Here is a 111701-nt window from a genome sequence, read left to right as displayed (position 1 = left end):
TGCCTCCGTATCCTCTCCGACCGCGAGGAAAGTGAGGACGTGTTGCAGGACGTTTACGTCACCATCTGGCGACGTGCGGATCGGTTCGATTCCGCCCGGGCGAGCGTGATGACATGGGCATCGACCATCGCCCGCAACCGGGCGATTGATCGCCTGCGCGCCCGAGGTCCGATCGCCTACGCCGAACCGGTCGAGGAGCTGGAGATTCCCGATGGGGCCGACAGCGCCGAGACCCTGCTCTCGGCCGCCGACGACCGCGCCCGGCTGCACGGCTGCCTGAGCGAGCTGGACGACCGCACCCAGTCGGTCATCCGCACCGCCTTCTTCGAGGGCGTGACCTATGACGCGCTGGCCCGCCGGATGGATGCGCCGCTGGGCACGGTGAAGAGCTGGATTCGTCGGGGACTGGCGAAGCTGAAGGGGTGCCTCCAGTCATGAGCGAAGCTCCCGACCTCTCCGAAGCCGAAGCCCTGGCCGCCGAACACGCGCTGGGGGTGCTGGACGCCCGCGAGCGGGCCGAGGCCGAACTGCGCATGGCGCGGGAACCGGCGTTCGCCGCCGACGTCGCGGCCTGGCAGGCGCGGCTGGCGCCGCTGCTGGAGCAGATCCCCTCCGTCCCGGCGCCCGCGGGGCTCTGGGCGCGGATCGAGCGCCTGCTGCCGGCCAACGACTCCAGGACCAGCGGGGCCGCCAACGACAACGGCGCGCTCCTGGGCCGGCTCAGGTTCTGGCGGAACGCGGCGATGGGCGGCTTCGCCCTGGCCGCCGCCAGCCTGGCCGCCGTGGTGGTGCAGGTGAACCAGCCGCCGGTGACCGTCACCCGCGACGTGCCGGTGGCCCCGCAGGGCCAACTGCTGAGCGCCAGCGTCGTCAGCCAGGACAGCCGGGTCCAGCCCCTGTTCACGGCCGCCTACGATCCCGACCGCAAGGCCCTGATCGTCACCTCGCTGCTGCCCGAGGGCTCGGAGCGCGACAAGGTGCACGAGCTGTGGCTGATCGCCGGCCAGGACAACCCCAAGTCCCTGGGCCTGGTGGAATCCGGCAAGGCGAAGGTGATCGCGCTGCCGACCGAACTGATGGCCAAGATGGCCGAGGGCGCGGCGCTGGCCGTCTCGGTCGAACCGCCCGGCGGGTCGCAGAACCCGGACGGCCCGAGCGGCCCGGTCATCGGCGTCGGCAAGCTGTCGCGGCTCTAACCCGTGGCCGAGCGCCCCGGCGCGCGATATGCCGGGGCGTCTCGCGTCTGATTGGGGGTGCCTGCATGAAACGTGTCCTGGCGGCTGCGGCCGCGAGCCTGGCGATCGCCGCGTTGGCGTCCGCCGGCGCCGCCGAGGCGCGCCCGATCCCCGAGGCCGGCCTCGCCATCGAGGACGTCATCGCGTTCCTCAAGGCCGAGGGCTTCGATCCGAAGGTCGAGAAGACCGACGACGGGACGCGCTATGTCCAGGCCCAGGCCGCCAACGGCGTGAAGTTCGAAGTCGACCTCTACGACTGCACGGATGGGCGCTGCCGGGCGGTGCAGTTCCTCTCCAGCTTCGACCTGGAGCAGCCGCTGGGGCTCGAGAAGGCCAACGACTGGAACCGCACGAAGCGGTACGTCCGCGTCTACCTGGACCCGGCGGGCGACCCGATCTTCGCCTACGACGCCAACGTGGCCCCCGGCGGCACGTTCGAAGCCCTCCGCGACGACCTGGACGTCTTCCTCCAGTTCCTCCCGGAGATCCTCCAACACATCGGGTGGTGAGGGAATCCCCTCGGGGAATGTTCTCTTATTGTTCCAATCGACGGAGGGTGGTAAGTTGACGGCATGATCCAGCCGACGACCGACCTCTTGCTTCATCGCGAGGAGGCGTTTCGCATTCAAGGCGCGATCTTCGAGGTCAACCGAGCCATGGGTCGCGGATTTCTGGAGGCGGTCTATCAAGAATGCCTGGCAATGGAGTTTTCCGCCCGCCGGATTCCATTTCGGGCCCAGCCGACGCTGCGGCTCGCATACAAGGGGACGCCTCTGAGGCAGGCCTACGCGCCGGACTTCGTATGCTTCGAGGCGATCATCGTAGAGCTCAAGGTCGCCCGGGCGATCGCGCCCGAGCATCGGGCGCAACTCTTGAACTACCTGCGCGCGACGGGCCTTGACCTGGGGTTGCTCGTCAACTTCGGAGCCGTCCCGCGCGCGACGGTGGAGCGGCTCGTTTTGCAAGACGAGGAACCGCGAACGAACGCGAAGGAACGCGAACGCGTCCGTGAAGCCTCTGCTCTCGGAGAAAGTCCCAGTGGCCCAGACCGTTCCTGAGGTCCTGTTCGCGTTCCTTCGCGTTCGTTCGCGGTTCAATTCTTGCGGCTTCGCCGCGTCTACTTCGCCTGGTCCATGAGGGCGGTGAAGCGTTCGAAGATGTAGAGGCTGTCTGTGGGGCCGGGGGAGGCCTCGGGGTGGTGCTGGACCGAGAAGACGGGGCGGTCCTTGAGCGCGATGCCGGCGTTGGTGCCGTCGAACAGCGAGACGTGGGTCTCGACCACGGGCTCGGGCAGGCTGTCGCGGTCCACGGTGAAGCCGTGGTTCATCGAGACGATCTCGACCTTGCCGGTCGTCAGGTCCTTGACCGGATGGTTCGCGCCATGATGGCCCTGGTCCATCTTCACCGTCTTCGCGCCGAGCGCGAGCGACAGCATCTGGTGGCCCAGGCAGATGCCGAAGACGGGCTTGCCGCTGTCGACCAGCTTGCGGATCTCGGGCACGGCGTATTCGCCCGTCGCCGCCGGGTCGCCGGGACCGTTCGACAGCAGCACGCCGTCGGGATTGCGCGCCAGGATCTCTTCGGCGGTCGTCGTGGCCGGCACCACCGTCACCCGCGCGCCGACCGAGGTCAGCGCCCGCAGGATGTTGCGCTTCACGCCGTAGTCGACGACGACCACCTCGTAGCTCGGCGACCCCGCCCTGGCGTAGCCCCCGTTCCAGTCCCACAGGCCTTCGTCGTAGGTGAACGGTTGCAGACAGGTGGCGTCCTTGGCCAGGTCCAGGCCGACCAGGCCCGACCACGCCTTCGCCCGGGCGACCAGGGCGTCCAGGTCGAACCGGCCCTCGGGATCGTGGGCGATGACGCCGTGGGGCATGCCGCGCTCGCGGATCGCGCGGGTCAGGGCGCGGGTGTCGACCCCGGCCAGGCCGATGACGCCGCGGCGCGCCATCCAGGCCTCGAGATCGCTGTCCGCGCGCCAGTTGGCCGGGCGGGTGGGCGCATCGCGGAAGATCGCCCCGCGCGCCGCGGTCTCGGCCGAGCCCGACATCTGCTCGATGTCCTCGACGTTGGTCCCCACGTTGCCCACGTGCGGGAACGTGAAGGTCACGATCTGGGCCATGTAGGACGGGTCGGTCAGGATTTCCTGGTAACCGGTCATGGCGGTGTTGAAGCACACCTCGCCCACGGCCTCGCCGACGCCGCCCACCCCCACGCCCTGAAGGACGGTTCCGTCCGCCAGCGCCAGCACGCCGGTGACGCCAGGCAACAGGTCACGGCTCATCGGCGGCTCTCCTTGTAGGCAAACGGCGCGCTAGGTAGTGAGTCCCGCACGGCGGGTCAATGCGACGGAGAATGTCATGACGTATATCGATCCGGATCGCGAGGCCTGGGAGATCTTCAAGGGCCTGCCCCGCGACCAACCCATCCAGATGCTGAACCTGGTCCGGCTGAAGCCCGAGGCGACGTATCCCGAGGGACATCCCGACCACGGAAAGGGCCTGAGCGGACGGGACGCCTACCGCGCCTATGGCCGCACCACCGCCCATATCCTCAAGCGGCTGGGCGGACGCCAGGTGTGGGCCGGCCGACCGCAGGTGATGGTGACGGGTCCCCAGGCCGAGGCCTGGGACATCGCCTTCATCGCCGAATACCCGAACGCCGACGCCTTCATCGCGATGGTGCGCGATCCCGAGTACCGGGACCTCGTGCAGCATCGGACCGCCGGCGTGGCCGACTCGCGCCTCCTGCGCCTGGAGCCCGTGCGCGAACCGGGCGAGGGCTTCGGCGAATAGATTGGCGGAAAACGAGGGAAACCTGTCCTTTCAGCCACTCCGGAGCCGATGTAGCCTTAGGCATGCTGGCCCTGCGCCCCAACTGCGAATGCTGCGACCGCGACCTTGCGCCCGACAACGGCGAGGCGCGCATCTGCAGCTTCGAATGCACCTTCTGCGCCCGGTGCGCCGACGCACGCTTCGGCGGACGTTGCCCCAACTGCGGCGGCGGGCTGGTGGCGCGACCGATCCGGCCCGCGGCCCTCCTGGAAAAATTCCCGCCCTCGGCCGAGCGGACGACCAAACCTCACACGGCCTGCGCCACCTGAGACGACAGCGCCGCATCGAGCGCGGCGAACAGGGTCTCGACCCGGATGGGCTTGGCGATATGGCCGTCCGCGCCCGCGGCCGCCGAGGCGGCCCGGTCCTCGGGCGAGGTGTTGGCGGACAGGACGATGGTGGGTGTGCGCGCCCGGCCCAACGAGGCCTCGTCCTTGCGGATGGTGCGGATGGCCGCCAGGCCATCGGTGACCGGCATGCGCAGGTCCATCAGAACCGCGTCGTACCCGCCCGCCCGCCAGGCCTCCACCGCCTCGTACCCGTTCTCCACGGTCGTGACCTGGACGCCCGCCGCCTCGAGCATCAGCTCGATGACCTTGCGGTTGGTGGGATTGTCGTCGGCGGCCAGCACGCGGAGCGGCCGGTCGGAACCCGCGACGCCCGCCCGCTCGTCGACGGCCAGATCGGCGTCGCCATAGTCCAGCAGGCCGTTGACGATGCGGTTGAGCTGGCGCGCCGCCGCGCGGATGTCGGACACCAGGGCGCGCTGTTCGGGACACAGGTCGGTGGCGTCCAGCGCCTGGGCCAGGCCCAGGACGCCGTTCAGCGGGGTGCGGAGCTCGTGGCTCATGTCGGCCAGGAATTCGGCCTTGGCCCGATGCGCCGCCTCGGCGTGGACCAGCGCCTCCTCCAGGGCGGCGGCCTGCTGCTTCATCTCGGTGATGTCGACCCGCAGGCCTATGACGCCCCCGTCCGACGTCCGGCGTTCCTCGATCATGAGCCAGCGGCCGTCCGAGACCTGCTGCTCGTGCCGCTCGCCCGTGGCCCGGGCCAGCTTGGCCTCGCGCTCGGCCAGCCAGGCCGCCTCGCAGCCGATGGCGTCCGGATAGTCGCCGCGCGCCACCCCCTCGCGAAGGGTGTCGATCAGCCGGGCGCCCGGCCGGAACAGATCGGCCGAGCGATGGTAGATCTCGGCGTAGCGCCGGTTCCAGAGGATGTAGCGGCCCTCGGCGTCCAGGAAGACCACGCCCTCGGGGATCGCATCGATCGCGTCGCGCAGCCGCGCCTCGGCCAGGTCGGCCTGCGCCTGTGCGTCCGCGACCGCACGGCCCCCCAGCCGCGCGCCGATCCAGCGCCAGATTCCCCCCGTGGCCATCGCCGGCCTCCGAATCAACCCCAGACAAGCATCGCCGGCCCGGGTTACCAAAACCTCGCAATCCTTTGTTGCATAAGGGATTGGCGCCCGCTGCACGCGTCTTGGGCGCCCCCTGCCCGGCGATTGCGCAGGATACCCGCCCGGCCGTATGGATCGCCGCCATGCGCATCACCACGGTCGGCCTCGACGCCGACGACACCCTCTGGCACAACGAGACGATCTTCCGCCTCACCCAGGATCGCCTGCGCGCGATGCTGTCGGACTACGCCAGCCATGAGCTGACCACCGCCCGCCTGGCCGAGGTGGAGAAACGCAACCTCCGGCTCTACGGGTACGGCGTGAAGGGCTTCACGCTCTCGATGATCGAGACGGCGATGGAGCTGACCGAGGGCCAGCCGCCCGGCCGGCTGATCGCCGACATCCTGGCCGCCGGCCGCGAGATGCTGTCCGAGCCGGTGGAGCCGCTGCCCGGCGTCGACAACGCCCTGGCCGAACTGGCGGAAGCCGGCTTCCGCCTCGTGCTGATCACCAAGGGCGACCTGCTGCACCAGGAGCAGAAGCTGGCCGCCTCGGGCCTGGGCGACCTGTTCGCCGCGGTCGAGATCGTGAGCGAGAAGGACGCCTCGACCTATGCCCGCGTCTTCGACCGCTACGGCACGGGCGCGGGTGAGGCGGTGATGGTCGGCAACTCCCTGCGCTCCGATATCCTGCCCGCGATCGAGGCCGGCGCGTGGGGGGCCTATATCCCCTACCCCATCACCTGGGCGCACGAGGTCGCCGACCCGCCGGCCGACCATCCCCGCTTCACGGAGCTGGCGAGCATCTCCGAGCTTCCCGGCTGGCTGGGGACGTTGAAGTAGGGGGAACCACGAAGGACACGAAAGAACACGAAAAGCGGCGCTTCGCCGTCGGCCTCCGCGCGAGCGGAAGCGCTTGAGTTGTGAACCGCGAACGAACGCGAAAGAACGCGAACGATCTCGGACCGGCCCCGACGCATTCGCGTTCTTTCGCGTTCGTTTGCGGTTCAAACCCTTGCGGTGGCGCCGCTTCGCGGCCTCGCGTGCGGCCCCTTTCGTGTCCTTTCGTGTTTTTCGTGATTTCCATCCTAGCGATGTCACAACCCGCCCCGCCGCTCCGTCCTGGGCGTGGAACCGACGGAGGGTGGCGATGCGGGATTGGGATCGATATCTGGCCGGCCTGACGGGGCTGGTCCTGGGCGCCAACGGGCTGGCGATGCTGTTCGCGCCGCTGGCCTGGTACGACGCCGTGCCGGGCGTACCGCAGACGGGGCCGTTCAACCCGCACTTCGTGCGCGACATCGGCGCGATCTATGCGACCAGCGCGCTGGCGCTGGCCTGGTTCGCGTGGCGGCCGCGGCAGGGATGGCCGGCGCTGGCCGCCGCCGCCGCCTGGCTCACGACGCACGCCGCCATCCACGTCTACGACGCCACCTGCGGGGCGACCCCGCTGGCCGACCTGCGCCGCGACGCCGTGGGGGTCTTCCTGCTGGCGGCGATCCCGCTGGCGCTGGCCCTTCTCCGCAAGCCCCCTCCCTCCGAGATCGAGGTCTGACCCATGCTCAAGTTCTTCCTCTCCCGCCAGCTCGACCGGTTCGAGGCCGCCTTCGGCTACGACGCCGGCTACATGCGCCACGTGCTGCGCCAGAATCCCCGGAGCCTGCTCAAGTTCAGCCTGGGGACCCAGGCGGCCGACCGCCGCGCCGCGCCGCCCGAGGCGCTGGCCGCCGCGGGCCTCGTGGGGACGTTGCAGGAGGACTGCGGCCCCTGCGTGCAGGTGGGCGTGGACATCGCGACGGCCGAGGGCGTGGACCCCGCCATCCTGCGCGCCATCGTCGCCGGGGACGAGGCGGGGATGGGCGAGACCGCGGCTCTGGCCTACCGCTTCGCCCGCGCCAGCTTCGCCCGGGACATGGAGACCTGCGACCCCCTGCGCGACGAGATCGTGCGCCGCTGGGGCGAGCCGGCGCTGGTGGCCATCGGCCTCGCCCTGACCGCCGCGCGCATGTATCCGACGCTCAAGTACGCCCTGGGCTACGGCAAGGCCTGTTCACGGGTGACCGTGGCGGGCGAGGCCGTGACGCCCGGGATCGCCCGCCTGGAGCTGGCGGCGTAGGGTGGCGGCGATGGACGCGGCGCTCACCGACGCCTTCGAGGCGAGCCGCCCGCGGCTGACGCGGCTGGCCTATCGCATGCTGGGCTCGGTCTCCGAGGCCGAGGACGCGGTGCAGGACGCCTGGCTGCGCTGGAGCCGGGCCGGGGCGGGCGTGGACGATCCCGCCGCCTGGCTGGTGCGGGCCACGACGCGGCTCTGCATCGACCGCCTGCGCGCCGCCAAGGCCGAGCGGGCGGCCTACAGGGGCCCCTGGCTTCCCGAGCCGTTGATCGAACCCCTGGTTGAGCCTGCCACAGACGCGGTCGAGCGGGCCGAGGAGGTCTCGATCGCCTTCCTGCTGGCGCTGGAGCGGCTGTCGCCGCTGGAGCGGGCGGTCTTCCTGCTGCACGACGTGTTCGACCAGGACTACGCGCAGGTGGCCGAGACATTGGAGCGCTCGGAGGCCGCCGTGCGCCAGCTCGCCAGCCGCGCCCGCAGCCACGTGCAGGACGCCCGGCCGCGCTTCACCGTGGATCGGGACAAGGCGATGAAACTGGCCGCCGCGTTCGCCGCCGCCTCGGCGACGGCCGACGCCAAGGCGCTGTCCGAGCTGCTGGCCGAGGACGCGATCATGGTCAGCGACGGCGGCGGCAAGCGCACCGCGGCGCTGCGGGTCCTGGTGGGTCGGGACGACATCATCGGCCTCTTCCAGGGTCTGCTCTGGCGCCACGGCGAGATGGGCGTGCAGGGCCTGGAGATGGTGCGCATCAACGGCGGCCCCGGCCTGCTGCTGCGCCTGCACGACGGGCCGGAGACCCTGGCGTTCGAGCCGGGCGAGGACGGCCGGATCGCCGCCATCTACGTCATGCGCAACCCCGATAAGCTGCGGCATCTGACTCATCAGTTGCGGGATGGCGGCTAGGACGTGGACACTCTCTGGACTACGGCCGGCTAAGGCGCCCATCAGGCGGACCCAGATCGTCTGATCTGCTCAACTCTCTAGAATAGAAAGATTTTTCACTAGAACATACAAGGAACATACACTATCGGTCCTCCCCACGGCGCGAACGACGCACAGGGCGGGTCATGTCGTCCACGTCCGGCGGGCTTCTGTCTACCCGTCACGCACCTCGATAATCATGGGTGTCACCTAACAAGACCCCTTGGCCGCGCGCAGGCGGCGAGTGAGCAGGGCATGGTCGGTCGGTTCGACGAGCGGTTCGTGGAGGAGGTGAAGTCGCGGCTGCGGCCCAGCGACGTCATCGGCCGCACGGTCAAGCTGCGCAAACAGGGGCAGGAGTACGTCGGCCTCTCGCCGTTCAACAAGGAGAAGACGCCCTCGTTCTACGTGAACGACGCCAAGGGAATGTTCTTCGACTTCTCGTCGGGCAAGACGGGCGACCTCATCACCTTCCTCCAGGAGACCGAGCGGCTGACCTTCGCCGAGGCCGTCGAGCGGCTGGCCGGCGAGGCGGGCGTGCCGCTGCCGGCCGTCGATCCGCGCGGCGTCGAGCAGGAGAAGAAGCGCCAGGGCCTGGCCGACTGGCTGGAACTGGCGGCGCAATGGTTCGAGGCCGAGCTGCGCCGGCCGGCCGGCCGCGAGGCGCGCGCCTACCTGGAGCGCCGGGGCCTGCCCGAGGCCGAGTGGGGCCGCTTCCGCCTGGGCTTCGCGCCGGCCAAGGACGCGAGGGGCGGCCGCACCGCGCTGAAGGACTATCTGGTCGCCAAGGGCGCCCAGCCGGGGGCGCTGGTCGAGACGGGCCTGCTGGTCGCGCCCGAGGACGGCGGCGCGCCGTTCGACCGGTTCCGCGACCGGATCGTCTTCCCGATCCTGGACGCGCGCGGCCGGGTGGTCTCGTTCGGCGGCCGGGCGATGGATCCCCAGGCCCGCGCCAAATACCTGAACGGCCCCGAGACCGTGGTCTTCCACAAGGGGCATCACCTCTACGGCCTGTCCGAAGCGCGGAAGATCCTGGCCACGGCGAAGGGCGACGAGGACCCGCCGCTGGTGGTGGTGGAGGGCTACATGGACGTCATCGCCTGTCAGCGGGCGGGCGTGCCGGCGGTGGCGGCCATGGGCACGGCGCTGGGCGAGGACCAGATGGAGCTGCTGTGGCGCCATCACCCCGAGCCGACCCTCTGCTTCGACGGCGACCGGGCGGGCCGGCAGGCCGCGGCGCGCGCCATCGACCGGGCCCTGCCGCTGCTGAAGGCCGGGCGGAGCTTCCGGTTCGCCATCGTGGAGGGCGGCAAGGACCCCGACGACGTCCTGCGCGAACAGGGGCCTGCGGCGCTGAAGGCCCAGCTCGCGAAGACCACGCCGTTCGCCGAAGCCCTGTTCCGCCGCGAGCACGACGAGGCCCAGCCGCTGGACACGCCCGAGCGCAAGACGGCGCTGAAGGTGCGGCTGCGCAAGCTGGCGGCGAGCATCCCCGACGCCGATCTCGCCGCCGCCTACAAGGAGGACCTGCTGGGGCGCTTCGACCAGCTCTCGCCCAGGGCGGCCAGCGTCTACGAACCCGGCGCCGCGGGCCGGGCGCTGTCCAACCACGGCTGGGCGAAGCGCCGCGCCGCGGCGGCGGGGGCGACGCCCGAGGCGCGGAGCGCCGCGCAGGCGCTGCAACAGTCGGCGCGGCCGCTGGCGGCGGCCCTGGCCAAGGCCGCCCTCCTCGACCCGGCGATCATCGACGATTCCATCGAACTGGTGGGGTCGCACGGCTTCGGCGACCAGAAGCTGGACCGGATCGCCCACGAACTGGTCCAGTTGCGCTACGAGGCCGAAGAGGCCGAATTCGAAGTGGTGATGCGGCGCCTCCAGGCCCGCGGCGTCGACGCGGCGATGATCGCGCGGATGGACCGCGACGCCAGCCGGGCCGGCGTCGCCGCGCCGTTCCTGGACCCGACCGCCGCGCGCGACCGGGCGCGCCTGCTCTGGCGTCAGGCCTTCGACCTGCTCATGCAACTCGAAGCCCTTGAGCGGGCCGTCGAGGCGGCGGTGCAGGACGTGGCCCGCGACCCCACGGCCCTTGCGACCCTGGCCCCGCTCAAGGCCGAGCGCGACCACCTGCGCCGCCTCATCAACAGCGACTGGGCCAACGGCGAGGACGGCCCGGTGGCGGTGTTGCCGCACTGAACGCGGCGCGACCGGCGGTCGCGGGCGCCCGGGAATGCACCCTGCCCGCCTTGACACCGGGCGTCCCGCGCGCCATCTGCGGGCTACGGATTTAGCGTGCTTGCGACAGACATCGCCGGGCCGTTGCGACTTCGGACGCGCCCCTTCGTGATGATGATGTCTCCCTCGAGGCGCGGAAGTCCCCGTGGCGACCGCATCTGCGGACGGCCAAAGGACGTTGCGAGGGGCTCGGCCCATCGCGGCGCTTGAATCCTTTGCGCGTCTACAGGCGTTGGAACGCTTCGGACGACCGTATCCCAAGGGAACATTTCATCGTGCGCCTGGGTCGTCATGTCGCGACCCCTTCGCTACCGGCGCACGGGCCACCATTTACCGGCCCGCCTTCCTGCCGCGTCTCTCGCGGCGGCCAGGAACGACGCCGAGTCTGGAGATTTAGATGAGCGCCAACACCGCCGAAGCCGAAGCCCCCGAAACCACGGCGACCGACGGCCCGCTGCTCGACCTCACCGACGCCGCGGTCAAGAAGTTCATCAAGCAGGCCAAGACCCGCGGCTACGTCACCATGGACGAGCTGAACAAGGTGCTGCCCTCCGAGGAAGTGACCTCGGAACAGATCGAAGACACCCTCGCCATGCTGAGCGAGATGGGCGTCAACGTCGTGGAATCCGAGGACGACGCCGAGGGCGGCGAGGTGGCGGTCCGCGAAGAGACCGCGGTGGTCGAGACCACCAAGGAGCCGGCCTACGACCGCACCGACGACCCCGTGCGGATGTACCTGCGGGAAATGGGCTCGGTGGAGCTGCTGTCGCGCGAAGGCGAGATCGCCATCGCCAAGCGCATCGAAGCCGGCCGCGACACCATGATCCGCGGCCTGTGCGAGAGCGCCCTGACCTTCGAGGCCATCATGGTGTGGCGCGAGGAGCTGGAAGGCGGCCGCATCCTCCTGCGCGAGGTGATCGACCTCGAACAGACCTACGGCGGCCAGGTCGCCGCTGCGGCGGGCGACATGGCCTCGGAAGAGTCCGAGGAGACCGAGGAAAAGGCCGAGGGCGAGAGCGAAGGCGACGGCGACAGCGACGACGATTTCGACGACGGCGCCGGCCCGACGATCAGCGCCATGGAGGCCGAGCTGCGCGAGGGCGTGATGGCCACCCTGGACGCCATCGCCGGCGAGTTCGAGGGCTTCCGCCTGCTGCAGGAAAAGCTGGTGACCGCCCGGCTCCAGGGCCAGGATCTGGCCGAGGCCGACCGCACGGCCTACGCCGGCGCCACGAGCGCGATCGTCCAGCACCTCAAGACGCTCAAGCTCAACAACAACCGCATCGAAGCGCTGGTCGAGCAGCTCTACGCCATCAACAAGCGCCTGATGGTGCTGGAAGGCCGCCTGCTGCGCCTGGCCGACAGCTACGGCATCAGCCGCGCCGAGTTCCTGAAGGCCTACCTGGGCTCGGAGATGCGCCCCGACTGGTCGGGCCAGGTGAAGGCCCTGGGCGTGCGCTGGACCAAGTTCGCCGAGAACGACGCCGGCCAGATCGGCGACATCCGGAGCGAGATCGCCGCCCTCGCCCAGGAGACGGGCGTTCCCATCGACGACTATCGCCGCATCGTCCAGACCGTCCAGAAGGGCGAGCGGGAAGCGCGTCAGGCGAAGAAGGAGATGGTCGAGGCCAACCTGCGCCTCGTGATCTCGATCGCCAAGAAGTACACGAACCGCGGCCTGCAGTTCCTGGACCTGATCCAGGAGGGCAACATCGGCCTGATGAAGGCGGTGGACAAGTTCGAGTACCGTCGCGGCTACAAGTTCTCGACCTACGCCACCTGGTGGATCCGGCAGGCGATCACCCGCTCGATCGCCGACCAGGCGCGGACCATCCGCATCCCCGTCCACATGATCGAGACGATCAACAAGATCGTCCGCACCAGCCGCCAGATGCTGCACGAGATCGGCCGCGAGCCGACCCCGGAAGAGCTGGCCGAGAAGCTGGCCATGCCGCTGGAGAAGGTGCGCAAGGTCCTGAAGATCGCCAAGGAGCCGATCTCGCTCGAAACGCCGATCGGCGACGAGGAGGATTCGCATCTGGGCGACTTCATCGAGGACAAGAACGCCGTCCTGCCGATCGACGCCGCGATCCAGTCGAACCTGCGCGAGACCACCACCCGCGTGCTGGCGAGCCTGACCCCGCGCGAAGAGCGCGTGCTGCGCATGCGCTTCGGCATCGGCATGAACACCGACCACACCCTGGAAGAGGTGGGCCAGCAGTTCTCGGTGACCCGCGAACGTATCCGGCAGATCGAGGCCAAGGCCCTGCGCAAGCTGAAGCACCCCTCGCGGTCGCGGAAGCTGCGGAGCTTCCTCGACAGTTGACGGGCGGCGGCGGCGGAGGGACGCTTCCGGTCATGGCCGACGGCGAGATCACGCTGAAACTGGATGATGACATGCAGAGGCGCCTCACAGAGGCCGCCGACGCGGCTCGAATGTCTGTCGAGGACTATGTCCGCGGAATCATCAGGGAGGACCTCGGCCACGACGCGGCGAGCGACATCCTGGCGGAATCCCGGCGGCGATTGGCGACGTACGATCGGACTGGCGCGTACATCTCAGTCGAAGAGGCGATGGCGCATTTCAATTCGGAGTTGGAAGCCAGGTTGGCGGGCCGCGATTGAAGCGGACCCTCCGGCTCTCGCCTATGGCGCGAGACGACCTGTCCCGCCTCGTCGCATTCCTCGCCCAGCGCGATCCCGCGACGGCCCGCAGAGCCCATGCGACACTGGAAGGCGCCCTGATTTCCCTAACCGAGCTTTCTGAACGTGGCTTCCTCGTCGATCCAGGCTTGGGCCTTCGAGAGTTGAAGGTGAAATTCGGACGCTATGGATATGCGATCCAATATCGTGTGGATAAAGATTCGGTCTTCGTAGCCCAGATCTTCCACGTGCGGGAGACGCGGTGACACGTGTCTGGCGCGGGGCTCGCCAGACCTCTAGAAACGCGCGCAAACTCCCGGAGTCCGCATTGAAGACACCTGTTTTCCTGGCCGCCGCCGCACTCTTCGCCCTCCCCTCCTTCGCGCTATCGTCAAGCGCAGCCGGCCAAGTCCCGTCGGACCTCGACCGATCCGCCGCCGCGGTGCGCGCCCACGTCGAGTTCCTGGCCTCGGACCTGCTGGAGGGGCGCGAGGCCGGCACGCGCGGCTACGACATCGCCGCGGCCTATGTGGCGAGCCAGTTCGCCCAGCTCGGCCTCACGCCTGCGGGCGACGTCCGTGAGGGCAAGACCACCTGGTTCCAGGACACTCCGCTGCTGGCCGTGCGCCAGGCGGACGACGGGCGCTTCGCCCTCTTGGACCGAGGAGGCGCGGAAACGGTTCTGGTCCCTGGCGAGGACGTGATCACCGGCCGCCCGCTGGGCGCGCCCGAGCTGAAGCTGAACGCGCCGCTGGTCTTCGCCGGCTACGGCGTCGTGGCGCCCGAGCGCGGCCGCGACGACTATCGGGGTCTGGACGTGAAGGGGAAGATCGTCGTGGTCTTCCAGGGCGCGCCGTCCGGCTTCCAGACCGAGGAGCGGGCCTATTACGCCAGCGTGCGCACCAAGCGCCTCGCCGCCGAGGCGAACGGCGCCGTAGGCCTGGTGCTGGCCTATCGCCCCAGCGACGAGACCCGGCGTCCGTTCGCCCAGATGCGACGCGCCGCCGAGTCCTGGTCGATGACCTGGACGCGCCCCGACGGCACGGCCTTCGATACTGCGGCGCGCACGCCGATGCTGGCGACGCTGAGCGTGGCCGGCGCGAACAAGCTGTTCGCCGGCGCCCGCCGATCCTATGCCGACGCCGTGGCGGCGGCCGAAAAGCCCAGGGGCGAGGCGCCGCGCTTCGCCCTGCCCTACCGGCTGGACGCCGCGATCCGCACCGAGACCCGGACCACCCGCAGCGCCAACGTCGCCGGCCTGCTGCCCGGGTCGGACCCCAAGCTGAAGGACGAGATCGTCGTCCTGTCGGCCCACCTGGACCACGTGGGGATCACCGCGCCGGTCGACGGGGATTCCATCAACAACGGCGCGCTGGACAACGCCGGCGGGATCGCCACCACCCTGGAAGTCGCCCGCGCGTTCCGGGACTCGGGCCGGGCGCCCCGGCGTTCGATCCTGTTCCTGGCCGTCACCGCCGAGGAGAAAGGCCTGCTGGGCGCCGAATATTTCGCCCGCAACCCGACGGTGGCCGGGACGATGGTGGCCAACGTCAACCTCGACATGCCGGTCCTGACCTACGACTTCGTGGACGTCGTGGCGTTCGGGTCCGAGCGGTCGGGGATCGCCCAGGCCGTCCAGCGCGCGGCGACCCGCACAGGCGTCGCGCTGTCGCCCGACCCGATGCCCGAGGAGGGCCTGTTCACCCGCTCGGACCACTTCCGGTTCGTGGAGATCGGCGTGCCGTCCACCTTCCTGATGACCGGCTTCCAGAACGGCGGCGAGGCGAAGTTCCGCGGCTTCCTGGCCCAGTGCTACCACAAGCCCTGCGACGACCTGGCCCAACCGATCGACTACGCCGCCGGCGCCAAGTTCGCCCGGATCAACTACGAGATCACCCGGGAACTGGCCGACGCCGACGCCCGCCCGCTCTGGAACAGGGGCGACTTCTTCGGCGTGAAGTTCGGCCCAAGGGGATCGGTGGCGGACTGAGCGCTCGGGCTCGCCGGCGGCGCCTCGACGGAGGACCATCGGCGAGATGGGCCCGCCTATCGCCAGCCGTAGTTGAAGCTCACGCTCACCCGCGGCGTCCGGGCTCGGTTGGGGGGCACTTCGTGGCGCAGCCAGCTTTCCCACATGTAGATCGTGCCCGGCTGCGGTTGCAGGTAGACGAAGGCCCGCGCCTCCTCGGGCGCATCGGCGCGGCGCGGCGGGGCGGCCATCATAAGCGGCAGGCGCGGGTCTTCGATCCTGAGCGCGCTGGCCCCTGGCGGCGTGGCCACGTAGACGGTGCCGGACAGGGTGCTGTGGGGGTGGATATGGCCCGAATGGCCCGCCCCCGGCTTCAGGACGTTGACCCACAGGCTATCGAGCGCCAGCCGGCGGCCGCCCAGGTCCAGGTGAAGCGCCTCGGCGAACGCGCGGGCGTGCCGGTCCAGCCGGCGCTTCAGGTCGGCGAACACGCTCATCCGTTGCGGCAGGTCGTCGAGCGACGCATAGGACGTGTAGCCGCCGTAGCCGTGCGCCCGGCTCCAGGCGCGACCCGCCACGTCCTCATCGGCCAGGGCCTCGCAGGCCTCCAAAATCTCGCTGTTGAAATTTTCGAAGCTGCGGTCTGTTGTAAGGGTCGCTTCGTAAATCGGCGTGGCGAAGAGCGGGCGCAGCGTCATGCGTGCGGCATACCTCAGCCCGGCGGCTTTCGGAACGCCTGCTGCGTCTGGCCGGGCGCGGTCGGGTCGTCTAGGTTCGGCCGGATATCAAGGAAATCCGTCGGACAAGGCGGGAACAGGCAAGGCGGGAAGACGGGGGAAACGGGTCATGATCAGGATTCTGGCGGCGCTGGCGGCGGCGAGCCTCCTGGCCGCGCCCATCGTCGCCGAAGCGCAGCCCAAGGCCCGAGCGGCCGCGAGCTACAAGGCGCCGCGCCTTCCCGGAACCAAGCACCCGGACCTGAACGGCGTCTGGCAGGCGATGAACACCGCCGGCTGGGACATCGAGCCCCACGGCGCGCGCGCGGCGCTGCAACTTCGGCCCGGCCCCTACACGCCGCTTCCGGCCAAGGACGTGATCGCCCTGGGGGCGGTGGGCGCCGTGCCGGCGGGACCGGGGATCGTGGAGGGCGGCGAGATCCCCTACACGGACGACGCCAGGAAGCTCCGCGACGAGAACCGCGCCCACTACCTGGAACGCGACCCCGAGGTGAAATGCTACCTGCCCGGCGTGCCGCGGGCGAACTACATGCACCTCCCGCTCCAGATCTTCCAGTCCGACACCTCGATGCTGGTCGCCTACGAATATGCAGGGGCGGTGCGGAACATCCTGTTCAACGACCCCGGCCCGCCGCCGGTGGACAGCTGGATGGGCCAATCGGTGGCCCGCTGGGAAGGCGACACCCTGGTGGTGAAGGTCTCCGGGATGAACGACCGCACCTGGTTCGACCGGGCCGGCAACCACCACTCCGACCAGATGACGGTCGAGGAACGCTGGACCCTCACCGGCCCCACCACCCTGCGCTACGAAGCGACGATCACCGACCCGGTCACCTTCACGCGACCCTGGAAGATGAGCTTCAACCTCTACAGGCGTCAGGGCGAGGACGCGCGGCTCGGCCAGTTCAAGTGCGTCGAGTTCGTGGAGGAACTGATGTACGGCGACCTGCGCAAGGAGCCGCTGAAGTAGGCCCGTCCCGTCCGCGACCGAATGTGTTTTGGCCTTTGGAGGCTAGAGGATGAACAAGAAGACCGCGATCGTCGCCACCGCCGTCGCCGCCGCGCTGAGCGCCGTGGCCGCGGGCGGGGCCGCCTGGGCCCACCACGCCTTCGCCGCCGAGTTCGACGGCAAGGCGCCCGTGCTGCTCCGGGGCAAGGTGACCCGCGTGGAATGGATCAACCCCCACGCCTGGGTCCACATCGCGGCCAACAACCCCGACGGCACCACCACCGCCTGGATGGTCGAGGGCGGCACGCCCAACACGCTCCTGCGCGCGGGGATCGACCGCAACTCGCTGCGGCCGGGCACCGAGATCATCGTCCGCGGCTATCAGTCCAAGGACAAGCTGTGCCGGCCGGCCTGCAAGGCCAACGGCCGCGACGTGACCCTGCCGGACGGGAAGAAGCTGTTCATGGGCTCGTCGGGCACGGGCGCGCCCAAGGACGGCTCGGACCCCACCGACCGCTGAGGCCGCGAGCGGCGAACCTACGCCTCGTCGTCCGCCTCGGCCTCGTCGGCCTGCTCCAGCACCTTGTAGGCCTCGTGGAAGCGCTTCAGCGCCGCGACCGAGGCCTGGACGCGCTGGGTGGCCGCCGGCGGATCGCCCTGGGCGGCGTTGATGACCGCCAGGTTGGTGCTGGCCACGGCGTCGGCGAGCGCCTTGAGACAATCCTTCAGGGCGGCGAAATCGGCGGCCACGTCGCCCGCCTCGTCGCCGCCGTCGATGTAGTCGTCGAGATCGACCATAGACCCTGCTCCCGCGAAATCCCCGCGGGTTTGCCGTCGTGCGGGGCGTATGTCCATCGCTGGCGGTCTCATAGACCCGAGCTATCGGCGTCGCGTCTCCCCCGTCGGGCGAAAGCTGGCTAGCCTGCCGGGAAACACCGGAGTGGAACGTGCCGAAAGCCATCCTGGGCGCGCTGGGCGCCCTGTTCGCGACGCCGCTGCTTGCGACGGCCCTGTTTGCGACGGCTCTGGTCGCTGCGGGCTTCACGCCGGCGGGCCCGGCTCACGCGCAGTCGCGGATCGAGACGATCGAGCTGACGTCGAAGCTGGTCCCCTCGCCGGTCAAGGTGTCGGTGCTGCTGCCGGCCGGGCGCACACCGGCGCAGGAGCTTCCGCTGCTGCTGATGCTGCACGGCGGCGGCGGAGACAACGGCTTCCTGACCCAGATGCGCCCGACGATCGAGGCCGCCTGGGCCGCCGGCGATTTCCCGCCCGCCGCGGTGGCCACGCCGGATGTCGGCCGTTCGCTCTACATGGACTTCAAGGACGGCTCCCAGAAATGGGAGACCTTCATCGTGACCGAACTGGTCCCCGAGCTTCGCCGGCGCTATGGCCTGGACGCCCGGCGCGAGGCGACCGTCGTGTCGGGGATTTCGATGGGCGGGCTGGGCGCGTTGCGCCTGGGCCTGAACCATCCGCAGGTGTTCGGCGGACTGGCGGCGCTGGAGGCCGGGATCGAGCCTGCGCTGGATTTCGACGCCGTGAAGATGCGCAACCGCTTCCAGCGCGACGACGCGTTCTTCCGGAAGGTCTTCGGCGATCCCGTGGACACGGCGCTCTGGCGGCGCTCCAACCCCGCCAACATGGTGATCGCCAATCGCCAGGCGATCCTGGACACGGGGCTGCAGATCTATGTGGAGGCCGGCGACCGGGACATGTTCAACCTGCACGAGGGCGTCGAATTCCTCCACCGCGTGATGTGGGACCACGACGTGCCGCACGAATACCGGCTGGTGCGCGGCGCCGACCATCTGGGCCGCACGATCCCGCCGCGCGTGCGCGACGGCCTGCGCTTCCTGGACCGGCAGGTGCTGCGCCCGCCACCGCCCGACGACAGCTTCGCCCGGCAGACGGCCATGATCACCCGGATGCGCCGGGCGGCGGGCGTGCCGGACGACGAACCGCGACCGCCGCTTCCCCCGACTTCAGCGCCGACGGAGGCCCGCTGATGCGCCGGCGCGACCTGATCGCCGCGGCGCCGGCCCTGGCTGTCGCCCGCGCGGCTCACGCCGACGACCTGAGGGTGCGCGGCAGCGACGCCTATTCCGAATCCGCGATGGTGATGTCGGTGGCGCGGGACGGCTCGTCGGCGCTGACCCTGCGGTTCTGCCGGTTCCCGGTGCAAGGCTTCACCTGGCTGTGGTGCCATCTGCTGCACGAGGGGCGACTGTACGCGTTCACCCGCCACGACCTGCCCGCGGGGGCCATGCGGCTGGCGGACGAGCCCGTGGCCCGCTGGCGCGCGCCCGGCGCCGACGCGGAACTGTTGCGTACGCGGCGGCACGGCGCGCTGCCCGCCGTGCGGCTGGCGGCCAAGCTCGGCTTCCACGACAGCCGCAGCGCCCCCCACGGCGAGGGGCCGGTCCAGGGTCGGATCGATGGAAGGTTCCAGGCGGTCAGCCCGCTCTCGGCCCGGGTTCTCGAGGGGCGCGAGGAGGTCTACGGCCTTTGCCGGGCGCGGGTCGAGATCGGCGGCCGCACCTTCGAGCACGAGGGCCTGGCCAAGTTCCACGAGCAGCGCCAGGCGGCGCCGCGCTTCGACGCGCCGTTCAACTACGCCTTCCTGGCGGGCGACGGACTGAACGCCACCACCCTGCTGCTGGCCCAGGGCGCCACCGGCGGCTGGCAGGTCGACGGCGCCGAAGCGCCCCTGGCCGACATGACCCTGGACCCGCCGGGCGCGTCGCGGGGGGTCGCCTGGCGCTTCCGCGACGCCAAGGCGACCTCAGGGCGCCTGGAAGCCCTGACCCGCTACGAGATCCCCATCTACGGCCGGGCCTGGCAGGGCAGCTTCGTACGGGGCGACTTCGGCGGCCGCCCGATCGTGGGCGCCGTGAACGACTGGCTGACGCCGACGGACATCTACGCGCTGGCCGCGACCCGCGCGCAGAAATTGCAGTCCGGCGAAGATGGGGCGCCTCCGATTGCACGTTGACCGCCGTTCGGCGAAGGCGCAGACTCGCCGCATCGCCTGACTGAGACAGGCGGCAAGGGCGCGCCCCGGCGGCCCGCATCAAGGGTCCGATCGGGTCCTGCGAACTTCCGGGGGACGCCTCTGGCGTCTGCCGCAGCCTGGCGTGGAGACCAAGACACTCCACAACGGATTGCGAGGAAGACGTCATGCAAACCGAGACGCATACGACCCACGCCAAGCCTCACAAGCCCCGGCATCTCTTCGAGAGGTTCGAAGGCATGATCGGGATGGTGATGGTCGGCGCCATCGTGCTGCTCGCCATCGGCCTGATCTTCGGCATCGTCACCACGGGCGACACCACGCCGAAGTGGATGCAGTAGCCGAGGGGCCACCCCGGCCCCGACGTTCGAGGCAGGGCGACATGAGGTCGCCACCGCGCATCGCGAGGCGCGACGGGATCTGCTGCGCCTGAGATCTTCCTCTCCCTCCCCCGAGACCTGTGTCCCGCCGAGACGGCTAGGCCCCGGGCCGGGGCTGCGCTACGACGTCAACTGAACAACGATAAGGGAGAGACGTCGTGGCAGGGGAAACGGCAGGGCGCGTGGCGGGCAAGGTCGCCCTGGTCACCGGCGGAGCGAGCGGAATCGGGCGGGGGTGCGCCGAAAAGCTGGCCGCCGAGGGGGCGACCGTCGTCCTCACCGACATCCAGGACGAGTTGGGCCGCGAGGCGGCCTCCGGGATCGCGGCGGCCGGGGGCCGGGCCGAGTATGCGCGCCACGACGTCACCGACGAGGACGCCTGGGCCTCGGTGGTCGCCGGGATCAAGGCGCGCCACGGCCGACTGGACATCCTGGTCAACAACGCCGGGATCGGGATCGGGGGCTCGATCCTGGACATGAGCCTCGCCGACTGGCGCCGCCAGACGGCCATCAACCTGGACGGCGTGTTCCTGGGCGTGAAGCATTCCATTCCGCTGATGCGCGAGAGCGGCGGCGGCGGGAGCATCGTGAACATGTCGTCGGTGGCGGGCCTGAAGGGCTCGGCCAACCTGGCCGGCTACTGCGCCACCAAGGGCGGCGTACGCCTCTTCACCAAGTCGGTGGCGCTGGAGTGCGCCAACGCCCGCGACGGCATCCGCGTGAACTCGGTGCATCCGGGCCTGATCGAAACCCCCATCTGGATCACCGTGCAGGCGGCGATCACGCCGGGCGCGAACGCCATGCCCGACCTGGACGCCATGTCGGCGATGGCGGTGCCCATGGGGGTCAAGGGCGTGCCCGAGGACATCGCCAACGGCGTGCTGTGGCTATGCTCGGACGAGGCCCGCTACGTGACCGGAATGGAGATGGTGATCGACGGCGGCCTCACCCTGCGCTAGCTCGGCGGGCCATGAGCGCCACTTTGCACGTCATCTTCGGCCCTTCGGGCGCCGGCAAGACCACCTACGCCCACACCTTCGCCCGGCGCGAGGGCGCGGTGGCGTTCATCCTGGACGAATGGATGGCGCGCCTCTTCGCGCCAGACATGCCCGACCCCATCGAATACGCCTGGATGGTGGAGCGGGTGCAGCGCTGCGAGGCCCAGATCTGGTCGGCCGCCGCCGGCGTGCTGGCGGCCGGAACCTCGGTGATCCTGGACATCGGCCTGATGAGCCGCGCCGACCGGGCGCGGGTGCGCGAGATCGCGGACGGCGCCGAATTGCCGATCCAGTGGCATTTCGTCACCGCGCCGGCCGACGTACGCCGCGGGCGGGTGGCCGAGCGCAACGTGGTGCGCGGGGAAAACTTCGCCATCGAGGTGACGCCCGAACTGTTCGACTTCATCGAAGGGGTCTATGAACCACCGCTTCCCGAGGAGCTGGACGGGGCGATCATCAGCGAAAGCGCATGACGAAGGCGCTCGCAGACCAGACCATTTGAGGCTCGGTCTTGATTTTTGCGCCGCACAATCCTAGCTTTTCTGCCCCCGGGGGCGCATGCGCCATGCCCCTGCGGGCTGGGGATTGAGCAAGGCGAATCTCGAGTCACGATGGAAAAAGTTCCGATGACCGCCGAGGGCTACAAGGCCCTCGACGAAGATCTGAAGCGTCTGAAGACGGTTGAGCGTCCCGCGGTGATCACCGCCATCGCCGAAGCGCGTGCGCACGGCGACCTGTCGGAGAACGCGGAGTACCATGCCGCCAAGGAACGCCAGGGCTGGATCGAAGGCCAGATCGCCGAGATCGAGGACAAGATGGCCCGCGCCCAGGTCATCGACGTCTCCAAGCTGAGCGGCTCGCAGGTGAAGTTCGGCGCCACGGTCTCGGTCGTGGACGAGGACACCGAGGAAGAGGCCCGCTACCAGATCGTGGGCGAGCACGAGGCCGACGTGAAGCGCGGCCGCGTGTCGGTCACCTCGCCGATCGCGCGTGCGATCATCGGCAAGGAGACCGGCGACGTGGTCGAGGTGAACACCCCGGGCGGCGTGAAGGCCTACGAGATCGTCAAGGTGGAGTGGGTCTGACCCACCCCGCCCTGCGCGCGACGCGCCGATGAGCGGCGCGCCCCGTCCCTTGCGTATCTGGGCCGTCTCGGACGGCCGGGCCGGCATCGAGGCCCAGGTCCTGGGCCTGGGCGAGGCGATCGCCCGCCGGCGCCCGGCCCTGGTCGCACCGAAGCGGATCGCATGGCGATGGGGCCTGGGACGCCTGCCCTGGCGCTTGATCCCGCCCGCCGCCCGCGCCGGCGACCCGATCGCCGCGCCCTGGCCCGACATCTGGATCGGCGCCGGCCGCGCGACGCTTCCCCTGTCGACGCGCATCCTGGCCTGGAGCGGCGGCAAGACCTTCGTGGTCCAGGCCCAGGACCCCAAGGCGCCGCTGGCGCGCTTCGACGTGGTCGTCCCGCCGACGCACGACGGGCTGAGCGGGCCGAACGTGGTTCCGATCCTGGGCGCGCCCAACCGGATCACCCCCGAGACGCTGGCCCTGGCGCAGGCGCGGTTCGCCGAGCGGCTGGACGCCCTGCCCAGGCCGCGCATCGCGCTGATCGTCGGCGGCCGGTCCAAGGCCCACGACCTGCCGGCCGATCACGCCCGGCGGATAGCGCGGGACGTGAGGACCGCAGTGGAACGCACAGGCGGCGCCCTGATGGTGTCGTTCACGCGGCGCACGCCCACGGCCGCGCGCGAGGCCATGACCGCCGCGCTCGCCGGCCTTGCGGGATGGATATGGGACGGCGCGGGCGAGAACCCCTATTTCGCCTTCCTGGCCGCCGCGGACGCGATCCTGGTCACCGAGGACTCCACGAACCTGGCCACCGACGCCGCGGCGACGGGAAAGCCCGTCTTCGTCCTGCCGATGAAGGGCCACAGCGCCAAGCTGGCCCGGTTCCACGCCGACCTGGCCGCCCAGGGGATCGCGGCCCCGTTCGCGGGCGCCTTCGAAGCGCCGGCCTATGCGCCCCTGGCCGAGACGGACCGGGCCGCGCAGGAAATCCTGCTTCGCTACGACGGCGAGCCCTGAGGCGGATGAGGAACCGGAGCCGCCGCGCGGCGCATTGTTGTTGCGTTCGCCTCGCGCAGTAACTTTAGCTAAGGAATTGCCGATAGCCTCCCGCTCAGGGACGCAAACCGATTCGCATTTGGGGGCCGCACAGTGGCGACGTTCTTCTTCGATGACATCACGCCGGCGCAGGCGCTCGCCTTCAACGCCACGAACGACGTGCTGGTCTTCACCAAGCCGACGCTGACGGCCGCTCAGATCTCGGTGAGCTTCGTGCCGTTCACGGTGAACTCGCCCGACCTGATCATCCTGAACGGCGACGGGCGTTCGATCACCTTCAGCGATCCCGGCGGCTTCCGGGCGATTTCGACCACCGGCGGCTCGGCCGCGATCTTCCCGGACAGTTCCCTGCTGTACGCGGGCACCACCGGCGACGACAACGTCACCGGCACCGCCGGCGCGGACGGCCTCTACGGCGGGCTGGGCAACGACACGCTCAACGGCGGCGCGGGCGACGACCTGCTCCAGGGCAACCAGGGCGACGACGTCCTGAACGGCGGGGACGGCGACGACGTCATCTACGGCGGCCGCGACAACGACACCATCAACGTCGGCGCCGGAAGCAATCCCGGCGTGCTGCAGTTCGCGCAGGGCAACCTCGGCGACGACAGCATCACCGGCGGCTCGGGCTCCGACCTGCTGCTGGGCGGCCAGGGCAACGACACCATCGTGGGCTCCGGCGGCAACGACTACATGCTGGGCAACCTGGGCGACGACACCATCGTCGGGGGCGCGGGCAACGACACCATCGGCGGCCAGGAAGGAAACGACAACCTGACGGGCGGCGGCGGCGCGGATTCGCTCGACGGCGGCGCAGGCGCCGACACCATCGTGGCCGGCTCCGGCGCCGACATCATCGACGCGGGCGACGGCAACGACACGGTCAACGCGGGCGACGGCGCCAACACCGTCAACCTCGGGGCCGGCAACGACTCGCTGGTCGCCGGCTCGGGCGCCGACCTCATCGACACGGGTTCGGGGACGAACGTCGTCGACGCGGGCGGCGGCGCGAACACGGTCACCGGCGGGGTCGGCAACGACAGCATCACGGCCGGCGCCGGCTCGGACAACATCTCGGGCGGCGGCGGCGACGACACCATCGCCGCGGGCGCCGGCGACAACACGATCTCGGGCGGCGCCGGAGCCGACACCATCTCGACCGGGGCGGGTTCGGACAGCATCTCGGGCGGCGACGGCGACGACACCATCAACAGCGGTTCGGGCGCCGACACGATCGATGGCGGCGCGGGCGCGAACCGCATCACCCTGACCGGCAGCGGGAGCGTGACGACGGGCGCGGGCGCCGACAGCATCGACGGATCGGCCGCGGGCGGAAACCTGACCATCTCGGCAGGCGCCGGCTCGGATACGGTCGCCAGCGCGGCGGGCAACGACAGCATCAACCTGGGCGACGGCGACGACACCCTGGTCGATACGGGCGGTTCGAACACCGTCTCGGGCGGCGCGGGCGCCGACAACATCACGACCGGCGCCGGCGCGGACTCGATCGACGGCGGCGAAGGCGCGAACATCATCAACGCCGGCGCCGGCGCCAACACGGTCGTGACCGGAAGCGGAACCGACAGCATCACCACCGGCAACGGCAACGACTCGGTGTCGGCCGGCGGCGGGAACGACACGATCAACACCGGCGGCACCACCGCGGGCGGCGTCGACATCATCAACGGCGGCGCCGGCGACGACGTCATCAGCTTCACCGGGCGGGCCGCGGCCAGCGGCGGCGACGGCGCCGACAGCATCGACGGCAGCGGCAGCGCCGACGACAACATCATCGACGGCGGTTCGGGCGCAGACACCCTGGTGGGCGGAACCGGCGGCGACAGCATCACCGGCGCGGCCGGCGACGACACCATCGACGGCGGCGACGGCGCCGACTCGATCGACGGCGGCGAGGGCCTGAACACCATCGCCGGCGGCGACGGCGCCGACACCATCGTGGCCGGATCGGGCGCCGACACCATCGACGGTGGAAACGGCGCCGACAGCATCAGCGGCGGCGGCGGGGCGAACAGCCTCTCGGGCGGCGCGGGGACCGACACCATCGTGGGCGGCTCGGGCAACGACACGATCGAAGGCGGAACCGGGCGCGACGTGATGAGCGGCGGGTCGGGAACGGACGTCTTCGTGATCGGCGCGGGCGACAGCGGCGTGGGCGGCTTGGCGACCATCGACGCGATCAACGACTGGACCAGCGCGGATCGGATCGAGTTCGGCGACGCGGCCGGCTCGGGCACGAACTACGCCGAAGCCACTGCGGCCGACTTCGCCGCCGCCGTGACGGCGGCCGAAGCGCTCATGGACGGCACGGTCATCTATGTGGCCGTGGCGATCGGGTCCGACGTGGTCGTCTTCTACGACGACGGCGGCAACGGCACCGCCGACGAGTCGGTGCTGCTGGTCGGCAAGACGCTCGCCGACATCGGCGAGACCAACATCCTCTGACGCGCGGCATCTGCGCGTCGCGGGGCCGCCCTTCGGGGCGGCCCTTTGCTTTTTGGGGCCGCATCGGATGAAGTCGTCGGCATGACTTGCCCCGATCTCGCCCATTTCGGAGGCCATCGGCGGTTATGACCGGCCCGCGGATCCTGTTCGTCGTCGACGCCGGCCCCACCGTGGGCGGGGGCCATGTGATGCGCAGCCTCACCCTGGCCCGGGCGATGTCCGCCCAGGGCGCGACCTTCGCCTTCGTCGGACCGCCCGCCCTGGCCGAGGTGCTGGACGCCTTCGCCCCCGACGCCGAGCGGATCGCCGCCGAGGACCTGGCCGCGGCGGCCGTGCGCGAAGCCTTCGACGCCGTCGCGTTCGACCACTACGGCCTCTCGGAACCCGACCACCGGGCGATGGCCCAGGGTCGGCCCGTTCTGGTCGTCGACGACCTGGCCGACCGGCCTCTCGGCGCCGACGTGGTGGTTGACGCGGGCCCGGCCCGCCGGGCCGAAGACTATCTCGGCCTGGTTCCCGAGACGACCCGCCTGCTGCTCGGACCCGAGTTCGCCGCTGTCCGACCCGAGTTCGCGGCGTTGCGCGAGCCCGCCCTGGCCTGGCGCGGCGAGCCGGTGCAGCGGATTCTGATCTCCATGGGCCTGACCGACGTGGGCGGCGTCACCGCCCGGATCGTCGAGCGGGTGCGGCCTCGGCTTCAGGACGCGGGACTCGACATCGTCCTGGGCGCGGGCGCGCCCAGCCTTCCCGGCCTGGCGAAGATCGCCCGGCGCGACACCCGGCTGCTGCTCCATGTGGACACCCCGCACATGGCGCGCCTGACGGCAGAGGCCGACATCGGGATCGGCGCGGCCGGCTCGAGCACATGGGAACGCTGCGTGCTGGGCCTGCCGTCCATCCTGGTGATCCTGGCCGACAACCAGCGACCCAATGCGCAGGCGCTCGCCGAGCGGGAAGCGGCCATCGTGCTGGACCTGGCCGACCCCGACTTCGACGCGACGATGGACAAGGCGCTGTGGCGGCTGCTCCGCGACGCCGATCTGCGGCGCGACCTCGCCCGGCGCAGCGCCGAGACGTGCGACGGGCTGGGCGCGGGCCGGACGGCCGAGACCTTCCTGCGGCTGATCGCCGGCCGCTGAGCGTCAGCCTTGGCCTCAGGCGGCGCGCGAGGCGCCGGGGTCGGCGCCTTCGTAGACGAAGGCCGCATCGTCCAGGTCGATCTGCGGCAGTTCGTCCTTCTCGGCCCAGTAGTCCTGGCTGTGCTGCCATTCCGGCTTGTCCCCGCGCTTGGGCAGCAGGTGCATCGAGCGCATCAGGTAGCCGGGATTGAAGTTCTCGGGGTCGATCCACGAGAGCCTCGGCATGTCCCGATCCTCGGGTCGCAGGGCGACCGAGACCTTCTTCGCGCCCTTGGCCTTCATCTGGTCGAGAAGGCGGAGGACGAAGTCGGCGACCAGATCGGCCCGCAAGGTCCAACTGGCCCGGAAATAGCCGAACACCCAGACCAGGTTGGGGACGCCCGTGAACATCATCCCGCGGTAAGTGACCGTGTCGCCGAAGTTCAGCGGTTCGCCGTCGATGGCGAAGTCGATGTCGCCCAGGACGCTGAGATCGAAACCGGTGGCGGTGATGACGACGTCCGCGTCCAGGGTCTCGCCCGACTTGAGACGGATGCCGGTCTCGGTGAAGCGTTCGATATGGTCGGTGACGACCGAGGCCTTGCCGCTCTTCACCGCGCGGAACAGGTCGCCGTCCGGCACGAAGGCGATGCGCTGGCGCCAGGGACGGTAGCTGGGCGTGAAGTGCTTCTCCGTGATCTCGGGGCCCACGAAGGCGCTGACGCCGGCCAGCAGCTCCTGCTTCACGGTCTCGGGCTCCTCGACGGCCCGGCGGGTGAAGAGATCGCCGTTGTAGAGCTGCTGCCGCCGGACGATCTCGTGAATCCAGCTCTCGTCCACCTTCAGCAGGCGGAGCTGGTCGGCGATGTCGATGGCGTTGCGGCCGGGGATGAAATAGGTCGGCGACCGCTGGAGCAGGGTCACGTGCGCGCAATCGTCGGCGATGTTGGGCAGCAGCGTCGCGGCCGTGGCCCCCGAGCCGATGATGACGACCTTCTTGCCCGCGAGGTCCAGATCCTGGGGCCAGGTCTGCGGGTGGACGATCCGGCCCTTGAAGTCGGCCATACCCTCCCATTCGGGCGTGTAGCCCTGGTCGTGGCGGTAGTAGCCCTGGCACATCCAGAGGAAGCCGGCCGTGAAGGTGAGCCGCTCGCCGGTGTCGAGCTTCACCGCCTCGATCGTCCAGAGGTTCTCGGCGCTGGACCAGGCCGCGCGAAGGATGCGGTGACCATAGCGGATGTGGCCGCCGAGATCGTTCTCGTCGATGACCTCGCCCATGTAGTTGAGGATCTCCTGGGCGGTGGCGATCGGCGGCCCGACCCAGGGCTTGAAGCGGTAGCCGAAGGTGTAGAGGTCGCTGTCCGAGCGGATGCCGGGGTATTTGTGGGTGAGCCAGGTGCCGCCGAAGCTCTCCAGCGTCTCCAGGACAACGAAGCTGCGGTCGGGCGACCGGGTCTTCAGGTGATAGGCGGCGCCGATCCCGGAAATGCCCGCGCCCACGATCAGGACGTCGAAATGGCCGGCCCTGGTCGGCGCCTCTGTCGCGACGGTCATCGCACCCTCCCGCTTCTGGTTCTTCGCCCCAACCTGCTGCAGCCCGGCGTGCGGGCCTTGATCGAGGTCAATAACTTATCGTCGATAATATAAAGCGCGAAGCCAGGCGCGTGTCGAGCGCGGAGTCTGCCGGCCGGTGGCCTGCCTGCGGCTTACCTCGCGCCGCACACGGGGTTGGAAACGGGGCTGAAAAGGGGGACCGCGTTCGGCCTAAGCCAGCATGTCCCAGCCCAGGGGTTCGCCCCGCGCCAGATCGCGCGCGGCCGTCCTGCCCAGAACCTCGTCCAGGTGGGCCGGCGGCAGGCCGTTTCCCGGGCGGATGGAGCGGACGTTGGCGCGCGTGAGCGGCTGGCCCGCCTTCACGTCGGCGGCGACGTAGAGCGAGCGCCGGAACATGACGTTGCCCCGCTCCGATCCCAGCAGGTCGTAATGGGCGCGGCCCAGGGCGGTCCAGGCGGACCGGGTGTCGTCGCACAGCGTCTTGAACTCGGCCGGCTCCAGGCTGAAGGCGGCGTCAGGGCCGCCGTCGGCGCGGGCCAGGGTGAAGTGCTTCTCGATCACCGAGGCGCCCAGCGCCACCGCCGCCACCGAGGCGGCCGTGCCCATGGTGTGGTCCGAGAGGCCGACCGGGCAGTCGAACCGCCTGGCCATGTCGCCGATGGTGCGGAGGTTGGCGTCCTCGGGCACGGCCGGATAGCTGGACACGCAGTGCAGCAGCACGACGCCCGGCGCGCTCGCCTCCAGCGCCGCCGCCCGCGCGGCCTCGATCTCGGCCAGGTTGGCCATGCCGGTGGAGATGATCAGCGGCTTGCCGCGGGCCGCCGCGTAGCGGATCAGCGGCAGGTCCACCGCCTCGAACGAGGCGATCTTGTAGGCTGGCGCGTCGAGATCGGCGAGCAGGTCCACGGCCGTCTCGTCGAAGGGGCTGGAGAAGACGATGACGCCCCGTTTGCGCGCCCGCTCGAAGATGGCGGCGTGCCATTCGAACGGCGTCTGGGCCTCCTGGTACAGTTCGTAGAGGCTGCGACCGTCCCACAGGCCGCCGTGGATGCGGAACTCGGGCCGGTCGACGTCCATGGTGATGGTGTCGGCGGTGTAGGTCTGGATCTTGATGGCGTCGCAGCCGGTGTCGGCGGCGGCGTCCACCATGCGCAGCGCGCGCTCCAGGCTGCCGTTGTGGTTGCCCGACAGCTCGCAGATCACGAAGGGCGGATGCGCGGCTCCGATCTTCCGTCCGGCGATCTCGATCTCGGGCTCGATGTGCGGGGCCTGGGCCATGGGAGCAGAATACGCCCGCACGGCTGAAAGCCGCGTTAACCAATCTGCGCGCGATCCTCGGGCGGCGGAAGCTTCCGGCGCGAGCGCACGCCCATGACGACGCCCACCGCCAGACCGACCACTAGACCCGCCCCCGCGATCGAGGCCAGAACCTTCAGACCGATCCAGAGCGCCCAAAGCGCGCCGAACGCGAGGGCGGCGAGGAAGACGATGCCGGCGATCTTGAGCTTGCTGTCCATCGCCAACGATAAAGCTTGACCACAGAGATGGTTCCAGCCGCGGCGCCCGTGACGATCAGAGGCCGAGGTTCACGGCTTGATCCCATCGCAAGCGGCCAGAATCCGACCTACATAGGCGGCATGTCCGAACCTCGTTCCGTCCGCTGCCTGATCGTGGGCTCCGGCCCCGCCGGCTACACCGCCGCCGTCTACGCCGCGCGCGCCCTGCTGAAGCCAGTGCTGATCCAGGGCATACAGCCCGGCGGCCAGCTCACCATCACCACCGACGTGGAGAACTATCCCGGCTTCGCCGACGTCATCCAGGGCCCCTGGCTGATGGAGCAGATGCAGGCCCAGGCCGCACACGTGGGCACCGAGATCGTCAGCGACATCGTCACCACGGCCGACCTGTCGAAGCGCCCGTTCCGCCTGGAGACCGACAGCGGCCAGGTCTGGCTGGCCGAGACCCTGATCATCGCCACCGGCGCCCAGGCCAAGTGGCTGGGCCTGCCCACCGAGCAGACGTTCCAGGGCTTCGGCGTCTCGGCCTGCGCCACGTGCGACGGCTTCTTCTACCGCGGCAAGGAGGTGATCGTGGTGGGCGGCGGCAACACGGCCGTCGAGGAGGCGCTGTTCCTCACCAACTTCGCGTCCAAGGTGACGCTGGTCCACCGGCGCGACGAACTCCGGGCCGAGCGCATCCTGCAGGAGCGCCTGTTCAACCACCCGAAGATCGAGGTGGTCTGGAACCACGCCATCGACGAGGTGCTGGGCGAGACCGACCCGATGGGCGTCACCGGCGTCCGGCTGAAGGACGTCAACACGGGCGAAACCCGGACGGTCGCGGCGGACGGGGTGTTCATCGCCATCGGCCACGCGCCCGCCAGCCAGCTCTTCCAGGGTCAGCTCGAGATGGACGCGTCGGGCTATCTGAAGGTGAAGCCGGGCACGGCCGCCACCGCGATCCCGGGCGTCTACGCCGCAGGCGATGTCACCGACGACGTCTACCGCCAGGCGGTGACCGCGGCGGGCATGGGCTGCATGGCGGCGCTGGAGGCCGTTCGGTTCCTCGCGGAAGAGGACCACAGGAAGGCCCAGCACCCGATCAGCCATCAGGAAGCCCAGAAGATCGGGGCCTGGTAGGTCGGTGGCGGTCCGGTACGCCCGCGCGGAGGATCGCCCGGCCATCGCCGAGGTCAATACGCTCGCGTTCGGCCAGCCCGACGAGGCGGCCCTGATCGAACGGCTGCGGGCGGGCGGCGACGTGCTGTTCGAGCTGGTGGCGGCCGAGGACGGTCGGGTGGACGGCCATATCCTGTTCAGCCGGCTGTTCGCCGACCGCGCCGATCTGTTCGCGGCCCTGGCGCCGATGGCCGTGAGGCCCGGGCTGCAGCGCGGCGGGATCGGAACCGCCCTGGTGCGGGCGGGCTTGGAAAGCGCCCGCGAGTTCGGCGCGCACGGCGTGCTGGTGCTGGGGCACCCCGGCTACTACCCGCGCTTCGGCTTCGCCCCCGAAACAGCGGCTCAGGTGACGTCGGCCTATTCCGGCAGCCCGGCGTTCATGGCGCTCGCGCTCCAGGCCGGCGCCTTCGACGCACCGCTCAGCGTCGCCTATCCCGACGCCTTCCCGGCCTGAACGCGCCGGCTACGACCGGAAGAAAAGCCGGCGGCCAGAATCAGTCGGCGGGCGACGTCCCCGGCGGCGCGGCGCTCACCGGCGGGACCGACGACGAGATCGAAGGCGGCGCAGCGCCGGGCCTGTCGAGGGTCCGCTCCACTTCCTCCAGGCTCTTGTTGATGCGCTGGATCTCCTCGGCGGTCGGCTGACGGCGGGTGGACATCAGGACGCCCCGCACACGCGTCCGCTCGCCGCCGGGCATGGTGGGATCGACCACGTCGTAGGTCCTGACCTCTCCGGCCACCGCCAGGGTGATCCGGCGTTCGGCCGGTACGCCCTGGAGTTCGGGCGCCAGGAGGCCGCCCTGCGTCCGGGCGTCCACGCCGCCCAGGACGGCCGGCGACAGATAGGCCTCGCCCCCCGCATAGCGCCCCGTGAAGGCCGGCGGCTCGCCCCACGGCCCGGTCCACCGGTAGAAGATGTGCTGGCCGACCTGGGTCATCTTCACCAGCGTGGGCGCCCAGTAAGGGGCGACGTACTGGGCGTGATAGTGCGTCGCCGAGCCCACCGTCCTGTCCACATGGCCAGCCAGCGCGCGCCGGGCCACGTCCTGGGCGCGCCGCCACAGGTCGCCCTGGGGGGCCCAGCGCAACGAGCCGTCGCACGTGAAGGTGAACTGGCAGCCGGTGACCCGCGCCGAGCCCTGGTAGACGACGCCGCAAACCGATTTCGGATAGGCGGGGTGGCGCATGCGGTTCAGCACCACCTGGGCCACCGCCTCCTGGCCCAGGCGCGGCTCGCGCGCCGCCTCGTAATAGACGGCCTGGCTCAGGCACTGGAACGCACGGGCGTAGTCCGGCCCGGTGTCCTTGAGCACGAAGGGTCGCATCGGCCGGATCGGCAGCTTGGAGAAGGGCCGGAGCGCGTTCAGCTCCTCGGCGGTCGTGGGATCGGTCTCGCCCAGGTCCAGGCCCAGGGTGGGAACGTTCTCCAGATCGAGCCGGGTCCAACCCTCGGGCCGCGCCCACAGGTCGGCGCGACGGACCCCGGGGTCGTGCCGGACGACCAGCGCGCGCATGGCGGGATCCATCCCGGCCGCCAGGTGGAACAAGCCCGAATCCGACATGTCACGGGACACGAAGCGCGCCGTCTCGGCGACGGGACGGGCGGTCTCGGGCGCGCAGCCCGCCAGCGCCGCGCCGGCGGCGAGGACGACGGCTCCTAGCCTGGCGCCTCTTGTCGCGGCCCCGGCGACGGCGACCATGGCGCGAGGCCTCGTATCTGGGTTCGAAGTCAGGGGCTCACCCCTCCCTTTCGGCGTCACCCATGACAGGCGGCCTTGCAGCATCGGGCGTCGCATATAGGCGCATACCGGCGTCATTTGGACCCGACTCCGGCAATTTTCGTGCAACTGCGACACGCTGGACATCTCGTCCCAGGGGATCGCCCTTACGGTTGCGTCGTCTTGGACCGCACCCCATGCTGGCGTGGCCCACAGCGCGCGCGAGGCACACCGCACCGACATGACCTCGATCGCCTGGCCGATAAGGCTCATCCCCCGGCGGCCGCCGAACGTCGCCGCGGCCTTCGCCGTCTGCGCGGCGGCGCTTGGCGCGGCCGTGCTGGCGCGGATGGCCACCCTTGGCCCCGGCAGCATCACGACCGTCTCGGCGACCACCTTCCCCGCCCTGATGCTGGCCACGCTCTACGCCGGCCCGCGCTGGGGCTGGGCGACCCTGGCGGCGGCCCTGATCCTGGGCCGCGTCGACCCGCTGACCACTGGTCCCGGCGCGGACAGCCTGGCGGTGACGGTGATGTTCGCGCTTTCGGCCGCCCTGACCGTGGTGGTGTCCGCGGGCCTGCGCAACGCCCTCCTGAAGCTCGACGCCGCCCGGGACGCCCAGGCCGCGGCCCAGAAGACGCTGGAGGCGACCGAAGCGCGCTTTCGCACCCTCGCGGACTCCGCGCCGGTGCTGATGTGGGTGACCCGGACGGACGGACGGCGGGAGTTCGCGAACGAGGCCTATATCGACTTCCTGGGCGTGGGGTACGAGGAGGCCATCGCCTTCGACTGGCGCAAGGTCCTGCATCCCGACGACCTGGACCGGGTGCTGACGGAGCAGGTCGCGCGGGAATCCGCGCACGAGCCGGTGATCCTCGAGGCCCGCTATCGCCACCGGGACGGCGCATTCCGCTGGGTCCGTTCGCTGTCGCAGCCCAGGTGGCGCGCCGACGGGACCTTCGAAGGCTATGTCGGCGTCGGCTATGACGTCACCCACGCCAAACAGGCCGAAGCCGACCTCACGCGGATCAACGAGCTGCTGGCCGAACGGGTCCAGGCGGCCCTGGCCGAGCGCGACGAGGCCGAGGCCGCCTTGCAGCGGGCCCAGAAGCTGGAGGCCGTCGGCCAGCTCACCGGCGGCGTGGCGCACGACTTCAACAACCTGCTCACCGTGGTGATCGGGGCGCTGGACATGGTGCAGCGGCGGCCCGAAGACGCCCCACGCCGCGAACGGATGATCGAGGCCGCGCTGGGCGCCGCCCGGCGGGGGGAGCGCCTGACCCAGCAGCTCCTGGCCTTCGCGCGGCGGCAGACTCTGAAGCCCGAGTTCATGCGCATCGACGGCGTGCTGGCCGAGAGCGAGCCCCTGTTGCGCCGCGCGGTGGGCGAGGCGGTGGGCCTGACCCTGGCGCCGGGGGCGCCGGACGGTGTCGCGAATCTGGACCCCAGCCAGTTCGAGGCGGCGATCATGAACCTCGTGGTCAACGCCCGGGACGCCACGCCGCCCGGGGGGATGATCCGCATCGAGACCTTGCCTGCGCGCCTCGCCGACCGGCAGGTGGAGGAACTGCCGGCGGGCGACTACATCTGTGTCTCGGTCCACGACACCGGCGAGGGGATGGACGCCGCGACCATCGCGCGCGCCTTCGAGCCGTTCTTCACCACCAAGCCGCAGGGCCGGGGCACGGGGCTGGGCCTCAGCCAGGTCTACGGATTCACCCGTCAGAGCGGCGGCGCGGTGACGGTCGACAGCACGCCGGGCAAGGGCTCCAGCGTGCGCCTGTACCTGCCTCGCATGGCCGGCGAGGCGGCGGCGGCCGCCCTCGATCCGCCGCCGGCCGCAGCGGGGCCGCGCCTGGACATCCTGCTGGCGGAAGACGACCTCCAGGTGGCCGAAATGGTCGAGGAGATGCTGATCGACCTGGGGCACCGGGTGCGGCGCGTGGGGGACGCCGAAGCCGCCCTCGGCGTCGTGCGCAGCGGGGCCGCCATCGACCTCCTTCTCACGGACCTCATCATGCCCGGCGACAAGACCGGCGTGGATCTGGCCCACGAGGCCACGACACTGCGCCCCGGCCTGCGCGTCATCCTGTCGTCCGGCTACACCGGCGACGTGCTCTCGACCGCCCGCGCCGCACCCTGGCCGCTGCTGCACAAGCCCTACGGGCGCGACGCCCTGGCCCGGCAGATCGCCGAGACGATCCGTTAGCGCACACCGTTCGAATCTCCTTGCGCACCCCTACGTCAGGCCCATATAGTCGTTATGCTCGAAGTGAGCATAAGCGTCCGACTCGCAACGTGACGCCTTTTTATAGGCCTGAGAAATGCTCACTTTGAGCATAAGGAGGGTTCCATGGCCGCCGACGGGTTCCAGTTCGACTTTACGCCGGAAGTCCAAGCCGCGACCGCACCCGCTTGGGAGAAGGTCAAACGGCATGTCACGCCCATGGAATGGCGCGTGCAGGCCCCGCTGATCGCCGAGATCAACCGGCTGAAGCGGGAGAAGGACGCCGTCATCCTGGCCCACAACTACATGACGCCCGAGATCTTCCATGGCGTCGGGGACTATGTGGGCGACAGCCTGGGCCTGGCCAAGGAAGCCGCGCGGTCGGACGCGAAGGTGATCGTCCAGGCCGGCGTCCACTTCATGGCCGAGACCTCCAAGATCCTGTCGCCGGAGAAGCGCGTGCTGATCCCCGACCTGCGGGCCGGCTGCTCGCTGGCCTCCTCGATCACGGGCGCCGACGTGCGCCTGATCAAGCAGCGCTATCCGGGCCTGCCGGTGGTGACCTATGTGAACACCACGGCCGACGTGAAGGCCGAGACCGACATCTGCTGCACCAGCGCCAACGCCGTGCAGGTGGTGGAGGAAGCCGCGCGCCAATGGGGCGTCGACCGGGTGATCCTGATCCCCGACGAGTTCCTGGCCCGCAACGTGGCCCGCCAGACCCACATCGGCATCATCTCCTGGAAGGGCCGCTGCGAGGTGCACGAGCGCTTCACCGCCGCCGACATCCTGGAGATCAAGGCCGCCTATCCCGACGCCGAGGTGCTGGCCCACCCCGAGTGCCCGGCCGAAGTGCTGGAGGTGTCGGACTTCGCCGGCTCGACGGCGGCGATGAACGACTACGTCATTCAGCGGAAGCCCAAGCGCGTGGTGCTCATCACCGAGTGTTCGATGGCCGACAACGTCGCCGCCGACGCGGTGGACACCGAGTTCGTGCGCCCCTGCAACCTGTGCCCGCACATGAAGCGGATCACGCTGGAGAACATCTACGAGGCGCTGGTCCACGACCGCTACGAGGTGACCGTCGATCCGGCGATCGCCGAGCGCGCACGGCTGGCCGTCCAGCGCATGGTCGACCTGCCGCCCCCGGTGACGCCCGCCCGCTACGACCTGGTGAAGGCCCGCCACCACGTCGACGTGGAGCTGATCTGACGATGGCGCCCGAGACGACCTATCAGCCGGTCGTCACGCCCGTGGCGGCCAAACCGATCGCGGCCGTCGCCGCCCGCGTCCGTCCCGAACAGATGGGCGAGGTCGTCTTCAAGGCCCTGGACTCGGTCCATGCGGCGCTTCGCACCGGGACCTGGGGTCCCTATTGGGGCGACGTGGTGATGTGCGAGGGCGAGGACGACGGCGTCCTGGACCTGCGCATCGGCGTGGGCGTGGCCCGCGACTTTCCGGGCCTGGGCGCGGTCTCGCCCTGGCGCACCCCGGCCGGCGAGGCCGTGCAGGTGACACACCTGGGACCCTGGTCCGAGCGCGGCCTGGCCCATGCCGCGGCCAGGGACGGCGCGGCGCGCCTGGGCCGCCGGCTGACCGGCGTCCATTGGGAGGTGCACGGCCTCTTCATGCCCGAGGCCCGGGCCCGGCGGACCGACGTGTTCTACGAGGCGAGCGATGCCTGAGCGCCTGAATCATGACGGCGTCATCGTGGTGGGCGCGGGCCTCGCAGGCCTGACCGCCGCCCTGGCCGCGGCGCCCGCCAGGGTGCTGGTCCTCACCGACGCGCCGCTGAACAGCGGGTGCTCCTCGGCCTGGGCGCAAGGCGGGGTGGCCGCCGCGCTGGGCGAGGACGACGCGCCCGCCCTACACGCCGCCGACACCGTCGCCGCCGGCGCGGGGCTGGTGGTTCCCGAGGTCGCCCGCCTGCTGGCCGAGGAAGGCCCGGCGGCCGTGCGCCGGCTGGCCGCCCTGGGCGCGCCGTTCGACAGGACCGAGGACGGCGGATTCTCCCAGAGCCTGGAGGCCGCGCACAGCCGCGCCCGTGTGGCCCGCGTGAAGGGCGACCAGGCCGGCAGGGCGATCATGCAGGCGGTGGTGGTCGCCGCGCTGGCCGCGCCGCACATCCAGGTGCGCGCCGGCGCACGCCTCGTGGGCCTGTTGCAGGACGCGAGCGGCCGCGTGCGCGGCGTGCAGGCCCGCATCGGCCGCGAGGTGGTGGAGATCACCGCGCGCGCCGTCATCCTGGCGACCGGGGGGATCGGCGGCCTCTACGCCGTCACCACCACCCCGCCCGAGTTGCGCGGCGAGGGCCTGGGGCTGGCGGCCCTGGCCGGCGCGACGATCGCCGATCCCGAGTTCGTCCAGTTCCATCCCACCGCCATCGACATCGGCCGAGATCCCGCGCCTCTGGCCACCGAAGCCCTGCGCGGCGAGGGCGCCACCCTGATCGACGGCGCGGGCGAGGCGTTCATGACGCGCTACCACCCCGACGCCGAACTGGCGCCGCGCGACGTGGTGGCCCGCGCCATCCACGCCGAGCGGGCGGCCGGGCGCGGCGTGTTCCTGGACGCCCGCCAGGCCGTCGGCGCCCATTTCCCGGACGCGTTCCCCGCGGTGTTCGCCGCCTGCATGGGCGGTGGGATCGACCCGCGGATCCAGCCGATCCCGGTTGCGCCGGCCTGCCACTACCACATGGGCGGGATCGCCACGGACAAGGACGGCCGTACGAGCCTGGCCGGCCTCTACGCCGCGGGCGAATGCGCCTCGACCGGCGTGCACGGCGCCAATCGACTGGCGTCGAACTCGTTGCTGGAGGCCGCCGTCTTCGGCGAACGGGCCGGTCGCGCCGCGCGCGAGGACACGGGCTCGGACCTGCCCCCGCTCCGCGCGACGCCTGCGCCCGACCTGCCCGACGAGGCTCTCCAGGCGCTGCGCGGCGCCATGAGCCGCGACGCCGGCGTGATCCGCGACGCGGCCGGGCTGACGCGCCTCCTGCACGAGATCGACCTCCTGCAGGGCCGGCACGGCTGCGCCGCGGCCCTTGTCGCCGCGCGGCTGATCGCCCGCGCCGCTCTGGAGCGGCGCGAGAGCCGCGGCGGACATTTCCGCTCGGACTTCCCGGGCGTCCTCGAGGCCGAGCGGACCTTCGTCACCCTGGCCGAACGCGCGCCATGCCAGGCGGCCTGAGGTCAGAGGGTCGCGGGGGCCGCCGGCCCGCTGAGCCTGCCCTTCAGCGTCGCCGCGACGCGCACCAGCAGCGCCAGCGCGATGAGGCCCACCGCGGGGATCGCCAGCCAGGGCTTTTCGCCCAGCCGGCCCACATAGCTGTTGGTGAAGACCAGCAGCACCATCCAGCCCCCCACGGCGTGCAGGATCTTCCAGCGCGCGCGGCCCATCCAGCGCACCGCCGCGTCGCTGGACGTCGCCGCCATCGCCGCGATCATCGCATAGGTGATCCCGCCGCCTATGACCGACACCGGGCTCAAGGGCATGGCGAAGACGCCGGCCGCCAGGACAATGAAGCCCAGATGGACGAAGTGATTGGCCGCGAACGCCAGGCCGATCGCCCGCCGACGCCGCAGCAGCGCACTGCGCCAGCCGCCGGGCCACAGCCGCGCCAGGGACGAGGCGCTCCAGGCCAGGATGAACCACGGGAAGGCCCAGCGCGCCGTGATCCGAACGCCTTCCAGGGCGCCGTCCACGGTCCAGCCGCCGCCGCGAGCCATGAACACAGCCCCCAGCACGAGCGCGGCGACGGCCGCCGACAGCACGATCGTCCAAGTCGGCGCGCGCATGGCCCGGCCCCTTGTCATACCGGCAGTATGATCGACATACCAACGGTATGATGTCAACGGCGCCGCTGACCAATCGCGATCGCCTGGTCGCCCAGGCCCGCCGGCTGTTCGCCGAGAACGGCTACGCGGCGGTGTCCGTCGACGAGGTCGCCGCCGCCGCGGGCCTGACCAAGGGCGCGGTCTACTACCAGTTCAAGGACAAGACCGACCTGTTCCGCGCCGCCTGCGACGCGGTGATGCTCGACGTGGCCCGCTACGTGGACGTCTCCACCATGGCCGAGGGTACGCACCCGTTGCAGGAGATCGTCGTGGGCGGGGGCAAGATGTTCGACGCCTACGAAGCCGCCGACGCCCGGCGGCTGCTGCTGATCGACGGTCCGTCGGTGCTGGGTTTCGAGCAGTGGATCGCCCTGCAGGAGCCCGTGTGCATCGGGCTCATCGCCCACGCGATGGGCCATCTCGGCGAGGCGGGCCTGCTGGACGAGGCCATCGTGCCGACGCTCTCGCATCTCGTCTTCGGCGCCTTCGTCCAGGGCGCGCTGCGCATCGCGGTGGCGGCCGATCCCCAGGCGGCGAGCCTCGAAGTCCGCGCCGCCACTCTCACCCTGATCCGCGGGTTTCTCGCGGGCGTCACCCAGGAAGCGCAAGACAGACAACCATGACCCTCGATCCCCTACCCGACCTGCTCGTCCAGCCCATCATCCGCACCGCCCTGGCCGAGGACCTGGGCCGCGCGGGCGACATCACCGGCCAGGCCTGCGTACCGGCCGATGCGCGACTGACGGCCGACTTCGTGGCCCGCAGGGGCGGCGTGGTGGCCGGGCTGGCCTGCATCCGACTGACCCTGGCCGAGATCGATCCCACCGCGACGGTGGAGGCGCTGAGCGCCGACGGCCTCGTGGCGCCGGCCGGCAGCGCCCTGGCGCGGGTCAGCGGCAACGCGCGGGCGATCCTGACCGCCGAACGCACGGCGCTGAACCTGCTGGGCCGCCTCTGCGGCATCGCCACCCTGACCCAGGACTACGTCGACGCGGTCGCCGGCACGAAGGCGCGCATCACCGACACCCGGAAGACGACGCCCGGCCTGCGCGCCCTGGAGAAGTACGCCGTGCGCTGCGGCGGCGGGGTCAACCACCGCTTCGGCCTGGATGACGCCATCCTCATCAAGGACAACCACGTGGCCGCCTGCGGTTCCGTGGGCGAAGCCGTTCGGCGCGCCAAGGCCTTCGCGGGCCACCTGGTGAAGGTGGAGGTCGAGGTCGACAGCCTGAATCAGCTCCAGGAAGCGCTGGCCGGCGACCCCGACGTCATCATGCTGGACAATTTCGAGCTGGCCGACATGCGCGAGGCGGTCCGGATCGTCGACGGCCGCCTCCCCCTGGAGGCGTCGGGCGGCGTGACCCTGGAGACAGTGCGCGAAATCGCCGAGACGGGCGTGGACGTGATCAGCGTGGGCGCCCTGACCCATTCCGTCCGCGTCCTCGACATCGGCCTGGACGCCGTGGAGGGCTGAGCCCTCAGCCCAGGCGGAACCGGCCGTCCGCAAGACCGACCAGCGCCGCGTCCAGCGTTTGCCCGACATCGAGCCCCGTGCTGTCGATCCTGTGCCGCTCGACCAGCGGCTGGTTCCGGAAGGTGCGCCAGACGCGCCGCGCCACCTCGGCGTCGGTCATGTCGCCGAGCCCCTGCCGGCCGGCGGCGCGGGCGGCCGCCTCGTCCTCGTCCGGCATCAGGACCACATAGTCGAGGTCGAGGTCGCGGGCCGCCGCCTCGCGCCGCCAGGGATCGAGGAACCAGGGCCCGACGACGCCGTCCACGAAGACCTGATAGCCCCCCGCCGCGCAGGTCGCCGCCTGGACCGCGGTGGCCGCCGCCAGGACAAGGTTCTGCTGATGCGCCTCGGGCATCCACGGGGGCGTGAAACCCTTCTGCACATAGGTGTAGATGTCGTCGGCCCGCAGGTGCATCGCCAGCGGGGCGGCGATCCGCTGGGCGAGCCGACGCGCCACGGTGGATTTCCCTGCGCCGGGCGGCCCCGAAACAATGACGATGCGGCTCATGCCCGGAGCATAGCCGAACGGCCGCGGACCGCGAGGCCGGCTCCGCGGGCGGCGCATTACCTGTCGCCCGAAATCAGGAATCCGCGCAGAGAGATCGCCAGCCGTGCGAGCCGGAAGGTGGCGCACATCTGCGTTGGCGAGAACCCGGATGCCGCTGACCGCCCGATCATCTGCGCGCGCGGCGTCCTCCCCTTCCGCGGGCGGAAGGCTGACTGGGAATGGAAGGCTGCCCGGAATGAACGCCACCACCCGGACGGCGATCCTCGCCGCCCTTCTGACGGGGGCTTCGACCCCGGCCTTGGCCCAGACCACCGAGGAGCGGATCGCCGCCCTCGAAGCCAGGATCACCGCCCTGACCGGCGAACTGGCCGAGTTGAAGGCCGAAACCACCAGGGCCGCGGCCCAGAAGACCGGTCAGAACGGGGGCCAGAACGGGGGCCAGAATGGGGGCCAGAATGGGGGCGGCGAGACCCGCAGGGCTCCGGAGGCGATGGTCAGCCTGCCCAATGGCCGCCCGACCCTGACCACGCCGGACGGCTCGAAGTTCGCGATCCGCTCGATGATCCAGTTCGACGCCGCGGCCTACGACGAGAGGGCCGGGACGACCGATCTCAACTCGGGCACGAACTTCCGGCGCGCGCGGATCGGTCTGGAGGGCACGTTCCAGAAGCACTGGAACTACAGCCTGATCACCGAATTCGGCGGCAGCGGAACGGAGTCGCCGGTCCTGAACCAGGCGTTCCTCGAATACGCCGGCTGGCGGCCCGCGAGCCTGAAGAACCCGATCCGCCTCCGTATCGGCGGCTGGGCGCCGTCGGCCGGACTGGAGGACGCCATCAGCAACGCCGAGGCCTCGTTCATGGAACGGCCGGCCGTGGCCGAGATGGTGCGGAACCTGGCCGGCGGCGACGCACGCTCGGGAGTCGGGGTCCTGGCGAACGGGGACCGCTGGTTCGGCTCGCTCGTGCTGACCGGCGGCACGGTCGGGACGTCGACTCCGGAGTTCGACGAACAGGGCGGCTATATCGCCCGCGTGGCCTTCACCCCGCTGGCCGGCGAGGACTGGGCGGTGCACGCGGGCGCCAGCCTGCAGGGTATCTTCAAGGTCGCCGACACCGGCCCCGGGGCGGTCACGGTCACCGAACTGCGCTTCCGCGAGCGGCCCGAACTTCGCGTCGATGGGACGCGGCTCGTGGACACCGGCGCGATCCGGGCCAAGGACATGACCGTGTACGGCGGCGAACTGGGCGTATCCTATCGGAACCTGCACGTGTCGGGCGAAGTGTTCCGGATCGACGTCGATCGCATCGGCGGCTTCAATCCGCGCTTCGGCGGATGGTACGTCCAGGGCGCCTGGACGCTCACCGGCGAACACCACGAGTGGTCCGGCCAGACCGGCAGCTTCCGAGGCGTCAAGCCCAAGGCGGCGTTCAGTCCGGCCGACGGCCAGTGGGGCGCCCTGGAGATCGCGGCGCGCTACAGCGTTCTGGACCTCAACTCAGGCGAAGGGGCTCGCGGAACCGCGACCCCGATCCTCGGGATCCGCGGCGGGGAACAGTCGGTCGCGACGGTGGCCCTCAACTGGCACCCGAACGCCCTGTATCGCTTCCAGCTGCAGTATCTCCACATCGACGTGGATCGCCTGAGCCCGACGGGGGTCCAGGTGGGCGACGAGGCCAACGTCGTCGCCCTCCGCAGCCAGGTTTCCTTCTAAGCCCGCTCAGGCCCGCGCCAGCTTCGCCGCGGCCTCGGCGGTGGCGGCGGCCCGCGCGGCGCCGCCGGCGGCCATGCGCGACTGCACCACCTGAAGCACTTCGGGCCGCGCCAGCTCGGGGCGGCCCGACTCGAAGGGCGGAGCGGGCGCGTACTCCAGCCCGAGCTGGATCGCCTCGGCGTAGTCGCGGCCGGCCAGCTCCTCCAGCAGGACCAGGGCGAAGTCGATGCCCGCCGTCACCCCGCCGCCCGTGATGACATTGCCGTCCCGCACCACGCGCTCTTCGCCCACCGTGGCGCCGAACGCCGGCAGCTCGCCGCGCCAGGCCCAGTGGGTGGCCGCCCGCCGCCCCCTCAGGAACCCGGCGGCGCCCAGGATCAGCGAACCCGTACAGACGCTGGTCAGGTAGGTCGCCCCTGCCCCCAGGCGCCGGATCTGCGCCATGAAAGCCTCGTCGTGGATCGCCGCCGTCGTACCGAAGCCCCCCGGGATGCAGAGCACGTCGCAACGATCGATCGCCGCCAGATCGGCGAGGTTCGAGAACGTCAGCCCCTCGGCCTCGATGTCGATTCCGCCCAGCGAGGCCGCGACCACCTCGGACTCGGGCGTGCGGACCAGCACCTGGTGCGGACCGGTGAAGTCCAGGTGGGTCACGCCAGGGTAGAGCGCGAACACGATGCGGGTCTTGGCCATGAGGCGTCTCCGTCCTGCGGGCTGACCGTCCTCGGGTGGACGGGTCTTCCAGTTGACGCCGCGACCCTAGGCAGCGCAGAGTCTGTCTGAAATGACAATGATCCAACGATTTCTGCCATGACGCGCAAGGTGGGCCTCGTCCTGTTCCCCGGCTTCCAGATCCTGGACGCCGCCGGCCCCGTCGCCGCCTTCGAGATCGCCGAGCGGTTCCGGCCCGGAAGCTACGCCTTCACCGTACTCGCGCCCGACGGCGGCGAGGTCGAGAGTTCGTCGGGCGTGCGGATGGGGGCGCGGCCGCTGGACGATGCGCGGTTCGACACCGTCATCGTCTCGGGCGGCGACGGAACGCGGGCGCTGGAGGATCTGGTCGCCATCGTGGCGTGGCTGAAGACCGTGACGACCCGCCGCCACGCCAGCGTGTGTTCGGGCGCCTACCTGCTGGCCGAGGCCGGGTTGCTGAACGGCCGGCGCGCCACCACCCACTGGAGCCGCACCGACGACTTCGGGCGCCGGTATCCCGACGTCCGGCTGGATGCGGACCGGATCTACATCCGCGACGGCGACGTCTGGACCTCGGGCGGCATCACCGCCGGAATCGATCTGTCGCTCGCCCTGATCGAGGACGACCTGGGCGCCGAGGTCGCGCGGCGCACGGCGCAGCAACTCGTCGTCCATCAGCGGCGGCCGGGCGGGCAGTCGCAGTTCTCGGCCCTGGTGGAGCTGGGGGGGCGCACGGGGCGGTTCGGCGACCTCATGGACTGGATGCGCGCGCATCTGGACGAAGCCCTGCCGGTCGAACGGCTGGCGGCGCAGGCGGCCATGAGCCCGCGCAACTTCGCCCGCGCCTTCACCACCGAGACCGGAACCACGCCCGCCAAGGCGGTCGAACGCCTGCGCCTGGAGGCCGCGCGCACGGCAGTGGAGGCAGGCGTCGAACCGATCGACCGGGTGGCCGGCCTGACCGGCTTCGGCGACCCCGAGCGCATGCGCCGCGCCTTTCTCCGCGCGTTCGGCCAGCCGCCTCAGGCGCTGCGCCGGGCCGCCCGACGGTGAGCCGTCAGCGCGTGACGATGGGAAAGCCCGCTCGCGGCGGCGTCAGCCAGGAGAGCAGCCGCCCCAGGGCGGCCGGGTCGCCGGAGGTCGCGGCCTTCGACAGATCGGCGCCGCCCAACGCCCCCGCCAGGAACTGCGCTCGCGGCAGGGTGTAGACGGCGTCGGCGGTCCCCGCCGCGGGATCGGCCTCGTAGGTCAGGACGGAATGCTTCACCCGCACGCGGAACCGCTCCTTGCGGTCGGGGAAGACGAGGTCCACCGCCACCGAGGAGGCGCCGGCCTTGTCGGGATCGAGCCGGACGGCGAACAGGTCCAGCAGCATGGGCGTCGGCGTGTTGCGGATGTAGTCCAGCGACGCGCTCTGAGGTGCGGCCGCCCGCACCCCGTCCCTCAGTTCCTGCGCGCCCGAGAGGTACATGTTGCGCCAGATGGCGCTTTCGGCGCCGATGGCCTGGCGCTCGTAGACGCTGGCCAGCAGCGCCTTCGCCGCCGTGTCGCCGGCGTCGGCCATCACCAGCCGGTTGGCCAGCTCTCCGGCCCAACGGTCGTCGCCGGCCTGGTGCGCCGTCCGCGCCGCCGCCAGCACGGCGTCGCGCCCGCCCATCATGGCCACATAGCGGGCGCCGGCGTCGGCCGGATCCAGCGGCGCCAGGTTCACCGGGTTGGCGTCGTACCAGCCCATGTAGCGCTGATAGACCGCCCGGGAATTGAAGCTCATCGTCCCGTAGTAGCCGCGGTTGTACCATTCCCGGTCCAGCACCTCGGGCAGACGGATGCGATTGGCGATCTCGGGGCCGGTCAGGCCGTCGTTCATCAGCCGGACCGTCTGATCGTGGAGGTACTTGTAGGCGTCGCGGTGCTTCTCGATGTAGTCGGCGATCACCTCCCGTCCGAAGCGGGGCCAGGCGTGGCTGGTGAACAGCACCTCGGCGCTGTCGCCGTACAGCCGCAGGGATTCGCCCAGATAGGCCGCCCACTGGCTGGCGTCGCGGACCAGCGCCCCGCGCGGCGTGAGCACGTTGTGCAGGGTGGCGTTGGCGTTCTCGGCCAGGCACAGCGCCTTCAGGTCGGGCAGCCAGATGTTCATCTCGGCCGGAGCCTCGGTCCCCGGGGTGAGCTGGAACTCCAGCCGCACGCCGTCGATGGTGAGGGCCTGTCCGGTCCGGGTGATGTCGACGGTCGGGGGGATCAGCGTCTGGGTCCCGGCGCTCAGGCCCGGCCCGATGCCAGCGTTCACAAGGCCCTGGGGTCCCTTGGGCAGGAAGCTTCCGAACTGATAGGTCGCCCGCCGACCCATGGCCGGCCCGGCGATGACGTTCTCGCTGACGGCGTGCTCGAGGAAGCCCTCGGGGGCGATCACCTGCACCTTGCGGGAGTCGACGTCCGCCTGCGCCACCATCCCCCGCGCGCCGGCGAAGTGGTCGGCGTGGCTGTGGGTGTAGATCAGCGCCACGACCGGCCGGGCGCCCAGCTTCGCGTTGGCCAGATCGAGCGCCGCGCGCGCCGCCTCGGCGCTGGTCAGGGGGTCGATGACGATCCAGCCGGTCTTGCCGGCGATGAAGGTGGCGTTGGCCAGGTCGAAGCCCCGCACCTGCCAGACCCCGGGCGTCACTTCGAAGAGGCCGTGGCGGGCCAGGAGCTGGGACTGGCGCCACAGGCTGGGATTCACGCTGGCCGGCGCCGGCCCCTTCAGGAAATCGAAGGCCGACAGGTCCCAGACCACGCGGCCGTCGGCCGCCGTGATCTTCGGATCCGTGCGCGTGCCGACAAAGCCGCGATCGGCGAAATCGAAGTCCCGGTGGTCGGCGAAGTCCGGCCCCGCGGCCAGGGCCGGGGCGGCGGCCGATACGGGGGCCAGTACGGCGGCCAGCACCGCGCCCGCGAACAGTCTCATGGTTCCCTCCCGAGGTTCGGGCGAACCTGCGCCGCCCGGACGCCGGCCACTGTACCGCAGGTTACATTCGGGACTTCAAGCGGGCCTGACGATATGGCCTTCGTCAGGCCGGACCCGGCCCGCCACGACCTCGGCGTAGAGGGACCTCAGCGCGTCCGGACCGGCATGGTGGCGCAGCTTCAGCCAGGCGTTCTCGCGGATGAAGTCGCCCAGTACCGCCTGCAAGCGGCTGTCCAAGCCCGCCATGCCCCAGTCCTTGGCGCGCTGGCGGATGCGGTCGGGCGCGAAGAAGAAGACAGGCGTCACCCCGGGGATGTCCGGCCGGGGTGCGGTTCTCGCGTCCCAATGGGTCAGGCCGACGCCCAGGCTGACGGTCAGGGCGGCGCCCAGGGCCGTATGGACATCGCGGGTGACCGCAGCGCGGCCGGCGAAATCCACGTAGGCCGCGGGCCCGTCCGCCTTCAGGGCCGGGACATCTGCATAGGCGACCACATCATCGTAGAGGCCCGTACGCTCCAGGACGGCGATGTGCGCGGGCGAGGTCAGGCCGACGACCCGGACACCCCGCCGGCGCGCCAGCCACGCCAGGCCCAGCGCCGTCTTGGACGAGGCGCTGGACAGCACCAGCGTCTTGAGCGGCGCGTCCGAGAGCTGATCGTCCAGCAGGAACGAGGTCATGAACAGCGGCCGGAGCAGCGAGCGCCAGTCATCGTCCGGGGCCCCTGGCGCGGCCTGGTAGGCGTTGTAGGTGGGCGGTAGTTCCGCCCGGTGCGCCGAGATCTCCACATAGCCGTCGCCCCGCCGCTCCAGGCGCGCGATCGTGTGGCTGGACATGGGCCAGTAGCCGAACAGCCTGAGGCCCACGGGCGCGTCGGGCGCGTGGGTGCGGACCACGCGGGCGAAACCCCAGACCGGGATGCGGCCCTGCCCGGCCGGCGCGGGGAAGAACCGCCAATAGCCGATCTGGTCGCCCACCGCGCCGTAGGTCACGTTGTTGGCCGTGAGCGCGAAACTCTCGACCGCCAGCAGGGCTTCGCCCGGCGCCAGCGCGGCGTCGGGATCGACCTCGACGAGGGTCGTCTTCGTGAGGTCGCCCCGATCGACGAGCAGGTCCCAGCCACGCATCGAAGTCCCTCTCTTCAGTCGATCGCCGCCCAGTTGCCGTGGAAGCCGAACGGCACCCGGCGCGGCAGCTCCGCCGTGGCGATCGGCCCCTTCTCCAGGTCCTGAGCCTCGAAGATCAGCAGGTCCGAGCGGTTTTCCGCCGCCCGCCAGACCACCGCCGTCAGCCAGCCGTCGCCCTCGGGCGCGTCGGCGGTCCGCGGCACGAACACGGGCTCGGAGGTGGCGTCGCCGCCGGTGAGTTCATAGACCTGACGGCGCCCGGTCTGGAGATCGAGGTGGGCGATGGCGTTCATCCGGACGGTGCCCGAGCCCATCGTCTCGCCGGCGTACCAGCCGTGGCGGTGCCGGCGGGTTTCGACCCGCGGATCGACGCGGGGGAACTCGCCGTCCAGGTCGTCCAGCGGGGTCTCCTGGATCGCGTCGGATGCGCCGTTCAGATCGAACGTCCAGCGCACCATGCGCGCCGCCGCCTTCTGGCCCGGAGAGCCGTCGGCGTTGGGGAACAGGGGCGCCACGTCGTAGCGCATGACGTCGCAGACGATCTTGCCGTCCTCCTCCCACGAATTCAGCGGGTGGAAGACGTAGCAGGCCTCGGTGTTGAACCAGCGGATGTCGGCCACGTCGCCGTCGCGGCGCATGACGCCCACGTACGACCCCTTCTCCGGCTCCCAGGCGAAGGCCGGCTTGCCGCCCATCGCGCGCTCCAGACTGGCGGTCAGGGGCAGGACGGGGAACAGCACGTGGTTCGCCGTGACCATGAAGTCATGGACCATGCAGCCGTAGGGGGCCTGGAAGTCGCTGCGCCGCACGACGTCGCCGGCCGCATCCGTGATCCCGTAGCTCATGCCGGCCGAGAGCGGCATGGGACCCACGCCATAGGCGAACCAGATCATCTCGCCGGTGACCGGATCGATCTTGGGGTGCGCCGTGACCCGCCCGGCGTAGGGCCGCACATAACCCTTCGACTCCAGCGTCCTGGGATCCATCTCGAAGGGCTGGTGCCCCTCTTCCAGGGCCATCAGTTTCCCGGCGTGCCAGACGATATTGGTGTTGGCGACGCCGCCCTCGTTGCCCATGGCCAGGGGATCGGTCGTCATGGGATTGCCGAAGCTTCCGAACAGCGAGCGGCCGTGCTGGTGCTCCAACTCCCACTTGGGAGTCCGCGCGTAGCGGTTGCGATAGCTGACCTTGCCGTCGGCCACGTAGAAGCCGTGGACCATGCCGTCGCCGCCGAACCAGTGGTGGTTCGGATCGCGCGGCTCGAACTGCGGGTTGGGCCCGATACGGAACAGGGCTCCGCGAAGGCCCGCGGGGATCTCGCCCTTCACGGTCAGATCGAAATCGTCCTCCGACCGGACCGGCGCGAAATTGCCGGCCAGATAGGGATTGATGCGCGCGTCGCCGTCCATGACCGTCCCTCCCACAGGACCCGTTGTAACTTACGTTGTAAATTCATTATGCAGGCCGTACCCCTTGGCAAGCGATTTCTGTGCGAGCGAGTCGAATGCCGCGTGTCCTGACCGAGAGCGATGTCGCCGACTTCCGCGAACGCATGTGCGCCGCGGCCGAGCGGCTGTTCGCCGAGAAGGGTCCCGACGCGGTGACCATGCGCCAGCTCGCCGCCGAGCTGGGCGTCTCGCCGATGACCCCCTACCGCTATTTCCAGGACAAGGACGATATCCTGGCCGCCGTGCGGACCAACGGATTCACCCGCTTCGCCAAGGCCCTGGAGGCGGCGCGGGACTCGGTCCAGGGCGCGCGGGCCAAGGGCGCGGCGGTGGGCGACGCCTATGTCCGGTTCGCGTTCGAGAACCCGCACACCTACAAGCTGATGTTCGACCTCAACCAGCCGATCGACGACACGCACGACGACCTCGCGGAAGCCGGACGACGCGCGCGCGAGACCATGACCGCCTGGGTCAAGGACCAGATCGAGACCGGCGACATGCGCGGCGACTCCAAGGAGATCGGCACCATGTTCTGGGCGGCGACCCACGGCGTCGTGGTGCTGGAGATGGCCGGCAAGCTTCCGCCCGGCAGCGCCCTCGCCATGCACCACCGCATGTCGCAGGCCCTGGCGAAGGGGCTGGCGACCAAGGGGTGAGCCGATACGCCGCCGCTTGACGGCCCCCACGTCGCCGCGCGCACCCTGCCGCAAACAGCGGGAGGACGCGCCATGACCCAACCCAAATCCTTCGAGGTCGCCTGGAGCGACGCCCAGGTCGAGGCGGTGCTGGCCCGCGTGCGCGACTATCCCTGGCCGCCGGCGCCCGCCGTCCCCGACGGGTGGGCCTATGGCTGCGACGGCGCCTGGCTGCGCGAGGTCTGCGAGCATTGGACGGGCGGGTACGACTGGCGGGCGGCCGTGGCCGACCTCAACCGCTTCCCCCAGTTCACGGCCAGGGTCGAGGACTACGACCTGCACTTCCTGCACGTGGTCGGCGAGGCCGGCGGGCGGCGACCGCTCCTGATCACCCACGGCTGGCCGGGTTCGCACTACGAGTTCTGGGGGGCGATCGAGAAGCTGGCGTTCCCCTCACGCTTCGGCGGCCAGGCGTCGGACGCCTTCGACCTCGTCATCCCGTCCCTGCCCGGCTTCGGCTTCTCGTCGAAGCCGGCGCGGCCCGTCGGCCAGCGGACGACGGCGCGGCTGTTCAACGCTTTGATGACCGACGTCCTGGGCTATTCCACCTACCTGGCCCAGGGCGGCGACTGGGGCGCGATGGTCACCTCGTGGCTGGGCCGCGAGCACGGCAAAACGGCCCGCGCGATCCACCTCAACATGCTGGGATTCCGGCCCGCCGACGGCCCCCGGAGCGAGGCCGAGATCGCCTGGGCCCAGCGCCAGGCCGGCGCCATGGACATGATGGGCGCCTACTTCCGGCTCCAGACCTCCAAGCCGCAGTCGATCGCCTGGATGGCGGCTGGAAATCCCGTGGGCCAGGCCGCCTGGATCCTGGAGCGCTTCCACGACTGGTCCGACCTGTCGGCGAAGACGCTGGACGAGGCCTACGGCAAGGACCGCCTGCTCACCAACATCATGATCTATGTGATGACCGACAGCTTCGCGACCGGTGCCTGGTACTATCGGGGCCTGATCGAGGAGGGCCGGGTGGCCTTCGCGCCCGGCGAGCGGGTGGAGACGCCCACCGCCTTCGCCAACTTCCCCGGCGAGCCGCTCTATTCCGCCCCGCCCCGCAGCTTCGCCGAGCGGGCCTACAACATCGTCCGCTGGGCCGACATGCCCCGCGGCGGCCACTTCGCCGCGATGGAGGAACCGGACCTGTACGTGGACGAGGTCCGCGCCTGGGGCCGCGAGGCCGTTTGACGCGCCGCGCCTCGAGCGAACCGCGAAAAGCACGAACGGACACGAAAGGTGGCCGTCCCCGAGCCTCCGTGCAAGCGGAAGCTCGGCCTTTTTTGCAAACCACGGAAAACACAGAAGGACACGGAATCGCAGCTTCGCCTTCTGTGGTTTTCCGCGTTTTCCGTGGTTCCTTGGAGCCGGCAGGCGCCGCTTCGCGGCATCGAGGGGACGGGACGCCATTTCTCGCGCCCGTTCGTGTTTTTCGGGGTTCCAGCACGGCTTGCCCGCCCGTCCGCTTCGCGCTCCGCGCCGCTCGTGCTAGGCAGCCCGCCGTTTTCGAAGGACTCCGATCTCTCCATGGCCCTGAAAGTCGCCATCGTCGGGCTGCCCAACGTGGGCAAGTCGACCCTGTTCAACGCGCTGACGCAGACCGCCTCGGCCCAGGCCGCGAACTATCCGTTCTGCACCATCGAGCCGAACACCGGCGACGTGGCCGTGCCCGAGCCGCGCCTGGACAAGCTGGCGGCGATCATCCCGTCGAAGGAGATCATCCCGGCGCGGATGAACTTCGTGGACATCGCCGGCCTGGTGCGCGGCGCGTCGAAGGGCGAGGGCCTGGGCAACCAGTTCCTGGCCAACATCCGCGACTGCGACGCCGTGGCCTTCGTCGCCCGCTGCTTCATCGACGACGACATCACCCACGTCGAGGGTAAGGTCGACCCGCTGGCCGACCTGGAGACCATCGAGACGGAGCTGATGCTGGCCGATCTGGAGAGCCTGGAGAAGCGGGTCGTCAATCTCGAGAAGCGCGCCAAGACCGGCGACAAGGAAAGCGCCCAGACCCTTCGCCTCGTCCAGCTCGCCCTCAAGGAGCTGAACGCCGGCCGTCCCGCCCGCAAGGCGGAGGTGGGCGCCGAGGACGAGAAGGGCTGGCGGATGCTCCAGCTCCTGACCTCGAAGCCCGCGCTCTATGTCTCCAACGTCGACGAGGCGTCCGCCGCCACCGGCAACGACCTGTCGAACGCCGTGGCCGAGCGGGCGAAGCGCGACGGCGCCGACCATGTGGTGATCTCGGCCCAGATCGAGAGCGAGATCGCCATGCTCGATCCCGAGGAGCGCGCCGAGTTCCTGGAGACCCTGGGCCTCGAAGAGCCCGGGCTGAACCGGCTGATCCGCGAGGCCTACCACCTGCTCGGCCTCCAGACCTATTTCACGGTCGGCCCCAAGGAGGCCCGCGCCTGGACGATCCACAAGGGCGACACCGCCCCCCAGGCCGCCGGCGTGATCCACACCGACTTCGAGAAGGGCTTCATCCGGGCCGAGACCATCGCCTACGAGGACTACGTGAACCTGAAGGGCGAGGCCGGCGCGCGCGAGGCCGGGAAGTTCCGCCAGGAAGGCAAGGAGTATGTCGTCCAGGACGGCGATGTGATGAACTTCCGCTTCAACGTCTGAGATACACGGCCGAAACCCAGGAGGAGCCGAGGATGGGCGATACGATCAGGCTGGCCGGAGCCGACGGCTTCGAGTTCACCGCCTATCACGAGGCCGCGTTCACGCCCCGCAAGGGCGGCGTGATCGTGATCCAGGAGATCTTCGGCATCGACCGCCACGTGCGCGCCGACGTCGAGCGGTGGGCCAAGATGGGGTACGAGGCCATCGCGCCGGCCATGTTCGACCGCCTGCAGCGCGACTTCCACGCCGAGCACGACGACGCCGGGATCAAGGCCGGGATCGAGAAGGCCCGCGCCACGCCGATGGAACAGGCGCTGGCCGACATCGCCGCATGCCGCGATTTCCTGGCCAAGCATGGCGGCAAGGTGTGCGTGGTGGGCTACTGCTACGGCGGCTCGCTCACCTGGCTGTCGGCGGCGAAGGTGGAAGGCCTGGCGGCGGCGTCCAGCTACTACGGCTCGATGGTCCAGGCGAACGCGGCCCTGACGCCGATGTGCCCCACCATCGTGCACCTGGGCCGCACCGACGCCGGGATCCCCGCCGACGACGTCGCCGCCGCGATCGCCGAGCATCACGGGGAGACGGTTCCGGTCTACATCTACGAAGGCGCGGGCCACGGGTTCAACAACCAGAGCCCCGAACGCTACAGCGCCGAGGCGGCGGACCTCGCCCGCCATCGGACCCTCGAACTGTTCGACAAGGCTCAGGCCCCCGGCTGATGGGCGAGACGGTCCAGGTTCTCAGCGCCGCCGACGGCTTCGCCTTCGACGCCTATCGGGCTGCGCCGGGGGACGCGCGGCGGGGCGGGCTGGTGGTCTGCCATGCGATCTGGGGCGTGACGCCCCACCTCCGCGGCCTGGCCGACAGCTTCGCCGAGGACGGCTACGAGACCCTGGTCCCCAGCCTGTTCGACCGCTTCCAGCAAGGGTTCGCGACGGCCGACACCGATCCGGCGCTATATGCGCAGCAGGATGGCTTCGCCCGCGCGACGCAATGGGGCGCGGAGGTGCTGGACGCGGTGCAGGCGGCCATCGACACCCTCGCGCCGCCAGTCTTCCTGCTGGGCTTCTGCTTCGGCGGCACGACCGCCTGGCTGGCCTCGGCGCGCTGCACGGGGCTCTCGGCCGTCGCCTCGTACTATGGTGGCCAGATCGTCGACTATCTCTCCGAAACGCCGCGGGTCCCGACCCTCCTGCATCTGGGCAAGACCGACGAGCTGATTCCGCCCGCCGACGTCGAGGCGATCCGCGCGGCGCACCCCGACCTGCCGGTCTACATGTACGAGGCCGGGCACGCCTTCGTGGCCCCCAACGGCTTCCACGCCGACAGCGCGCGGCTGTCGCGCCTGCGCACGGTCCAGCTCTTCGCCCGCAACGGCGGCGGGCGGGCCGAGGCTTAGCTACTCCTCGATCTGACGCCTCACCTCGGGGTGGCGCTCCAGCACACGCACCAGGATCGCCTGGGCGGCCAGGATGCCGATGCCGGCGGCGTAGCCCGAGAACACGCCGGCGGGGTAGCGTCCCCCCGCCGCGGCGGCGCCGATCTGCCAGTAGATGAGCGCGGCGGCGCCGCCCAAGAGGGCCACGCCCCACAGGATCGAGCTGGCGGTCTGCCCGAAGCCGGCGTGGAAGCTCATCCAGACATAGCGGGCCAGGCTGCGGCGGATCGCGCCGACGACGAGCGGCAAGGCCAGGGAGAGCGACAGGAACACCGCCGGCCAGACCAGCGTGCGCTGGGCGATCAGCAGCGGCTCGCCGGGCAGGCGGCCGAACGCATTCACCACCGCGCCGGCGTAGATGAGCAAGGCGGTGGCGACCGTGAGGTCCTGGGTGCGCTTGAAGTTCCGCCAGGCGGGCTTGTGAGCCATGCCGCCAGTGTGACGGCAAGCCGGGGCCGCGATAAGGCGGAAAGTGGCGCTATGATCGTGCGTGGCCCGAATCCGCCTCCCTGTCCGCGCCTCGGCGGCCCTCTGCTGGGCCGGCCTCTTCGCCATGTCCGCCGGCCGCGCCGGCGCGGGCGAAGTCGCGTGCCGGTTCGAGGCGGGGGTCATCACCGTGCCCGCCGTGGTGGGCGGCGTCGCCGCGGACTACATCCTGGACACCGGCTCGCCGACCACCCAGCTCCACGAGACCAAGGCCCGGATGGAAGGGATCGCCGAGGATCGCCTGACCGGGGATGTCCGGCTGGCCGGGATGACGGTGCGCGGCGCGACGCTGAACGTCGCCGACCTGGATGTCCGGAACTGGAACCTTCCCACGCCCAGCGGTGGCGTGATCGGCGCCGACGTGCTGCGGGCTTTCGTGGTGGACGTCTCGTACGCGCCGTGCCGCGTACGCCTGTGGCGACCGGGGGAGGCGCCGAAGTTCCAGGGCTCGGTCATGCCCCTGTCATGGGACGCCGGCCGCCCGACCGCCGAGGCCGAGGTTTCGGACGACGTCGTCGCCGTCCGTGGCCGCTTCGTCGTCGCCACGGGCGCCAACGCGCCGGTGCGCCTCGCCGACGATCTGGCGCGGACCCCCGGCGCGTCGCGGCCCGACGAACTCTACCCCCAGGGCGTCTGGCTGGCCCGCCTGCCGCAGGTGCGGTTCGCTGGCGCCGTGGGCCGGGACGTGGCCGCAGGGCTGATGAAGCCCGACGGCGATGTGGCGGGCGTCCTGGGCGGCGCCGTGCTGGCCCATTTCCGGCTGCGGTTCGACTTCCCCGCCGGGCGCCTGATCGTCCGGCCTGCGCGCTGAAGCGATCCGCGCCTGCGGGATGGCCAACGAAAAGCCCCCGCCGGAGATCCGACGGGGGCTGAAGCTCGACCTGCTGCGGCCGCCCTCAGTGGGCGACGTTCCGCCACACGCGGCGATAGCTGAAGTACAGCAGCACCGTGAAGATCAGCAGGTAGATCATCGCGCCGAAGCCGAACGACTTGCGCTCGATCTGCTTGGGCTCGGCGGCCCAGGCGAGGAAGGCGGTGACGTCCTTGGCCTGCTGCTCGACCGTCGACTTGGTTCCGTCGTCGAACGTCACCTTGTCGGGCGCAAGCTGCGGCGGCATCGCCAGGAAACCGCCGGGCGGCACCTTCTTGTGGTCGCCGCTCCAGAAGGCCGACAGGTCGCCCGGCATGGCCGCGTTGTAGTTCTGGCCCGGCCCGATCTTCAGGCCGGCCGGCGGCGTCTTGTAGCCGACCAGCAGCGAGTAGATGTAGTCCGGCCCACCGGTCCGGGCCTTGGTGATGACCGACAGGTCCGGCGGGACCGCGCCGCCGTTCGACGCCGCCGCCGCCGCGTCGTTCGGGAACGGCGAGGGGAACTTGTCGGCCGGGATGGCGGGACGCTGGATGACGTCGCCGGTCTCGGAATCGATGTCGTTGACCTGGATGTCGGCGGCCAGCGCCTTCACGTACGGGTTGTCGTTCGGGTTCTTGTACTTCGGGTCGTAGAACGGCCCCCCCGGCTGACCCAGGTTGCGGAAGTACACCAGGTTCATCGAGTGGCAGGCCGCGCAGACCTCCCGATAGACCTTGTAGCCCCGCTGGAGCTGGGCCGTGTCGAACTTCCCGAACGGGCCGTCGAACGACCAGGATTGGGGGTGGATCTCCTGATGACCGCCGGCGGCCAACGCCGGGCCGCCCACGAGAGCCAGCCCCAGCGCCGCGAGCGCGATACCTTTGCGCAGCATCTTCAGGCTCAGCCCCTCTTTTCAGGCGACGCGACGGCGCCGGCCGGCGTCGTGGCGGGATGCGACAGGACAGGTTCGGAGATCGATTCCGGAACCGGCAGCGGTTTCTCGGTCAGGCCGAGGATCGGCAGGATCACCAGGAAGTAGGCGAAGTAGTAGACCGTCGCCACGCGGCTCAGCCAGACGAAGCTGTTGATGTCCGCGTCCAGGAGCTTCAGCCCGCTGGGCGAGCCCAGGACCGGGTCGTCCGGAAGCTGGCCGCCGCAGTAGCCCAGCACCAGGCAGAAGAAGGCGAAGATGAAGAAGTACAGGCGCGCCGTCGGGCGATAGCGCATGGACCGCACCTTGGAGGTGTCGAGCCAGGGCAGGACGAACATCACGCCAATGGCGCCGAACATGAGCAGCACGCCGCCCAGCTTGTCCGGAACCGCCCGCAGGATCGCGTAGAACGGCAGGAAGTACCATTCGGGCACGATGTGCGCGGGCGTCACCAGCGGGTTGGCCGGAATGTAGTTGTCGGCGTGGCCCAGGACGTTCGGGTTGTAGAACACGAAGGCGGCGTACAGCAGCAGGAACACCGCGATCGCGAACCCGTCCTTCACCGTATAGTACGGGTGGAACGGCACCGTGTCGGCCTTGGATTTCACGTTCACGCCGGTCGGGTTGTTGTTGCCCGGCACGTGCAGCGCCCAGATGTGCAGGATCACCACGCCGGCGATCACGAACGGCAGCAGGTAGTGCAGCGAGAAGAAGCGGTTCAGCGTGGGATTGTCCACGGCCGGGCCGCCCCACAGGAGCGTGGTGATCGGCTCGCCCACGATGGGCAGCGCGCCGATCAGGTTGGTGATCACGACCGCGCCGTGGAAGCTCATCTGGCCCCAGGGCAGCACGTAGCCGATGAAGGCCGTGGCCATCATGGCGAGGTAGATCACGCAGCCCAGGATCCAGAGCACCTCGCGCGGGGCCTTGTACGAGCCGTAGTAGAGGCCGCGGAACATGTGCAGGTAGACCGCCAGGAAGAACATCGAGGCGCCGTTGGCGTGCATGTAGCGGATCAGCCAGCCGTAGTTGACGTCGCGCATGATGCGCTCGACCGAGGCGAAGGCGTGATCCACGTGCGGCACGTAGTGCATGGCCAGCACGATGCCGGTGACCAGCTGGATGCCCAGCATCAGCGCCAGGATGCCGCCGAAGGTCCACCAGTAGTTCAGGTTCTTGGGCGTCGGGAAGTCGAGCGCCGTGTCGTACATGAAGCGTACGATCGGCAGACGCGTATCGAGCCAGCGCTCGACGCCCGTCTTGGGTTCGTAGGTGGAATGTCCGCTCATCGGGTTCAGCCCACCTTGATCTTGGTGTCGGAGAGGAAGGCGTAGGTCGGCACTTCGAGGTTCCGGGGCGCCGGACCCTTACGGATGCGGCCGGACAGGTCGTAGTGCGAACCGTGGCAGGGACAGAACCAGCCGCCGTAGTCGCCGCCGCCGACCGTGGGCACGCAGCCCAGGTGCGTGCAGGTGCCGATCAGGACCAGCCACTCGGCCTTGCCGGGCTTGTGCCGATCCGAGTCCTTCTGCGGATCGGGCATGGGCGCATTGTCGTCCTTCACCGCCGCGGCGATCTGCACAGGCTCGCGGTTGCGGACGAACAGCGGCTTGCCGCGCCACTTCACGACCACCTGCTGGCCCGGAGACACCTTGGTCAGGTCGAACTCGATCGACGCCAGCGCCAGCGTGTCGGCCGACGGATTGAGCTGGTCGATGAGCGGCCAGACGAGGCCGCCCACGGCGCCCACAGCCGCCGCGCCGGCGGCGATGTGGATGAAGTCGCGACGGCTCGGGTCGTCGCCTGAGCCTGAGGCGTGTTGGTCGGGAGTTCCGCCCACGACGGTGTCGGCCACCTTGAAGCTACCCTTCGATAGGGGCCGCGTTGCAATCGCCCCGCAGCCCAAATGCTAGCGGCCCACGACGGATGACCGCCGCAGGACCGTTCCCGGAAGTGGTCGAAGGCCCTGGTCTACGCCACGAACCACTTGCGGACATCCTGCCCGCCGGCCCGTGATTCGCACCCCTGCGCCCCGGCTGCTCCCGATGGCGAGAGGCCTTAGAATGCGTTCAGCCCTTTTTCAACCGGACAATCCGGAAAAGCGCCCCGACAGCGGGCCCCTGCGCCGGGATCGGACGGATCGGGATAAAACCGCCACATGCCGCCCGATGCGAAACGTGCGGGCGCCGCCAAACGGATTTCCCTTTGCCGGGATGCGCGCTAGCAGACGGCCATGTCGTCGCTCCCCCCCGAGATCCTGGACCGCCGCGACCGCGCAAAGGCGTGGTTCGAGAGTCTGCAGCAGCGCATCTGCGCGGAACTGCAACGCCTGGAAGACGAGGCTGCGCCCGACCTCTACGGGGGACCTGCGGGCCGGTTCGAATTCCGTCCCTGGACGCGCGAGACGGGCGTGGGCGGCGGGACGGGCGGCCATCTGCGCGGTCGGCTGTTCGAAAAGGCCGGCGTCCACACGTCGGCGGCCACCGCGCGGTTCTCGCCCGAGATGGCGTCCCAGATGCCCGGCGCCGACAAGGACCCCTCCTATGTGTCGGCCAGCATCAGCCTGATCGTGCACCCCCTGAGTCCGCGCGTGCCGACCGTGCACATGAACACCCGCTTCCTATCGACCGCCGAGAGCTGGTTCGGCGGCGGGGCCGATCTGACGCCGATGCTCGACGCCCACCGCAGTCAGGACGCGGACGACGCCAAGGTGTTCCACGCCGCCATGAAGGCCGCCTGCGACGCCTTCGATCCGGAATGGCACGCCCGCTACAAGGCCTGGTGCGACGAGTATTTCTTCCTGCCTCACCGTAACGAACCGCGCGGGATCGGGGGCATCTTCTACGACCGGCACGACACCGGGAACTTCGAGAAGGACTTCGCCTTCACACGCGCCGTCGGCGAGGCGTTCCTGGAGGTCTATCCGAGGATCGTCAGGAGCCGGATGAACGAGCCCTGGACCGAGGCGGAACGGGCCGAGCAGCTCGTGCGCCGCGGCCGCTACGTGGAGTTCAACCTGCTCTACGACCGCGGGACGATGTTCGGCCTGAAGGCCGGCGGCAACATCGAAACGATCCTCTCGTCGATGCCGCCCACGGTCGCCTGGACTTAGGCGCGAGGACGGGCGCTCTATACCCGCATACCCGCGGGGATCACGCCCGGGCGCTGGGGCTGGGGAGATTGGGACGATGGCGAGCCTCGCCGAACGCCTGGGGCACGCGCCCGACGCGAAGCTGCTGATCGTCAACTGCGACGACCTGGGGTCCAGCGCCGCAGCCAACCGGGCGATCCATGACGTCATGGACCGAGGCGTCGCCACCAGCGCCACGCTCATGGTCCCCTGCCCCTGGGCGCTGGACGCCGTGCGGCGGCCGACCGCCGGCGGGATCGGCGTTCACCTGACGCTCACCTGCGAGTATCCCGGCTACCGCTGGCGCGCGCTCACGGGAGCCGCCTCCCTGCATGACAGGGAAGGCTTCATGCCGCGCACGGCCGCCGAGGTGTGGGACCGCGCCGACCTCGCCGACGTCGAGGCCGAGTGCCGCGCACAGATCGACCAAGCGTTGGCCTGGGGCGTCGACGTCACGCACCTGGACACGCACATGGGGACGATGCAGCTCGATCCCCGCTACCATGCGCTGTTCGTGCGCCTGGGCCACGACTACCGCCTCCCGATCCGCATGTTCGGCGCGAGGGCCGAGGCGGTCCTGGGCGTTCCGGCTCGCGCCCAGGCGTCCGAGGCGGGCCTGGTCCATCCCGACCACATGGTCGACCTGTGGGGCCGCCCGCGCGGCGCCCTGGCCGAACGGCTGGATGCGCTGCGGCCCGGCGTGACCGAGCTGTTCCTTCACCCTGTCGAGGATGGCGCGGAACTCCGGGCCTACGACCCGGCCGAGGCCGACATCCGGGCGGGGGACTACGCCGAGATGACCCATCCCGGCTTTGCGGCCAGGATCGCGGCGGCAGGGGCGACGCTCATCAGCTTCGCCCCCCTCCGGGACCTCATGAGAAGAGGCTGATGGTCGAGATTCGCCCCTACCGGCCCGACGACCTGCCGGCCCTCTACGACATCTGCCTCAAGACCGGCGACGAGGGCCGGGACGCCACGCATCTGTACCGGGATCCGCGGATCATCGGCGATATCTACGCCGCACCCTACGCCGCCCTTCACCCGGAATACGCCTTCGTGGCCGAGGACGAGACAGGGGTCGCCGCCTACATCCTGGGCGCGCCCGACACCCGCGCCTTCGAGGCGCGCTGCGAGGCCCAGTGGTGGCCGGCGCTCCGGGCGCGCCATCCCGATACGGCGGACATTCCCGCCCCGAAGCGGACGCGCGACGACTGGGACGCCTTCCACATCCATCGCCCGCCGACCAATCCGCAGGCGGTGGTCGATCTCGCCCCCGCCCACCTGCATATCGACCTGCTGCCCCGGCTCCAGGGCCGCGGGGTCGGCAAGGCGCTCATGGACCGGTGGCTCGCGCGGATCGGCGGCCGGGCCCACCTGGGCTGCCAGGCCGCCAACACCCGGGCGCAGCGCTTCTACGAGGTCTACGGCTTCCGCCGGATCGCGGACGTGGGACCCCCGAGCGTGGTCTGGATGGCGATCGGCGCGTAGGCGATGCGGTCCCCTACGGACCTGCCAGGAAGTTCGCGATCCACCGCCCCACCCGCGCCCGGTCGTCGGGGCCGCCCAGGCTGGCGACGGCGCGGTTCGCCTCGTCCTCGGCGTAGACCTTGCCGCGCCGGGCCTCGATGAGGGCCTTGGCGTAGTCGGGCCGGAATTCGGGATGCGGCTGCATCGAGATGGCCGGCTGATCGCGATACGCCAGGGCCGCGAAGGGGGTGAAGTCGGAGGCCGCCCAAACCTCGGCGCCGGGCGGCTTTTCGACCACCTGGTCCTGGTGCGAGGCCGGCAGGCGGACGGACAGGCTGTCGTCCATCCACGGCTCGCGCGAAACTACCGAATAGTCATGGGCGCCGACGCCCCAGCCCTTGGGCGACTTGACGACCTGGCCGCCGAACGCCTGGGCCATGGCCTGATGGCCGAAGCAGACCCCCACCAGCCTCGCCCGCCCCTTCGCCGCGCGAAGGAAGTCCAGGAGCTGGCCGATCCAGGGATCGTCCTCATAGACGCCCGCCGCCGAGCCGGTGACGATGTAGGCGTCGCAGGCCTCGGGCGCGGTGGGATACTCGCCCTCGTCGGCCGCATAGACCCGCCAGTCGTAGGCGTCGCGGCCCAGCAGCTCCATGAACATGTCGGGATAGGTCCCGAACTGCGGGATCGCCGGCGCGGGCGGGCGACCGGTCCGGAGGACGCCCAGTTTCAGCAAGGACGCCTCAATAGACCATCCCCTGGGCCACGGCCTTCAGCTTCTCGATCACCGACAGCTTGTCGTCGATGAAGTCGTTGTCGACCCACCACTCCTCGACCTCCCGCATCACCTCGCCCACCATCGGTCCTTTCGGCACGCCGGCGTTCATGACGTCCTGACCCGACAGCGGCAGGGCGGGCGCCGTCCAGCCTTCGGCCAGGGCGATCAGCCCGCGCCACTGCATGGTGGTCGCCGTCCGCGGCGAGGCGGCCCAGGCCAGCCGGGCGCGATCGCGGAACACGGCCTGGCCGGAGCGATAGACCTCGCGGCGGATCTCGCGGGGGCTCATCCAGCTCTTCAGGACGGGCGTGGGCGAGAGGGCTGCGACGACCCGGTCCCTGTCGGCGTTCGACAGCCGCAGGCGTTCGGCCAGTCGGCCGGCCGCGAGCTGGTCGTCGGACGACAGCGCCGCGAGCCGCAGGACCGGGTCGGCCTCGAACAGAAGCTCGGTCTCGATCTCGACCAGCGCCTCGAAGCGGCCCAGCCGCGGCTCGAAACCCAGCACGGCTTCGGCCACGCCGGTCTCGGCCATGAGGCGCACCGCGGGACGTGGATCGTCGGCCGCCAGCAGCTTCAGCATCTCCTTCGAAAGGCGCTCGGCGGCCAAGGTCTTCACGCCCTCCCGCTGCGCCGCGCACGCCGCCACGGCGGCGGGATCTGGAGGCGCCTTGCCGAACCAGGCGTAGAAGCGAAAGAAACGCAGGTTGCGCAGGTGGTCCTCGCGCAGCCGCGCCTCGGGATCGCCGACGAACACGATGCGGCCGGCGCGTGCGTCCTCCACACCACGGCCGGTGGGATCCAGGATCGCGCCGTCACGGCGGGCGTACAGCGCGTTGAGCGTGAAATCGCGCCGCTGGGCGTCCAGGGTCCAGTCGTCGGTGAAGGCCACGGTGGCGCGCCGCCCGTCGGTGCTGACGTCGCGGCGCAGGGTGGTGATCTCGTGCGGCGTGTGATCGGAGATCGCGGTGATCGTGCCGTGCTCCAGGCCGGTGGGGACGCTGCGCAGGCCCGCCGCCTTCAGCGCCGCCTGCACCCGGTCGGGCGTCAGGGTCGTGGCGATGTCGAGGTCGTCCACGGGGCGGCCCACCAGGGCGTTGCGCACGCAGCCGCCGACGAAGCGGGCGCAATCCGGCCCGCCCTCGGCTTCCAGGGCGTCGAACACGGCCGCCGTCTTGGGCGCGGTCATCCAGCGGGGTTGGCCCAGGTTGTCGGTCATGTGCTGGACTTCGCCCGAACGCCGCCGTCAGGCAAGCGCCGCGCCGTAGAGCCGGTCGCGGAGCGCCCGCAGGATGCCCGCGGTGGCGCCCCAGATGTACTGCTGCTGGTGGGTCGCGGCGTAGAAGCGACGGCGCTCCCCGTTGGGCAACTCGCGCTCGTGCTCCTCATAGTTCGCGGGATCCATCAGGAAGCCGAAGGGCGTCTCGAAGATGTCGGCCACTTCGGCGGGGTTTGGGGTGAGGCTGAAGCCCTGCCGGATGAACCCCACCACCGGCGTGACCAGATAGCCCGTGCCGGTCTGGTAGGGCGTCGACAGCCCGACCAGGTTCACGAAGCGGGACTCCAGGCCCACTTCCTCCTGCGCCTCGCGCAGCGCCGTCTCCCACGATCGTTCGCCCGGATCCTGTCGCCCACCCGGCAGGGCCACCTGGCCGGTGTGGCTGCGGAGCGTGTCGGCGCGACGGGTGAGCAGCACATTGACACCGCTTTCGCGCTGAACCAGCCCGATCAGCACGGCCGCCGGGCGGGGCGGCTCGGCGGAAACGCCCGTCCAGCCGCCCGGCGTCAGGTCGAAGTCGGACCTGGGCGGACGACCCTCCACCGCGTGGTCGCTCAACGGATCGAGATGGCTCGCGATCCAGTCCTCGAGGTCGGGAGCGCCGGCGCGGGGGCTCATGCGACCGCCGCCTCGGCCGGGCCGATGGGAAACCAGACGCCGTTGGAGGCGACGCCGAGTTGGCCGCCACGGTCCTCGGCCAGCTCAGCCAGTTCGTAGAAGACGGGTCGCGCGATCAGGGCCTCCAGCCCACGGCGGATATGCACATAGGGTCTGGGTTCGCCGTCGGGCGCCGTCTCCACCCGGATGGCGTTCTCGGGGCCGGCCTCGATCACGTCGCCGACGTTGGTCTCGAAGCGCAGCGCCTCGCCGACCCGATCCACGCGCACGGCGACGAACGGCGCATCCTCGACCGTCACCCTGAGCTTCTCCACCGGCGTCACCAGCCAGTAGCCGTCGGGATCCTTGCGCAGGATCGTCGAAAAAAGGCGGACCAGCGCCTCCCGCCCGATGACCGATCCCTCGTGGACCCAGCGCCCATCGGGTCTGATCACGATGTCGATCTCGCCGCTACGCTCGGGATTCCACAGGTGCACGGGCGGAAGGCCGCGCCCGGGCGCCTGCCTCGCTCCCGCGGCCAGGGCGTCGAGCCCGCTGCCTGTGGTCGGTCTGGACATGGCGCGAAGGTAAGGTGCGGGGAGAGTCGTCTCAACCTGCCGCGACGGCAGCGCTCACCGCGCCCGGATCATCCCCGCCGGCGTCGAACCGCGATAGAGCACCCGCCTGGGATCGACCGGTCCCGGCAGGCCGACGTCGGACGCCACGGCGAAGCCCACGCGCTGGAAATACGGCAGGTCGCCCACGAGCACGACCACAGGCTCGCCCGCGGCCTCGGACGCCGAACACGCCTGCTCCACCAGCCGCGCGCCCAGGCCGTGACTGCGCTCGCTTTCCTCGACCGCCAGCGGCCCCAGGAACACCGCCGGACGATCGCCGGCCGCGACGCGCCACATGCGGCAGACGCCCACGACGCGGCCCTCCTCGACGGCGCAGAAACTGAGGTCGGGGGCGAAGTCGGCGAACTCGCGCACGCGCTCGGACACCTTGGCGAAGCGGCCCGGGCCGAAGGCGCGATTCAGCAACGCCTCGATCTCGGCGGCGTGGGCGGGGTCTTCATGGACGAAGGCGAGTTCCGGCGGGGGCCGGCAGGGTTGCAGCGACATGGGACCGATCTCTGGGTCTCTGGGAACAGAGTCTCTGGGGACAGACGGGCGACGGCGAAGCGGACCTCAGTCCGGGCCAGTACGGGTGCGTCGGGCTTACGCCAGCGGACGTCGTCGCATCTGAAGGGCCCTCCGGGCCGTGGATCGGGAGCGCGCAATTAGGGCCTCGCATCGCGGCCGTCAACGCCATTGCGGCGATATGCGGCGCAGGGCAGGTTCCCTCCGCTCAGATGACCGACGCTCACCTCCCCGACGAGCCCGTCCCCTCAGCCCGCGCCCTGTTGAAGGAGCGGGACTATCTGTTCTTCTGGGGCACCCGCTGGACCGGCAGTTTCGCGGCCCAGATCCAGAGCGTGGCCATGGGCTGGCAGATGTACGCCCTGGCCCGCGAGACCCGGACGGTGGCCGAGAGCGCCTTCCTCGTGGGCATGATCGGCCTGGCCACCTTCATCCCGGTGTTCCTCTTGACGCTTCCCGCCGGCGAGGCGGCCGACCGCTACGATCGGCGCAAGCTCCTCATACTGTGCCTGACGGGCGAGATCGCCAGCGTCCTGACGCTCGGCTTGGCGACCGTCATGGGACACGCCTCACCCGCGCTGCTGCTGTGCGTCGCCGTGCTCTTCGGCTCGAGCCGCGCCTTCTTCGCCCCGGCGAACACGGCGCTCGGGCCCATGCTGGTGCCCCGCCGCCTCCTGCCGCGCGCCATCGCCTGGAACTCCCTGGCGTGGCAGACCGCCTCCATCGCCGGCCCGACGGCGGCGGGATTTCTCGTCGCGCGGTCGGCCGAGACCGCCTACTTCACCACCTTCGGCCTCTATCTGACGTCCATGCTGCTGGTGTCCTGCATCCGCCAGAACACCAAGCCCGAGGTCAGCCCCGGTTCGCGGTGGCAGCTCATCAAGGAGGGCCTCGCCTACGTCTGGCGCCAGAAGATCGTCTTCGGCGCCATATCGCTCGACCTGTTCGCCGTGCTGCTGGGCGGGGCCACGGCGCTGCTGCCGGTCTTCGCCCGCGATGTCCTGCACGTCGGCGCCGAAGGGTTCGGAATCCTGCGCGCCGGGCCGGCCATCGGCGCCACGATCGTCGCCTTCTGGCTGGCCGCCAATCCGATCCGACGCAAGGCGGGCCTCTACATGTTCTCGGGCGTCGCCGTATTCGGCGTCGCCACCATCGTCTTCGGGCTGTCGAAGTCGCTGTGGCTTTCGGTGGGCGCCCTGGCCGTCCTGGGCGGGGCCGACATGCTGAGCGTCTACGTCCGCCAGACCCTGGTCCAGCTCGTCACGCCCGACCACATGCGGGGCCGCGTGGCGGCCGTCTCCTCGGTGTTCGTCGGCGCCTCCAACGAACTGGGCGAGTTCGAGAGCGGCGTGGTGGCCCGCATCCTCGGCCCCGTGGGCGCGGCGGTGTTCGGCGGGGTGGGCGCCGTTGCGGTAACCGCCATCTGGGCCAAGCTCTTCCCCGACTTGCGTCGCGCGGACCGCCTCGAATAGAGGTCTGGGTATTGAAGACCGACGCATTATGGCGATCGCCGATTTAGGGAGATTTTCGAACATGGGCGCTTTGGAAGGAAAGGTCGTCCTCGTCACGGGCGGCGGCAACGGCATCGGGCGCGATTGCGCGCTCATCGCGGCGCAGGAAGGCGCCAAGGTGGTCGTGAACGACCTCGGCGGCGGGCTGAAGGGCGAGGACGAAGGTTCGGCCGGCCCGGCCGAGGAGGTCGCAGCCCTCATCCGCGCCAACGGCGGCGAGGCGGTCTCCAACTCCGACAGCGTCACCGACCTCGACGCCGTCTACGGCATGGTCGAGCAGGCCAAGAAGGAATTCGGCGGCCTGCACGCGGTCATCAATCCGGCGGGCATCCTGCGCGACGTGATGTTCCACAAGATGACCGAGGCCGAATGGGACGCCGTCATCGCGGTCCACATGCGCGGCTCGTTCAACGTGGCCCGCGCCACCATCGAACTGTTCCGCGAGCAGAACGACGGCGCCTACATGTTCTTCACCTCGACCTCGGGCCTGTTCGGCAACATCGGCCAGGCCAACTACGGCGCGGCCAAGATGGGCATCGCCGGGCTCTCGCGGATCATCGCCATGGAGGGCGCCCGCAACAACGTGCGCTCCAACTGCCTGGCGCCGGTGGCCTGGACCCGCATGACCCAGTCGGTGCCGATCAAGGACGAAGCCGCCGCCGCGCGTCGCGCGGTGATGGCCGAGAAGATCCGCGCCGACCAGCCGGCCCGCTTCTCGGTGGCGATGGTCACCCCGGCCGCGGCCCATGTCTCGGGCCAGATCTTCGGCTCGTCGGGCGAGAACATTATCCTCTACAGCCAGCCGCGTCCGGTCGAGACCGTGACCAAGGAAGAGGGCTGGACCGTACAGTCGATCCTGGAGGAGGCGGTGCCGAAGATGGCGCCCAAGTTCTTCGACCTGAACCGCGGACCGCTGCCCGGCTCGAACAACGCCCAGCAGAAACAGCCGGCCTGAATTGAAACCCCTCCCCCGCATCGGCGAGGGAGGGGCTCGTCTCAGTGCACCTGCGCGCGGCCGATCTCCAGGCCGCCATCGCCGGCGTGGACGTCGATGACCGCGCCGTCCTCCAGATCGCCCGCCAGCAGCTTGCGGGCGATGGGGTCGATCAGATCCTTCTGGATCACCCGCTTCAGCGGCCGCGCCCCGTAGACGGGATCGTAGCCGCGGTCGCCCAGCCAGTGCAGGGCGCCGTCGTCCAGCGCCAGCGTCATGCGCCGGTCGGCCAGCAGCTTCTCGACCCGCTGGAGCTGGATGCGGACGATGCCGTCCATCTCGGCCCGGCCCAGCCGCTTGAACAGGATGATCTCGTCGATCCGGTTCAGGAACTCGGGCCGGAAGTGGTGGCGGACCACCTCCATGACCGCCGGCCGCGCCGCCTCGACATCCTCGCCGTCGCCCAGCTCCGCCAGGAACTGCGAACCCAGGTTCGAGGTCATGATGATCAGCGTGTTGCGGAAGTCGACCGTGCGGCCCTGGCCGTCGGTCAGGCGGCCATCGTCCAGCACCTGGAGCAGCACGTTGAACACGTCGGGGTGGGCCTTCTCCACCTCGTCGAACAGCACGACCTGATAGGGCCGGCGACGGACCGCCTCGGTCAGGGCGCCGCCCTCGTCGTACCCGACGTAGCCGGGGGGCGCGCCGATCATGCGGCTCACCGAATGCTTCTCCATGTACTCGCTCATGTCGAGACGCGTGATCGCCTGCTCGTCCGAGAACATGAACTCGGCCAGCGCCTTGGTCAGCTCGGTCTTGCCCACGCCCGTGGGCCCCAGGAACAGGAACGAGCCGATGGGCCGGTTGGGGTCCTGCAACCCGGCGCGGGCGCGGCGCACGGCGTCGGAGACGGCGACCAGCGCCTCCTCCTGGCCCACCACGCGGCCGCGCAGGCCGTCCTCCATCCGCAGCAGCTTCTCGCGCTCGCCCTCCAGCATCTTCTCGACCGGCACGCCGGTCCAGCGGCTGACGACGGCGGCGATCTGCTCGGCGTCGACCACCTCGGGGGTCATGGCGTCGCCCTGGCCCTCGGCGGCCTCGGCCTCGGCCAGACGCTTCTCGAGCCCGGGGATCTCGCCGTAGGCGATCTCGGACGCGCGTTGGAGGTCACCGGCCCGCTGGGCGACCGAGAGTTCGGCGCGCAGACGGTCCAGGGCCTCGCGGACCTGGGCGGCCGAGCTGACCTTCTCCTTCTCGGCCTTCCAGCGCGCCGTCATCTCGGCCGACTGGCCCTCCAGGTCGTCCAATTCCTCTTCCAGCTTCTCCAGCCGCGCCTTCGAGGCCGCGTCGGTCTCCTTCGACAGGGCCTCGCGCTCGATCTTGAGCTGCACGACGCGCCGGTCGATCTCGTCCAGTTCCTCGGGCTTGCTGTCCACGGCCATGCGGACGCGGCTCGCGGCCTCGTCGACCAGGTCGATGGCCTTGTCGGGCAGGAAGCGATCGGTGATGTAGCGGTTCGAGAGCGTCGCGGCGGCGACGATGGCGCTGTCCGAGATGCGCACGCCGTGGTGGACCTCGTACTTCTCCTTCAGGCCGCGCAGGATCGAGACGGTGTCCTCCACCGACGGCTCGTCCACGAACACCGGCTGGAAGCGGCGCGCCAGGGCGGCGTCCTTCTCGACGTGCTTGCGGTACTCGTCCAGCGTGGTGGCGCCCACGCAGTGCAGCTCGCCCCGGGCCAGCGCGGGCTTGAGCAGGTTTGAGGCGTCCATCGCGCCGTCCGACTTGCCGGCCCCGACCAGGGTGTGCATCTCGTCGATGAACAGGATGATCGAACCCTCGGCCGCGGTGACCTCGTTCAGCACCGCCTTCAGCCGCTCCTCGAACTCGCCGCGGTACTTCGCCCCGGCGATGAGGGCGCCCATGTCGAGCGACAGCAGCTTGCGGTCCTTGAGGCTCTCGGGCACGTCGCCGTTGACGATCCGCTGGGCCAGGCCCTCGACCACGGCGGTCTTGCCGACGCCGGGCTCGCCGATCAGCACGGGATTGTTCTTGGTCCGACGGCTCAGCACCTGGATCGTGCGGCGGATCTCCTCGTCACGGCCGATCACGGGGTCGAGCTTGCCGTCCTTCGCGGCCTGGGTCAGGTCGCGGGCGTAGCGCTTGAGGGCGTCGTAGCCTTCCTCGGCCGAGGCGCTGTCGGCGGTGCGACCCTTGCGGACGGCGGTGGCGGCGTCTTCCAGGCCCTTGGGCGTGACGCCGGCGTCCTTCAGAAGCTTGCCGGCTTCGCCGCCCTCCTTGGCCAGCGCGATCAGCAGCCGCTCGGTGGTGACGAAGGCGTCGCCGGCCGACTTCGCGCCCTGTTCGGCCTCGGCGAAGACCCTGGCGGTCTCGGGCTTCATGTAGAGCTGGCCCGAGCCGCCCTCGACCTTGGGCATGCGCAGGAGCTGCCCCTCGACGGCCTTGTCCACCTCGTCGGGACGGCCGCCGGCGCTCTGGATCAGCGCGCGCGACAGGCCGTCGCGCTCCTCCAGAAGCACCTTCAGAAGATGTTCGGGCGCCAGGTGCTGGTGGCGCCGGGCGAGCGCGAGGCTCTGGGCCGACTGGATCGCCTGCTTGGCGCGGTCGGAATAGATGTCGATGTTCATCGGATCCCCTCAAAGGCGGAACTCGGGCGCCGCCTCCCTGGAAGCACGGCGCCCGGCTCACCCGATGTAGTGTGGCAGATGAGCCACACAAGGGACCTTGAGGCCGATCAATCGCGGTCAGTGGGGCGGATTGTGCTTCTCGACGAACGCCATCGTCGCCGTGAGGGTCTCCAGCCGCGTGTCACCGCGCGAGAGCCAGTGGTCGGCGCCCTTCTGGAGGATCAGTTCGTGAGGCTTGCCGGCCTTGCTCAAGGCCTCCGCCATACGCTGGCTCTGATCCGCAGGAACCACCGTGTCGTCCTTGCCGTGGATCAGCAGGATCGGCGCGTCGGCAGCCGAGGCGAGATGAAGAGGGGAGTACCGCGCGATGACCGGATCGTCCCGGCTTTCCGCCCCGATGAACCGCGTCCAATAGCGCGTGGCGGCCGGCCCGCTTCGCCCGACACCGAACCCGATCAGTCCGGAGAGATCCGACACGCCCGCCACCGAAACGGCGCACCGATAGACGCCTCGATCGAGCGTCGCGCCCGCCAGCGCGGCATAACCCCCGTAGCTGGCGCCCACGATGCAGACGCGCGCCGGATCGATGACGCCCAGGGCGGCCAGACGCCGAACGCCGTCGGAGAGGTCGGTCTGCATCTTGCGACCCCACTCGCCATAGCCCGCCTCGAGGTGTCTCGAGCCCAGGCCGTCCGACCCTCGGTAGTTCACCTGCAGAACGGCGTAGCCGCGCGAGGCCATGCCCTGGGCCCACCAGTCGAAGTCCGGGGTGTCGCGCACCGCAGGACCGCCGTGAGGGAAGACAATCAGCGGCAGCCCCTTCGGCTCGCGACCTCGCGGCAGGGTGAGGTAGCCCGGAAGGTCCAGACCATCCGCAGCCTTGAACCGGAACGGCTTTCGATCGGAGATGTCGTTCGCCTTCAAGCTGGCGAACTGCTCGCCCAGCCATCGGGCGCTTCGCGTCTCCAGATCGACCAGGGCGAAGGCCGGCGCTTCGCTGGGCGATTCCACAAGGACGACGATTTTCCGGCGGTCGGCCGTCCAGTCGTGAAGAACCACCCGCTGACCCGGATAGGCGGCCGTCACCGCTCGCCACACCCTCTGATCCTCGGGATCGAAGAAGGTGTAGACGTCCTCGTCGCCGACCAGATTGTAGTAGCCCAGCAGAAGACCGTCCCGCGCACGGATCGAGGACTGCGCCGGCCCGACCGGTATCGGCGCCACCGGGGCATTGTCGTCCCGGCGGACTTCCCGCCACTCGGAGCGACCATCGTCCGTCCGGATCCCGTAGATCACGCTGTCCTTGTCGCGGCCCATGCCGAGCATGCGGGGCGGATCGAGCGGCGCCGATACGCGAACGGCATCGGTCCACAGGCCGCCTCGGCGAAGCTGTAGCACCCAGAGTCCGGACCCGCTGTTGTATTGCTCGCGGGCCAGCACTTCGCCATCGGTATCCACCAGCCAGTTTCGGGTGTCCGGCGCCCCTTCGGACACGAGCCGGTTCGTACCGTTGTCCAGGTCGATCCCGAACAGCGAGATGCGCGCCCGGTCGCCCTTGATCAGAATGGCCTCGGGAAACACCATCGTCTTTCCCGCCCGCGTTCGGGCGGCGGGTAGGCCGAAGATCATCTGGAAGTCGGATTTGGAGTTCCGCATCATCGGCGACATCTTCTTCGCCGGAACATCGACCAGACTGCCGAAGAACCATTCGCGGTTCCCGTTGAGGATCTCGAAGCTCGTGGACGTCCTGGAACTCACGAGAATCAGCCGCCGGTCGTCCGCCCACTGCACGCCCCGGACCTTCTCGTCTCCGGTGTAGCCGTTCAGCAGCGAGGCTTTCGTGGCGAGGTCCTGCACCGCGATGATCCGCTGCTCGCCGTTGGTCGCCACCATGGCCACGGCGTGGCCGCTGGGCGAGATCGCGACCGACTCGATCGTGGGCAGCCGTCCGTAGGCTTCGAGCGGCGCGGCGGCGGCCGGCGTCACGGCCAGCAGGCCGGCGGCGGCGCACGCCACCCACGCCAGGATCGAACGCATCGGGGCCCTCATCGCGGCGGGTTGTGGGTTTCGAGGAACGTCACAACGGCGTTCAACGTCTGGATGCGGGTGTCGCCGCGCGACAGCCAGTGATCCTCGCCCTTCTGGACGACGAGTTCGTGCGGCTTGCCCGCCTTCTTCAGCGCATCGGCCATGAGCTGGCTCTGCTCCAGGGGTACGACGGTGTCGTCGCGGCCGTGGACGAGCAGGACCGGGATCGAGATCTTCTCGATGTGGCTCGCGGGCGAAATCTCGGCGAGGACACGGTCGCGGTTCTCTTCGGCGCCCATGAACCGCGTCCAGTACCGGAAGGCGCTGAGGCCGTTGCGATCCTTGGACCAGTTCACGAAGCGACGCAGGTCGCTGAGCCCGGCCACCGACGCCGCGCAGCGGTAGACGCCGGTATCCAACGCAGCGCCCGCCAGGGCTGCGTAACCCCCGTAGCTGGCGCCCACGATGCACACGCGTTTGGGATCGATCACCCCCTCGGCGGCGAGGTGGCGAACGCCGTCCGACAGGTCGGTCTGCATCTTGCGGCCCCATTCCCCGAAGCCGGCCCTGAGGTGGTCCCAGCCGAAGCCGTCCGAACCGCGGAAGTTCACCTGGAGCACGGCGTAGCCGCGCGAGGCCATCGCCTGGGCCCACCAGTCGAACCCCGGCGTGTCGCGGGAGGCCGGCCCCCCGTGCGGGAAGACCACGAGCGGCAGGTTCCTAGCCTCGCGGCCGTAAGGCGTATGCAGATAGCCGGTCAGGCTCAGGCCGTCCGCCGCCTTGAACCGGACAGGCTTCACGGGGGCGATGTCCTCGGGGGCCAGCCGCTGATAGCGACCGCCCAGCCACATGGCCTGCCGGGTGCTCACGTCGACCAGCGCATAGGCGGGCCCCTCGGTGACCGAATCCACCAGTACGACGATCTTGCGACGGTCGTAGGACCACGACGCCCGCCGCACCCGATCGCCCTTGAACGCCGCCCGGACCGCGTTCCAGGCGGCCTGGTCCGCGGGGTCGAAGAAGGTGTAGCGGCTCTCGTCGCCCACCAGCGCGTAATGTCCGATGAGCAGCCGGGTCGCGGGATCGCGGACCATGTTGTCGGCGTCGACGATCTCGAGCGGCGCGCCCCAGCCCTCGTGCGTCACCTCGTAGAAGCGCGTACCTGTCTCATGGGGTTCGGCGACGATCACCGAGTCGCCGGTGCGGCCCAGACCCAGGGTGTAGGGCCGGTCGTTCCGGGCTTCCACCGAGCGGCTCACGATCCAGGCCGCCCCCTTGCGGAGCCGAAGGGTCCACCGTCCGGTCTTGTCGTCGTACTCCGAACGCGCGAACGCCTTGCCGTCCGGCCCGAGCACGATCCCCCGGGTGTCCACCGTGCCCGCCTCCACGAGTTGAGGCCGGTTGGTCTTCATATCCATCTCGAAGATGGTCAGAACGCCGTACCGGTCGGGAAAGGTGATCCCGCGAAGGAACAGCGTCGGCTTGCCGTTCAGCATCCGGACCTCGGGCGAGCCCGCCAGCGTGTTCAGCGACGCGCCCATGTTGGTGTTGGCGTCCCGCATGCGACTGCCCGTGGTCGAGCGGCTGAGCGAACCCGACAGCAGCGGCTTCACATCGCGGGTGACGAGGTTGAGCCGATAGGCCATGTGGTGCTCGTCGCGGGCCGAGATCACGCCGGGAATGGTGCCCGTCCGCGACGTGGTGATGATCAGGTCGTCCGAGCCGACCCAGTCGAGGTCGCGAATCTTGACATCGCCAACGCCGAAGGCCTGCATCGGTCCGTCCGGGAGGGTCTTGATCCCGATGACGCGGGTCTCGCCCTCCGACATGACGACCGCGAGCCTGGTCCCGTCGGGGGAGATCTCGATCTGCTGGATCGACGGCAGGCCGCCATAGGCGTCCAGCGGCGCGCCGGTCGCCGGCGCCCAGAGCGTCATGGCCAGGATCAGGCCGATGAAATGTCGCAGGAATCGCATGCGGAACAGGCCCCCCAACCTGGTTCAATTCCAGATTGCCGGTAAGCGTGGCCGCTCGCAACCCGCTCAGTGCACGTCGTTCTTCTTCGGCGGCTCGGGCGGCAGGGGCGCCACCGACACGCCCTCCTCCAGCAGCTCGCGGACCTCCTGGGGCGAGGCCTGGCCATAGATGCCGCGGTCTTCGGCCTTACCTTCGTGGATGGCGCGGGCCTCGCGGGCGAAGGCGTCGCCGACGTCGTCGAAATTCTCCTCGACATGCCGGCGGATGCGGCCGGCGGCCTCCATCATCATCGCCTGCATCTTCGCCGCCGGCGGTTCGCCCCCGGTCTTCTTCGTACCGCGCACGGCCGGCGCCATGATCTGCTTGCGCACCGCCTTCGAGCCGCAGACCGGGCAGTCCAGCAGGCCCCGCGCCTGCTGGTCGTCATAGTCGGCGGACGAGCCGAACCAGCCTTCGAAGGCGTGGTCGTGGTCGCAGGTGAGCGCGTACTTGATCATCGGAGCGTAGCTGAGGGACGGATCTAGGGGCCCGTGAACGGCCGCGCATTGGCCAGGGCGGGGATGGCGGCGCGCGCCTTGCGGGGCGCGGCCAGGTCGAGGTCGGCCAGGAGCACGCCCGGCTCGTCATGGTCAAGGCTGGCGACCACCTCGCCCCACGGCCCCACCACCAGCGAACGCCCCCAGGTGCCGCGGCGGTCCTCGTGGAACCCGCCCTGGGCCGCGGCCAGGACATAGCTGCCCGTCTCGATGGCGCGGGCGCGCATCAGCACCTCCCAGTGCGCCTCGCCCGTCGGCCGGGTGAAGGCCGCGGGGATGGTCATCACCTCGGCCCCCGCCAGCGCCAGCGCCCGATAGAGGGCCGGGAAGCGCAGGTCGTAGCAGATCGAGAGGCCGAACCGGACGCCGTCCACGTCGGCCGTCACCGCCCGGTCGCCCGGCGCATAGGTGGCGGATTCGCGCGCCGTCTCGCCGTTCGGCAGATTCACGTCGAACATGTGCAGCTTGTCGTATGTCGCGGCGACCGCGCCCTGGGGGTCGATCAGGACCTGGCGGTTGGCGGCGGCCCCATCCTCGCGCAGCACCAGGGCCGAGCCCACGTCGATCCAGACGCCCCTGGCCCGCGCCGTCTCGCGCAGCGCCGCCACGACCGGATCGTCCTCCAGCCGCGTGAGCTGGGGCAGCAGCGTCTCGCGGTCCTTCTGCAGGATGTTGGTCCCCTCGGGCGTCAGGACGAAGCGCGCGCCCTGCGTGACCGCCTCCTCCACCAGCGGCAGGGTATGATCGACGGCCGCGGCGTGGCTGGCCGGCGTGCGGGTCTGGATCAGCGCGATCTTCACGACGTCAGGCCGCCAGCAGGGGGTCCAGCTTGCCCTCGCGCTCGAGGGCGAACATGTCGTCGCAACCGCCGATGTGGTGGTCGCCCACGAAGATCTGCGGGAAGGTGGTGCGGCCCGATCGCTGCATCATCTCCTGGCGCTTCTCGGGATCGAAGGCGGCCTCGACCTCGGTGTAGGCGACACCCTTGCGGTCCAGAAGGTCCAGCGCCCGGATGCAGTAGGGGCAGTACGGCTTGGTGTAGATGGTGACCTGGCTCATGTAGGCTCGATCCTAGCGGGATATCTCGGCCCCGTCATATGGCGAGTCCGGGCGGCGCCTGCACCCTCGCCACCACGGCCAGATCGACGCGCGCCGCCCCGGCGGCCTTCAGCGCCCGCGCGCAGCCCTCCGCCGTGGCGCCGGTGGTCAACACGTCGTCGATCAGCAGGATGCGCAGGCCCTCCACCTGCCGCCGCCGTCGCGCCGGCACATCGAAGGCGCCGGCCACATTCCGGCGGCGGCCCGAGCCCGACTTGCCGCCCTGGCTGGCGGTGGCCCGGCGGCGCACCAGGGCGTCGGGCAGGTAGGGCGTCCCGGTCATGGCCGCCAGCGGCCGGGCGATCTCTGCGGCCTGGTTGTAGCGCCGGCCCAGCAGACGCAACGGGTGCAGCGGCACCGGCATGATGGCGTCGGCCTCCTCGATCAGTTCGGCCGCCGCGCGGCTGATCCAGCGGGCCAGCATGGGCGCCAGGTCCACCCGGTCGGCGTGCTTCAGCTTCAGGATCGGATCGCGCGAGGTCTCGTCATAGAGGCACGCGGCCCGCGCCGCATCGAACGCGCGGGGCTTCGCCAGGCAAGCGGCGCAGCGGGCTCCGGGATCGTACTCGAAGGGGATGCCGCAACCGTCGCAGACCGGACCGTCCAGGAAGCGGATGCGCGTCCAGGCCGCCGCCGAATAGCCGCCCGCCATCGGCCGCGGCCCGCCGTCCAGCGCCTGGGGCGGAAACAGCATGTCGAGGCCCGTGCGGAAGGCCGCCTGCGCTTTCGGCTTCCAACGCGCGACGAAATCCGGTTCTTCGCCGTCCAATGCCCGCCCCCCACGCCCCGACGTCCGCGCCGCCCCGGCTGTTCGACCGCGCCCTGCACCGGCTGCGGCTGGACCGGGCGGCGGCCGGCTTCGCCCACGCCGACTTCCTGCACCGCCGGGCCGCGGAAGACGTCGCCGAGCGCCTGGCGCCCATCATGCGCAGCTTCAGCGTGGCCGTCGACCTCTCGGCGCGGCGCGGCGCCTTCGCCGAGGCGCTGGCGCGAGAGGCGCCGGGCAAGGTCGGGACGCTGATCGAGGCCGACCTGTCGCCCCGGATGCTGGCCGACCGGCCCGGCCCGCGCGTCGTGGCCGACGAGGAGCGCCTGCCCTTCGCGCCGGGCAGCCTGGATCTGATCGTCTCGGTGCTGGGCCTGCATTGGACCAACGACGTGGTGGGCGCGCTGATCCAGGCCCGCCGGGCTCTCCGGCCCGACGGCCTGTTCGTCGGCGCCTTCCTGGGCGGCGTGACCCTGACCGAGCTGCGCCAGTCCCTGGTGGCCGCCGAGAGCGAAATCCTGGGCGGCGCGGGCAGCCGCGTGTCGCCCTTCGCCGACGTCCGCGACGCCGCGGGGCTTCTCCAGCGCGCCGGGTTCGTGCAGCCGGTGGCCGACGTGGACACCGTGACCGTCACCTACGACCATCCGCTGAAGCTGCTCTTGGACCTGCGCCGCATGGGCGAGACCGGGGTGCTGGCCGACCGCCATCCCCGGAAGCTCACCCGCGCGCTGCTCGAGCGCACCTTCCAGCTCTACGCCGAGCGCTTCGCCACGCCGGACGGCCGCATGCCCGCGACGTTCGAGATCGTCACCCTGACGGGCTGGGCGCCCGTCGCCTGAGCCGGCCGGCGCACGACGCAAGCGTCACCATAAGCCTTTGATAACCTTACGGGCGCGACAGTCCGCCGCGAAGGCGGGGGCCATTTCGTGAGGGGAGCGACATGCGCCCGAGATCCGTCCGCGGCCTGGCCGCCGCCGTCATCGCCGTCATTCTCACCGGCTGCGCCGCCTCGGCGCCGCCCGCCTCCCCGCCGACCGCTTCCGCGCCTCGGGGGGGCGCGGCCCAGGCCTATGTGGACGTCGGCCTCGCCGGCCAGGCCAGTCCGTTCGAGGCCTATACGCGCCGCGCGGCGGCCATCGACCCCGGTTTCGCCAACCCGTCGCAACTGGGCGAGCGCCTGCGCACAGCGGCGGGCTATGAGCCCAAGCAGCTCGAGTCGGCGATGATCGCCTACGCCGCCCTGGCCGCCCTGCAGGAGCCGCGTTTCGTCCAGGCCATCCGGACCCAGGCGAGCAAGGGCGGCGGGCGGGACCTGGCCCGCCGGCTGGCCCAGGACCCCGACGCGGCGCTGGCCCTCCCCGGCGGATCGGCGGCGGCCGCCCGCGCCAACGCCGCCGTGGCCCGGCGCGGCGAGGCGCTGGCCAACGCCGGCGCCCAGGTGAAGAAGACCTCGTATTCGATCCAGCGCCAATCCTGGTCGCGGGCCAGGATCTCGAACGGCCCGCAGCGCCTGGCGGCCGTAAAGCAGGCGGCCGGATACCGCGCCGAGCCCGCCGACCGCGCCCAGCTCACCCAGGCCCTGGCCGAGGGCGGCCGGCGGAACGGCGCCTCGCCCGTCGTCTCGCGCGGGGTGGCCGTCGCCGCACTCACCGTCCTGGGCCGCGACGCCGAGGCGAAGCGGCTGATGACCGACCGCAACGCCGGCCAGTGCCTGCGGATGGCCAAGCTCAACTATCACCAGTGTCTGGCCGCGGCGGGAACGCACTACGAGGACGTCTACTGCCTGGGCGTCCACGCCATGACCGATCCCGGCCAGTGCGTCGTCGACGCCGCCAAGGCGCCCCGCAGCGTCCGGCGGGCGGGACTGTAGACGCGCCTCCCCCTCCTCCCACGTCCTCCCCTGTCGCGAAGACGACGGGGGAGGTGGATCGACGCGGCACGCGACGAGACGGAGGGGGCGCAAGGCCCCAAGCTCTGTGGAAGGGGCCTGACGCCCCCTCCACCGCGTTCCGCGGTCCTCCGCCCCGAACTGTTCGGTTCGGGGCGGAGCGATGGTGTCAGATCAGATCGCGCAGCCACGCCACCAGCGGCGCATCGGCCGGCGGCATGGGATAGCGGTCCATCTCCCGCGGGCGCGCCCAGGCCATCGCCTTGTGCTCCTTCGCCGTCACCACGCCCTCCCAGCGCCGGACGAGGTAGAGCGGCATGAGCAGGTGGAAACTCTCGTACTCGTGGCTCGCGAACACGAAGGGCGCCAGGCAGGCCTTCGTCACCCGGACGCCCAGTTCCTCGTCCAGCTCGCGGATCAGGCAGGCCTCGGGGGTCTCGCCGGGCTCGACCTTCCCGCCCGGAAACTCCCACAGGCCGGCGAGCTGCTTGCCCTCGGGCCGCTGGCAGATCAGCACCCGCCCGTCGACGTCGACCAGGGCCGCCGCGGCGACCAGCACGATGGATTTGTTGGAGGTGGCTTCCGTCATGGAAGCGCCTTTCCACGACCTGCGGCCAAATGGCAACGGCCAGCGCAATTCCGTCCCGCGAGGTTGACTTCGCCGTCGCAAACCCCGATGTGCCGCCTGCGCTCCTCATGAGCGCTAGCGACGCTCCAGCCGCGTGGAGCCTCTTCGTCGAGGCTCAGCCTGTCGAGCGCAGTGAGAAACTTCTCATAGATCGCCCATCACGCGGGGCGCTCCCCAAAGACCGGCGACACCGCGCCCTCGGAGCGTTCCGAGCCGGCGCGCATGTCGCATACGCGAAAGACTGAACGTTTGACCCAATTCACCGACCTCGGCCTGGCCAAGCCGCTCCTCAAGGCGCTGGCCGACGAGGGTTACACCCAGCCGACGCCGATCCAGGCGCAGGCCATCCCCGGCGTCATGGCGGGCAAGGATCTGCTGGGCATCGCCCAGACGGGGACCGGCAAGACCGCCGCCTTCGCCCTGCCGATCCTCCACCGCCTGGCCGACGACCGCCGGCCTGCGCCGCGCCGCAGCGCCCGCGTGCTGGTCCTGGCGCCCACCCGCGAACTCGCCACCCAGATCGGCGAAAGCTTCAAGGCCTATGGCAAGCACATGGGCGTCTCGGTCGCCGTCATCTTCGGCGGCGTGAAGCACGGCCCGCAGATGCGCGCCCTGGCCGGCGGCGTCGACGTGCTGGTGGCCACCCCCGGCCGCCTGCTCGACCATCTGTCCGAGAAGTCCATGACGCTGGAAGGCGTCGAGATCTTCGTCCTCGACGAAGCCGACCAGATGCTGGACATGGGCTTCATCGTCCCGATCCGGCGGATCGTACGCTACGTGCCCAAGGCGCGGCAGAACCTGTTCTTCTCGGCCACCATGCCGAAGGAGATCGAGACGCTGGCCGGCGAGATCCTCAACCCGAACCCGCTGAAGGTCTCGGTGACGCCGCAGGCCACCACGGTGGAGCGGATCAACCAGCGCGTCCTGTTCGTCGAGCAGCAGCGCAAGCGCGCCCTGCTGGCCGAACTGTTCGACGACGCCAGCTTCAAGCGCGTGATCGTCTTCACCCGCACCAAGCGCGGCGCCGACCGCGTGGCCCGGGGCCTGGAGCAGGTGGGCGTCGACGCCGCCGCCATCCACGGCGACAAGAGCCAGGGCCAGCGCGAGCGGGCGCTGGCGGCGTTCAAGGCCGGTGAGGTGCGCGCGCTGGTGGCCACCGACATCGCCGCCCGCGGCATCGACATCGACGCCGTGAGCCACGTGGTCCAGTTCGAGCTGCCCAACGTGCCCGAGGCCTACGTCCACCGGATCGGCCGCACGGCCCGCGCCGGCGCCGACGGCTCGGCGGTCGCGTTCTGCGCCGACGACGAGCGGGGCCTGCTGAAGGACATCGAGAAGGTGACCCGCCAGCGCATCCCCAGCTTCGACCGCCGCAACGACCGCCAGCTCGGCGCCGCGACGGCGGCCCTGCCCGAACCCGCCGGCAAGGCCGAACGGCCCGAGCGCGGCCAAGGACGACCCCAGGGCCGTCCTCAAGGCAAGGCCGAGGGCAAGTCCCAGCCGCATCGCGGCGGTCACGCGCCGAAGCGCAACCGCAGCCATGCGGGCGGCGGCGGCGGTCAGCGCGCCGAGGGCGCCCCGCCCCGCCCGGCGGGCGGCAAGCCCGCCTTCAAGGGCGCCGGCCGGAACCGCAACCGCAGCGGCGGCGACCGCAGCTCGGGCGCGTCGGGCGTCTGGAGCAACCGCTAGACTCCACAGGACGGCCCGGGCCAAATCTCGGGCTGAATCCTGGGCCGAATCCTGGGCCGTCCATCCTCGTCCGCGTTCATGACCTCGATCGTCCACGCCATCGCCGCCGGCGCGCTCGGCCTCGTGCGCCGGGTCCCGGTCGCGCACGCCCTGATCCACAAGGCCGCGCTACGCCTGGAGACGCACCCGGTGGGCGCACGTTTCATCCGGGGTGTCCTGGACGAGGGACCGGGCGAGACCATCGGCTATTCCGGCTGGGTCCGGCGCTACGACACGCTGCGATCCAAGGACCGTCGCGCCATCGCCGCCCACATCCGCCGCTTCCGCACGACGCCGACGATCTCGGTCGTCGTGCCCGTGTACGCCGCCAAGACGGACCTGCTGGCCGAAGCGATCGACTCGGTGCGCGCCCAGCTCTACCCGCATTGGGAGTTGTGCATCGCCGACGACGCGTCTCCGGGGGAGGAGACCTGGGCCGCGCTCACCCGCTACGCACAGGCCGACCCGCGCATCCGCATCGTGCGGCGCGAGGTCAACGGCAACATCTGCGCCGCCACGAATTCGGCCCTGGCCCTGGCCACCGGCGAGTTCGTGGCGCTGATGGACCACGACGACCTCCTGCCGGCCCGCGCCCTCTACGAAGTGGCGGCCCTGCTCCAGGATCATCCCGACACCGACCTGATCTATTCCGACGAGGACAAGATCGACGACCGCGGCCACCGCTACGAGCCGCACATCAAGACCGACTGGAACCCCGAGCTGATGCTGGGCCAGAACATGGTCAGCCACCTGGGCGTCTACCGCCGGTCGCTGATCGAGGCCGTCGGCGGCCTGCGGGAAGGATTCGAGGGCAGCCAGGACTACGACCTGGCCCTTCGGGTCTCGGAGCTGACGACCCCGGAGCGCATCCGCCACATCCCCTGGATCCTCTACCACTGGCGCCAGCTCGGCGGGCCGGCCACCTTCTCACAGGCCCAGATGGACCGTTGCGCCGACGCCGCCCAGCGGGCGGTGGCCGAGCACCTAGCCCGCACCGGCCAGCCCGTTCTGGACGTCAGCCGCATGGCCGACACGCCGGGCTGGGTCACGGTTCGCCGGGCGCCGCCGACGCCCCGGCCGCGGGTCTCGATCGTCGTGCCCACCCGCGACCGCGCCGACCTCCTGGCCCAGTGCGCCGAGGGGGTGCTGTCGCGGACCGACTACGCGCCGCTGGAACTGCTGATTGTGGACAATGGCAGCGTCGAGCCCGCAACCGCCGCCCTATTCGAGCGTCTTCGCCAGGACCCGCGCGTGCGAATTCTGGACGCGCCCGGGCCCTTCAACTTCTCGGCGCTCAACAACCGGGCCGCCGCCGAGGCCCGGGGCGAGATCCTGCTGCTGCTCAACAACGACATCTCGATGGTCCACCCCGACTGGCTGGACGCTCTCGTGGCCCAGGCGGTGCGACCGAACGTCGGGGCCGTGGGCGCGCGCCTGCTCTTTCCCGACGGGACGATCCAGCACGCCGGCGTGGCCGTGGGCCTGGGCGGGGTGGCCGGCCACGTGGCGGCGGGCCAGCCGGGCGACGACGCCGGCTACTTCGGCCACATGAAGTCGCCCCGCAATGTGACCGCGGTCACCGCCGCCTGCTTGGCGATGCGGAAGTCCGTGTTCGACGAGGTCGGCGGGCTGGACGCCGAGAACCTCGCCGTCGCGTTCAACGACATCGACCTGTGCCTCAAGGTGCGGGCCGCCGGCTACGACATCGTCTGGACGCCGCACGCCGAGCTGATCCACCACGAGTCGGCCACGCGCGGCGCCGACCTGGCCGGCGAGGCCCAGGCCCGCTTCCGCAACGAGGTGCTGCACATGCGCCGCCGCTGGGGCGAGACGCTGAAGCAGGACCCGTTCTTCAGCCCGCTGTTCAGCCTGGACCACAGCGATCATCAGCTCGCCAGCCCGCCGCGCCGGCCGCCGCCGTGGTCGGCGCCCTGAGCCCAGCGGCGATTGCCACCCGCGGGACGGCCCGGTACGAGCGGGCATGGACCGCCGCCTGATCCTCGATCTGATCGATCCGGCCCGTCAGCGCGGGCTCGAGATCGGCGCGCTCGATCGCCCCGTCGTGAGCCGCGCCATGGGCGACATCGGCTATGTGGACCGAGCGTCCCGCGCCGAACTGCTCGTGTGGTACGCCGACCCCGCCCACCCCATCGACCGCGCGGCCCTGGTGGAGGTGGACCACCTCTGGGGAGCGGAAACGCTGCTGGAGGCGGTCGGCGGCCAGCGGGCCTTCGATTATGTCATCGCGAGCCACGTGATCGAGCACGTGCCGGACATGTTCGGCTGGCTGATGGAGATCGCGGCGGTGCTGCGCGACGGCGGCCTGGGCCTGTTCGTCGTGCCGGACAAGCGCTTCACCTTCGACTGGCCGCGGCCCGTCAGCACGCGCGGCGAGTTCGTGGACGCCCACCTGCGCGGCCTGCGCCGGCCCGACATCCGCCAGATCTTCAACCATACCTACGAGACGCGGCCCGAGGGCGCGCCCGAGCGGGACGACGACGCCTGGAGCGAGTACGCGCGCGGCTGCGTCGCGCTTTGCCGTCAGGCCGACGCCGAGAAGACCTATATCGACGCGCACTGCTGGGTGTTTACGCCGCGCTCCATGCTGGAGGCGCTGGACCTGCTCAGCCGCCTGGACCTCGCGCCGTTCGAGGTGGCCAACCTGACGCCCACGCCGCCGGGCGACGCCGAGTTCCTGCTGGCGCTCCGTCGCCTGCCCGACGGGCTGGACGCCGCCACGCGCCGCGCCCGGTTCCAGGCCAGCGCCGCAGCGCTGGATCTCCCCGAGGAGCAATCCACCGCGGGCGCGCCTGAAGCGGTCGCCGCGGCTCAGGTGGCTCTGGCTCGCGCCGCAGCGATCGAGAACTCCACCATCTGGCGCGCCACCGCGCCCCTCCGGCACGTGATCGGGATGCTGCGCGGCCGTCAGCTGCGGTAGTCGCCGTTGATCTCGACGTACCGCTTGGTGAGATCGCAGGTCCACACGGTCGAGCTGGCGCGGCCCACACCGACGTCGACGGTCACCTCCAGCTCGGCGTTCTTCATGTAGGCGCTCATCTTCGCCTCGTCGTAGCTGGCGGCGATGAGCCCGTCCTGGGCCGCCCAGTGCGGTCCGAACTTCACGCTCATGGAGTCGCGGTCCACCGGCTCGTCGGCCTTGCCCACCGCCATGACGATCCGGCCCCAGTTGGCGTCCTCGCCGGCGAAGGCGGTCTTCACCAGCGGGCTGTCGGCGACCGACCGGGCGATCTTTCGCGCCGAGGCTGCGGTCTCGGCTCCGGTGACGGTGATCTTGATGAACTTGGTCGCCCCCTCGCCGTCGCGGACGAGCTGATGGGCCAGGTCCATCAACACGCCCTCCAGCTTGTCCCGGAAGTCGGCCAGCCGGCGGTCGCCCGCCCGGCTGATCTTCGGCGCGCCGGACTGGCCGGTGGCGAACAGCAGCAAGGTGTCGTTGGTAGAGCGGTCGCCGTCCACAGTGACCGCATTGAAGGTGTTGCGGGTGTAGAGGTTGCAAAGCGCCTGCAACGCGCCGGGCGAGATCGCCGCGTCCGTGGCCACGAAGGCGAGCATCGTCGCCATGTCGGGCGCGATCATCCCCGAGCCCTTGCAGATGCCGGCGATCCGCACGGTCGTCCCGTCGATATCCGCCTCGGCATAGGCGCCCTTCGGGAAGGTGTCGGTGGTCATGATCGCGCGGGCCGCCGCGCCCCAGCCGTCTTCGGTCAGACGCTGCTCGGCCTCGGGCAGGCGCGCGGTGATGCGGGCGTCGTCCAGCAGCACCCCGATGACGCCGGTCGAGGCGACCATGACGTCGCGCTGACGGCAGTCGAAGCGCTTGCCGACGGCCGAGGCGACCCGGCGCACGGCGTCCGCGCCCGGCCGGCCGGTGAAGGAATTGGCGCAGCCCGCATTGACCACCAGCGCCTTCACGCCCTCGCCCTTGCTGGCTTCCAGGTGGCGCTTGCACCAGTCGACGGGCGCCGAACCCACCCCGTGGCGGGTGAAGACGCCTGCGCAGCTCGCACCCTCGGGAAAGGCCATCACCAGCAGGTCTTCGCGATCGTGCTTGTAGAAGCCGGCCCTGGCGGTCGCCATGGTCACGCCGCGCACCGGCGTCATCCTGGGGAACGGGACCGCGAGGGGCGAGACGGGCATGGCCGCCTTGTCGACCTTCGCCGGGTCGGCCTTCGCGGCCTTGTCGGGATTGTCGAAAGCCCGCGAGAATTTGTCGGCGCGCTTGAGCGCCGCGCGCTTCAGGGCGCTGGCCAGGGGGTCGAGCGCGCGTTCGATCGTCTGGCCGACCACCTCGACCGGCTTCGCCGCGACCAGCGCGGCCTTCGACGCCGATACGGTCTTGGCGGCTCCGGTTCTGGCCTTGAGCGCGACCGGGGGCTTGGCGGGCTTTCGGCTCATCGGGCGGCCTCCTTGGCGGCGGGCGGGGGCGCGGGCTGGTGCGCAGGCTGGGGCGCGGGCGTGGTCTTGGCGGCCGGCGCCTTCGGGGCGTCGGCCGGGGGTACGGGTCGGGGCGCCTCGGGGTTGGGCTTGGTCAGGCTTTCCACCTTGGCCTTGGATCTCAACGTCTCAAGCAGGTCGCGGATGCGGTCGTAGGTGAGAAAACGGACGATCTGGGGGCGGGCGGCCTCCAGGGCGATCGGCTGCTCGGGGCGCACGTCCTCGACCTTGATCAGCGCAAAGCCGCCCTCGACGGGGGCCGGCCCCACGATCTGCCCCTTCTGGGCCCCCTTGAGCACCGCCTCGTAAGGCTCGGGCATGACGTCCAGGGTGAAGTAACCCAGGTCACCGCCGTTGAAGCGGGTGGCCGCGTCGCGCGACCGCTCCATCGCCAGCGCCTCGAACGAAGCGCCGGCGGCGATCAGCTTGCGCACCTGCTCGGCCTCGGCCGCGGTGGCGAGCACGATCTGGCGGGCGTGGATCTCTTCCGAGCGCCGCGCCAGTTTCTCCTGCTCTTCGTAGAGGCGGCGGATGTTGTCCTCGGTGACGGCGTCGGCGACCGTCGCCTGCACCAGCATGTCGCCCAGCACCCGATCCTCGGCCGCGAGCAGCCGGCGGCGGGCCACCGGATCCTCGTCCAGCTTGCGCCGACGCGCCTCGGCGGCCAGCAGCTTCTGATCGACCACCTCGTCCATCATGCGCCGGAAGAGGTCGGACGACGCATCCAGCGGCTCACCCTCGCCGATGAGCCCCTGCGCGACCGCCTCGCGCTTCACGTCCGAGGCCCAGACCGTCTGGCCATCGACCCGGGCCACCGCCTGGTCGCCGCGTTCGGGCGGCCCATCCCCGCCGGCGTCGCGGCCGCAACCGGCCACGGCCAGGGCCAGCCCCAGCGCTACGGCGGCGGAACGGAAGGGCCCAGCGGCCGCCATGCGGACTCCCCATGCGCAAGGGTGCGGATCGTTTTGCTCCCCTAGTGCGCGGCGCACGAAAGGGGAAGCGGGTTTCGCCGATGGCGACGCGCAGGAGATCCTCGTCGCAAGCGGGCGTTTAATCGGAATCCGGATTCCTGTTCACGCGCTCTGGCCAACCGCGCCTCTCCGCGCATATGGTGCGCCCGACCAACATCAGCCCCGACCGGGGCCTCAAAACCCATCGTTGGGAGGATATTCAATGCGTGAAGCCGTCGTCGTCTCCTATGCCCGTACGGGCCTGGCCAAGTCGGGCCGGGGCGGGTTCAACATGACCCCCACCGTGTCGATGGCGGCCCACGCCGTGAAGCACGCCGTGGCCAAGTCGGGCGTCGATCCGGCCGATATCGAAGACGTCGTCATGGGCAACGTGGCCCACGGCGGCGGCAACATCGCCCGCCAGGCGGGCCTCCTGGGCGGCCTGCCGATCACCGCCTCGGGCGTGACGGTGAACCGCTTCTGCTCGTCGGGTCTCCAGACGATCGCCATGGCGGCGAACTACGTGCGCAACGACGGCGCGAACGCCGTGGTCGCCGGCGGCGTCGAGTCGATCTCGATGCCGAACATGGGCGCGGGCAAGGACAACTTCGACCCCGAACTGCTGAAGGTCGCCCCCGACATCTTCATGGCGATGATCGACACCGCCGACATCGTCGCCAAGCGCTACAACCTCAGCCGCGAGTACCAGGACGAGTATTCCCTGGAGAGCCAGCGCCGCATGGCGGCCGCCCAGCAGGCGAACAAGTTCGCCGACGAAATCGTCCCGATGAAGACCAAGATGAAGGTCGTGGACAAGGCGACCAAGGCCGAGTCCATCGTCGACGCCGTCGTCGATCGCGACGAGTGCAATCGGCCCGACACCACCGCCGAAGGCCTCGCCAAGCTCGAACCGGTGAAGGGCGCGGGCAACTTCATCACCGCCGGCAACGCCAGCCAGCTCTCCGACGGCGCCGCCGCCGTGGTGATCATGGAAGGCAAGGAAGCCGAGCGTCGTGGCCTCTCGCCCCTGGGCGTGTTCAAGGGTTGGGCCGTCGCCGGCTGCGAACCCGACGAGATGGGCATCGGCCCCGTCTTCGCGATCCCGCGCCTGCTGGAGCGCCACGGCCTGAAGGTCGACGACATCGACCTGTGGGAGCTGAACGAGGCCTTCGCCTCGCAGTGCCTCTACAGCCGCGACAAGCTGGGCATCGACCCGGCCAAGTACAACGTGAACGGCGGCTCCATCGCCATCGGCCACCCCTTCGGCATGACCGGCGCGCGCCTCGCGGGCCACGTCCTGCAAGAGGGCAAGCGCCGCGGCGCCAAGCACGTGGTCGTCTCCATGTGCATCGGCGGCGGCATGGGCGGCGCGGGGCTCTTCGAGGTCTTCTGACGTCGATCGATCCATGAATCGGGAAAGGGCGGCGCGAAGGCGTCGCCCTTTTTCATGCCCGCCGATCCCTACCCTGCACGTCTCGGTCGCTCGTCCGTCACCAGGGGATGAGCTGCACCATCTCGGTCTCGCGGGCGCGGTCCCAGGCCAGAACCCGCCCGACCGAGCCGGCCGTCTCGGCGACGCGAAGGTCGCGGTATCGGGCCATGGGCCCGCTCGCCCAATCCGGGACGCCGGGCGCCCAGTCGACGGGGTCGGCGGAGTCCCGCAGGTCGCGAAGCTGATCGGGCGAGAGTTCCAGCACGCGGGGCTCGCCCAGCCGATGCGCCGTCAGAATCGCCAGGTTGACCGCAAACCGGACATCATCGTTCCTCATCGGCCTTCCTCCAGGCCCAGTCTCTCAAGGCCCAGTCGTTCGGGGCCCAGTCGTTCGGGGCCCAGTCGTTCAAGGTCCCGTCACCCCGGCCCATCTCGTCGCCACAGGCCGGCATGACGTCTTCGCTATGACGTTACGGAACATTGGCGCCGGCGTCGCACGTTGGCGAGTATCGTCTTCGTCATCGCGCCGACAGGCCGCGGCAGGGCCTCCCGATGGCGCGCGACAGGCCGGATCAGGTGCGCGCGGCGATGGCGTCGAGCGTGTGGGCGCGACTGTCGAGTTCCTCGGCGAGCTGGCGGGCCACCTCGCGGACCCCGGGAGAATAGGCGTCGCCGCCCTCGGCGATCTCCGCGGCGAGTTGCTCCAGTTCGACCATCGCGGCCGACAGCGACTTCACATGATCCTTGGCGAGCTGCTTCGCCTCGGACTGCAGCCGGCGCACGCGCTCGGCGACGGTCTCGTTCTTCGAGGGGACGACTTTCAGGTCGTTGTCGGCGACCACGCTGAGAGACGGTGACATTCTTAAGGTCCTCAAGACTGACGCACCCAAGGTCACATACGGCCCACGACCCCCGATGGATCGCCCAACCGGCCAACCTTGCTGCTACAACCTACGGCCGAAAACAGCACAGGTTCCCTGTCGCCCGCATGAATGGCGCCAGTCGATCGCCGTACAGGTTGGGGTGAGGACTTCCGGCCACGCGAGGCGGCGCCGGGCCCACACATTCTCGCAGGCTGGCCGTGCAGTCGAAACATTGCGCAACCTGGCAGGGACATTGTCGCCACATTTCCGTGCCCTTCTCCGGCGTCCGGCGGGTGGGAGTATTGTGGGTTGCTGGGCGAGATTCGCGACAGGCTGAGCGAGCGGGCGCACAATCCGTTCTACGATCGGTTGCCGCCGGGCGAGACCATCCGGCGCTACCTGATCGCCACGTCGGGGCGGACGGGCAGCACCCTCCTCTGCTCCCGGATCGGCGAGTACGGCCACCTCGGCTTTCCGGACGAGTTCCTGAACGAAGCCTACATCTCGCAGTTCGACCGCCTGTTTCCGACGCCGAACCTGGACGATTTCGAAGCCTATATCGCGGCGAGTTTCGCCTCCGAGGACGGGGTGTTCGGCCTGAAGACCGACTGGTGGCGCTTCCAGGCGGCGCGGCGGCTCGACCTCTTCCGTTCGTTCTACGAACCGCTGGACCTGATCGTCTTCCTTCGGCGCGAGGACTTCGTGGCCCAGGCCGTCTCGCTGACCCTCGCGGTGGAGACCGAACTCTGGCACGAGCGGGACGTGGTGGTCGGCGACCTGGAGGCGCGCCAGCGCCAGATCCCGTTCGACGCCGACAAGATCGAACTCCACGCCCGCAACATCCTCAACCAGGAATACTACTGGACCCGTTTCCTGGAGGAGAGCCCCGCCCCGCGGATCGACCTGTTCTACGAGGACCTGGCGCGGGACGTGGACGCCGGCGTGGCGGCCATCGCCCGCGCGTTCGACATCCCCCCGCCATCCGCCACGAACCCCGCCGCATCCACAGCGCCCGCCGTGCGCAAACCGCGCTCCGAGGTGCCGGCCGAGTGGGCCGAACGCTTCGCCGCCGAACGGGCGGACTTCGTCCGCTACTGGCGGATCAATCGCGGAGAACTGACGGCGAGTTCGTGATGGGGCAGCGCTTCAAGCCCCCTACCGCCGCCCCCGCCCCTTTCGGAACGCCTCCGCCTTCTCCGCGCGCACCTCGGCCTTCACGCGCTTCACGGCGCCCCTGTCCACGGCCTCTCCTTCGCCGGTGAGCATCTCGTTGGCGAACTCCAGGTCGAGCATCTTCAGGCGCTTGACCTCGTCGCGGAGGCGGGCGGCCTCCTCGAACTCCAGGTTGGCGGCGGCCTCGCGCATGCGGGCCTCCAGGTCCTTGAGCGTGGACTTGAAGTTGTCGCCGAAGAACGGCTTGTCACCCTCGGCGACGCCGGCCGGCACCGTGACGTGGTCCTTCTCGTAAGGACTGGCGAGGATGTCCTTGATCTGGCTCTTCACGCTCTCGGGCGTGATGCCGTGTTCCAGGTTGTAGGCCTGCTGCTTCTCACGGCGACGCGCGGTCTCGGCCATCGCCCGCTCCATGGAGCCGGTGACGCTGTCGGCATAGAGGATGACCCGGCCGTCCACGTTCCGCGCCGCCCGGCCGATGGTCTGGATCAGGGAGGTCTCCGAGCGCAGGAAGCCTTCCTTGTCGGCGTCCAGGATGGCGACGAGTCCGCACTCGGGGATGTCGAGACCTTCGCGCAGCAGGTTGATGCCCACCAGCACGTCGAAAGCGCCCAGCCGCAGGTCGCGGATGATCTCGATGCGCTCCAGCGTGTCGACGTCGGAGTGCATGTAGCGCACGCGCAGGCCCTGCTCGTGCATGTACTCCGTCAGGTCCTCGGCCATCTTCTTGGTGAGGACGGTGATGAGGGCGCGATAGCCCTGGCGGGTGACCTGCCGCACCTGGTCGATGACGTCGTCCACCTGGCTGAAGCCGTCCTTCGCCACCGGCTTCACCTCGACCGGCGGATCGATGAGGCCGGTCGGGCGGATCACCTGCTCGGCGAAGACGCCGCCGGTCCGCTCCATCTCCCACGGGCCGGGCGTCGCCGAGACGAAGACGCTGTCCGGCCGCATGGCGTCCCACTCCTCGAACTTGAGCGGCCGGTTGTCGATGCAGGACGGCAGGCGGAATCCGTACTCGGCGAGCGTGAACTTCCGCCGGTAGTCGCCGCGGTACATGCCGCCGATCTGGGGCACCGTCTGGTGACTCTCGTCCACGAAGAGCAGGGCGTTGTCGGGAATGTATTCGAAGAAGGTCGGGGGCGGTTCGCCGGGCCGGCGGCCGGTGAGGTAGCGGCTGTAGTTTTCGATCCCCGCGCAGGAGCCGGTGGCCTCCATCATCTCGATGTCGAAGGTGGTCCGCTGCTCCAGCCGCTGGGCCTCCAGGAGCTTGCCGTTGGCCACCAGCCAGTCGAGCCGTTCCTTCAACTCCACCTTGATGCGATCGATGGCCTGCCGGAGCGTCGGCCGTGGCGTGACGTAGTGGCTGTTCGCGTAGATCTTCACGCCGTCGAGGTCGGTCGTCTTCCGGCCCGTCAGCGGGTCGAACTCGACGATCGACTCCACCTCGTCGCCGAACAGGCTGATGCGCCAGGCCAGGTCCTCGTAGTGGGCCGGGAAGATCTCGATGGTGTCGCCCCGGCGGCGGAAGGTGCCGCGCTCGAACGCCTGTTCGTTGCGCCGGTACTGGAGCGCCACCAGGTCGGCCATCAGCTTCTTCTCGTCGATCCGGTCGCCCGGCTTCAGCGAGAACGTCATGGCCGAGTAGGTCTCGACCGAGCCGATGCCGTAGATGCACGAGACCGAGGCCACGACGATGACGTCGTCCCGTTCCAGGATCGCGCGGGTGGCCGCGTGGCGCATCCGGTCGATCTGCTCGTTCCGGTTGGAGTCCTTCTCGATGTAGGTGTCGGTCCGCGGGACGTAGGCTTCGGGCTGGTAGTAGTCGTAGTAGCTGACGAAGAACTCGACGGCGTTCTCGGGGAAGAAGCTCTTGAATTCGCTGTAGAGCTGGGCCGCCAGTGTCTTGTTGGGGGCCAGGATCAGGGCGGGTCTCTGGGTCTCCTCGATGATCTTGGCCATGGTGAAGGTCTTGCCCGAGCCGGTGACGCCCAGCAGCACCTGATCCCGCTCGCCGGCTTCGACGCCCGACGCCAGGTCGGCGATCGCGGTCGGCTGGTCGCCGGCCGGCTGGTAGGCGCTGACCAGCTTGAACCGCCGGCCGCCCTCGCTCTTTTCCGGCCGCACCGGGCGGTGCGGCTTCCAGAGCATCGGCAGGGTCGTTTCATCGTAGTCGAAGGCGGCCGACATGTCGGCGACCCCGGACGGGGCGGACGGGCTGGGCATGGCGTCCAAAGTAGGCGCTCCACGGGCTGGCCGCCACATCCTCGCGCAGGCCTGCTGACAGCGGCCTGGCAGCATGGGCGCCCGTTCGGAAGGATAGCCCCTACCGTCGCTGGTTCAGCCAGTCGCGGACGGTGCGGTTCACGAGGTCCGGGGCGTCGTGCTGGAGGAAATGGGCGGCGTCGGGAAGCATGACGATCGTGCTGTCGGCGTCGACGTAATTCCAGGTCCCGGCGTGGCCGGCGGCGTTCAGGGCGGTGTCCTTCATGCCGTGGATCACGAGGGTCGGGACCTTCACCCTCTGGTTCGCGCTGGCCATGGACAGAGGCGTCTGCGCCTCGGCGCCCGTGCCGCGCGGATAGTTCACGCGGTAGTAGTTCAGCATGGCGGTGAAGTCCGAGCGCCGGAACGCCTCGACGTAGCCCGGCTTGGCGGCGGGGTCCTTCACCCAGCCTGCCAGGCCCTCGGCGGTCAGGTTCTTCTCGAATCCCGGCTGCTGGAAGTTGCGGGCGTACTGGCTGTTCTTCTGCTGGTCGGCGTTCGTGGCCAGCTCGCGGGCCATGCCGGCCGGGTGCGGCACGCTCATGATGACCAGCTTGTCCACGAGGTCCGGGCGGTTGAAGGCGGTCTGCCAGGCGATGGCGGCGCCCCAGTCGTGACCGATCACGATGGCCTTGTGCTGGCCCTCGGCGGCGATGACGGCGGCCACGTCGCCGATCAGGTTCGGCATGGCGTAGGCGGCCTCGCCGGCCGGCTTGTCCGAGAGGTTGTAGCCGCGCAGGTCGAGGGCGGCGGTGCGGTAGCCGGCCTTGTTCAGCTCGGCCATCAGCGGCTTCCAGGTGGCCCAGTAGTCGGGGAAGCCGTGGATGAGGACGATCAGCGGCCCCTGGCCCTCGGCGACGTAGTGGATCTTCACGCCATCGTTGGCAGCGTATTTGTCCGCGGCCTGGAGCGGCGCCGCGACGAATGTCGCGAGGCAGAGTGCGGCCAGGGCCGTCAGCGCGGTGCGGATCATGAGCGTCCCCCTTGTTTGACGGCACGCTAGCCGGCCCGGGCGCCCGCGAACAGGCGTCAAACCGCGTGCGTCGAGCGGCGGCGGTGCTACTTCTGGACCATGTCGGTGCTTCGGGACGCGTTCATCACAGGCGCAGGCGCGTTCCTGCCGGGTCCGCCCGTGGGCGTGGACCGGATGGAGGACCATCTGGGCCGGATCGGCGGGCGCGACAGCCTGCTGGGCCGCCGCGCCCTGCGCTGGAACGGCGTGGAGACGCGGCACTACGCCCTGGACACCGACGGCAGGCCGATGGCCTCCAACGCCGGCATGTGCGCCGAGGCCGTGCGCGGCGCGCTTGAGGCGGCGGGGCTGGGGCGGGGCGACCTCCGCTTCCTGGCCACGGCTACGACCCAGGGCGACTATCTCGTGCCGGGCCACGCCGCGGCGGTCCATGGCGAACTGGGCGGCGGCCCGCTGGAGATCGCCAGCTTCCAGTCCGTCTGCGGATCGTCGCTGATGGCGGCCAAGTCGGCCTGGCTCCAGGTGCGGGCCGGCGAGCACGAGGTGGTGGCGGCATGCGCCGGGGAATTCTCGTCGCGGTGGTTCCGGCCCGAATTCTACGAAGGCACGGCGCTGGTCGACGCCAAGGGGCGCCTGAGGGCCGAGGCCGACTACCTGCGCTTCACGCTTTCGGACGGCGCCGGCGCTGTGGTGATGGAGCCTCGGCCGCGGCCCGAGGGCCTGTCGCTCAAGGTCCGGTTCATCGACCTGGTGTCGCTGGCGGGGCGGTTCGACCCCTGCATGTGGGCGGGCGCCGCCGTGGAGGATCGCGCCGATCCCCTGGCGACCTGGAGCCACGCCGGCCCCGCCGCGGCGCACGCAGCCGGCGCGGTGGCGCTGCTCCAGGATTTCGAGCTGCTGAAGCGGGTGATCCGGGCCTGGGTGGGCGTCTATCTGGAAAAGGTGGACCGGGGCCGCATACGGCCGGCGGAGGTTGACCATCTGCTCTGCCACTACTCGGCGCGTTCGCTGCGCGAGGAGATCGTGGGCCTGCTGGAGAAGACGGCCGGCATGATCCCCGAGGAGAAGTGGTTCTCCAACCTGGCCACCGTAGGCAATGTCGGCTCGGCCTCGATCTGGGTGATGCTGGATGCGTTCCTGAAGTCCGGGCGGCTGAAGCGTGGCGAGACCGTGCTGTGCGTGGTGCCCGAGAGCGGCCGGGCGTTCGTGGGCTTCATGCTGCTGGAGGCCGTATGAGCGACGACGTGGCCGACGTCCTGCGCCGTCTGGCGGTGGTGTTCGCCGACTTCGAGGGGCGGCTGGAGGCGACACCGCTGATCCGCCGCCTGACGCGGGGCCGGTTCACCCTGGACGACTACCGGGCCTTCCTGATCGGCCTGCGCCAGCAGGTGAAGGACGGCGCACTCTGGATGTCGCGCGCGGCGTCCAATATCGGCGAGGATCACCTGGAACTGCGCTCGACACTGATGCGTCACGCCGTGACCGAACACCGCGACTTCCGGCTGCTGGACGCCGACTACGTGGCGACCGGCGGCGCACGCGAGACGATCGAGACGGCCCCCAAGAACATCGGCTCCGAGGCGCTGTCCGCCTGGATGTTCCACGAGGCGTCGAAGCCCGATCCCTTCGGCCTGCTGGGCGCCATGTGGATCGTCGAGGGACTGGGCTCGATCAAGGCGGCCGAATGGGGCGCCCTGGTCCGCGACCGGCTGGGCCTGCCCGAGGAGGCGGTGCGGTTCCTGCTGTATCACGGCGAGAACGACGCCGATCACATCCAGGAATTCGAGGCGATGCTGGGTCTGGTGCTGCCCGATCCGGCGGTGGCGGCCCGCATCGTCCGGACCGCCGAGGTCACGGCGCGGCTCTACGCCCTGCAGATCGAGGAGATCGTGGCGTGAGCGACCGCGACTTCGACATCGCGTCCTACGATCCCCGCGATCCGGACCCCTGGCTGGCTCTCTACCTCGACAATTCCCTGCCCATTGATCCGGTGGCGAAGACGGCCCTGCTGCGCGGCAACCGGAGTTGGTCGCGCCGCTGGATGTTCCCGGTCGTCCGGCCGGCGGTGTTCGCCTTCTTCCTGCTGGTGAAGCTGCTCCGCGGGATCTCGCCGCATCATCCCAACCTGAACGGGACGCTGCACCGATTGATCCACTGGGGTCTCAAGGTGTTCTGCACCCCGGACGCCAACATGCTGATCCTGCGCCACTTCCACATCGGCACCGAACTGCTGGCGTTCATCAAGGCCAACGCAGGACCTGTCGAGGTGGAGACCGTTCCGTTGCGGCCACGGACGCTGAAGGACCTAGAGGCCAACGTCTTCCTCCAGCACGACCTGAACGTCTTCAACTTCATCATCCAGCTCAACGCCTCGCTGCGGGCGCAGGGACGGGACCTGGTTCCGGTCGAGCGTGTGGACTTCTCCATGATCTCGGACGAGCCGTTCGATCTGGCGCCGCTTCCGGACGGTCCGCTGAACTTCGCCGACGCGCAGACCGCCATCGAGGTCTACACCCCGCTCTATGCGCTCATGCTGCCGCGCGCCGACTTCATCCGGGCGTCCAACAGCCTGCAACTGGACGAAACGGTCGCCATCTACATCGGCAAGATCCTGGGCGCGGACTACCACATGGCCTTCGTCAAGAACGGCCATCCCCTGGTGCCGCTGTCGACCTGGCAGGCCGGCTACCGGCTGATGATGCACGGCCTGGACTGCGAGGCCTTCCACGGTTGGCTTCGCCTGCTGAAGCGCCGCCAGGCCCAGGGCCTGCCCCTCGATCCGCGCAACCCGATCGGAGCCTGAGCCCCTCGGCGACCTCCGGGCGCCGTGGCGAACGATCCGCGCGCGGTCCGAGCCGCGTAACGATCCCGACGGCCCAGCGGGTCCCTTAGTGGAAGGCGCCGTTCGCCGCGTTGGCGGCCACCAGCAGCACTCCGATCAGAGTGGCGAGGGCGATCATGATGTGGCGCATCCTGCGCTCTCCTGAAGTTCTCCCGGGATACGCAGCAAGTCGCACGCCAGATGCGGCGACACGCCGCAATCAGCTCAACGATCGACGGTCTTGCTGACCGCGGTTCCGGCCGCTGCGCCGGCGGCGGCGCCGACAGGGCCTCCCACCACGGCCCCGGCCACGGCCCCCGTAGCGGCGCGCTGTTCGACGTTATGGCCGCAGGCGGCGAGAGCAAAGGCGGCGGCGAGCGGGATCAGAAGCTTCGGGGTGATCATGTGGGAACCTCCGCCGTACAGAACATGCGACAGCGAGAACGGTTCCTTGCAAGCTCACCCGGTTGGTAGCCAAGGTTAATGCGAACAGACTGAGGAATAGACGGACGTTAACACAGAAGAATACCCCCATACCGGGAACCGGGGCGAATTCTTTCGGGTTTACAGGAGCCTGACGTCGCCACACGATCTCACCCGGAACCAGAGGATCCGGCGGCGTTAATGCTGCGACGCAAAAAAGTGTTGCCAAGCACCCTTCGGTCATTCATACGGCCTTCACCATTTGCCGTCGCCTGCCCCCACAACGGATCTCGGGGACCAGGCCTGCCGGCGGACGCTGCCAGCATGAGCAGGGGCTTCCGGGGCGACAGGTGAGGTTGGGGGGCGCAGACGCCCTCGCCGCTGAGGACCGTCAGTTTTGCATTTTGGATTCCTGGCGCGCGCCGACCGGCGTGCGCCGCTGGGCGCCGCTTTGGCGGGCGCAGGCATGGGCCTGGGCCTGGGCGCCGCATTCCTTCTCTTCGGCCTCGTGGATCGCACGGCCGACTACGCCTACGCCCGCGAGCTGACCCATGCGGCGGCCAGCGGATACGCGGGCGAACCACCGGAGGCGCCCGGCCTCGGCGCCGGCCTTGCGATATACGGCCTTACGTTCGGCGCGGACGCGGTCGAGTCCGGGCCCGCCGGCGAGGCGCGGCCGGGCCCGACCCGCCGCAGCGAACTGGAGTGCCTGACCAGCGCCGTCTACTATGAGGCCCGCGGCGAGAGCGATCGCGGCCAGGCGGCCGTGGCCCAGGTGGTTCTGAACCGCGTGAAACACCCGGCGTTTCCAGGCTCGGTCTGCGCCGTCGTCTACCAGGGAGCCGGGCGCAAAGGCTGCCAGTTCAGCTTCGCCTGCGACGGCTCCGCCCGCAGGCCCCGCGAGCCCCTGGCCTGGGATCGCGCGCGCGCCGTGGCCACCCGGGCCCTGGCCGGCGTGATCCAGGCCGACATCGGGGCCGCCACACACTTCCATACGACCGCCGTCTCGCCGGTCTGGGCCCCGCAGATGTTGCGGGTGGCCAACGTGGGCGCCCATGTCTTCTACCGGTTCGCGCCTTATCGTGTGGCGCGGAACGGGCCGTCGCCATCGACGATCGACCGGGCTGTGATGACAGCGGCTACGAGCGTCCGCGCGCCGGACCTGGTCCTCGCCAGCACGCTGGAGTCCGCCATCGAGGCGTCCCTGGAAGCCCGGCCTGCGCCGAAAGACCCCGCGAAGCCGACCGAGCCCAAACCGCCGGAGGTCGCTCGAGAGGCGAAGGCGAAGACGATCGCGCCACCGGCTCCGGCCGCGGCCTCGCCTCCGGTTCGAACGCCGGCGCCCAGCCCGCCCGCGCCGGCCGCCACCGAGGAAGCGCGCCTCACATCGCCTCAACCTGCCGGCTCAGGCGCGACCTGACGAAGCGGGGCGCAAATCGGCTCAGGAAGCCGACCCGCCGAGCCTGGGCGCCGACCAGATGATGCAGCGTGCGCCGCGGTCCCGTCACGGCCGCCCAGATCGCCTCGGTCACGTCCTCGACCGGGTAGATCGGCACCTTCTGATGGCGGAGCGATACGCGCAGGTCCTCGTTCCCTGAGAAACGCGCCTTGTCGAGCAGCGGCGTGTCGACGAACCAGGGCATGATGCAGCGCACGCCCACGCCGATCCTGGCGAACTCGGCCTCCAACGCCTCGGACAGACCGCGCACGGCGAACTTGGTGGCGGCGTAGACGGCCATTCGAGGCGGCGCCACCACCCCCGCCACCGAAGCCACGTTGACCACCAGCGCGCCCGGCGTGCCGGCCAGCAGGTCGAAGGCGGCCTGGCAACCGTTGATAACGCCCTTGATGTTCACATCGAGCTGGAGGTCCACGTCATCGGCGCTCTGCGCCTCGAGATAGCCGCCGCGGGCGACCCCGGCGTTGTTGACCAGCACGTCCAGACGCCCGCCCGTGGCCCGGGCGAACGCCGCCAGTTCGCGCTTCCAGCCGCTGCGATGGCGGACGTCGAGGTTGCAGACGACGCCGTTGTCCGGGCCGATGGCGGCCAGCGCCCCGGCCAGGCCCTTCACGTCGATGTCGGCAAGACCCACGAACCAGCCGGCGGCGGCGAACCGCCTCGCGGCCGCCAGGCCGATACCGCTGGCCGCGCCGGTGATGAAGACGGTCTTGCGCCCGTCGGCCTGAGCCTTGCCGCTTGCCGTCATCGCGATCTCCCGTAACGCTCCTGAGTCTCCGAATACGCCCAGGGAAGACGCGAATGAAGCCGGACGCCCGCGAACAGCTCTCCCACGACCTGCTCTCCTGCGCCTACAAGGACCTCACCGACGTCCAGCGCAGCGTGATCGACCTCATCGCCACCGAAGCCCCTACCGAGGTCGATGGACGACTCAAGGTGGACGAACGTTCCCGCGGCGAACGGCTGGCCGACCGGGTGGCCGACATCGGCGGCTCCTGGGGCTTCATCATAGGCTTCGCGGTGGCGCTGCTGGGCTGGATGGCCTGGAACGTCCTCACGAAGGGTTTCGGCCTGTCGTTCGATCCCTATCCCTTCATCTTCCTGAATCTGATGCTGTCCACCCTGGCGGCGATCCAGGCGCCGATCATCATGATGAGCCAGAACCGCGCCGCCCAGCGCGACCGCAAGGCGGCCGAGCACGACTACCTGGTCAACCTGCGGGCGGAACTCGAGATCATGCACCTGCACGACAAGGTGGACGCCCTGCGCGAGCAAGAGTTGCTCGACATCATCCGCCAGCAGGCCGAGGCCCTGGCGCTGTTGCGGGCCGACCGCGCGCCGTCATAGGGCGGCCCGCCAGGGATGGAAGGCCAATCCCACCGAAGCGGCGCCTGACAGGCCGCGACCGCCCTGCTACAAGGCCTGCGTCATGAGCCGCCGGACCCCGCAGTCTTCGCAGGTAGCCGCCCCCCTTACGGGGGTCTGCGAGGCCATGCGCGGCTGATCCGCCGCCACCGCCCGACGATCCCCGCCACACGCGGATGGATCGGCCGGGCGACCTCTCCATCCGCAACACGCCGATGGAGACTTTCGATGAACATCTGGACCGACCGTTTCAGCCACCGGATGACGCGCGTGCGCGCCTCCGAGATCCGCGAGTTGCTCAAGCTCCTGGATCAACCCGACGTCATCTCGTTCGCCGGCGGCATCCCCGATCCCCAACTCTTCCCCGCCGAACGGATGAGCGCGCTGTTCGCCGAGGCGGCGGCCGAGATCGGGGGGCGGGCGTTGCAGTATTCGGTGACCGAAGGCCTGCCCGAGCTGCGCGAATGGATCGCGGCGCGGATGGCCGCGTCGGGCGCGCCATGCGGTGCGGACAACGTCCTGATCACCACCGGCTCGCAGCAGGCCCTGGACCTGATCGGCCGGCTGTTCCTGAACCCCGGCGACACGGTCCTGGTGGAGCGCCCCACCTACATGGGCGCCCTGGGAGCCTTCAACGCCTGCGAACCCGCCTACGCCGATCTCGACGGCGACACGCGGCCGGGGGCGCGGCTGGCCTATGTGGTCCCCGACTTCGCCAACCCCACCGGCCGGAGTCTCGACCTCGCCGGGCGCGAGCGACTGCTGGACCTGGCCCATGACCACGGCCTGACGATCGTCGAGGATGCGGCCTATCGCGACCTCCGGTTCGGGGACGGCGAGCTTCCCTCGATCCTGGCGCTGGACGCCGCGCGTAGCGGCTCGGTCGAGGCGGGACGCACGCTCTACTGCGGCACCTTCTCCAAGACCCTCTCGCCCGGCCTGCGCCTGGGCTGGGTGTGCGCGCCGCGGGCGGTGATCGAACGGCTGATCCTGCTGAAGCAGGGCGCCGACCTTCACGCTTCGACCATCAACCAGATCGTGACGGCCCGCCTGCTGGAGGGCGACTACGAGGCGCACCTGCGGCGTCTGCGGGTCGCCTACGCCGCACGCTCGGAAGCGATGCAACAGGCGCTGTCGCGGCATATGCCGATGGGGGTGACGTGGACCTCGCCCCGGGGCGGCATGTTCACCTGGGTCGAGCTTCCCGACGGCCTCGACGGGGCGATGCTGCTGGAGGCCGCGCTGACCGAGGAACGGGTCGCCTTCGTGCCCGGCGCGCCGTTCTTCGCCACGGCGCCGCGCGCGGCCTCGCTGCGGCTCAGCTTCTCGCTGCCTTCACCCGAGGTGATCGACGAAGGCGTGCGCCGCCTGGGCCGGGCCATCGCCGCCCGTGTAGCCCCTCGCCTGCGCGCAGCCGGCTGACCTCCGCACGACGGGACGGGCGGGACAGGACTGGCGACGGCGACCCGTTTCGCGCATGAACGACCGATGGCTCAGGCGGATTCCCTCGACGGCGAGTACGACTACATCGTGGTGGGCGCCGGATCGGCCGGATGTGTCGTCGCCAACCGCCTGTCCGCCGACCCGCGCAACCGGGTGCTGCTTCTGGAAGCGGGCGGGCGGGACGACTGGATCTGGTTTCACATCCCGGTCGGCTATCTGTTCGCCATCGGCGACCCACGCTCGGACTGGCTGTTCGAGACCGAGCCCGAACCGGGGCTGAACGGGCGCGCGCTGAAGTACCCGCGGGGCAAGGTGGTGGGCGGCTCCTCGGCCATCAACGCCATGATCTCCATGCGCGGCCAGGCCGCCGACTACGACCACTGGCGGCAGTTGGGGTTGCCCGGCTGGGGCTGGGACGACGTGCGGCCGGCGTTCCGGCGGCTCGACGACCATTTCCTGGGCGAGAGCGAGCATCATGCCGTGGGCGGCGAATGGCGGGTCGAGCCTCCCCGCGTGCGGTGGGCGGTGCTGGACGCCATCGCACGCGCGGCCAACGAAATGGGCGTGCCATCCACGCCGGACTTCAACACGGGCGACAATACGGGCGTCGGCCTGTTCCACGTGAACCAGCGACGCGGCCTGCGATGGTCTGCGGCGAAGGGGTTCCTGGCGCCGGCGCTCAAGCGGTCGAACCTTCGCCTCGTGACCGGCGTCCAGGTGGAGCGCGTGCTGTTCGACGGACGACGCGCGACGGGGGTCGCCTGGCGAGGGCCGGGCGGGCGGGCCACCGCCCGGGCGGGGCGCGAGGTGATCCTGTCGGCCGGCTCGATCGGCTCGACCCAGATCCTTCAACTCTCGGGCGTCGGGCCGCGCGACTGGTTGGCGGAAAGCGGCGTCCAGGTCATGCTGGACCGCCCCGGCGTGGGACGCAACCTGCAGGACCATCTCCAGCAGCGGGCCATCTATCGGGTCAGCGGCGTGCCGACGCTGAACGAGCGCTACCACAACCTGATCACGCGCGGGCTGATGGGCGCGGAGTACGCCCTGTTCCGCACGGGCCCGCTGACCATGGCTCCCTCGCAGCTCGGCATCTTCACCGTCTCGTCGCCAGACCACGAGCGACCCAACATCCAGTTCCACGTCCAGCCGCTGTCGCTGGACCGGTTCGGCGAGCCCCTCCACCGCTTCCCGGCGGTGACGGTGGCGGCGTGCAATCTGCGGCCCACCTCACGCGGGACGATCCGGCTGCGCTCGGGCGATGCGGCCGACGCGCCCCGGATCGCGCCGAACTACCTGGACACCGACGAGGACCGGAGGGTGGCGGCGGACGCCATCCGGGTGACCCGCCGGCTGATGGCCCAGCCGGCGATGGCCCCGTTCGCTCCACGGGAGCACCTGCCCGGACCGGCCGTGGGCGACGACGACGCATCCCTGGCGAAGGCGGCGGGCGAGATCGGAACCACGATCTTCCACCCCGTGGGCACGGCCAAGATGGGGTTGGAGTCCGACCCGCTGGCGGTCGTGGACGCGCGCCTCCGGGTGATGGGCCTTCAGGGGCTCCGCGTCATCGACGCCTCGGTGATGCCCACCATCACCTCCGGCAACACCAACACCCCGACCATCATGATCGCCGACCGCGGCGCCGGCTTCGTGCTGGAGGACGGGCGAAGGTGACCTTCCTTTCCCCCGCAGTGGGAGAGGGGGACCGCCCGCCGAGGCCGCAGGCCGAAGAGCGGGTGGTGGAGAGGGCAAGCCTCATCCACGGAATTGCGATCCGACCTGTTGAGCCCTTGGCCGACTGATCCGCCCTGCCGGCCGCTTTCCCCTCCCACCCCTTCCCACTTGATGGGAAGGGAACGGCGCTCCGCCCTCAGACCAGCGCGCCGTGGCAGTGCTTGAACTTCTTGCCCGAACCGCAGGGACAGGGCTGGTTGCGGCCGGTGTCCTCCCAGCCGTCGGGCAGGGCCGAGATCGGCAGCGCCTGGCGTTGGGCGGCCGCGACACCGTCCGGGACGCCGCCCTCGACTTCGTTTTCGCCGGTGAAGGGGTCGAGGTGGACCTCGAAGGTCGGCTGAGGCGGCGGCTGAGCCGGCTCCTCGAACGCGATCTCGACGTTCATCAGCCAGCGGGTCGTGGTCTGCCGGAGATCGACCAGCAGCTTCTCGAACAGCGAAAAGGCCTCGGTCTTGAACTCGTTCAACGGGTCGCGCTGGCCGTAGCCGCGCAGGCCGATCACCGTCCGCAGGTGATCGATGTGCATCAGATGCTCGCGCCATTGCAGGTCGATGGTCTGCAACAGGAAGCTCTTCTCGACCATGCGCATCCGGTCCGAGCTGAGCAGCGCCTCGCGCTCGGCGACGCGGGCGTCGGACGCCTGGGTGATGCGCTCCTCGATCTCCTCGTTGGCGATCCCCTCCTCGGCCGCCCATTCGGCGATCGGCAGGTCGAGACCGAGGTAGTGCTGGACCTGGGCCTTCAGGCCCTCGACGTCCCATTGCTCGGCGTAGGCCTTGGGCGGCAGGTGCCGGTTCACGAGGTCGGCGATGGTCTCGGTGCGGAACTCCGCGATGATTTCCGAGAGATCCTGAGCGTCCATGAACTCCTGGCGCTGCTCGAAGACGGCCTTGCGCTGGTCGTTGATGACGTCGTCGTACTTGAGCAGGTTCTTGCGGATCTCGTAGTTGCGCTGCTCGACCCGCTTCTGGGCGGTGGCGATGGCGCTGTTCAGCCACTTGTGAGTGATCGCCTCGCCTTCCTGCACGCCGAACGTCCGCATGATCGCGTCCAGCCGGTCGCCGGCGAAGATCCGCAGCAGGTCGTCCTCGCACGAAAGGAAGAACTTCGACTGGCCCGGGTCGCCCTGGCGACCCGTGCGTCCGCGGAGCTGGTTGTCGATCCGCCGGCTCTCGTGGCGCTCGGTGCCGAGAACGAACAGGCCGCCGGCGTCCAGGGCCTGCTTCTTCAGGTCGGCGATGTCGGCTTCGATCTTCGCCTTCTGGGACAGCGCCTGTTCGGGCGTGGGTTCGGCGCCCGCGTCGATCTGCGCCTCGCGCCAGGCGGCCAGGCGCATGTCGATGTTGCCGCCGAGCTGAATGTCGGTGCCGCGGCCGGCCATGTTGGTGGCGATCGTCACGGCGCCGGGCACACCCGCGTCGGCCACGATCCCGGCTTCCTGCTCATGGAAGCGGGCGTTCAGCACGCTGTGCGGAATGCCGCGGATGGTCTTGCCGTCCTTCTCGAAGGAATGGGCCTTGAGCAGTTCCGAGAGCTGCTCGGACTTCTCGATCGTGACCGTGCCCACCAGGATCGGCTGACCTCGGAGATAGCACTCCTCGACCTGCTTCACGATCGCCTGGTTCTTCTCGAGGTTGGTCCGGTAGACCTCGTCGTCGTTGTCGATCCGCTGGATCGGCCGGTTGGTGGGGATTTCCGCCACGTCCATCTTGTAGATGTCCATGAACTCCTGGGCCTCGGTCGAGGCCGTGCCGGTCATGCCCGACAGCTTGGCGTAGAGGCGGAAATAGTTCTGGATGGTGACCGAGGCCAGCGTCTGGTTCTCGGGCTGGATGACGGCGTCTTCCTTGGCCTCGATGGCCTGGTGCAGCCCTTCCGAAAGCCGGCGGCCGTGCATCATGCGGCCCGTGAACTCGTCGATGAGGATCACTTCGCCCGCGCGGACGATGTAGTCCTTGTCGCGCACGTACATGACGTTGGCGCGGAGCGCCTGGTTCACGTGGTGGACGACCGAGATGTTGGCCGCATCGTAGAGGCCGGCGGAATCCTCGGCGAGGTGGCCCGCGGCGGCCATCATCTCCTCGACCTTCTCCGAACCTTCCTCGGTCAGCATCACCTGACGCTGCTTTTCGTCGTGCTCGTAGGTGGACGGGTCCTTGACCAGCTCCTTCACGATGCCGTCGACGGTCCGGTAGAAGTCCGACTTGTCGTCGGTGGGGCCCGAGATGATGAGCGGGGTGCGCGCCTCGTCGATCAGGATCGAGTCCACTTCGTCGACGATCGCGAAGTTGTGGCCCCGCTGGACCATGTCGGCCTTCTCGTAGACGAGATTGTCGCGGAGATAGTCGAAGCCGAATTCGTTGTTGGTGCCGTAGGTGATATCGGCGGCGTAGGCGGCCTGGCGCTGGCCCTGGGAAAGGCCGTGGACGATCACGCCGACGGTCAGGCCGAGGAAGCGGTAGACCTGCCCCATCCACTCGGAGTCGCGCTGGGCCAGGTAGTCGTTGACCGTGATGACATGGACGCCCTTGCCCGCGAGCGCGTTCAGGTAGACGGGCGACGTGGCCACGAGCGTCTTGCCTTCGCCGGTGCGCATCTCAGCGATGCCGCCCTTGTGCAGGATCATGCCGCCCACGAGCTGGACGTCGTAGTGACGCTGGCCCAGGACCCGGCGGGACGCCTCGCGGACCACCGCGAACGCCTCCTCCAGGATCTGATCGAGGGTCTCGCCCTTGTTCAGTCGTTCCCGGAACTCGACGGTCTTGCCGCGCAAGGCCTCGTCGGACAGCGCCTGTATCTGGGGCTCCAGCGACGCGATCCGGGCGGTGCGCGCCTGCATCGACTTGACCTTGCGGTCGTTGGAGTTGCCGAAGAACCGTTGGAAAATGCTCAAGGGAAGTGTCCGTTAGGCGACAAGAGGCCCACGCCCCGCCGGTCGGAAGGCGCTCTTCTGGGGCGTGGGTGACTTAAGGACTGCCCCCCGCCAAGTCAACGCGACGGGCGGAAGCAGACCTTGACTTGATCACCCTCGGCCGCCCACGCTGAACAGGTCATGAAGGCTTGAGCACCCCATAGGCGCCGCGGACACCGCAGGCCAAAGCCACGCGTAGGGCTTTCCCTTGCGCGCCATGTCTTCTGACTCCAAAGAGACACACATGCTCCAAAGAGACACACATGCCGTCAGACACGACGACGAACCGCTACGGCTCCATAGCGGCCGAGATCTACGACATCGACAAACCCCTCCTGGCCCTGCCCGACACCCGTTTCCACCTCGAACGGTTCCGGGGGTTCTGTCGTCCGATCCTGGAGCCCGCCTGCGGGTCGGGCCGGACGCTCCTCCCATTCCTCCAGGCCGGGCTGGACGTCAGCGGCTTCGACCCCAGCCCGGAGATGCTGGAACGCTGCCGGGTCCGTTGCGCGGAGGCGGGATATGGACCCGACCTGTCTCGCCGCCGATACGGGGACTTCGCCTATCCACGCCGGTTCGGCGCCATCGTCATTCCCGTCGGCTCCTTCACCCTGATCGACGACTTCGCCACGGCCATGTCGGTGTTGACGCGCTTCCGCGATCATCTCGAGCCCGGCGGCGTGCGGTCCTCCCTGGGCTCGCGTCATTGTGAATGCTTGGCGGGTCCGCTCACGGATCCCACTCCTGCGGACGCACTCAGGAGGCCGACGCCGTCGCGGGCCAGGCGTGCGCCGCCACCGATGTCAGCGTCAGCATGGTGTCGATCAGGCGGTGAGGATCGATGGGCTTGGCCACGTGAGCGGTCGATCCCGCAGCCAGCGCCTCCTCTACGTGGTGCGTCATGGCGTTGGCCGACAGTGCGATGATCGGGGTTGCGCCCGCGCCGACGGCCCGCTCCATCTCACGAATGCGGCGGGTCGCGCTCAGGCCGTCCATCACCGGCATCTGGAGGTCCATGAGCACGATGTCGAAGGGTGCGGCGGCGAAGGCCTCGACGGCCTGCGCCCCGTTCTCGACCACCACAGTCCGCGCCTGGATGGCCTCCAGCACCATGCAGACGATGGCGCGGTTGTTGGGATTGTCCTCGGCGACGAGGACGTTCAACGCCGCGGCGCCCGGCGACCCGAGTACGGTCGAAGACTCCTGGAGCATCGGCGCCTGAGCGGCGCGGGCCGGAAAGCGGAAGGTGAAGGTCGAGCCCTCGCCCGGCGCCGACCGGCAGGCGATGTCGCCGCCCATCATCCCGGCGAGGGTGCGCGACAGGGCCAGTCCCAGCCCGCTCCCGCCGAACCGCCGCGTCACCGAGCCGTCAGCCTGTTCGAAGCGCTCGAAGAGACGGGCGGCCGTCTCGGCGTCGAAGCCCACGCCGGTGTCGCGGACCTCGAGCGTCACGAAGCCCTCGTCCACCGACAGGCTGACGCCGACCTCGCCGTGTTGCGTGAACTTGACGGCGTTGGAGAGGAGGTTGGCCGCCACCTGGCGCACCCGCGCGACGTCGCCCGTGAACCAGCCGTGAGCGGCGGGCGCCACCCGGAGGTCGAAGGCGAGACCCTGCGCCTCGGCCCGGATGGCGAAGAGGTCGAAGGTCGAAGCCAGGGCGGACGGAAGCTCGAAGGGCGCTTCTTCGAGGGTCAGGCGGCCCGACTCGACCTTGGCCAGATCGAGAATGTCGTTGAGCAGCCGCTCCAGCGCCCGACTCGAATCCACGATGAGCTGGGCCATCTCCTTCTGGCGGCCCTGCAACCCACTTTCGGCCAGCAGCACCGCCACGGTGGTGACTCCGTTCAGGGGTGTGCGGATCTCGTGGCTCATGTTGGCCAGGAAGCGCGACTTGGCCTCGCTGGCTTCGACCGCCTGGCTTCGCTCTGTCTCGGCCACATGGGCGGCCTGGGCCAACCGCCGGCGCTGGGCGGCGGCCAGGGTCTGCGAAACGAAGATCCCGAGCCGCGATACGAGGCGCAGGTCGGCCGGGGAATAGGCGCCGTGCCCAGCGGAGGACAGCACCAGCAGCCCCGGCCCGGCGCCGGCAGAGATGGGGGCGTAGATCGCGCCCTTCAGGGGCCGCAAGCCGCCCCCGTCTGCGCGCGTCCCCATGCCGGACCACTCCGGCGCCCGCGCCTCGTCGGGAACCACGGCGGGCCGCCCGTCCGCGACGCGGCGGAAGAAGACGCCGGCCGGCCATTCGCAGCCCACGGCCGCCGCCTCGGTCGACGCGATGCAGACGAAGCGATCCTCCCGGAGCTCCAGGAACATGGCGCGATCGAACGCCAGCGCTTCGGCGATCAGCTCGAACGCCTTGGCGATCAGGGTCTCCGGCTCCTCGTGAGCCTGCAACGCGGCGATCCCGTTCAGGGCGAGGTCCTGCTGGCGCAGGCGCTGCTCCTGCGCGGCGAGTTGCTGCCGGGCCGACGCCAGGGCTTCGCGCAGCTGTTCGACGTCCTCGGTCATCCGAACGCGAGGGCCGAGACCATCAGGTTTCCGTGACGGTTGCAGTGATCGACGATGGCGCCCTGCTCCCCGAAGGTGAAGGCCCCCAGGAACGGCGCCCCGGGCATGGCCCGGCGCACCTCATCCACCACCTGATCCATCGCGTCGCGCACGTGGAGCATGCAGCCGCCACAGTAGATCACGAGGCCGCCCAGGCTGGCCGCTCCGGCCCAGCCTCCCATGGCGCAGGCGTCGTTCACTACGAGACCGGCGCGCTTGACCAGCGACTCGGGAGAGCCCCGCATCAGATGCACCCGATCTCCGCCCTCGATGCCGGTGAACAGGGAGAGGTCGCCGCTCAGGCCCAGCATGGCTGGATGCGACAGCACATACAGAGGGACGCCGTTGGAATCGCCCGCCACGCGGCCCAGCGGCGTGGGCGTGCTCTTGGCCAGGATCATGCCGTGGTCGGTCGAACCGACCGCGCCGCCGGTCCACTCGCTGTAGACGGCGGCGGCGGGCCGGCCGTCGATCTCCAGGATCTGGCGGCCCGAGGCCTGGGTGACGACACCCGCATCGCCTGTAGGCGCATAGCCGCTCTGGAAGGCGACGCCGTGGCGCGCGGAGGGGAACAGGGCCGCCACGACGACGTGATCTTCCAGCACCTCGGCCCCGGCGAATTCACGCCAGCGGCCGGCGATCTCGTGGTCTGCGGCGCTGCCGCCGATGATGGGGCACCCCCGGCCGACTACCGACTCTATGCCCGCGATCACCGCTTCCTCGTCGCCCGGCGGCTGGCAGCACCAGACCAGCAGCGGCGTCTCGAAATCGCGGCCGGCGGCGCACAGCGCCCGTTCCATCGCCGCCGCACCGGCGGCTAAGGGATCGTCGCCGATGGACGCGGATCCCACGCCATAGTCCCCCTCGGGATCGATTACGCCCAGCAAACCGACGGCGCCGCCCGGCCCGGCGTGGAATCCGGCCTCGGTCATCACCCCGCCACACGAGGTTCCCCCCGCGAGCGGAGCGCCGGGGAAGACGGCCGTCAGGGCCTCGACCAGCGCCGGAACCGCCAACTCCTCGGTCGCATACACGAGCACGAGAGCCGGTTCGTCGCCCAGGGCGGCGCGGAGCCGACCTGCCGCCTCGTCGGCGGCGCGCCGGGGATCGGGCTGGAGGCTGTAGGCGGAAGCGATCTTCACGGGCGTCTCACTGTCAATTCAGCAAGATCGGACAGCGAGCCCTAAGAAACGACTATCGTGGCTGGAAAATCCACAGTCTCGCGACGGCGACCGACTTCGGAAGCGAAGGCCATCGCAAGGCCCGCTCGACGCCGTTCTGCGATCATCGCCACCTCGACGGCTCGTCGTCGGAGAGCGTGAAGCCAAAAGGCGCGACAGCCATTCCTCCCGCCTTCCCAACGTCGGCGAAGCGCCAGTGATCGACAATGTAACGATCACCGAACTGGTTCATGGCCTGGACCTGACGATCCGTCAGGGTCGCACTCGGGCCCAGTTTGGATTCATTGTAGCGAACCTGGCCATCCGGTGATCGCAGGACGTGGTCAGCGACCGTATACTCCTTCGGCTTTGAGACCGGCTTGAGATAAACCCGTGCCTGCTGCTGCAGAATATCGTCGTCGCGCGCCACGGCCTTCAATCCCGACATGACTTCACCGAAGTTTCCTTTAATTTTACTAGGAAAATTACTGACCTTATTCGTGAGGTATCGAGAAGCCACACCTCCCAACAAGCCACTGAGCTGCGCAGAACGAAGCGCATTGTCGAAGGATACGTCATCACCCCGGACAAAATCCTGAAGCACGGAGGTGGTGGCTCCGCCTGAAGCGCCGCCCGCTGTCGCGCCGGCATATCGCGTGGCGAGGCCTCCCAGCGCGCCGCCGACAGCCGCGGCGGCCATCTCTCTCAAGTCTGTTTGTCGGCCAGTGAGCATGTCGCCGACATACTGGTCCGTCGCACCCGCTCCAGCGCCCCCTACCACCGCCAACTTCGTAAGTCCGAGAGGATCAGGCCCGTACTTGATGCCAAGCTTCTGCGCCTGCGCCGCCCCCCTCGATAGCGCTGGCGTAAGCGCCGGCGCCACCGAGGCGCCCGACCTCGCGGCCCGAAAAACCCTCGGAGCCAGCACGACGGCGCTTCGTGCGACCGCGGGAGCTCCCATAGCCGCCAGACTTCCCACCATACCGACCGCGCGGCCGCTGTTTCGCGCTAACCCATAGTGTCTCGCGTCATACTCGTCGTCTGCTCGTTTTTGCTCCATATTCGCCTGATAGTTCTGTGCAAAATTGCGTAAACCCTCTTCGGCCAACGCATCCCCGGCAGCGAGAACCCGGTCGGCGAGACCGAAAGTGAACTCATCCGCCGCACCACTCACCGCAGCGCGAAGCTGCTCCTTCGCACTCCCCGATGACGTGGAGGGCTTGGCGGCGGCGACGGGTCCCGGCCCCGATGACGGTGACACCGCCTTGGGACTTGGCTTCACAGGCGCAGCGGAAGTGACGGGACGCGGCTTGGACTGAAGCGCCGCCTTCGTCATATCGATCCTGCGCGCGACGTCCCGACCGAGGTCGATGACTTCCGCGGTCGTACGCGCCTTGACCTGCTCACCTTTGCGGATCGCCTCGGCGTAGGCCTGCACGCCAAGGCCGTATAACTTGCTAGCGCCTTGGCGGAGTTGCGCGTTTCGCTCCTGCATCCACAGGTCCATACCCGAACGCCCACGTTGGCTGGCCGCCATACCTACCCCCTTCGAAATCCGAGAATGTGCCAGCGGGCAAAAGCCGAAGACCCTGCGCTGCAAGGAAAATTGCTTGGCCTACAGGCTGACTAGAACGAACAACGGTAGATTAAATACGTTCGCTTGTCAAGAACAAATAGTGAACATATGCTTCGTCTCGCGATCTCTCGGAGGGGTGGATGAACGGACTTCTTTTTGCGGCCGCCGCCGGCGCCTGCGGCGGCGCAGTCGGGGTGGGCGTCGCGTGGCTGGCGGCGCGCATCCTCGGGCGGCGCCCACAGTGGCTGTCGATCGTTCCCTGGGTCTGTATTGCGATCGCCATCTCAATCGTGCGGATCTTCCAGCCGGCGGCGGGGTACGACGCCCTGAGGGAGCTGGATAAGACCGCCACCGTGGCCGCGATCAAGACGCACCATCCCGAAGACTACGCGCGGCTGGCGGCCAGCGTCCGCAGGCTGGCGCCGTCGGGCGCGCGCGAGGACCTCAACGCCGCCGTATCCGCGGTGGTGACCGACGTCATACGCCGGGAACGGCCCAAGGCCGACGAAGAGAGCAGCGCGGCCCTGCTCGGCGTTTCGCGGGAACAGGCCCGCGCGCTGCGCGACGTCGATCCCGCAGGCTGCGTGGCGTTCATGGAAGGGCGGGGCGCGCCGGCGAGCCTGGCGAAGGTGTGGACGGCGCAGATGGTGGCCCGGGACCTCGAGGCGAGCGGAAGACTGTTGGCGCAGGCCGCCACGAGTCCCGCGCCTCCGGCCGCCCCTCTCACCGAGGTCGAACTGCTGCAACTCTCGCGGGATGCGGCGCTTCGCCTGCCCGAGGCGGATCGCGGCGCAGTGGCGGCGATGCTCAGCGAAGGCCGGGAGCCGGCGTCGGAGGCCGAGCATCGGTCGATGTGCGACTTCGTCCTGGCCGTCGCCGATGTAGCGCTCGACAGACCGCCTGCCGGATCTCTCGTCCGACGGCTTTGGGCCAGACCCTAGACGCGGGTCTACGCGACGAGGTCGCGGTGTTGGGGTCTACGCGACGAGGTCGCGGTGTTGGGGTCTACGCGACGAGGTCGCGGTGTTCGGGACTGCGCCGGAGCCAGGCGGCGGCATAGCCGCAGATGGGCGTGATGCTGAGGCCGCGGCGGCGAGCCTCGTCGGCGACGGCCTTCATCAGGCGGCCCGAAGCCCCGCTGCCCCGCAGCGGCGGCGGGCTGAACACGTAGTCGATGTAGAGGCGTCCGCCGACCGTCCCTTCGCTGGCCCCTTCGTCGGCCAGGCGATAGTCCGCGTAGGAGGTCAGGCCCTGTTCGTCCATCTCGAAGCGGGCGCCCGTATCGCGAAGCTCCCCCTGAGCGGTGTCTGTCATTGATCGGCCCTCTTCACTGGCTCTACGCTGAGCCTGAGGAACGATATCGGAGAGAGTAGGATGCATCGCAAGTTCACCATCCGCAGCTGGCGGACCACCGGCCGGGTCGCCGCGGTCGGCGCCGTGGCCGCCCTGGCGCTGGCCGCCTGTCAGAAGAAGGACGAGGCGACCGCGAAGGGCGACGCCGCAGCGGGAGCGCCCGCCGCGTCGGCGTCGCTGCCGGCCGACCCCGCGCAGTTCAAACGCAAGCCCGGCCTCTGGAACCAGACCATGACGTCGGACGGCGCCACGCAGACCATCAAGCTCTGCACCGACGAAGCCACCGAGGCGAAGTTCTCCCTGGTCGGCCAGCAGATGAGCGAGGAGATGTGCCCGCGGAACATCATCACGCCGAAGCCGGGCGGCTGGACGTTCGAGAGCGAGTGCAGCATGGGCGGTATGGGCACGTCGGTCACCAAGGGCGAGGCCACCGGCGACCTGAACAGCCGCTATACGATCAAGGCCACGGTGGTGACCACCGGCTCGTCGATGCCGCAGGCCAACGGCACGTCGAAGATGGAGATCACCGCCGTCCGCGAAGGGGATTGTCCCGCCGGGATGAAGCCC

107 protein-coding genes and 1 pseudogene (2 of these 108 running past the window's edge) are annotated in these 111701 nt (G+C 70.1%); 64 read left to right on the top strand and 44 right to left on the bottom strand.

Features of this window, described 5'->3' with window-relative positions; genetic code table 11:
* The 4 genes from ABS78_RS06715 to ABS78_RS06700 form a co-directional block, all read left to right on the top strand.
* Positions 1-438 carry the 3' portion of a sigma-70 family RNA polymerase sigma factor gene (locus ABS78_RS06715; protein WP_293376321.1) on the top strand. It extends 120 nt beyond the left edge of the window, so the window shows 438 of its 558 coding nt (coding positions 121-558); the start codon falls outside the window, past its left edge; the stop codon is at positions 436-438.
* Positions 435-1196 (top strand): anti-sigma factor, encoded by a 762-nt coding sequence (locus tag ABS78_RS06710; RefSeq protein ID WP_293376319.1) that lies wholly within the window; start codon positions 435-437, stop codon positions 1194-1196. Before ABS78_RS06715 ends, ABS78_RS06710 begins: the two co-directional genes overlap by 4 nt.
* Before the next feature lie 65 nt (positions 1197-1261).
* On the top strand, positions 1262-1744 hold the full coding sequence (locus ABS78_RS06705; RefSeq protein ID WP_293376317.1) for a YbjN domain-containing protein: 483 nt from the start codon (positions 1262-1264) through the stop codon (positions 1742-1744).
* Between the two features lie 63 nt (positions 1745-1807).
* On the top strand, positions 1808-2293 hold the full coding sequence (locus ABS78_RS06700) for a GxxExxY protein (protein ID WP_293376315.1): 486 nt from the start codon (positions 1808-1810) through the stop codon (positions 2291-2293).
* Positions 2294-2352: 59 nt separating this feature from the next.
* Here the strand turns inward: ABS78_RS06700 and carA are convergent, their stop codons facing one another.
* A complete protein-coding gene (gene carA, locus ABS78_RS06695) occupies positions 2353-3519 on the bottom strand; it encodes a glutamine-hydrolyzing carbamoyl-phosphate synthase small subunit (RefSeq protein ID WP_293376313.1) in 1167 nt (388 codons plus the stop codon).
* Between the two features lie 76 nt (positions 3520-3595).
* On the opposite strand from carA, the gene ABS78_RS06690 reads away from it, so the two are divergent.
* Both ABS78_RS06690 and ABS78_RS06685 read left to right on the top strand, forming a co-directional pair.
* Complete coding sequence (locus ABS78_RS06690; RefSeq protein ID WP_293376311.1) at positions 3596-4030, top strand: DUF1330 domain-containing protein; 435 nt, start codon at positions 3596-3598, stop codon at positions 4028-4030.
* Positions 4031-4092: 62 nt separating this feature from the next.
* A complete protein-coding gene (locus tag ABS78_RS06685; protein WP_293376309.1) occupies positions 4093-4338 on the top strand; it encodes a DUF1272 domain-containing protein in 246 nt (81 codons plus the stop codon).
* Here the strand turns inward: ABS78_RS06685 and ABS78_RS06680 are convergent.
* A complete protein-coding gene (locus ABS78_RS06680) occupies positions 4317-5444 on the bottom strand; it encodes a response regulator (RefSeq protein ID WP_293376307.1) in 1128 nt (375 codons plus the stop codon). The two genes, ABS78_RS06685 and ABS78_RS06680, sit on opposite strands and share 22 nt — an antisense overlap.
* A 161-nt stretch (positions 5445-5605) precedes the next feature.
* Here ABS78_RS06680 and ABS78_RS06675 point away from each other — a divergent pair, with 161 nt between their 5' ends.
* From ABS78_RS06675 to ABS78_RS06635, 9 genes are all read left to right on the top strand, one after another.
* Positions 5606-6304: an HAD family hydrolase gene (locus tag ABS78_RS06675; RefSeq protein ID WP_293376305.1), complete on the top strand. Its 699-nt coding sequence runs from the start codon at positions 5606-5608 to the stop codon at positions 6302-6304.
* Positions 6305-6611: 307 nt separating this feature from the next.
* The gene (locus tag ABS78_RS06670) at positions 6612-7016 is read left to right on the top strand and encodes a hypothetical protein (RefSeq protein WP_293376303.1); all 405 of its coding nucleotides are present in this window, start codon (positions 6612-6614) and stop codon (positions 7014-7016) included.
* A 3-nt stretch (positions 7017-7019) separates the two neighbouring features.
* Positions 7020-7577 (top strand): hypothetical protein, encoded by a 558-nt coding sequence (locus tag ABS78_RS06665; protein ID WP_293376301.1) that lies wholly within the window; start codon positions 7020-7022, stop codon positions 7575-7577.
* Between the two features lie 10 nt (positions 7578-7587).
* A complete protein-coding gene (sigJ, locus tag ABS78_RS06660; RefSeq protein WP_293376346.1) occupies positions 7588-8478 on the top strand; it encodes an RNA polymerase sigma factor SigJ in 891 nt (296 codons plus the stop codon).
* 273 nt (positions 8479-8751) lie between these two features.
* Positions 8752-10689 carry a DNA primase gene (gene dnaG, locus ABS78_RS06655; protein ID WP_293376299.1) on the top strand — a complete coding sequence of 646 codons (1938 nt, stop codon included), beginning with the start codon at positions 8752-8754 and terminating at the stop codon, positions 10687-10689.
* 436 nt (positions 10690-11125) lie between these two features.
* Positions 11126-13054 (top strand): RNA polymerase sigma factor RpoD, encoded by a 1929-nt coding sequence (gene rpoD / locus ABS78_RS06650; protein ID WP_293376297.1) that lies wholly within the window; start codon positions 11126-11128, stop codon positions 13052-13054.
* Positions 13055-13086: 32 nt separating this feature from the next.
* The gene (locus tag ABS78_RS06645) at positions 13087-13353 is read left to right on the top strand and encodes a hypothetical protein (protein WP_293376295.1); all 267 of its coding nucleotides are present in this window, start codon (positions 13087-13089) and stop codon (positions 13351-13353) included.
* Entirely contained in the window at positions 13350-13637 is a 288-nt protein-coding gene (locus ABS78_RS06640; protein WP_293376293.1) for a type II toxin-antitoxin system RelE/ParE family toxin, read from the top strand. The genes ABS78_RS06645 and ABS78_RS06640 overlap by 4 nt, the downstream gene beginning before the upstream one ends.
* A gap of 62 nt (positions 13638-13699) precedes the next feature.
* Positions 13700-15361 (top strand): M28 family metallopeptidase, encoded by a 1662-nt coding sequence (locus tag ABS78_RS06635; protein WP_293376291.1) that lies wholly within the window; start codon positions 13700-13702, stop codon positions 15359-15361.
* A 56-nt stretch (positions 15362-15417) separates the two neighbouring features.
* Here ABS78_RS06635 and ABS78_RS06630 read toward each other — a convergent pair whose 3' ends face one another.
* Complete coding sequence (locus ABS78_RS06630) at positions 15418-16038, bottom strand: TIGR02466 family protein (protein ID WP_293376289.1); 621 nt, start codon at positions 16036-16038, stop codon at positions 15418-15420.
* A 148-nt stretch (positions 16039-16186) separates the two neighbouring features.
* Here ABS78_RS06630 and ABS78_RS06625 point away from each other — a divergent pair, with 148 nt between their 5' ends.
* Together ABS78_RS06625 and ABS78_RS06620 are read left to right on the top strand one after the other, a co-directional pair.
* Positions 16187-17047 (top strand): hypothetical protein, encoded by an 861-nt coding sequence (locus ABS78_RS06625; protein WP_293376287.1) that lies wholly within the window; start codon positions 16187-16189, stop codon positions 17045-17047.
* A gap of 49 nt (positions 17048-17096) precedes the next feature.
* Complete coding sequence (locus ABS78_RS06620; protein ID WP_293376285.1) at positions 17097-17546, top strand: DUF6152 family protein; 450 nt, start codon at positions 17097-17099, stop codon at positions 17544-17546.
* Between the two features lie 17 nt (positions 17547-17563).
* On the opposite strand, the gene ABS78_RS06615 is transcribed toward ABS78_RS06620, so the two are convergent.
* Entirely contained in the window at positions 17564-17824 is a 261-nt protein-coding gene (locus ABS78_RS06615; protein ID WP_293376283.1) for a hypothetical protein, read from the bottom strand.
* Positions 17825-17973: 149 nt separating this feature from the next.
* Here ABS78_RS06615 and ABS78_RS06610 point away from each other — a divergent pair, with 149 nt between their 5' ends.
* The 9 genes from ABS78_RS06610 (at position 17974) to pseG (ending at position 27140) form a co-directional block, all read left to right on the top strand.
* A complete protein-coding gene (locus ABS78_RS06610; protein ID WP_293376281.1) occupies positions 17974-19032 on the top strand; it encodes an alpha/beta hydrolase-fold protein in 1059 nt (352 codons plus the stop codon).
* Positions 19032-20018, top strand: coding sequence for a hypothetical protein (locus tag ABS78_RS06605; protein ID WP_293376279.1), 987 nt, complete (start codon positions 19032-19034; stop codon positions 20016-20018). The genes ABS78_RS06610 and ABS78_RS06605 overlap by 1 nt, the downstream gene beginning before the upstream one ends.
* 185 nt (positions 20019-20203) lie before the next feature.
* Positions 20204-20377 carry a hypothetical protein gene (locus tag ABS78_RS06600; protein ID WP_293376277.1) on the top strand — a complete coding sequence of 58 codons (174 nt, stop codon included), beginning with the start codon at positions 20204-20206 and terminating at the stop codon, positions 20375-20377.
* Between the two features lie 197 nt (positions 20378-20574).
* A complete protein-coding gene (locus tag ABS78_RS06595) occupies positions 20575-21375 on the top strand; it encodes a glucose 1-dehydrogenase (protein ID WP_293376275.1) in 801 nt (266 codons plus the stop codon).
* A gap of 11 nt (positions 21376-21386) precedes the next feature.
* Positions 21387-21887: an ATP-binding protein gene (locus tag ABS78_RS06590; RefSeq protein WP_293376274.1), complete on the top strand. Its 501-nt coding sequence runs from the start codon at positions 21387-21389 to the stop codon at positions 21885-21887.
* 138 nt (positions 21888-22025) lie between these two features.
* Entirely contained in the window at positions 22026-22499 is a 474-nt protein-coding gene (greA, locus tag ABS78_RS06585) for a transcription elongation factor GreA (RefSeq protein WP_293376272.1), read from the top strand.
* Positions 22500-22527: 28 nt separating this feature from the next.
* The gene (locus ABS78_RS06580; protein WP_293376270.1) at positions 22528-23499 is read left to right on the top strand and encodes a mitochondrial fission ELM1 family protein; all 972 of its coding nucleotides are present in this window, start codon (positions 22528-22530) and stop codon (positions 23497-23499) included.
* A gap of 132 nt (positions 23500-23631) precedes the next feature.
* Positions 23632-26001 (top strand): calcium-binding protein, encoded by a 2370-nt coding sequence (locus ABS78_RS06575; RefSeq protein WP_293376268.1) that lies wholly within the window; start codon positions 23632-23634, stop codon positions 25999-26001.
* A gap of 125 nt (positions 26002-26126) precedes the next feature.
* Positions 26127-27140, top strand: coding sequence for a UDP-2,4-diacetamido-2,4,6-trideoxy-beta-L-altropyranose hydrolase (gene pseG / locus ABS78_RS06570; protein WP_293376266.1), 1014 nt, complete (start codon positions 26127-26129; stop codon positions 27138-27140).
* A 15-nt stretch (positions 27141-27155) separates the two neighbouring features.
* Here pseG and ABS78_RS06565 read toward each other — a convergent pair whose 3' ends face one another.
* From ABS78_RS06565 to ABS78_RS06555, 3 genes are all read right to left on the bottom strand, one after another.
* A complete protein-coding gene (locus tag ABS78_RS06565; protein ID WP_293376264.1) occupies positions 27156-28673 on the bottom strand; it encodes an NAD(P)/FAD-dependent oxidoreductase in 1518 nt (505 codons plus the stop codon).
* Between the two features lie 210 nt (positions 28674-28883).
* The gene (gene pseI, locus ABS78_RS06560; RefSeq protein WP_293376262.1) at positions 28884-29951 is read right to left on the bottom strand and encodes a pseudaminic acid synthase; all 1068 of its coding nucleotides are present in this window, start codon (positions 29949-29951) and stop codon (positions 28884-28886) included.
* A gap of 35 nt (positions 29952-29986) precedes the next feature.
* The gene (locus ABS78_RS06555; protein ID WP_293376260.1) at positions 29987-30190 is read right to left on the bottom strand and encodes a hypothetical protein; all 204 of its coding nucleotides are present in this window, start codon (positions 30188-30190) and stop codon (positions 29987-29989) included.
* A gap of 120 nt (positions 30191-30310) precedes the next feature.
* Here ABS78_RS06555 and trxB point away from each other — a divergent pair, with 120 nt between their 5' ends.
* Entirely contained in the window at positions 30311-31312 is a 1002-nt protein-coding gene (gene trxB, locus ABS78_RS06550) for a thioredoxin-disulfide reductase (RefSeq protein ID WP_293376258.1), read from the top strand.
* Positions 31313-31316: 4 nt separating this feature from the next.
* A complete protein-coding gene (locus ABS78_RS06545; RefSeq protein WP_293376256.1) occupies positions 31317-31805 on the top strand; it encodes an N-acetyltransferase in 489 nt (162 codons plus the stop codon).
* Between the two features lie 40 nt (positions 31806-31845).
* Here ABS78_RS06545 and ABS78_RS06540 read toward each other — a convergent pair whose 3' ends face one another.
* On the bottom strand, positions 31846-33051 hold the full coding sequence (locus ABS78_RS06540) for a cell wall hydrolase (protein WP_293376254.1): 1206 nt from the start codon (positions 33049-33051) through the stop codon (positions 31846-31848).
* 259 nt (positions 33052-33310) lie between these two features.
* On the opposite strand from ABS78_RS06540, the gene ABS78_RS06535 reads away from it, so the two are divergent.
* The 4 genes from ABS78_RS06535 to ABS78_RS06520 all read left to right on the top strand — a co-directional run bounded on the left by ABS78_RS06535 (position 33311) and on the right by ABS78_RS06520 (position 38485).
* Positions 33311-35278, top strand: a complete 1968-nt coding sequence (locus tag ABS78_RS06535) for an ATP-binding protein (protein ID WP_293376252.1) — start codon at positions 33311-33313, stop codon at positions 35276-35278.
* A gap of 144 nt (positions 35279-35422) precedes the next feature.
* A complete protein-coding gene (gene nadA / locus ABS78_RS06530; protein ID WP_293376250.1) occupies positions 35423-36508 on the top strand; it encodes a quinolinate synthase NadA in 1086 nt (361 codons plus the stop codon).
* A 2-nt stretch (positions 36509-36510) separates the two neighbouring features.
* The gene (locus ABS78_RS06525; protein ID WP_293376248.1) at positions 36511-36981 is read left to right on the top strand and encodes a hypothetical protein; all 471 of its coding nucleotides are present in this window, start codon (positions 36511-36513) and stop codon (positions 36979-36981) included.
* Positions 36974-38485 carry an L-aspartate oxidase gene (locus ABS78_RS06520; RefSeq protein ID WP_293376246.1) on the top strand — a complete coding sequence of 504 codons (1512 nt, stop codon included), beginning with the start codon at positions 36974-36976 and terminating at the stop codon, positions 38483-38485. Before ABS78_RS06525 ends, ABS78_RS06520 begins: the two co-directional genes overlap by 8 nt.
* A gap of 2 nt (positions 38486-38487) precedes the next feature.
* On the opposite strand, the gene ABS78_RS06515 is transcribed toward ABS78_RS06520, so the two are convergent.
* Complete coding sequence (locus tag ABS78_RS06515; RefSeq protein ID WP_293376244.1) at positions 38488-39093, bottom strand: hypothetical protein; 606 nt, start codon at positions 39091-39093, stop codon at positions 38488-38490.
* Positions 39094-39143: 50 nt separating this feature from the next.
* Between ABS78_RS06515 and ABS78_RS06510 the strand changes: the two genes are divergently transcribed.
* Positions 39144-39755 carry a TetR/AcrR family transcriptional regulator gene (locus ABS78_RS06510; RefSeq protein ID WP_293376242.1) on the top strand — a complete coding sequence of 204 codons (612 nt, stop codon included), beginning with the start codon at positions 39144-39146 and terminating at the stop codon, positions 39753-39755.
* Positions 39752-40606, top strand: a complete 855-nt coding sequence (gene nadC / locus ABS78_RS06505) for a carboxylating nicotinate-nucleotide diphosphorylase (protein ID WP_293376240.1) — start codon at positions 39752-39754, stop codon at positions 40604-40606. Before ABS78_RS06510 ends, nadC begins: the two co-directional genes overlap by 4 nt.
* Positions 40607-40610: 4 nt before the next feature.
* On the opposite strand, the gene ABS78_RS06500 is transcribed toward nadC, so the two are convergent.
* Positions 40611-41153, bottom strand: coding sequence for an AAA family ATPase (locus ABS78_RS06500; protein ID WP_293376238.1), 543 nt, complete (start codon positions 41151-41153; stop codon positions 40611-40613).
* 235 nt (positions 41154-41388) lie between these two features.
* Between ABS78_RS06500 and ABS78_RS06495 the strand changes: the two genes are divergently transcribed.
* Entirely contained in the window at positions 41389-42867 is a 1479-nt protein-coding gene (locus tag ABS78_RS06495; protein WP_293376236.1) for a porin, read from the top strand.
* Positions 42868-42873: 6 nt separating this feature from the next.
* Here the strand turns inward: ABS78_RS06495 and ABS78_RS06490 are convergent, their stop codons facing one another.
* On the bottom strand, positions 42874-43560 hold the full coding sequence (locus tag ABS78_RS06490) for a DJ-1/PfpI family protein (RefSeq protein ID WP_293376234.1): 687 nt from the start codon (positions 43558-43560) through the stop codon (positions 42874-42876).
* Between the two features lie 117 nt (positions 43561-43677).
* Between ABS78_RS06490 and ABS78_RS06485 the strand changes: the two genes are divergently transcribed.
* On the top strand, positions 43678-44613 hold the full coding sequence (locus ABS78_RS06485; RefSeq protein ID WP_293376232.1) for a GlxA family transcriptional regulator: 936 nt from the start codon (positions 43678-43680) through the stop codon (positions 44611-44613).
* Positions 44614-44617: 4 nt separating this feature from the next.
* Here ABS78_RS06485 and ABS78_RS06480 read toward each other — a convergent pair whose 3' ends face one another.
* The 3 genes from ABS78_RS06480 to ABS78_RS06470 form a co-directional block, all read right to left on the bottom strand.
* The gene (locus ABS78_RS06480; protein ID WP_293376230.1) at positions 44618-46507 is read right to left on the bottom strand and encodes an alkyl sulfatase dimerization domain-containing protein; all 1890 of its coding nucleotides are present in this window, start codon (positions 46505-46507) and stop codon (positions 44618-44620) included.
* A gap of 75 nt (positions 46508-46582) precedes the next feature.
* Positions 46583-47632, bottom strand: coding sequence for a DUF2855 family protein (locus ABS78_RS06475; RefSeq protein WP_293376228.1), 1050 nt, complete (start codon positions 47630-47632; stop codon positions 46583-46585).
* Positions 47633-47646: 14 nt separating this feature from the next.
* Positions 47647-49041, bottom strand: a complete 1395-nt coding sequence (locus ABS78_RS06470; protein ID WP_293376226.1) for a carotenoid oxygenase family protein — start codon at positions 49039-49041, stop codon at positions 47647-47649.
* Positions 49042-49136: 95 nt separating this feature from the next.
* Between ABS78_RS06470 and ABS78_RS06465 the strand changes: the two genes are divergently transcribed.
* From ABS78_RS06465 to ABS78_RS06445, 5 genes are all read left to right on the top strand, one after another.
* The gene (locus ABS78_RS06465; RefSeq protein ID WP_293376224.1) at positions 49137-49736 is read left to right on the top strand and encodes a TetR/AcrR family transcriptional regulator; all 600 of its coding nucleotides are present in this window, start codon (positions 49137-49139) and stop codon (positions 49734-49736) included.
* 72 nt (positions 49737-49808) lie between these two features.
* Positions 49809-50960: an epoxide hydrolase family protein gene (locus ABS78_RS06460; protein ID WP_293376222.1), complete on the top strand. Its 1152-nt coding sequence runs from the start codon at positions 49809-49811 to the stop codon at positions 50958-50960.
* A gap of 336 nt (positions 50961-51296) precedes the next feature.
* Positions 51297-52394 (top strand): redox-regulated ATPase YchF, encoded by a 1098-nt coding sequence (ychF, locus tag ABS78_RS06455; protein WP_293376220.1) that lies wholly within the window; start codon positions 51297-51299, stop codon positions 52392-52394.
* Between the two features lie 32 nt (positions 52395-52426).
* The gene (locus ABS78_RS06450) at positions 52427-53113 is read left to right on the top strand and encodes a dienelactone hydrolase family protein (RefSeq protein ID WP_293376218.1); all 687 of its coding nucleotides are present in this window, start codon (positions 52427-52429) and stop codon (positions 53111-53113) included.
* Positions 53113-53793, top strand: coding sequence for a dienelactone hydrolase family protein (locus tag ABS78_RS06445; RefSeq protein WP_293376216.1), 681 nt, complete (start codon positions 53113-53115; stop codon positions 53791-53793). The genes ABS78_RS06450 and ABS78_RS06445 overlap by 1 nt, the downstream gene beginning before the upstream one ends.
* On the opposite strand, the gene ABS78_RS06440 is transcribed toward ABS78_RS06445, so the two are convergent.
* Positions 53794-54261: a hypothetical protein gene (locus ABS78_RS06440; protein WP_293376214.1), complete on the bottom strand. Its 468-nt coding sequence runs from the start codon at positions 54259-54261 to the stop codon at positions 53794-53796. It abuts the gene before it with no gap.
* A gap of 61 nt (positions 54262-54322) precedes the next feature.
* Here ABS78_RS06440 and ABS78_RS06435 point away from each other — a divergent pair, with 61 nt between their 5' ends.
* On the top strand, positions 54323-55129 hold the full coding sequence (locus tag ABS78_RS06435; protein WP_293376212.1) for an aspartyl protease family protein: 807 nt from the start codon (positions 54323-54325) through the stop codon (positions 55127-55129).
* 85 nt (positions 55130-55214) lie between these two features.
* Here ABS78_RS06435 and ABS78_RS06430 read toward each other — a convergent pair whose 3' ends face one another.
* From ABS78_RS06430 to petA, 3 genes are read right to left on the bottom strand one after another with little or no spacing between them, the layout of a single operon-like run.
* A complete protein-coding gene (locus ABS78_RS06430; protein WP_293376210.1) occupies positions 55215-56060 on the bottom strand; it encodes a cytochrome c1 in 846 nt (281 codons plus the stop codon).
* 8 nt (positions 56061-56068) lie between these two features.
* Positions 56069-57388: a cytochrome b N-terminal domain-containing protein gene (locus ABS78_RS06425; RefSeq protein WP_293376208.1), complete on the bottom strand. Its 1320-nt coding sequence runs from the start codon at positions 57386-57388 to the stop codon at positions 56069-56071.
* A 5-nt stretch (positions 57389-57393) separates the two neighbouring features.
* Positions 57394-57939 (bottom strand): ubiquinol-cytochrome c reductase iron-sulfur subunit, encoded by a 546-nt coding sequence (gene petA / locus ABS78_RS06420; protein ID WP_293376345.1) that lies wholly within the window; start codon positions 57937-57939, stop codon positions 57394-57396.
* A gap of 393 nt (positions 57940-58332) precedes the next feature.
* Between petA and hemF the strand changes: the two genes are divergently transcribed.
* From hemF to ABS78_RS06405, 3 genes are all read left to right on the top strand, one after another.
* Complete coding sequence (hemF, locus tag ABS78_RS06415; RefSeq protein ID WP_293376206.1) at positions 58333-59211, top strand: oxygen-dependent coproporphyrinogen oxidase; 879 nt, start codon at positions 58333-58335, stop codon at positions 59209-59211.
* Between the two features lie 76 nt (positions 59212-59287).
* Complete coding sequence (locus ABS78_RS06410; RefSeq protein ID WP_293376204.1) at positions 59288-60118, top strand: ChbG/HpnK family deacetylase; 831 nt, start codon at positions 59288-59290, stop codon at positions 60116-60118.
* On the top strand, positions 60118-60717 hold the full coding sequence (locus ABS78_RS06405) for a GNAT family N-acetyltransferase (RefSeq protein ID WP_293376202.1): 600 nt from the start codon (positions 60118-60120) through the stop codon (positions 60715-60717). Before ABS78_RS06410 ends, ABS78_RS06405 begins: the two co-directional genes overlap by 1 nt.
* 13 nt (positions 60718-60730) lie before the next feature.
* Here ABS78_RS06405 and ABS78_RS06400 read toward each other — a convergent pair whose 3' ends face one another.
* The 5 genes from ABS78_RS06400 to ABS78_RS06380 are packed head-to-tail and all read right to left on the bottom strand — an operon-like array spanning position 60731 to position 64471.
* The gene (locus tag ABS78_RS06400; protein WP_293376343.1) at positions 60731-61429 is read right to left on the bottom strand and encodes a type 1 glutamine amidotransferase; all 699 of its coding nucleotides are present in this window, start codon (positions 61427-61429) and stop codon (positions 60731-60733) included.
* Between the two features lie 10 nt (positions 61430-61439).
* Positions 61440-62690, bottom strand: coding sequence for a CCA tRNA nucleotidyltransferase (locus ABS78_RS06395; RefSeq protein WP_293376200.1), 1251 nt, complete (start codon positions 62688-62690; stop codon positions 61440-61442).
* A 27-nt stretch (positions 62691-62717) separates the two neighbouring features.
* Positions 62718-63368, bottom strand: a complete 651-nt coding sequence (locus tag ABS78_RS06390; RefSeq protein ID WP_293376198.1) for a CoA pyrophosphatase — start codon at positions 63366-63368, stop codon at positions 62718-62720.
* Positions 63365-63925, bottom strand: a complete 561-nt coding sequence (locus tag ABS78_RS06385) for a DUF1285 domain-containing protein (RefSeq protein ID WP_293376196.1) — start codon at positions 63923-63925, stop codon at positions 63365-63367. Before ABS78_RS06385 ends, ABS78_RS06390 begins: the two co-directional genes overlap by 4 nt.
* 54 nt (positions 63926-63979) lie before the next feature.
* A complete protein-coding gene (locus ABS78_RS06380) occupies positions 63980-64471 on the bottom strand; it encodes an N-acetyltransferase (RefSeq protein ID WP_293376194.1) in 492 nt (163 codons plus the stop codon).
* 230 nt (positions 64472-64701) lie between these two features.
* On the opposite strand from ABS78_RS06380, the gene ABS78_RS06375 reads away from it, so the two are divergent.
* Together ABS78_RS06375 and ABS78_RS06370 are read left to right on the top strand one after the other, a co-directional pair.
* Complete coding sequence (locus tag ABS78_RS06375) at positions 64702-65961, top strand: MFS transporter (RefSeq protein WP_293376192.1); 1260 nt, start codon at positions 64702-64704, stop codon at positions 65959-65961.
* Positions 65962-66022: 61 nt separating this feature from the next.
* Positions 66023-66955: an SDR family NAD(P)-dependent oxidoreductase gene (locus tag ABS78_RS06370; RefSeq protein WP_293376190.1), complete on the top strand. Its 933-nt coding sequence runs from the start codon at positions 66023-66025 to the stop codon at positions 66953-66955.
* A 41-nt stretch (positions 66956-66996) separates the two neighbouring features.
* Here the strand turns inward: ABS78_RS06370 and clpB are convergent, their stop codons facing one another.
* From clpB to ABS78_RS06335, 7 genes are all read right to left on the bottom strand, one after another.
* Positions 66997-69582, bottom strand: a complete 2586-nt coding sequence (clpB, locus tag ABS78_RS06365; RefSeq protein ID WP_293376188.1) for an ATP-dependent chaperone ClpB — start codon at positions 69580-69582, stop codon at positions 66997-66999.
* A 117-nt stretch (positions 69583-69699) separates the two neighbouring features.
* Entirely contained in the window at positions 69700-71619 is a 1920-nt protein-coding gene (locus ABS78_RS06360) for a S9 family peptidase (protein WP_293376186.1), read from the bottom strand.
* An 8-nt stretch (positions 71620-71627) separates the two neighbouring features.
* Positions 71628-73586, bottom strand: a complete 1959-nt coding sequence (locus tag ABS78_RS06355) for a S9 family peptidase (RefSeq protein WP_293376184.1) — start codon at positions 73584-73586, stop codon at positions 71628-71630.
* A gap of 66 nt (positions 73587-73652) precedes the next feature.
* On the bottom strand, positions 73653-74084 hold the full coding sequence (locus ABS78_RS06350) for a DUF1178 family protein (protein WP_293376182.1): 432 nt from the start codon (positions 74082-74084) through the stop codon (positions 73653-73655).
* Between the two features lie 23 nt (positions 74085-74107).
* Positions 74108-74923: a carbon-nitrogen hydrolase family protein gene (locus ABS78_RS06345; RefSeq protein ID WP_293376180.1), complete on the bottom strand. Its 816-nt coding sequence runs from the start codon at positions 74921-74923 to the stop codon at positions 74108-74110.
* Between the two features lie 4 nt (positions 74924-74927).
* Positions 74928-75182, bottom strand: coding sequence for a glutaredoxin 3 (grxC, locus tag ABS78_RS06340; protein ID WP_293376178.1), 255 nt, complete (start codon positions 75180-75182; stop codon positions 74928-74930).
* Positions 75183-75216: 34 nt separating this feature from the next.
* Positions 75217-75873, bottom strand: coding sequence for a ComF family protein (locus ABS78_RS06335; RefSeq protein ID WP_293376341.1), 657 nt, complete (start codon positions 75871-75873; stop codon positions 75217-75219).
* 116 nt (positions 75874-75989) lie between these two features.
* Here ABS78_RS06335 and ABS78_RS06330 point away from each other — a divergent pair, with 116 nt between their 5' ends.
* Both ABS78_RS06330 and ABS78_RS06325 read left to right on the top strand, forming a co-directional pair.
* Entirely contained in the window at positions 75990-76826 is an 837-nt protein-coding gene (locus ABS78_RS06330) for a methyltransferase domain-containing protein (RefSeq protein ID WP_293376176.1), read from the top strand.
* Between the two features lie 101 nt (positions 76827-76927).
* Positions 76928-77857: a hypothetical protein gene (locus ABS78_RS06325; RefSeq protein ID WP_293376174.1), complete on the top strand. Its 930-nt coding sequence runs from the start codon at positions 76928-76930 to the stop codon at positions 77855-77857.
* Between the two features lie 187 nt (positions 77858-78044).
* On the opposite strand, the gene ABS78_RS06320 is transcribed toward ABS78_RS06325, so the two are convergent.
* Positions 78045-78464 (bottom strand): (deoxy)nucleoside triphosphate pyrophosphohydrolase, encoded by a 420-nt coding sequence (locus tag ABS78_RS06320; RefSeq protein ID WP_293376172.1) that lies wholly within the window; start codon positions 78462-78464, stop codon positions 78045-78047.
* Positions 78465-78752: 288 nt separating this feature from the next.
* On the opposite strand from ABS78_RS06320, the gene ABS78_RS06315 reads away from it, so the two are divergent.
* The 3 genes from ABS78_RS06315 (at position 78753) to ABS78_RS06305 (ending at position 83169) form a co-directional block, all read left to right on the top strand.
* The gene (locus ABS78_RS06315) at positions 78753-80192 is read left to right on the top strand and encodes a DEAD/DEAH box helicase (RefSeq protein ID WP_293376170.1); all 1440 of its coding nucleotides are present in this window, start codon (positions 78753-78755) and stop codon (positions 80190-80192) included.
* A 78-nt stretch (positions 80193-80270) separates the two neighbouring features.
* Positions 80271-82166 carry a glycosyltransferase family 2 protein gene (locus tag ABS78_RS06310; RefSeq protein WP_293376168.1) on the top strand — a complete coding sequence of 632 codons (1896 nt, stop codon included), beginning with the start codon at positions 80271-80273 and terminating at the stop codon, positions 82164-82166.
* Positions 82167-82212: 46 nt separating this feature from the next.
* Complete coding sequence (locus ABS78_RS06305; RefSeq protein ID WP_293376166.1) at positions 82213-83169, top strand: methyltransferase domain-containing protein; 957 nt, start codon at positions 82213-82215, stop codon at positions 83167-83169.
* Here ABS78_RS06305 and argJ read toward each other — a convergent pair.
* Together argJ and ABS78_RS06295 are read right to left on the bottom strand one after the other, a co-directional pair.
* Entirely contained in the window at positions 83157-84647 is a 1491-nt protein-coding gene (gene argJ, locus ABS78_RS06300; RefSeq protein WP_293376164.1) for a bifunctional glutamate N-acetyltransferase/amino-acid acetyltransferase ArgJ, read from the bottom strand. The genes ABS78_RS06305 and argJ overlap by 13 nt on opposite strands.
* The gene (locus ABS78_RS06295) at positions 84644-85618 is read right to left on the bottom strand and encodes a peptidylprolyl isomerase (protein ID WP_293376162.1); all 975 of its coding nucleotides are present in this window, start codon (positions 85616-85618) and stop codon (positions 84644-84646) included. Before ABS78_RS06295 ends, argJ begins: the two co-directional genes overlap by 4 nt.
* A gap of 241 nt (positions 85619-85859) precedes the next feature.
* Here ABS78_RS06295 and ABS78_RS06290 point away from each other — a divergent pair, with 241 nt between their 5' ends.
* Entirely contained in the window at positions 85860-87029 is a 1170-nt protein-coding gene (locus ABS78_RS06290) for an acetyl-CoA C-acyltransferase (protein WP_293376160.1), read from the top strand.
* Between the two features lie 97 nt (positions 87030-87126).
* On the opposite strand, the gene ABS78_RS06285 is transcribed toward ABS78_RS06290, so the two are convergent.
* A complete protein-coding gene (locus ABS78_RS06285; RefSeq protein ID WP_293376158.1) occupies positions 87127-87405 on the bottom strand; it encodes a hypothetical protein in 279 nt (92 codons plus the stop codon).
* Positions 87406-87640: 235 nt separating this feature from the next.
* Entirely contained in the window at positions 87641-87928 is a 288-nt protein-coding gene (locus ABS78_RS06280; protein ID WP_293376156.1) for a hypothetical protein, read from the bottom strand.
* A 312-nt stretch (positions 87929-88240) separates the two neighbouring features.
* On the opposite strand from ABS78_RS06280, the gene ABS78_RS06275 reads away from it, so the two are divergent.
* The gene (locus ABS78_RS06275) at positions 88241-89065 is read left to right on the top strand and encodes a Stf0 family sulfotransferase (protein WP_293376154.1); all 825 of its coding nucleotides are present in this window, start codon (positions 88241-88243) and stop codon (positions 89063-89065) included.
* A gap of 21 nt (positions 89066-89086) precedes the next feature.
* Here ABS78_RS06275 and uvrB read toward each other — a convergent pair whose 3' ends face one another.
* The gene (gene uvrB / locus ABS78_RS06270) at positions 89087-91330 is read right to left on the bottom strand and encodes an excinuclease ABC subunit UvrB (protein WP_293376152.1); all 2244 of its coding nucleotides are present in this window, start codon (positions 91328-91330) and stop codon (positions 89087-89089) included.
* A gap of 100 nt (positions 91331-91430) precedes the next feature.
* Complete coding sequence (locus tag ABS78_RS06265; protein WP_293376150.1) at positions 91431-92342, bottom strand: alpha/beta hydrolase; 912 nt, start codon at positions 92340-92342, stop codon at positions 91431-91433.
* Positions 92343-92441: 99 nt separating this feature from the next.
* Between ABS78_RS06265 and ABS78_RS06260 the strand changes: the two genes are divergently transcribed.
* From ABS78_RS06260 to ABS78_RS06250, 3 genes are read left to right on the top strand one after another with little or no spacing between them, the layout of a single operon-like run.
* Positions 92442-93578 (top strand): beta-ketoacyl-ACP synthase III, encoded by a 1137-nt coding sequence (locus ABS78_RS06260; RefSeq protein WP_293376148.1) that lies wholly within the window; start codon positions 92442-92444, stop codon positions 93576-93578.
* Complete coding sequence (locus ABS78_RS06255; protein WP_293376146.1) at positions 93518-94240, top strand: iron-containing redox enzyme family protein; 723 nt, start codon at positions 93518-93520, stop codon at positions 94238-94240. The genes ABS78_RS06260 and ABS78_RS06255 overlap by 61 nt, the downstream gene beginning before the upstream one ends.
* Positions 94237-95145 carry a hypothetical protein gene (locus ABS78_RS06250; RefSeq protein ID WP_293376144.1) on the top strand — a complete coding sequence of 303 codons (909 nt, stop codon included), beginning with the start codon at positions 94237-94239 and terminating at the stop codon, positions 95143-95145. Before ABS78_RS06255 ends, ABS78_RS06250 begins: the two co-directional genes overlap by 4 nt.
* A gap of 243 nt (positions 95146-95388) precedes the next feature.
* Here ABS78_RS06250 and ABS78_RS06245 read toward each other — a convergent pair whose 3' ends face one another.
* Positions 95389-95568, bottom strand: coding sequence for a hypothetical protein (locus ABS78_RS06245; protein ID WP_293376142.1), 180 nt, complete (start codon positions 95566-95568; stop codon positions 95389-95391).
* A gap of 415 nt (positions 95569-95983) precedes the next feature.
* On the opposite strand from ABS78_RS06245, the gene ABS78_RS06240 reads away from it, so the two are divergent.
* Positions 95984-97006: a cell wall hydrolase gene (locus tag ABS78_RS06240; RefSeq protein ID WP_293376140.1), complete on the top strand. Its 1023-nt coding sequence runs from the start codon at positions 95984-95986 to the stop codon at positions 97004-97006.
* On the opposite strand, the gene ABS78_RS06235 is transcribed toward ABS78_RS06240, so the two are convergent.
* Positions 96969-97793, bottom strand: coding sequence for an SDR family oxidoreductase (locus tag ABS78_RS06235; protein ID WP_293376138.1), 825 nt, complete (start codon positions 97791-97793; stop codon positions 96969-96971). The two genes, ABS78_RS06240 and ABS78_RS06235, sit on opposite strands and share 38 nt — an antisense overlap.
* Positions 97794-97846: 53 nt before the next feature.
* On the opposite strand from ABS78_RS06235, the gene ABS78_RS06230 reads away from it, so the two are divergent.
* From ABS78_RS06230 to ABS78_RS06220, 3 genes are all read left to right on the top strand, one after another.
* Positions 97847-98392, top strand: a complete 546-nt coding sequence (locus ABS78_RS06230; RefSeq protein ID WP_293376136.1) for a DUF1003 domain-containing protein — start codon at positions 97847-97849, stop codon at positions 98390-98392.
* A 246-nt stretch (positions 98393-98638) separates the two neighbouring features.
* A complete protein-coding gene (locus ABS78_RS06225; RefSeq protein ID WP_293376134.1) occupies positions 98639-99832 on the top strand; it encodes a PLP-dependent aminotransferase family protein in 1194 nt (397 codons plus the stop codon).
* Between the two features lie 66 nt (positions 99833-99898).
* Complete coding sequence (locus ABS78_RS06220; RefSeq protein ID WP_293376132.1) at positions 99899-101527, top strand: GMC family oxidoreductase N-terminal domain-containing protein; 1629 nt, start codon at positions 99899-99901, stop codon at positions 101525-101527.
* Positions 101528-101723: 196 nt separating this feature from the next.
* On the opposite strand, the gene secA is transcribed toward ABS78_RS06220, so the two are convergent.
* Positions 101724-104480 (bottom strand): preprotein translocase subunit SecA, encoded by a 2757-nt coding sequence (secA, locus tag ABS78_RS06215; RefSeq protein WP_293376130.1) that lies wholly within the window; start codon positions 104478-104480, stop codon positions 101724-101726.
* 281 nt (positions 104481-104761) lie between these two features.
* Between secA and ABS78_RS23895 the strand changes: the two are divergent.
* A pseudogene (locus tag ABS78_RS23895) lies at positions 104762-105166 on the top strand (class I SAM-dependent methyltransferase); the annotation flags it as partial.
* 88 nt (positions 105167-105254) lie between these two features.
* On the opposite strand, the gene ABS78_RS06210 reads toward ABS78_RS23895, so the two are convergent.
* From ABS78_RS06210 to ABS78_RS06200, 3 genes are all read right to left on the bottom strand, one after another.
* Positions 105255-107006, bottom strand: a complete 1752-nt coding sequence (locus ABS78_RS06210) for a GAF domain-containing hybrid sensor histidine kinase/response regulator (RefSeq protein ID WP_293376128.1) — start codon at positions 107004-107006, stop codon at positions 105255-105257.
* Positions 107003-108187, bottom strand: a complete 1185-nt coding sequence (locus ABS78_RS06205; RefSeq protein WP_293376126.1) for an FIST N-terminal domain-containing protein — start codon at positions 108185-108187, stop codon at positions 107003-107005. The genes ABS78_RS06210 and ABS78_RS06205 overlap by 4 nt, the downstream gene beginning before the upstream one ends.
* A 142-nt stretch (positions 108188-108329) precedes the next feature.
* On the bottom strand, positions 108330-109712 hold the full coding sequence (locus tag ABS78_RS06200; RefSeq protein ID WP_293376124.1) for a hypothetical protein: 1383 nt from the start codon (positions 109710-109712) through the stop codon (positions 108330-108332).
* Between the two features lie 209 nt (positions 109713-109921).
* On the opposite strand from ABS78_RS06200, the gene ABS78_RS06195 reads away from it, so the two are divergent.
* Complete coding sequence (locus ABS78_RS06195; protein WP_293376122.1) at positions 109922-110722, top strand: hypothetical protein; 801 nt, start codon at positions 109922-109924, stop codon at positions 110720-110722.
* 64 nt (positions 110723-110786) lie between these two features.
* Here the strand turns inward: ABS78_RS06195 and ABS78_RS06190 are convergent, their stop codons facing one another.
* Positions 110787-111095: a GNAT family N-acetyltransferase gene (locus ABS78_RS06190; protein ID WP_293376120.1), complete on the bottom strand. Its 309-nt coding sequence runs from the start codon at positions 111093-111095 to the stop codon at positions 110787-110789.
* Positions 111096-111155: 60 nt separating this feature from the next.
* Here ABS78_RS06190 and ABS78_RS06185 point away from each other — a divergent pair, with 60 nt between their 5' ends.
* Positions 111156-111701 carry the 5' portion of a DUF3617 family protein gene (locus ABS78_RS06185; RefSeq protein WP_293376118.1) on the top strand. Its footprint extends 63 nt past the window's final position, so the window shows 546 of its 609 coding nt (coding positions 1-546); the start codon lies at positions 111156-111158; its stop codon lies off the right edge, out of view.

Source organism: Phenylobacterium sp. SCN 70-31 (assembly GCF_001724605.1).
Lineage (GTDB): Bacteria > Pseudomonadota > Alphaproteobacteria > Caulobacterales > Caulobacteraceae > Phenylobacterium.
Note: the sequence above shows the minus strand (reverse complement) of the source record. Positions and strands in the feature narration are given on the sequence as shown.

Excerpts from the sequence above, each read along its gene's own strand:
- ABS78_RS06710 (WP_293376319.1), top strand. The coding sequence starts at position 435 with ATGAGCGAAGCTCCCGACCTCTCCGAAGCCGAAGCCCTGGCCGCCGAA.
- ABS78_RS06705 (WP_293376317.1), top strand. The coding sequence starts at position 1,262 with ATGAAACGTGTCCTGGCGGCTGCGGCCGCGAGCCTGGCGATCGCCGCG.
- ABS78_RS06700 (WP_293376315.1), top strand. The coding sequence starts at position 1,808 with ATGATCCAGCCGACGACCGACCTCTTGCTTCATCGCGAGGAGGCGTTT.
- carA (WP_293376313.1), bottom strand. The coding sequence starts at position 3,519 with ATGAGCCGTGACCTGTTGCCTGGCGTCACCGGCGTGCTGGCGCTGGCG.
- ABS78_RS06690 (WP_293376311.1), top strand. The coding sequence starts at position 3,596 with ATGACGTATATCGATCCGGATCGCGAGGCCTGGGAGATCTTCAAGGGC.
- ABS78_RS06685 (WP_293376309.1), top strand. The coding sequence starts at position 4,093 with ATGCTGGCCCTGCGCCCCAACTGCGAATGCTGCGACCGCGACCTTGCG.
- ABS78_RS06680 (WP_293376307.1), bottom strand. The coding sequence starts at position 5,444 with ATGGCCACGGGGGGAATCTGGCGCTGGATCGGCGCGCGGCTGGGGGGC.
- ABS78_RS06675 (WP_293376305.1), top strand. The coding sequence starts at position 5,606 with ATGCGCATCACCACGGTCGGCCTCGACGCCGACGACACCCTCTGGCAC.
- ABS78_RS06670 (WP_293376303.1), top strand. The coding sequence starts at position 6,612 with ATGCGGGATTGGGATCGATATCTGGCCGGCCTGACGGGGCTGGTCCTG.
- ABS78_RS06665 (WP_293376301.1), top strand. The coding sequence starts at position 7,020 with ATGCTCAAGTTCTTCCTCTCCCGCCAGCTCGACCGGTTCGAGGCCGCC.
- sigJ (WP_293376346.1), top strand. The coding sequence starts at position 7,588 with ATGGACGCGGCGCTCACCGACGCCTTCGAGGCGAGCCGCCCGCGGCTG.
- dnaG (WP_293376299.1), top strand. The coding sequence starts at position 8,752 with ATGGTCGGTCGGTTCGACGAGCGGTTCGTGGAGGAGGTGAAGTCGCGG.
- rpoD (WP_293376297.1), top strand. The coding sequence starts at position 11,126 with ATGAGCGCCAACACCGCCGAAGCCGAAGCCCCCGAAACCACGGCGACC.
- ABS78_RS06645 (WP_293376295.1), top strand. The coding sequence starts at position 13,087 with ATGGCCGACGGCGAGATCACGCTGAAACTGGATGATGACATGCAGAGG.
- ABS78_RS06630 (WP_293376289.1), bottom strand. The coding sequence starts at position 16,038 with ATGACGCTGCGCCCGCTCTTCGCCACGCCGATTTACGAAGCGACCCTT.
- ABS78_RS06625 (WP_293376287.1), top strand. The coding sequence starts at position 16,187 with ATGATCAGGATTCTGGCGGCGCTGGCGGCGGCGAGCCTCCTGGCCGCG.
- ABS78_RS06620 (WP_293376285.1), top strand. The coding sequence starts at position 17,097 with ATGAACAAGAAGACCGCGATCGTCGCCACCGCCGTCGCCGCCGCGCTG.
- ABS78_RS06615 (WP_293376283.1), bottom strand. The coding sequence starts at position 17,824 with ATGGTCGATCTCGACGACTACATCGACGGCGGCGACGAGGCGGGCGAC.
- ABS78_RS06605 (WP_293376279.1), top strand. The coding sequence starts at position 19,032 with ATGCGCCGGCGCGACCTGATCGCCGCGGCGCCGGCCCTGGCTGTCGCC.
- ABS78_RS06600 (WP_293376277.1), top strand. The coding sequence starts at position 20,204 with ATGCAAACCGAGACGCATACGACCCACGCCAAGCCTCACAAGCCCCGG.
- ABS78_RS06590 (WP_293376274.1), top strand. The coding sequence starts at position 21,387 with ATGAGCGCCACTTTGCACGTCATCTTCGGCCCTTCGGGCGCCGGCAAG.
- greA (WP_293376272.1), top strand. The coding sequence starts at position 22,026 with ATGGAAAAAGTTCCGATGACCGCCGAGGGCTACAAGGCCCTCGACGAA.
- ABS78_RS06580 (WP_293376270.1), top strand. The coding sequence starts at position 22,528 with ATGAGCGGCGCGCCCCGTCCCTTGCGTATCTGGGCCGTCTCGGACGGC.
- pseG (WP_293376266.1), top strand. The coding sequence starts at position 26,127 with ATGACCGGCCCGCGGATCCTGTTCGTCGTCGACGCCGGCCCCACCGTG.
- ABS78_RS06565 (WP_293376264.1), bottom strand. The coding sequence starts at position 28,673 with ATGACCGTCGCGACAGAGGCGCCGACCAGGGCCGGCCATTTCGACGTC.
- pseI (WP_293376262.1), bottom strand. The coding sequence starts at position 29,951 with ATGGCCCAGGCCCCGCACATCGAGCCCGAGATCGAGATCGCCGGACGG.
- ABS78_RS06555 (WP_293376260.1), bottom strand. The coding sequence starts at position 30,190 with ATGGACAGCAAGCTCAAGATCGCCGGCATCGTCTTCCTCGCCGCCCTC.
- trxB (WP_293376258.1), top strand. The coding sequence starts at position 30,311 with ATGTCCGAACCTCGTTCCGTCCGCTGCCTGATCGTGGGCTCCGGCCCC.
- ABS78_RS06540 (WP_293376254.1), bottom strand. The coding sequence starts at position 33,051 with ATGGTCGCCGTCGCCGGGGCCGCGACAAGAGGCGCCAGGCTAGGAGCC.
- ABS78_RS06535 (WP_293376252.1), top strand. The coding sequence starts at position 33,311 with ATGACCTCGATCGCCTGGCCGATAAGGCTCATCCCCCGGCGGCCGCCG.
- nadA (WP_293376250.1), top strand. The coding sequence starts at position 35,423 with ATGGCCGCCGACGGGTTCCAGTTCGACTTTACGCCGGAAGTCCAAGCC.
- ABS78_RS06525 (WP_293376248.1), top strand. The coding sequence starts at position 36,511 with ATGGCGCCCGAGACGACCTATCAGCCGGTCGTCACGCCCGTGGCGGCC.
- ABS78_RS06520 (WP_293376246.1), top strand. The coding sequence starts at position 36,974 with ATGCCTGAGCGCCTGAATCATGACGGCGTCATCGTGGTGGGCGCGGGC.
- ABS78_RS06515 (WP_293376244.1), bottom strand. The coding sequence starts at position 39,093 with ATGCGCGCGCCGACTTGGACGATCGTGCTGTCGGCGGCCGTCGCCGCG.
- ABS78_RS06510 (WP_293376242.1), top strand. The coding sequence starts at position 39,144 with ATGTCAACGGCGCCGCTGACCAATCGCGATCGCCTGGTCGCCCAGGCC.
- nadC (WP_293376240.1), top strand. The coding sequence starts at position 39,752 with ATGACCCTCGATCCCCTACCCGACCTGCTCGTCCAGCCCATCATCCGC.
- ABS78_RS06500 (WP_293376238.1), bottom strand. The coding sequence starts at position 41,153 with ATGAGCCGCATCGTCATTGTTTCGGGGCCGCCCGGCGCAGGGAAATCC.
- ABS78_RS06495 (WP_293376236.1), top strand. The coding sequence starts at position 41,389 with ATGAACGCCACCACCCGGACGGCGATCCTCGCCGCCCTTCTGACGGGG.
- ABS78_RS06490 (WP_293376234.1), bottom strand. The coding sequence starts at position 43,560 with ATGGCCAAGACCCGCATCGTGTTCGCGCTCTACCCTGGCGTGACCCAC.
- ABS78_RS06485 (WP_293376232.1), top strand. The coding sequence starts at position 43,678 with ATGACGCGCAAGGTGGGCCTCGTCCTGTTCCCCGGCTTCCAGATCCTG.
- ABS78_RS06480 (WP_293376230.1), bottom strand. The coding sequence starts at position 46,507 with ATGAGACTGTTCGCGGGCGCGGTGCTGGCCGCCGTACTGGCCCCCGTA.
- ABS78_RS06475 (WP_293376228.1), bottom strand. The coding sequence starts at position 47,632 with ATGCGTGGCTGGGACCTGCTCGTCGATCGGGGCGACCTCACGAAGACG.
- ABS78_RS06470 (WP_293376226.1), bottom strand. The coding sequence starts at position 49,041 with ATGGACGGCGACGCGCGCATCAATCCCTATCTGGCCGGCAATTTCGCG.
- ABS78_RS06465 (WP_293376224.1), top strand. The coding sequence starts at position 49,137 with ATGCCGCGTGTCCTGACCGAGAGCGATGTCGCCGACTTCCGCGAACGC.
- ABS78_RS06460 (WP_293376222.1), top strand. The coding sequence starts at position 49,809 with ATGACCCAACCCAAATCCTTCGAGGTCGCCTGGAGCGACGCCCAGGTC.
- ychF (WP_293376220.1), top strand. The coding sequence starts at position 51,297 with ATGGCCCTGAAAGTCGCCATCGTCGGGCTGCCCAACGTGGGCAAGTCG.
- ABS78_RS06450 (WP_293376218.1), top strand. The coding sequence starts at position 52,427 with ATGGGCGATACGATCAGGCTGGCCGGAGCCGACGGCTTCGAGTTCACC.
- ABS78_RS06445 (WP_293376216.1), top strand. The coding sequence starts at position 53,113 with ATGGGCGAGACGGTCCAGGTTCTCAGCGCCGCCGACGGCTTCGCCTTC.
- ABS78_RS06440 (WP_293376214.1), bottom strand. The coding sequence starts at position 54,261 with ATGGCTCACAAGCCCGCCTGGCGGAACTTCAAGCGCACCCAGGACCTC.
- ABS78_RS06430 (WP_293376210.1), bottom strand. The coding sequence starts at position 56,060 with ATGCTGCGCAAAGGTATCGCGCTCGCGGCGCTGGGGCTGGCTCTCGTG.
- ABS78_RS06425 (WP_293376208.1), bottom strand. The coding sequence starts at position 57,388 with ATGAGCGGACATTCCACCTACGAACCCAAGACGGGCGTCGAGCGCTGG.
- hemF (WP_293376206.1), top strand. The coding sequence starts at position 58,333 with ATGTCGTCGCTCCCCCCCGAGATCCTGGACCGCCGCGACCGCGCAAAG.
- ABS78_RS06410 (WP_293376204.1), top strand. The coding sequence starts at position 59,288 with ATGGCGAGCCTCGCCGAACGCCTGGGGCACGCGCCCGACGCGAAGCTG.
- ABS78_RS06405 (WP_293376202.1), top strand. The coding sequence starts at position 60,118 with ATGGTCGAGATTCGCCCCTACCGGCCCGACGACCTGCCGGCCCTCTAC.
- ABS78_RS06395 (WP_293376200.1), bottom strand. The coding sequence starts at position 62,690 with ATGACCGACAACCTGGGCCAACCCCGCTGGATGACCGCGCCCAAGACG.
- ABS78_RS06390 (WP_293376198.1), bottom strand. The coding sequence starts at position 63,368 with ATGAGCCCCCGCGCCGGCGCTCCCGACCTCGAGGACTGGATCGCGAGC.
- ABS78_RS06385 (WP_293376196.1), bottom strand. The coding sequence starts at position 63,925 with ATGTCCAGACCGACCACAGGCAGCGGGCTCGACGCCCTGGCCGCGGGA.
- ABS78_RS06380 (WP_293376194.1), bottom strand. The coding sequence starts at position 64,471 with ATGTCGCTGCAACCCTGCCGGCCCCCGCCGGAACTCGCCTTCGTCCAT.
- ABS78_RS06375 (WP_293376192.1), top strand. The coding sequence starts at position 64,702 with ATGACCGACGCTCACCTCCCCGACGAGCCCGTCCCCTCAGCCCGCGCC.
- ABS78_RS06370 (WP_293376190.1), top strand. The coding sequence starts at position 66,023 with ATGGGCGCTTTGGAAGGAAAGGTCGTCCTCGTCACGGGCGGCGGCAAC.
- clpB (WP_293376188.1), bottom strand. The coding sequence starts at position 69,582 with ATGAACATCGACATCTATTCCGACCGCGCCAAGCAGGCGATCCAGTCG.
- ABS78_RS06360 (WP_293376186.1), bottom strand. The coding sequence starts at position 71,619 with ATGCGTTCGATCCTGGCGTGGGTGGCGTGCGCCGCCGCCGGCCTGCTG.
- ABS78_RS06355 (WP_293376184.1), bottom strand. The coding sequence starts at position 73,586 with ATGCGATTCCTGCGACATTTCATCGGCCTGATCCTGGCCATGACGCTC.
- ABS78_RS06350 (WP_293376182.1), bottom strand. The coding sequence starts at position 74,084 with ATGATCAAGTACGCGCTCACCTGCGACCACGACCACGCCTTCGAAGGC.
- grxC (WP_293376178.1), bottom strand. The coding sequence starts at position 75,182 with ATGAGCCAGGTCACCATCTACACCAAGCCGTACTGCCCCTACTGCATC.
- ABS78_RS06335 (WP_293376341.1), bottom strand. The coding sequence starts at position 75,873 with ATGGCGGGCGGCTATTCGGCGGCGGCCTGGACGCGCATCCGCTTCCTG.
- ABS78_RS06330 (WP_293376176.1), top strand. The coding sequence starts at position 75,990 with ATGCCCGCCCCCCACGCCCCGACGTCCGCGCCGCCCCGGCTGTTCGAC.
- ABS78_RS06325 (WP_293376174.1), top strand. The coding sequence starts at position 76,928 with ATGCGCCCGAGATCCGTCCGCGGCCTGGCCGCCGCCGTCATCGCCGTC.
- ABS78_RS06320 (WP_293376172.1), bottom strand. The coding sequence starts at position 78,464 with ATGACGGAAGCCACCTCCAACAAATCCATCGTGCTGGTCGCCGCGGCG.
- ABS78_RS06310 (WP_293376168.1), top strand. The coding sequence starts at position 80,271 with ATGACCTCGATCGTCCACGCCATCGCCGCCGGCGCGCTCGGCCTCGTG.
- ABS78_RS06305 (WP_293376166.1), top strand. The coding sequence starts at position 82,213 with ATGGACCGCCGCCTGATCCTCGATCTGATCGATCCGGCCCGTCAGCGC.
- argJ (WP_293376164.1), bottom strand. The coding sequence starts at position 84,647 with ATGAGCCGAAAGCCCGCCAAGCCCCCGGTCGCGCTCAAGGCCAGAACC.
- ABS78_RS06295 (WP_293376162.1), bottom strand. The coding sequence starts at position 85,618 with ATGGCGGCCGCTGGGCCCTTCCGTTCCGCCGCCGTAGCGCTGGGGCTG.
- ABS78_RS06290 (WP_293376160.1), top strand. The coding sequence starts at position 85,860 with ATGCGTGAAGCCGTCGTCGTCTCCTATGCCCGTACGGGCCTGGCCAAG.
- ABS78_RS06285 (WP_293376158.1), bottom strand. The coding sequence starts at position 87,405 with ATGAGGAACGATGATGTCCGGTTTGCGGTCAACCTGGCGATTCTGACG.
- ABS78_RS06280 (WP_293376156.1), bottom strand. The coding sequence starts at position 87,928 with ATGTCACCGTCTCTCAGCGTGGTCGCCGACAACGACCTGAAAGTCGTC.
- uvrB (WP_293376152.1), bottom strand. The coding sequence starts at position 91,330 with ATGCCCAGCCCGTCCGCCCCGTCCGGGGTCGCCGACATGTCGGCCGCC.
- ABS78_RS06265 (WP_293376150.1), bottom strand. The coding sequence starts at position 92,342 with ATGATCCGCACCGCGCTGACGGCCCTGGCCGCACTCTGCCTCGCGACA.
- ABS78_RS06260 (WP_293376148.1), top strand. The coding sequence starts at position 92,442 with ATGTCGGTGCTTCGGGACGCGTTCATCACAGGCGCAGGCGCGTTCCTG.
- ABS78_RS06245 (WP_293376142.1), bottom strand. The coding sequence starts at position 95,568 with ATGATCACCCCGAAGCTTCTGATCCCGCTCGCCGCCGCCTTTGCTCTC.
- ABS78_RS06235 (WP_293376138.1), bottom strand. The coding sequence starts at position 97,793 with ATGACGGCAAGCGGCAAGGCTCAGGCCGACGGGCGCAAGACCGTCTTC.
- ABS78_RS06230 (WP_293376136.1), top strand. The coding sequence starts at position 97,847 with ATGAAGCCGGACGCCCGCGAACAGCTCTCCCACGACCTGCTCTCCTGC.
- ABS78_RS06225 (WP_293376134.1), top strand. The coding sequence starts at position 98,639 with ATGAACATCTGGACCGACCGTTTCAGCCACCGGATGACGCGCGTGCGC.
- ABS78_RS06220 (WP_293376132.1), top strand. The coding sequence starts at position 99,899 with ATGGCTCAGGCGGATTCCCTCGACGGCGAGTACGACTACATCGTGGTG.
- ABS78_RS06210 (WP_293376128.1), bottom strand. The coding sequence starts at position 107,006 with ATGACCGAGGACGTCGAACAGCTGCGCGAAGCCCTGGCGTCGGCCCGG.
- ABS78_RS06200 (WP_293376124.1), bottom strand. The coding sequence starts at position 109,712 with ATGGACCTGTGGATGCAGGAGCGAAACGCGCAACTCCGCCAAGGCGCT.
- ABS78_RS06195 (WP_293376122.1), top strand. The coding sequence starts at position 109,922 with ATGAACGGACTTCTTTTTGCGGCCGCCGCCGGCGCCTGCGGCGGCGCA.
- ABS78_RS06190 (WP_293376120.1), bottom strand. The coding sequence starts at position 111,095 with ATGACAGACACCGCTCAGGGGGAGCTTCGCGATACGGGCGCCCGCTTC.